Source organism: uncultured Psychrosphaera sp. (assembly GCF_947500655.1).
In the GTDB taxonomy this organism is placed as follows: Bacteria; Pseudomonadota; Gammaproteobacteria; order Enterobacterales; family Alteromonadaceae; genus Psychrosphaera.
On record NZ_CANMSK010000003.1, the window covers coordinates 115,343 to 230,685 of the forward strand.

At 36.6% G+C, this 115,343-nt stretch carries 107 protein-coding genes (2 of these 107 running past the window's edge); 45 read left to right on the plus strand and 62 right to left on the minus strand.

The genetic code is table 11. The annotated features are described in order from the left end of the window. Positions 1–787, plus strand: the 3' portion of a protein-coding gene (locus tag Q0940_RS03955; RefSeq protein ID WP_299264298.1) for a phosphate ABC transporter substrate-binding protein PstS family protein. It extends 182 nt beyond the left edge of the window; the window shows 787 of its 969 coding nt (coding positions 183–969); the start codon falls outside the window, past its left edge; the stop codon is at positions 785–787. Between the two features lie 83 nt (positions 788–870). On the opposite strand, the gene Q0940_RS03960 is transcribed toward Q0940_RS03955, so the two are convergent. Next, positions 871–1,377, minus strand: coding sequence for an ACT domain-containing protein (locus Q0940_RS03960; protein ID WP_299264301.1), 507 nt, complete (start codon positions 1,375–1,377; stop codon positions 871–873). A gap of 233 nt (positions 1,378–1,610) precedes the next feature. Here Q0940_RS03960 and Q0940_RS03965 point away from each other — a divergent pair, with 233 nt between their 5' ends. From Q0940_RS03965 to Q0940_RS03995, 7 genes are all read left to right on the plus strand, one after another. After that, a complete protein-coding gene (locus Q0940_RS03965; protein WP_299264305.1) occupies positions 1,611–3,866 on the plus strand; it encodes an ABC transporter permease subunit in 2,256 nt (751 codons plus the stop codon). 31 nt (positions 3,867–3,897) lie between these two features. Next, on the plus strand, positions 3,898–5,547 hold the full coding sequence (pstA, locus tag Q0940_RS03970; RefSeq protein ID WP_299264308.1) for a phosphate ABC transporter permease PstA: 1,650 nt from the start codon (positions 3,898–3,900) through the stop codon (positions 5,545–5,547). Positions 5,548–5,637: 90 nt separating this feature from the next. Then, positions 5,638–6,462, plus strand: a complete 825-nt coding sequence (gene pstB, locus Q0940_RS03975; protein WP_299264310.1) for a phosphate ABC transporter ATP-binding protein PstB — start codon at positions 5,638–5,640, stop codon at positions 6,460–6,462. A gap of 72 nt (positions 6,463–6,534) precedes the next feature. After that, on the plus strand, positions 6,535–7,242 hold the full coding sequence (gene phoU / locus Q0940_RS03980) for a phosphate signaling complex protein PhoU (protein WP_299264313.1): 708 nt from the start codon (positions 6,535–6,537) through the stop codon (positions 7,240–7,242). Between the two features lie 272 nt (positions 7,243–7,514). Next, the gene (locus tag Q0940_RS03985; RefSeq protein ID WP_299264316.1) at positions 7,515–8,192 is read left to right on the plus strand and encodes a TIGR00153 family protein; all 678 of its coding nucleotides are present in this window, start codon (positions 7,515–7,517) and stop codon (positions 8,190–8,192) included. 42 nt (positions 8,193–8,234) lie between these two features. After that, positions 8,235–9,518, plus strand: coding sequence for an inorganic phosphate transporter (locus Q0940_RS03990; protein ID WP_299264319.1), 1,284 nt, complete (start codon positions 8,235–8,237; stop codon positions 9,516–9,518). Between the two features lie 150 nt (positions 9,519–9,668). Then, positions 9,669–10,532, plus strand: coding sequence for a DNA ligase (locus Q0940_RS03995; protein ID WP_299264322.1), 864 nt, complete (start codon positions 9,669–9,671; stop codon positions 10,530–10,532). Positions 10,533–11,108: 576 nt separating this feature from the next. Here the strand turns inward: Q0940_RS03995 and Q0940_RS04000 are convergent. The 7 genes from Q0940_RS04000 to Q0940_RS04030 all read right to left on the minus strand — a co-directional run bounded on the left by Q0940_RS04000 (position 11,109) and on the right by Q0940_RS04030 (position 20,455). Continuing rightward, positions 11,109–13,175 (minus strand): M13 family metallopeptidase, encoded by a 2,067-nt coding sequence (locus tag Q0940_RS04000; protein WP_299264325.1) that lies wholly within the window; start codon positions 13,173–13,175, stop codon positions 11,109–11,111. Positions 13,176–13,380: 205 nt separating this feature from the next. After that, entirely contained in the window at positions 13,381–14,118 is a 738-nt protein-coding gene (locus tag Q0940_RS04005) for a DTW domain-containing protein (RefSeq protein WP_299264328.1), read from the minus strand. Continuing rightward, positions 14,105–15,088, minus strand: a complete 984-nt coding sequence (locus tag Q0940_RS04010; RefSeq protein WP_299264331.1) for an FHA domain-containing protein — start codon at positions 15,086–15,088, stop codon at positions 14,105–14,107. Before Q0940_RS04010 ends, Q0940_RS04005 begins: the two co-directional genes overlap by 14 nt. Beyond that, positions 15,079–16,365, minus strand: coding sequence for a serine protease (locus Q0940_RS04015; RefSeq protein WP_299264334.1), 1,287 nt, complete (start codon positions 16,363–16,365; stop codon positions 15,079–15,081). The genes Q0940_RS04010 and Q0940_RS04015 overlap by 10 nt, the downstream gene beginning before the upstream one ends. A gap of 131 nt (positions 16,366–16,496) precedes the next feature. Further along, positions 16,497–19,121, minus strand: a complete 2,625-nt coding sequence (gene alaS, locus Q0940_RS04020) for an alanine--tRNA ligase (protein ID WP_299264337.1) — start codon at positions 19,119–19,121, stop codon at positions 16,497–16,499. Between the two features lie 46 nt (positions 19,122–19,167). Then, positions 19,168–19,677 (minus strand): regulatory protein RecX, encoded by a 510-nt coding sequence (locus Q0940_RS04025; RefSeq protein ID WP_299264340.1) that lies wholly within the window; start codon positions 19,675–19,677, stop codon positions 19,168–19,170. Further along, positions 19,640–20,455, minus strand: coding sequence for a hypothetical protein (locus tag Q0940_RS04030; RefSeq protein ID WP_299264343.1), 816 nt, complete (start codon positions 20,453–20,455; stop codon positions 19,640–19,642). The genes Q0940_RS04025 and Q0940_RS04030 overlap by 38 nt, the downstream gene beginning before the upstream one ends. A gap of 163 nt (positions 20,456–20,618) precedes the next feature. Between Q0940_RS04030 and Q0940_RS04035 the strand changes: the two genes are divergently transcribed. Beyond that, the gene (locus Q0940_RS04035) at positions 20,619–21,821 is read left to right on the plus strand and encodes a GNAT family N-acetyltransferase (RefSeq protein WP_299264346.1); all 1,203 of its coding nucleotides are present in this window, start codon (positions 20,619–20,621) and stop codon (positions 21,819–21,821) included. Here the strand turns inward: Q0940_RS04035 and Q0940_RS04040 are convergent. After that, complete coding sequence (locus Q0940_RS04040; protein ID WP_299264349.1) at positions 21,818–22,432, minus strand: trimeric intracellular cation channel family protein; 615 nt, start codon at positions 22,430–22,432, stop codon at positions 21,818–21,820. The two genes, Q0940_RS04035 and Q0940_RS04040, sit on opposite strands and share 4 nt — an antisense overlap. An 86-nt stretch (positions 22,433–22,518) precedes the next feature. Continuing rightward, positions 22,519–22,677: an oxidoreductase-like domain-containing protein gene (locus tag Q0940_RS04045; RefSeq protein ID WP_299264352.1), complete on the minus strand. Its 159-nt coding sequence runs from the start codon at positions 22,675–22,677 to the stop codon at positions 22,519–22,521. Positions 22,678–22,830: 153 nt separating this feature from the next. Between Q0940_RS04045 and msrA the strand changes: the two genes are divergently transcribed. Next, positions 22,831–24,138, plus strand: coding sequence for a peptide-methionine (S)-S-oxide reductase MsrA (gene msrA, locus Q0940_RS04050; protein ID WP_299264354.1), 1,308 nt, complete (start codon positions 22,831–22,833; stop codon positions 24,136–24,138). An 80-nt stretch (positions 24,139–24,218) separates the two neighbouring features. On the opposite strand, the gene Q0940_RS04055 is transcribed toward msrA, so the two are convergent. Continuing rightward, positions 24,219–24,527: a succinate dehydrogenase assembly factor 2 gene (locus Q0940_RS04055; protein ID WP_299264357.1), complete on the minus strand. Its 309-nt coding sequence runs from the start codon at positions 24,525–24,527 to the stop codon at positions 24,219–24,221. Between the two features lie 158 nt (positions 24,528–24,685). Between Q0940_RS04055 and Q0940_RS04060 the strand changes: the two genes are divergently transcribed. From Q0940_RS04060 to Q0940_RS04075, 4 genes are all read left to right on the plus strand, one after another. Next, positions 24,686–25,534: a hypothetical protein gene (locus tag Q0940_RS04060; RefSeq protein WP_299264360.1), complete on the plus strand. Its 849-nt coding sequence runs from the start codon at positions 24,686–24,688 to the stop codon at positions 25,532–25,534. Between the two features lie 12 nt (positions 25,535–25,546). After that, entirely contained in the window at positions 25,547–26,032 is a 486-nt protein-coding gene (locus Q0940_RS04065; RefSeq protein ID WP_299264363.1) for a peptidylprolyl isomerase, read from the plus strand. Positions 26,033–26,253: 221 nt separating this feature from the next. Beyond that, entirely contained in the window at positions 26,254–26,715 is a 462-nt protein-coding gene (locus tag Q0940_RS04070) for a hypothetical protein (RefSeq protein WP_299264366.1), read from the plus strand. Position 26,716: 1 nt separating this feature from the next. Further along, a complete protein-coding gene (locus Q0940_RS04075; RefSeq protein ID WP_299264369.1) occupies positions 26,717–27,268 on the plus strand; it encodes a hypothetical protein in 552 nt (183 codons plus the stop codon). 91 nt (positions 27,269–27,359) lie between these two features. Here the strand turns inward: Q0940_RS04075 and Q0940_RS04080 are convergent, their stop codons facing one another. From Q0940_RS04080 to Q0940_RS04125, 10 genes are all read right to left on the minus strand, one after another. Further along, entirely contained in the window at positions 27,360–28,013 is a 654-nt protein-coding gene (locus Q0940_RS04080; RefSeq protein WP_299264372.1) for a response regulator transcription factor, read from the minus strand. Positions 28,014–28,022: 9 nt separating this feature from the next. Continuing rightward, positions 28,023–28,859 carry a PAS domain-containing protein gene (locus tag Q0940_RS04085; RefSeq protein WP_299264375.1) on the minus strand — a complete coding sequence of 279 codons (837 nt, stop codon included), beginning with the start codon at positions 28,857–28,859 and terminating at the stop codon, positions 28,023–28,025. Then, a complete protein-coding gene (locus Q0940_RS04090) occupies positions 28,843–30,624 on the minus strand; it encodes an ATP-binding protein (RefSeq protein ID WP_299264379.1) in 1,782 nt (593 codons plus the stop codon). Before Q0940_RS04090 ends, Q0940_RS04085 begins: the two co-directional genes overlap by 17 nt. A gap of 25 nt (positions 30,625–30,649) precedes the next feature. After that, positions 30,650–31,027, minus strand: a complete 378-nt coding sequence (locus Q0940_RS04095; RefSeq protein ID WP_299264384.1) for a YacL family protein — start codon at positions 31,025–31,027, stop codon at positions 30,650–30,652. Between the two features lie 744 nt (positions 31,028–31,771). Continuing rightward, positions 31,772–32,626 carry a Rossmann-like fold-containing protein gene (locus tag Q0940_RS04100; RefSeq protein ID WP_299264387.1) on the minus strand — a complete coding sequence of 285 codons (855 nt, stop codon included), beginning with the start codon at positions 32,624–32,626 and terminating at the stop codon, positions 31,772–31,774. A gap of 120 nt (positions 32,627–32,746) precedes the next feature. Then, positions 32,747–34,018, minus strand: coding sequence for an ammonium transporter (locus Q0940_RS04105; RefSeq protein ID WP_299264391.1), 1,272 nt, complete (start codon positions 34,016–34,018; stop codon positions 32,747–32,749). A gap of 10 nt (positions 34,019–34,028) precedes the next feature. Beyond that, on the minus strand, positions 34,029–34,367 hold the full coding sequence (glnK, locus tag Q0940_RS04110; protein WP_299264395.1) for a P-II family nitrogen regulator: 339 nt from the start codon (positions 34,365–34,367) through the stop codon (positions 34,029–34,031). Positions 34,368–34,554: 187 nt separating this feature from the next. Continuing rightward, the gene (locus Q0940_RS04115) at positions 34,555–35,646 is read right to left on the minus strand and encodes an ABC transporter ATP-binding protein (protein WP_299264399.1); all 1,092 of its coding nucleotides are present in this window, start codon (positions 35,644–35,646) and stop codon (positions 34,555–34,557) included. A 27-nt stretch (positions 35,647–35,673) separates the two neighbouring features. Beyond that, positions 35,674–37,305 (minus strand): iron ABC transporter permease, encoded by a 1,632-nt coding sequence (locus Q0940_RS04120; protein WP_299264725.1) that lies wholly within the window; start codon positions 37,303–37,305, stop codon positions 35,674–35,676. Between the two features lie 214 nt (positions 37,306–37,519). Next, complete coding sequence (locus Q0940_RS04125) at positions 37,520–38,527, minus strand: Fe(3+) ABC transporter substrate-binding protein (protein WP_299264401.1); 1,008 nt, start codon at positions 38,525–38,527, stop codon at positions 37,520–37,522. Between the two features lie 158 nt (positions 38,528–38,685). On the opposite strand from Q0940_RS04125, the gene Q0940_RS04130 reads away from it, so the two are divergent. The 3 genes from Q0940_RS04130 to Q0940_RS04140 are packed head-to-tail and all read left to right on the plus strand — an operon-like array spanning position 38,686 to position 40,501. Next, positions 38,686–39,114: a methylglyoxal synthase gene (locus Q0940_RS04130; protein WP_299264404.1), complete on the plus strand. Its 429-nt coding sequence runs from the start codon at positions 38,686–38,688 to the stop codon at positions 39,112–39,114. Between the two features lie 3 nt (positions 39,115–39,117). Beyond that, positions 39,118–39,678: an ATP-binding cassette domain-containing protein gene (locus Q0940_RS04135; RefSeq protein ID WP_299264406.1), complete on the plus strand. Its 561-nt coding sequence runs from the start codon at positions 39,118–39,120 to the stop codon at positions 39,676–39,678. Then, positions 39,671–40,501, plus strand: a complete 831-nt coding sequence (locus tag Q0940_RS04140; protein WP_299264409.1) for a hypothetical protein — start codon at positions 39,671–39,673, stop codon at positions 40,499–40,501. Before Q0940_RS04135 ends, Q0940_RS04140 begins: the two co-directional genes overlap by 8 nt. 74 nt (positions 40,502–40,575) lie before the next feature. On the opposite strand, the gene ispG is transcribed toward Q0940_RS04140, so the two are convergent. From ispG to ndk, 5 genes are all read right to left on the minus strand, one after another. Further along, positions 40,576–41,679, minus strand: a complete 1,104-nt coding sequence (ispG, locus tag Q0940_RS04145; protein WP_299264412.1) for a flavodoxin-dependent (E)-4-hydroxy-3-methylbut-2-enyl-diphosphate synthase — start codon at positions 41,677–41,679, stop codon at positions 40,576–40,578. A gap of 92 nt (positions 41,680–41,771) precedes the next feature. Then, a complete protein-coding gene (locus Q0940_RS04150) occupies positions 41,772–42,695 on the minus strand; it encodes a RodZ domain-containing protein (protein WP_299264415.1) in 924 nt (307 codons plus the stop codon). An 8-nt stretch (positions 42,696–42,703) separates the two neighbouring features. Then, on the minus strand, positions 42,704–44,059 hold the full coding sequence (gene pilW, locus Q0940_RS04155; RefSeq protein ID WP_299264421.1) for a type IV pilus biogenesis/stability protein PilW: 1,356 nt from the start codon (positions 44,057–44,059) through the stop codon (positions 42,704–42,706). A 39-nt stretch (positions 44,060–44,098) separates the two neighbouring features. After that, complete coding sequence (locus Q0940_RS04160) at positions 44,099–45,253, minus strand: bifunctional tRNA (adenosine(37)-C2)-methyltransferase TrmG/ribosomal RNA large subunit methyltransferase RlmN (protein ID WP_299264425.1); 1,155 nt, start codon at positions 45,251–45,253, stop codon at positions 44,099–44,101. 238 nt (positions 45,254–45,491) lie between these two features. Continuing rightward, the gene (ndk, locus tag Q0940_RS04165) at positions 45,492–45,923 is read right to left on the minus strand and encodes a nucleoside-diphosphate kinase (protein WP_299264428.1); all 432 of its coding nucleotides are present in this window, start codon (positions 45,921–45,923) and stop codon (positions 45,492–45,494) included. A 215-nt stretch (positions 45,924–46,138) separates the two neighbouring features. Here ndk and Q0940_RS04170 point away from each other — a divergent pair, with 215 nt between their 5' ends. Together Q0940_RS04170 and Q0940_RS04175 are read left to right on the plus strand one after the other, a co-directional pair. After that, positions 46,139–47,554 (plus strand): hypothetical protein, encoded by a 1,416-nt coding sequence (locus Q0940_RS04170; protein WP_299264431.1) that lies wholly within the window; start codon positions 46,139–46,141, stop codon positions 47,552–47,554. Positions 47,555–47,664: 110 nt separating this feature from the next. After that, complete coding sequence (locus Q0940_RS04175; RefSeq protein WP_299264435.1) at positions 47,665–49,401, plus strand: DUF885 domain-containing protein; 1,737 nt, start codon at positions 47,665–47,667, stop codon at positions 49,399–49,401. A gap of 48 nt (positions 49,402–49,449) precedes the next feature. On the opposite strand, the gene Q0940_RS04180 is transcribed toward Q0940_RS04175, so the two are convergent. Both Q0940_RS04180 and Q0940_RS04185 read right to left on the minus strand, forming a co-directional pair. After that, positions 49,450–52,485: a DUF3857 domain-containing transglutaminase family protein gene (locus tag Q0940_RS04180; protein WP_299264438.1), complete on the minus strand. Its 3,036-nt coding sequence runs from the start codon at positions 52,483–52,485 to the stop codon at positions 49,450–49,452. Between the two features lie 187 nt (positions 52,486–52,672). After that, positions 52,673–53,737, minus strand: a complete 1,065-nt coding sequence (locus Q0940_RS04185) for a DUF21 domain-containing protein (protein WP_299264441.1) — start codon at positions 53,735–53,737, stop codon at positions 52,673–52,675. Positions 53,738–53,955: 218 nt separating this feature from the next. On the opposite strand from Q0940_RS04185, the gene Q0940_RS04190 reads away from it, so the two are divergent. From Q0940_RS04190 to Q0940_RS04200, 3 genes are read left to right on the plus strand one after another with little or no spacing between them, the layout of a single operon-like run. Beyond that, entirely contained in the window at positions 53,956–54,414 is a 459-nt protein-coding gene (locus tag Q0940_RS04190; RefSeq protein ID WP_299264445.1) for a hypothetical protein, read from the plus strand. 13 nt (positions 54,415–54,427) lie between these two features. Then, positions 54,428–55,243 (plus strand): hypothetical protein, encoded by an 816-nt coding sequence (locus tag Q0940_RS04195; RefSeq protein ID WP_299264447.1) that lies wholly within the window; start codon positions 54,428–54,430, stop codon positions 55,241–55,243. A gap of 7 nt (positions 55,244–55,250) precedes the next feature. Beyond that, positions 55,251–56,105, plus strand: coding sequence for a mechanosensitive ion channel family protein (locus tag Q0940_RS04200; protein WP_299264450.1), 855 nt, complete (start codon positions 55,251–55,253; stop codon positions 56,103–56,105). 84 nt (positions 56,106–56,189) lie between these two features. Here the strand turns inward: Q0940_RS04200 and Q0940_RS04205 are convergent, their stop codons facing one another. Together Q0940_RS04205 and Q0940_RS04210 are read right to left on the minus strand one after the other, a co-directional pair. Then, a complete protein-coding gene (locus Q0940_RS04205) occupies positions 56,190–56,639 on the minus strand; it encodes an NfeD family protein (RefSeq protein ID WP_299264454.1) in 450 nt (149 codons plus the stop codon). Positions 56,640–56,651: 12 nt separating this feature from the next. After that, on the minus strand, positions 56,652–57,590 hold the full coding sequence (locus tag Q0940_RS04210; RefSeq protein WP_299264457.1) for a slipin family protein: 939 nt from the start codon (positions 57,588–57,590) through the stop codon (positions 56,652–56,654). A gap of 218 nt (positions 57,591–57,808) precedes the next feature. Here Q0940_RS04210 and Q0940_RS04215 point away from each other — a divergent pair, with 218 nt between their 5' ends. From Q0940_RS04215 to Q0940_RS04225, 3 genes are all read left to right on the plus strand, one after another. Next, complete coding sequence (locus tag Q0940_RS04215) at positions 57,809–58,267, plus strand: hypothetical protein (protein WP_299264460.1); 459 nt, start codon at positions 57,809–57,811, stop codon at positions 58,265–58,267. After that, the gene (locus Q0940_RS04220) at positions 58,260–58,469 is read left to right on the plus strand and encodes a helix-turn-helix transcriptional regulator (protein ID WP_299264463.1); all 210 of its coding nucleotides are present in this window, start codon (positions 58,260–58,262) and stop codon (positions 58,467–58,469) included. The genes Q0940_RS04215 and Q0940_RS04220 overlap by 8 nt, the downstream gene beginning before the upstream one ends. Positions 58,470–58,609: 140 nt before the next feature. Next, positions 58,610–60,775: a prolyl oligopeptidase family serine peptidase gene (locus Q0940_RS04225; RefSeq protein WP_299264466.1), complete on the plus strand. Its 2,166-nt coding sequence runs from the start codon at positions 58,610–58,612 to the stop codon at positions 60,773–60,775. A 140-nt stretch (positions 60,776–60,915) separates the two neighbouring features. Here Q0940_RS04225 and Q0940_RS04230 read toward each other — a convergent pair whose 3' ends face one another. Then, positions 60,916–61,350 carry a MarR family transcriptional regulator gene (locus Q0940_RS04230; RefSeq protein ID WP_299264469.1) on the minus strand — a complete coding sequence of 145 codons (435 nt, stop codon included), beginning with the start codon at positions 61,348–61,350 and terminating at the stop codon, positions 60,916–60,918. Between the two features lie 100 nt (positions 61,351–61,450). On the opposite strand from Q0940_RS04230, the gene Q0940_RS04235 reads away from it, so the two are divergent. Then, positions 61,451–62,230, plus strand: a complete 780-nt coding sequence (locus Q0940_RS04235) for a siderophore-interacting protein (protein WP_299264472.1) — start codon at positions 61,451–61,453, stop codon at positions 62,228–62,230. A gap of 7 nt (positions 62,231–62,237) precedes the next feature. Here the strand turns inward: Q0940_RS04235 and arfB are convergent, their stop codons facing one another. The 11 genes from arfB to srmB all read right to left on the minus strand — a co-directional run bounded on the left by arfB (position 62,238) and on the right by srmB (position 71,768). Further along, positions 62,238–62,654, minus strand: coding sequence for an alternative ribosome rescue aminoacyl-tRNA hydrolase ArfB (arfB, locus tag Q0940_RS04240; RefSeq protein WP_299264477.1), 417 nt, complete (start codon positions 62,652–62,654; stop codon positions 62,238–62,240). A gap of 14 nt (positions 62,655–62,668) precedes the next feature. Further along, positions 62,669–62,899 (minus strand): DNA gyrase inhibitor YacG, encoded by a 231-nt coding sequence (locus Q0940_RS04245; RefSeq protein WP_299264480.1) that lies wholly within the window; start codon positions 62,897–62,899, stop codon positions 62,669–62,671. Positions 62,900–62,915: 16 nt separating this feature from the next. After that, positions 62,916–63,665 (minus strand): cell division protein ZapD, encoded by a 750-nt coding sequence (locus tag Q0940_RS04250; RefSeq protein ID WP_299264483.1) that lies wholly within the window; start codon positions 63,663–63,665, stop codon positions 62,916–62,918. Between the two features lie 80 nt (positions 63,666–63,745). Then, positions 63,746–64,405, minus strand: a complete 660-nt coding sequence (gene coaE / locus Q0940_RS04255; RefSeq protein ID WP_299264486.1) for a dephospho-CoA kinase — start codon at positions 64,403–64,405, stop codon at positions 63,746–63,748. Next, positions 64,402–65,286, minus strand: a complete 885-nt coding sequence (locus Q0940_RS04260) for an A24 family peptidase (RefSeq protein ID WP_299264489.1) — start codon at positions 65,284–65,286, stop codon at positions 64,402–64,404. Before Q0940_RS04260 ends, coaE begins: the two co-directional genes overlap by 4 nt. 35 nt (positions 65,287–65,321) lie before the next feature. Then, a complete protein-coding gene (locus Q0940_RS04265) occupies positions 65,322–66,527 on the minus strand; it encodes a type II secretion system F family protein (protein WP_299264492.1) in 1,206 nt (401 codons plus the stop codon). A gap of 76 nt (positions 66,528–66,603) precedes the next feature. Then, positions 66,604–68,406: a type IV-A pilus assembly ATPase PilB gene (gene pilB, locus Q0940_RS04270; protein ID WP_299264495.1), complete on the minus strand. Its 1,803-nt coding sequence runs from the start codon at positions 68,404–68,406 to the stop codon at positions 66,604–66,606. A gap of 35 nt (positions 68,407–68,441) precedes the next feature. Beyond that, on the minus strand, positions 68,442–68,963 hold the full coding sequence (locus tag Q0940_RS04275) for a prepilin-type N-terminal cleavage/methylation domain-containing protein (RefSeq protein WP_299264498.1): 522 nt from the start codon (positions 68,961–68,963) through the stop codon (positions 68,442–68,444). A gap of 80 nt (positions 68,964–69,043) precedes the next feature. Continuing rightward, the gene (gene nadC / locus Q0940_RS04280) at positions 69,044–69,895 is read right to left on the minus strand and encodes a carboxylating nicotinate-nucleotide diphosphorylase (protein WP_299264501.1); all 852 of its coding nucleotides are present in this window, start codon (positions 69,893–69,895) and stop codon (positions 69,044–69,046) included. Between the two features lie 68 nt (positions 69,896–69,963). Beyond that, the gene (locus Q0940_RS04285) at positions 69,964–70,485 is read right to left on the minus strand and encodes a retropepsin-like aspartic protease (protein ID WP_299264505.1); all 522 of its coding nucleotides are present in this window, start codon (positions 70,483–70,485) and stop codon (positions 69,964–69,966) included. Positions 70,486–70,538: 53 nt separating this feature from the next. Next, positions 70,539–71,768 carry an ATP-dependent RNA helicase SrmB gene (gene srmB, locus Q0940_RS04290; protein WP_299264508.1) on the minus strand — a complete coding sequence of 410 codons (1,230 nt, stop codon included), beginning with the start codon at positions 71,766–71,768 and terminating at the stop codon, positions 70,539–70,541. A gap of 164 nt (positions 71,769–71,932) precedes the next feature. Here srmB and Q0940_RS04295 point away from each other — a divergent pair, with 164 nt between their 5' ends. The 3 genes from Q0940_RS04295 to Q0940_RS04305 all read left to right on the plus strand — a co-directional run bounded on the left by Q0940_RS04295 (position 71,933) and on the right by Q0940_RS04305 (position 75,906). After that, a complete protein-coding gene (locus Q0940_RS04295) occupies positions 71,933–72,718 on the plus strand; it encodes a methyltransferase (protein WP_299264511.1) in 786 nt (261 codons plus the stop codon). Between the two features lie 159 nt (positions 72,719–72,877). Then, positions 72,878–73,471: a hypothetical protein gene (locus tag Q0940_RS04300; protein WP_299264514.1), complete on the plus strand. Its 594-nt coding sequence runs from the start codon at positions 72,878–72,880 to the stop codon at positions 73,469–73,471. Between the two features lie 230 nt (positions 73,472–73,701). Beyond that, complete coding sequence (locus Q0940_RS04305; protein ID WP_299264516.1) at positions 73,702–75,906, plus strand: S9 family peptidase; 2,205 nt, start codon at positions 73,702–73,704, stop codon at positions 75,904–75,906. 227 nt (positions 75,907–76,133) lie between these two features. On the opposite strand, the gene Q0940_RS04310 is transcribed toward Q0940_RS04305, so the two are convergent. The 3 genes from Q0940_RS04310 to Q0940_RS04320 form a co-directional block, all read right to left on the minus strand. After that, a complete protein-coding gene (locus Q0940_RS04310) occupies positions 76,134–78,035 on the minus strand; it encodes a hypothetical protein (protein ID WP_299264519.1) in 1,902 nt (633 codons plus the stop codon). 101 nt (positions 78,036–78,136) lie between these two features. Further along, a complete protein-coding gene (locus Q0940_RS04315; protein WP_299264521.1) occupies positions 78,137–78,448 on the minus strand; it encodes an NIPSNAP family protein in 312 nt (103 codons plus the stop codon). A gap of 15 nt (positions 78,449–78,463) precedes the next feature. Next, positions 78,464–78,832, minus strand: a complete 369-nt coding sequence (locus Q0940_RS04320) for a DUF3703 domain-containing protein (RefSeq protein ID WP_299264524.1) — start codon at positions 78,830–78,832, stop codon at positions 78,464–78,466. Between the two features lie 313 nt (positions 78,833–79,145). Here Q0940_RS04320 and Q0940_RS04325 point away from each other — a divergent pair, with 313 nt between their 5' ends. Next, on the plus strand, positions 79,146–81,254 hold the full coding sequence (locus Q0940_RS04325) for a hypothetical protein (protein ID WP_299264525.1): 2,109 nt from the start codon (positions 79,146–79,148) through the stop codon (positions 81,252–81,254). A 124-nt stretch (positions 81,255–81,378) separates the two neighbouring features. On the opposite strand, the gene gloA is transcribed toward Q0940_RS04325, so the two are convergent. The 5 genes from gloA to Q0940_RS04350 all read right to left on the minus strand — a co-directional run bounded on the left by gloA (position 81,379) and on the right by Q0940_RS04350 (position 86,736). Then, the gene (gene gloA / locus Q0940_RS04330) at positions 81,379–81,906 is read right to left on the minus strand and encodes a lactoylglutathione lyase (protein ID WP_299264527.1); all 528 of its coding nucleotides are present in this window, start codon (positions 81,904–81,906) and stop codon (positions 81,379–81,381) included. A gap of 382 nt (positions 81,907–82,288) precedes the next feature. Then, positions 82,289–82,771 (minus strand): hypothetical protein, encoded by a 483-nt coding sequence (locus Q0940_RS04335; protein WP_299264530.1) that lies wholly within the window; start codon positions 82,769–82,771, stop codon positions 82,289–82,291. 246 nt (positions 82,772–83,017) lie between these two features. Continuing rightward, positions 83,018–83,800: a toll/interleukin-1 receptor domain-containing protein gene (locus Q0940_RS04340; protein WP_299264533.1), complete on the minus strand. Its 783-nt coding sequence runs from the start codon at positions 83,798–83,800 to the stop codon at positions 83,018–83,020. 666 nt (positions 83,801–84,466) lie between these two features. Further along, a complete protein-coding gene (locus tag Q0940_RS04345) occupies positions 84,467–85,591 on the minus strand; it encodes an MFS transporter (protein WP_299264729.1) in 1,125 nt (374 codons plus the stop codon). A 224-nt stretch (positions 85,592–85,815) separates the two neighbouring features. Further along, complete coding sequence (locus tag Q0940_RS04350) at positions 85,816–86,736, minus strand: manganese-dependent inorganic pyrophosphatase (RefSeq protein WP_299264537.1); 921 nt, start codon at positions 86,734–86,736, stop codon at positions 85,816–85,818. Between the two features lie 252 nt (positions 86,737–86,988). On the opposite strand from Q0940_RS04350, the gene purU reads away from it, so the two are divergent. Continuing rightward, positions 86,989–87,849: a formyltetrahydrofolate deformylase gene (purU, locus tag Q0940_RS04355; protein WP_299264540.1), complete on the plus strand. Its 861-nt coding sequence runs from the start codon at positions 86,989–86,991 to the stop codon at positions 87,847–87,849. A gap of 104 nt (positions 87,850–87,953) precedes the next feature. On the opposite strand, the gene Q0940_RS04360 is transcribed toward purU, so the two are convergent. Together Q0940_RS04360 and Q0940_RS04365 are read right to left on the minus strand one after the other, a co-directional pair. Beyond that, the gene (locus Q0940_RS04360; protein WP_299264543.1) at positions 87,954–88,415 is read right to left on the minus strand and encodes a hotdog fold domain-containing protein; all 462 of its coding nucleotides are present in this window, start codon (positions 88,413–88,415) and stop codon (positions 87,954–87,956) included. Between the two features lie 105 nt (positions 88,416–88,520). After that, complete coding sequence (locus Q0940_RS04365) at positions 88,521–89,498, minus strand: class 1 fructose-bisphosphatase (protein WP_299264545.1); 978 nt, start codon at positions 89,496–89,498, stop codon at positions 88,521–88,523. Positions 89,499–89,782: 284 nt separating this feature from the next. Here Q0940_RS04365 and Q0940_RS04370 point away from each other — a divergent pair, with 284 nt between their 5' ends. The 8 genes from Q0940_RS04370 (at position 89,783) to Q0940_RS04405 (ending at position 100,689) form a co-directional block, all read left to right on the plus strand. Beyond that, entirely contained in the window at positions 89,783–90,964 is a 1,182-nt protein-coding gene (locus Q0940_RS04370; protein WP_299264547.1) for a YbfB/YjiJ family MFS transporter, read from the plus strand. A 166-nt stretch (positions 90,965–91,130) separates the two neighbouring features. Next, positions 91,131–93,536, plus strand: coding sequence for a zinc-dependent metalloprotease (locus Q0940_RS04375; protein ID WP_299264549.1), 2,406 nt, complete (start codon positions 91,131–91,133; stop codon positions 93,534–93,536). Between the two features lie 156 nt (positions 93,537–93,692). After that, complete coding sequence (gene mpl, locus Q0940_RS04380) at positions 93,693–95,069, plus strand: UDP-N-acetylmuramate:L-alanyl-gamma-D-glutamyl-meso-diaminopimelate ligase (protein WP_299264551.1); 1,377 nt, start codon at positions 93,693–93,695, stop codon at positions 95,067–95,069. A 29-nt stretch (positions 95,070–95,098) separates the two neighbouring features. Continuing rightward, entirely contained in the window at positions 95,099–95,737 is a 639-nt protein-coding gene (locus Q0940_RS04385; RefSeq protein ID WP_299264554.1) for a flavin prenyltransferase UbiX, read from the plus strand. Between the two features lie 51 nt (positions 95,738–95,788). After that, positions 95,789–96,733 carry an ABC transporter ATP-binding protein gene (locus Q0940_RS04390; protein ID WP_299264732.1) on the plus strand — a complete coding sequence of 315 codons (945 nt, stop codon included), beginning with the start codon at positions 95,789–95,791 and terminating at the stop codon, positions 96,731–96,733. Position 96,734: 1 nt separating this feature from the next. Beyond that, complete coding sequence (locus Q0940_RS04395) at positions 96,735–97,502, plus strand: ABC transporter permease (protein WP_299264557.1); 768 nt, start codon at positions 96,735–96,737, stop codon at positions 97,500–97,502. A 270-nt stretch (positions 97,503–97,772) separates the two neighbouring features. Further along, the gene (locus tag Q0940_RS04400; RefSeq protein ID WP_299264560.1) at positions 97,773–99,395 is read left to right on the plus strand and encodes a HAMP domain-containing methyl-accepting chemotaxis protein; all 1,623 of its coding nucleotides are present in this window, start codon (positions 97,773–97,775) and stop codon (positions 99,393–99,395) included. 190 nt (positions 99,396–99,585) lie between these two features. After that, positions 99,586–100,689, plus strand: coding sequence for a phosphoribosylaminoimidazolesuccinocarboxamide synthase (locus tag Q0940_RS04405; RefSeq protein ID WP_299264563.1), 1,104 nt, complete (start codon positions 99,586–99,588; stop codon positions 100,687–100,689). 106 nt (positions 100,690–100,795) lie between these two features. On the opposite strand, the gene Q0940_RS04410 is transcribed toward Q0940_RS04405, so the two are convergent. Further along, positions 100,796–101,164: a DUF3718 domain-containing protein gene (locus Q0940_RS04410; protein ID WP_299264566.1), complete on the minus strand. Its 369-nt coding sequence runs from the start codon at positions 101,162–101,164 to the stop codon at positions 100,796–100,798. Between the two features lie 171 nt (positions 101,165–101,335). Further along, positions 101,336–102,229, minus strand: a complete 894-nt coding sequence (locus Q0940_RS04415; protein WP_299264570.1) for a cation diffusion facilitator family transporter — start codon at positions 102,227–102,229, stop codon at positions 101,336–101,338. Positions 102,230–102,415: 186 nt separating this feature from the next. Between Q0940_RS04415 and Q0940_RS04420 the strand changes: the two genes are divergently transcribed. Next, positions 102,416–103,393: an aldo/keto reductase gene (locus tag Q0940_RS04420; protein WP_299264573.1), complete on the plus strand. Its 978-nt coding sequence runs from the start codon at positions 102,416–102,418 to the stop codon at positions 103,391–103,393. A 40-nt stretch (positions 103,394–103,433) separates the two neighbouring features. Here the strand turns inward: Q0940_RS04420 and Q0940_RS04425 are convergent, their stop codons facing one another. The 3 genes from Q0940_RS04425 to Q0940_RS04435 form a co-directional block, all read right to left on the minus strand. After that, positions 103,434–103,784, minus strand: a complete 351-nt coding sequence (locus Q0940_RS04425) for a hypothetical protein (protein ID WP_299264576.1) — start codon at positions 103,782–103,784, stop codon at positions 103,434–103,436. 98 nt (positions 103,785–103,882) lie between these two features. After that, a complete protein-coding gene (locus Q0940_RS04430) occupies positions 103,883–104,404 on the minus strand; it encodes a hypothetical protein (protein WP_299264579.1) in 522 nt (173 codons plus the stop codon). A 9-nt stretch (positions 104,405–104,413) separates the two neighbouring features. Beyond that, a complete protein-coding gene (locus tag Q0940_RS04435; protein WP_299264582.1) occupies positions 104,414–105,274 on the minus strand; it encodes a LysR family transcriptional regulator in 861 nt (286 codons plus the stop codon). A gap of 204 nt (positions 105,275–105,478) precedes the next feature. On the opposite strand from Q0940_RS04435, the gene rimK reads away from it, so the two are divergent. The 4 genes from rimK (at position 105,479) to Q0940_RS04455 (ending at position 108,936) form a co-directional block, all read left to right on the plus strand. After that, complete coding sequence (rimK, locus tag Q0940_RS04440) at positions 105,479–106,396, plus strand: 30S ribosomal protein S6--L-glutamate ligase (protein ID WP_299264585.1); 918 nt, start codon at positions 105,479–105,481, stop codon at positions 106,394–106,396. A gap of 21 nt (positions 106,397–106,417) precedes the next feature. Continuing rightward, complete coding sequence (locus tag Q0940_RS04445; RefSeq protein WP_299264589.1) at positions 106,418–107,449, plus strand: succinylglutamate desuccinylase/aspartoacylase family protein; 1,032 nt, start codon at positions 106,418–106,420, stop codon at positions 107,447–107,449. 4 nt (positions 107,450–107,453) lie between these two features. After that, positions 107,454–107,906 carry a RimK/LysX family protein gene (locus tag Q0940_RS04450; protein WP_299264592.1) on the plus strand — a complete coding sequence of 151 codons (453 nt, stop codon included), beginning with the start codon at positions 107,454–107,456 and terminating at the stop codon, positions 107,904–107,906. Positions 107,907–108,045: 139 nt separating this feature from the next. Continuing rightward, positions 108,046–108,936, plus strand: coding sequence for a mechanosensitive ion channel domain-containing protein (locus Q0940_RS04455; protein ID WP_299264594.1), 891 nt, complete (start codon positions 108,046–108,048; stop codon positions 108,934–108,936). A 101-nt stretch (positions 108,937–109,037) separates the two neighbouring features. Here Q0940_RS04455 and Q0940_RS04460 read toward each other — a convergent pair whose 3' ends face one another. The 4 genes from Q0940_RS04460 to Q0940_RS04475 form a co-directional block, all read right to left on the minus strand. Beyond that, positions 109,038–109,904 carry a lipase family protein gene (locus tag Q0940_RS04460; protein WP_299264595.1) on the minus strand — a complete coding sequence of 289 codons (867 nt, stop codon included), beginning with the start codon at positions 109,902–109,904 and terminating at the stop codon, positions 109,038–109,040. A gap of 154 nt (positions 109,905–110,058) precedes the next feature. Next, positions 110,059–111,243, minus strand: a complete 1,185-nt coding sequence (locus Q0940_RS04465; RefSeq protein WP_299264596.1) for a YHYH protein — start codon at positions 111,241–111,243, stop codon at positions 110,059–110,061. 386 nt (positions 111,244–111,629) lie between these two features. Then, a complete protein-coding gene (locus Q0940_RS04470; RefSeq protein ID WP_299264598.1) occupies positions 111,630–111,899 on the minus strand; it encodes a DUF3297 family protein in 270 nt (89 codons plus the stop codon). A gap of 91 nt (positions 111,900–111,990) precedes the next feature. Continuing rightward, a complete protein-coding gene (locus Q0940_RS04475; protein WP_299264600.1) occupies positions 111,991–112,383 on the minus strand; it encodes a CBS domain-containing protein in 393 nt (130 codons plus the stop codon). Positions 112,384–112,679: 296 nt separating this feature from the next. Between Q0940_RS04475 and Q0940_RS04480 the strand changes: the two genes are divergently transcribed. Further along, the gene (locus Q0940_RS04480) at positions 112,680–114,401 is read left to right on the plus strand and encodes a DUF4153 domain-containing protein (RefSeq protein ID WP_299264601.1); all 1,722 of its coding nucleotides are present in this window, start codon (positions 112,680–112,682) and stop codon (positions 114,399–114,401) included. Between the two features lie 166 nt (positions 114,402–114,567). Here the strand turns inward: Q0940_RS04480 and Q0940_RS04485 are convergent, their stop codons facing one another. Then, positions 114,568–115,343, minus strand: the 3' portion of a protein-coding gene (locus tag Q0940_RS04485; RefSeq protein WP_299264603.1) for a magnesium transporter. It continues 559 nt past the right edge of the window; only the last 776 of its 1,335 coding nucleotides appear in the window; its start codon lies beyond the right edge, outside the window; its stop codon occupies positions 114,568–114,570.

Sequence of the window (115,343 nt, forward strand, 5' to 3'; positions counted from 1 at the left end):
TAAACGTCTATACCCAAATGTAAATATTCAAATTCAAGCGGCTGGTTCTTCTACTGCTCCTCCGGCATTAACGGAAGGGACATCTAACTTTGGTCCTATGAGCCGTAAAATGAAGTCAAAAGAAATTGAATCTTTTGAAAAACGTTTTGGTTATAAACCAACTGCAATTCCAGTAGCTATTGATGCTCTTGCTGTGTTTGTACATAAAGACAATCCAATTAAAGGATTAAAAATCTCAGAAGTAGACGCTATTTTTTCTGCTACACGTAAATGTGGTAGCGACCAAGATATCTCTCGTTGGGGCGACACTGGTTTAACAGGTCAGTGGGCTGCTAAAGACATTCAATTATACGGGCGTAACTCAGTTTCTGGTACATACGGTTACTTTAAAAAGAAAGCACTATGTAAAGGTGATTTCAAAAACAACGTAAACGAGCAACCAGGTTCAGCGTCTGTTGTACAATCTGTATCTTCATCATTAAATGGTATCGGTTACTCAGGTATCGGTTACAAAACGTCTGGTGTTAGAGCTATCGCATTAGCGAAAAAAGGCACTAACTACGTTGAAGCTAACATGGAAAATGCAGTATCTGGTAAATACCCTTTATCTCGTTTTCTTTATGTTTATGTTAACAAGCATCCAAACAAACCGCTTTCTCCAATGGAAACTGAGTTTGTAAAAATGGTACTTTCACAACAAGGTCAACAAATTGTAGAAAAAGATGGATATATTCCATTACCTGCAAAAGTTGTAGCTAAACAGCTTAAAGTACTTGGCTTAAACTAAGGCTAACGTATATGGCTATAAGCCATTCATAAAAAAACCGAGCATCGCTCGGTTTTTTTATGTTTTTAATTCGTATTATAATTTCAACATGCTTCATCTAAATCAACAATAATATCTGATGCTAAATTTTCTAAGGCATCAGCTATAACATCCGCATTCATTCCTGTTGGTAAGTATACTTTTGCGACAGCATGAAACAAACCTCCTCCCCAGTTGGGTGCTGTTTGGCAACGGCTGGTAAATTGAATAATACTGCCACCTTTGTGGGTAATTATGCTTGAAAGCTCTTGCACTATACCTTTACGATCATTACCGGTAATAACAAATTCAATTTCTTGCCCTGCAGGTAGCTCTTCTCCGGTTGCATCATGAATATCAATTTTTAATTCCTTGATATTGGTAAGTGCTGAAGTCAATGCTTGAATGTTATCCGCTGCAACTTCAATCTCTACTACGCCAGCAAAGTAACCGCTTAGGTGGGATAAGTTACTTACCAACCAGTTGGCATGATGTTCAACTAAAGCATTAGAAATAATCTCTACTAATCCTAATTTATCCCTACCAATTACTGTCAAAATAAGTCGTTTCATTAAACCTTAAGTCCTTCTCGCCTCTTTTAAACGTCTCCAGAGTATTAACGGTAAAGTATAAATAATCCAGAAAACGAATGCATAAATACCCACCAAACTACTTGATGATTGATTTTTAATCAAATTTTATTTGTGCCATCATCAAATTATTACATTGGTATAATTTTTATGTCACATAACTGTAACATTAACGCCATATACTAACGGCAATCAAAAATAAGTTGGATTTTTAGATGTCTAGTACTTCAGACAATGCTTTAAAAACAGAATCGACTAGGTTACTTAAAGATAAAGTAGCCAAGTATGGTGTAACCGCCGGCGGCATAATGGTTTTATGCGCTTTGTTACTAATATTCTTTTATCTTCTTTATATTGTAAAACCGGTTTTTAATGCAGCTGAAATTGAATCGGTTACCAATATAGATGAGCTGACACAGATTTATGCAAGTGTGGCTGTAGAAGAACAAAATGAAATTGCATTTGCTTTGACCGAAAAAGGCTTAGTTGACTTTTATGCATTAACCGGTAATAAAGCTGGACAACTTATACTGTCTGAGAAGATCCCAGCAGTTAGTGAGATAACGGCATTTGATGCTAGTGCTCCTCAAAAAGGATTATACGGCTACATTAACCAGCAGTCTGAGTTATTAATTATAAAACCTGATTTCAGAGTCACGTTTCCAGATGACAAAAGACAGCTGCTCCCTTATATAAGCTATCCTTTTGGAGAAAGTACTATCTCTTTAGAAGCCGACAGCTTATTTACAATTAACAAATTTTCATTTGCCACTAACGAAGAATCTATTGGCTTAATCCATCAACATTCTGATTCAAAAATATATTTCACTAAGTTAGAAGGTGAAGAAAATATGTTTTCAGAAGAGATTGAATGGACTGCAAACTCGACAGAGTTAACTCAAATAAGTGGGAATATTCTACATACACTTGTATCGCCTGATTTGTCTCGTGCATTTATTATTACAACCAATCAGTTATATGTATTTAACACTCGCGACTCAAGTGACGTATCACTACTTTATAATGTAAACTTGATTGCTAATTTAAATTCAAACATTCAAGTTACAGCGGCAAATTTATTGGCAGGTGCTAACTCAGTTATCGTCGGCTTTAGTAACGGGGTACTTGAACAATGGTTTGAAACCAACAGCGACCAAGGCCGTGACTTTGTTAAAGTTCGCCAATTTGAATTATCAGGTGACGCTAAAGGCTCTTCCGTTCAAGCGATTTACCCTGAGTTCTATCGTCGTACTTTCCTAGCTGCAACAGAATCAGGTCATATCAATCTTTTCCACACCACCTCAGAAGCAGAATTGTGGCAAGGTAAACTAGCCGACGGGAAAATTGATTCGTTAGCGTTTTCACCTCGTTCAAATGCCGTTATTTCAATTGCGAACAATACGTTAAACATTTCAAAAGTTGAAAATGAACACCCTGAAGTAACTTGGTCTGGATTATGGCAAGAAGTGTGGTATGAAGGTTACCCTGAAGCCGACTACGTTTGGCAATCATCTTCTGCAAGTGATGACTTTGAGTCTAAATTTAGCTTAGTTCCAATTTCGTTTGGTACCTTAAAAGCGGCTATGTACGCTATGTTATTTGCCGTTCCTATTGGTTTATCGGCTGCTATCTATACCGCTTACTTTATGGCTCCAAATGTTCGTAAATTTGTTAAACCTACCGTTGAAATTATGGAAGCCTTACCAACTGTTATCTTAGGCTTCTTGGCGGGGTTATGGTTAGCACCTGTGATTGAAGACCATCTCCCAGGGGTTGTGCTGCTACTAATATTATTACCTATTACCATTATATTAACTGCATTTGCTTGGCATAACTTACCAGCCAAAATTAAAAATACAGTTCCACAAGGTTGGGACTCCATTATATTATTACCGGTTGTTGTTATCGTTTCTTATATGGCTTTTAGTCTTAGTCCATTAGTAGAAGAGTGGTTATTTGATGGTAATACACGTTTATACATTACTAACGAGTTAGGCATTAATTTTGACCAACGTAACTCATTGATTGTTGGTATTGCCATGGGCTTTGCGGTTATTCCAACTATCTTCTCCATTGCAGAAGATGCGGTATTTAGCGTACCTAAAACACTATCTAATGGTTCACTAGCGTTAGGCGCAACACAATGGCAAACCTTAGTTAAAGTGGTATTACTAACAGCAAGTCCAGGTATATTTTCAGCCGTAATGATGGGCTTAGGCCGCGCAGTTGGTGAAACTATGATTGTGCTTATGGCAACAGGTAATACACCAATTATGGATTGGAGCATATTTGAAGGCATGCGCACTTTATCTGCAAACATTGCGGTTGAAATGCCAGAATCTGAAGTAGGTAGTTCGCACTATAGAATTCTATTCTTAGCCGCCTTTGTATTATTTATATTTACTTTTGTGGTAAACACTATCGCCGAGTTTGTGCGTCAGCGTTTACGTGAAAAGTACAGTTCACTTTAACCCGTAACTTGAATATATCAGGAGTATAACAATGAAATTATGGTTCAAGTCTGGGTCACCGTGGGTATGGATGACAGCTGGCGCAGTAAGTGTCAGTTTAATATCCGTTATTGGCTTATTACTATTAATCGCAAGCCGTGGCTTAACGTATTTTTGGCCGGCCGATATTCATCAATTTGAAATCACTACGCAAGCGGGTGTAAGTAAAACCATTATTGGTGAGATATACGAAAAAGAACAAGTACCAACTCAACAACTTGTTGAATCGGGTGTTTTGTTTAAAGAAACTCAAGGTGAGACTGTAGAGAGACTTTTAATTAAAACCGGTAACCGTGAATATGTTGATTTAGACTTTCAATGGTTACTAACCACTTATATTCAGCAAGAATCCACGCCAACTGGTTTAGCGGTTTTTGAACGTAGTAAAAATGGTAACTTTTATGGTTACTTAGATAGTATTATTCAAGACGGCAAGGTTGTTACCGAGAATAAAAATCAATTATTAGCTGAGTTAATTGAGCGTGCCGTTGAGTTAAACGACAAAGCATTAGATTTACAAAACGGTGAAATTGGTGCAATCAACTACGAGTTTGAAAGACTTAGGCTTAAACAAAGAAAACATGAGTTAGAAGGTGATTTAACTGAGCAAGTTAAGTTAGAAATAGAAGCTCAACGTGATGCACTTCAAGCTGAATACCTCACGTATGAAAAAGAATTGTTTGAATACCGTAACTTAGCAAAACGTGACAGTGTTATCATTAAAGATATGCGTGGCGAACTAGTTACTATACAACTAAATTATATACTGGATGTTATTTTTCCAAATGACATGTCAACAATAGAAAAGCTAGGCCAATTTGGTAAGCAAATCGGCAAATTTATTGTTAATGATCCACGTGAAGCCAATACCGAAGGCGGCGTATTCCCTGCTATATTCGGTACGGTTTTCATGGTGATGTTGATGGCTGTTATTGTAACGCCATTCGGTGTTATCGCTGCGGTTTACCTACATGAATATGCAGGTAACAGCGCGATCACTAAAATCATCAGAATATCGGTTATTAACTTAGCAGGTGTGCCGTCTATTGTTTATGGTGTATTTGGTTTAGGTTTCTTTGTTTACATGTTTGGTGGCTCTATAGACCAACTATTTTATCCAGAAGCATTACCGGGTCCAACATTTGGAACTCCTGGTATGCTTTGGTCAGCCTTAACATTGGCTATATTAACCTTGCCTGTTGTTATTGTTTCAACAGAAGAAGGATTATCTCGAATTCCTGGCTCATTACGCCAAGGTTCATTAGCGCTTGGAGCAACAAAAGCTGAAACCTTATGGCGCATTGTTATTCCTATGGCAAGCCCTGCAATAATGACAGGTTTAATACTTGCTGTGGCACGAGCGGCTGGTGAAGTAGCACCGTTAATGTTAGTCGGCGTAGTAAAAATGGCGCCAACATTACCGCTAGATGGTAACTTCCCGTTTGTGCATTTAGACCGTAAGTTTATGCATTTAGGTTTCCACATTTATGATGTTGGTTTCCAAAGTCCAAATGTTGAAGCTGCAAGACCGTTAGTATATGCAACATCCTTTTTACTGGTCACTGTTATTGTCGCTTTAAACATAACTGCCATTGGCATACGTAACCATTTACGTGAAAAATATAAAGCGCTAGACCATTAATACATTAGTAATAGATTAGTAAAACGGTATTTATAACCATTGAGAGTGAATACCGTCTAAGACAAATTAAAACGATTAAGTGAGTAAGACATGATTTCCATGGCACCTGATATGAGTAACAAAAAGTCATCAATAATAGATTTAAGTAACTTACAAGAGCAACAAATTGCTCTTCGCATAAAAAGCTTAGATCTTTATTATGCTGAAAAACAAGCTTTAGAAAATATCACTATGAATATACCTAAAGGACAAGTTACTGCGTTTATCGGTCCTTCTGGTTGTGGTAAGTCAACGTTGTTACGTTGTATTAACCGTATGAATGATTTGGTAGATACTTGTAAAATTGAAGGCCAAATTCTTTTACATAACCAAAACATCTATGACAAGTCAGTAGATGTTGCCTCTTTACGTCGTAAAGTCGGTATGGTTTTTCAACGTCCTAATCCTTTTCCTAAAAGTATTTATGAGAATGTTGTTTATGGTTTGCGCTTACAAGGTGTGAAAGACCGTCGTGTACTAGATGAAGTAGTTGAAAACGCATTACGTAATGCAGCCCTTTGGAATGAAGTAAAAGACCGTTTACACGACAGTGCATTAGGTTTATCAGGCGGACAGCAACAAAGACTTGTTATTGCTCGTGCCATTGCTATTGAGCCAGAAGTACTACTATTAGATGAACCAACATCAGCACTTGATCCAATCTCAACTTTAACCATTGAAGAATTGATCACAGAGTTAAAAAATAAATACACAGTTGTTATTGTTACTCATAACATGCAACAAGCAGCTCGTGTATCTGATCAAACTGCCTTTATGTACATGGGCCAGTTAATTGAACATGCTGATACAAACACATTATTTACAACACCAAGTAAGAAGAAAACAGAAGATTATATTACTGGCCGTTACGGTTAGTAATATCGCATTACTCCTAAATACGGTTTTTAACTCTACATTTGGCATAGCAAATTTACAAAAGGTAAGACGATGGAATTTAATATTAACAAACATATCTCTGGTCAATTTAACGATGAGTTAGAACAGATCAGAAACGACGTATTAAAAATGGGTGGATTGGTTGAGCAGCAACTTACCAATGCACTTAACGCCGTTAATAAAAGCGACAAAGATTTAGCTAAACAAGTTTTAGAGTCGGATTACCTAGTAAATAAAATGGACGTGCAAATTGATGAAGACTGTAACCGTATTATTGCAAAACGCCAACCTGCAGCATCGGACTTACGTTTAGTATTAGCCATTATCAAAACCGTTACAGATTTAGAACGTATTGGAGATGAAGCTAAACGTATTGCCAAAGTTGCTCTTGAGTCATTCAATAAAACACAGCAAGAATTCTTAGTCTCTATGGACGGCATGGGCAGAAAAGCGATTACTATGTTGCATGATGTATTAGATGCTTTTGCCAGAATGGATGTGGATGCTGCGTTTGACGTACACAAAGCAGATAAAGAACTAGACCGTGAATACGAAGGTATTGCGCGTCAGTTAATGACTCATATGATGGAAGATCCTCGTTCCATTCCAAAAATAATGGATGTGTTATGGTCTGTGCGTTCTTTAGAGCGTATTGGTGACCGCTGCCAAAACATCTCTGAGTACGTTATTTACTTTGTAAAAGGTAAGGATGTTCGTCACACATCAGAAGATGAAATTAAACAAAACATCTTAAGCTAGGGAAATAAGTATAGAATTACTATACTGTATACCTCCCACAAAGCCAATGAAAACGCCTATTAAAGGCGTTTTTTTATGCTTAAACTTATATGTTACATTTTTATTTCAAAATCAAAACCTTGTCACACAAGTGTAACATTACCGACATATAATCTACTCTTGTTGCAATGCATCATTAATTAAATTGCAGAAACGACTAAACAGATGTGACATGGTCACTTCTACAAGTTACAATTCGCTCGTTTTTACCAACCCCAAAAAGGTATAAAAATATGGCCTCTAATTCAATACTTGGCTTATTTGCAAAATCTCCTCTAAAAGCATTAGAAGAGCACATTAATAAAGTACACAGTTCGGCTAAATTACTAGTTCCGTTTTTTGAAGCTGTCTTTGCAGACGATTGGAAAACTGCTGCAAAAATTCGTGAAGAAATATCACAACTAGAAAAACAAGCAGACGTACTTAAACGTGAGATCAGAATGAATTTACCACGTGGTTTATTCATGCCTGTTGAGCGTACCGATATCCTTGAGCTTGTTACCCAACAAGACAAAATAGCTAACAAAGCTAAAGATATTTCTGGGCGATTCTTAGGGCGCGAACTTTCAGTTCCTAAGTCAATACAAACAGAATTCAAAGCTTTTGTTCAACGCAACATTGATGCGACGAAACAAGCTAGAAATGCTATCAACGAAATGGACGAATTACTTGAAACTGGTTTTAAAGGCCGTGAAGTAGACTTAGTTGAAAACATGATAACTGAATTGGATGCGATAGAAGATGATACCGATCGCATGCAAATAGCCATACGTTTACAACTTAAACAGTTGGAAAGCGAATTAAATCCTATTGATGTGATGGTGACTTACCGCATGATTGAATGGATTGGTGAGTTGGCCGATTTGGCCGAACGAGTAGGTTCACGCCTTGAGCTTATGCTTGCACGTTAATCTCAAACATTCTTTTATTAATTAAAAAATTAGGTTAAATCGATGGATTTTTTCACAACGTACGGTGTAATGCTGGTAGTAACTGCCGCTGTAGTCGGATTTTTTATGGCTTGGGGCATAGGTGCCAATGACGTAGCAAATGCTATGGGTACTTCTGTAGGTTCTAAAGCACTTACCATTAAACAAGCAATTGTTATCGCAATGATATTTGAATTTGCCGGCGCTTATTTAGCTGGCGGTGAAGTTACTTCAACTATCCGCAAAGGTATCATTGACTCTGCTATGTTCGTCAATAACGCAGATTTACTGGTTATTGGTATGATCTCAGCTCTTTTATCTGCAGCTATTTGGTTAGCGGTTGCCTCTTACTTAGGTTGGCCAGTATCTACCACCCACTCAATTGTTGGTGCCATAGTTGGTTTCGCTGCATTTGGTGTAGGAATGGATGCCGTTAACTGGGGTAAAGTAGGCGGTATAGTATTGAGTTGGATTGTGACCCCTGCCCTGTCAGGTATTCTTGCTTACGTTATCTTTATGTCAGCACAACGCTTGATATTCAATACTAAAAACCCGTTAGAAAATGCAAAAAAATATGTGCCTTTTTATATGTTCTTAGCTGGTTTTATTATGTCACTTGTGACAATCAAAAAAGGCTTAAAACACGTTTTATCTGATTCTGATTTTGCCATAGGTACATTAGAAACTTATATTTATGCCTGTTTAGTTGGTATTTTGGTTGCTTTGGTTGGTAAATACTTTATTAGTAAAATAGAAATTGATCCTAAAGCTGATAAAAAAATGCAATTCAACAATGTTGAAAAAATCTTTTCAGTATTAATGATAGTAACAGCATGTTGTATGGCATTTGCTCACGGTTCAAATGACGTTGCTAATGCAATTGGTCCTTTGGCTGCCGTTGTAAGCATAGTTGGTAACAGTGGTGAAATCGCTGCAAAAGCAACATTAGCTTGGTGGATACTACCACTTGGTGGATTTGGTATTGTTGCTGGTTTAGCATTATTTGGTCATAGAGTTATTAAAACAATTGGTACAGGTATTACTCACCTTACGCCAAGTAGAGGCTTTGCTGCTGAATTAGCTGCGGCAACTACAGTTATTATTGCATCAGGTACGGGTCTTCCTATTTCTACTACACAAACTTTAGTTGGTGCGGTATTAGGTGTTGGTCTAGCACGTGGTATTGCAGCGCTTAATATGAGTGTTGTAAGAAATATCGTTGTCTCTTGGGTTATCACATTACCAATTGGTGCCGGCCTTGCAATTGTTTGTTTTGTTATATTAAAAGCAGTATTTGGTGTCGCTTAAGTAACTAACGTAGGCAACGCTTAATGTAAAAAACCAGTTTCGGCTGGTTTTTTTTACCCTCACATTTACCCTTTTTAGAAACATCATCTATACTTGTCATTCAACTTAATGCTCAACATACGATATCAATTTTGATAAACAAGGACGGTTATGACTCATATCATTATTCTACTATTATGTACTTGGCTAGCTGTTATGCCTTTCTACGCAATTGCTCTGTCTGCTAAACCTAATATCATGTTATCTCAAACAACGACTCTGGAGAGCTTACAGGACTCATATAAGGGATATTTAGCCAGTGAGAAACTAGATGGCGTACGTGGTTATTGGAATGGTGAAAATCTAATATCCAGAGCGGGCAACATTATTCATGCGCCAACTTGGTTTATAAAAGACTTCCCAAACGTGCTACTTGAAGGCGAACTCTGGACTGGCAGAGGTCAATTTGATTTAGTCTCAGGCATTATCCGCAAACAAACACCCATAGACAGTGAATGGCAAAACGTGAAATTCATGCTGTTTGATGCCCCTAAGTCCCAGTTAATATTCTCTCAACGTATGGACTACATAGAAAACTTAATATCACCTTTAAACATTTCATGGCTGAAATTGGTCCCCCACCACTCATTTGAGAAATACAGCCAACTTATCGAGCATTATAATAAGCTAGTTAATAATAACGCTGAAGGATTAATGCTAAATAAAGCTGATGCGTATTATCAAAGCGGCCGTACCGACAAGATCATAAAGTTAAAACCTTTCACAGACAAAGAAGCCATAGTCGTTAGACACCTGCTAGGCAAAGGTAAATACAAGAATATGATGGGCTCATTGTTAGTAAAAGATAAAAACGGCAAAGAGTTTAAAATAGGCAGCGGCTTTAGTGATCAGCAAAGACAAAAACCACCTAAAATTGGTGACATCATTAGTTATCGTTACACAGGCACCACAAAAACAGGCTTACCAAGATTTCCGGTGTTTATAAGAATTAGGAGTGATATGGAAGAGTTGTAGGGGTGAGTTAGATAGTTTCGAGCTTCGAGTGGCGAGTTTCGAAAATAGGCTGTAAGGCTGTAAGGCTGTAAGGCTGTAAGCCAAATATTATAAATACGTATTGAACGCATGCTACTAATATTGATTTGGGTTTAATTTTGATCTGTTTTATTACTCTGGGATGTACTATTAATTAGTCGATTTTAATGAAGAATACTTAAGTAAAGTCCAAGTAATACCTAATGTAATAATTTGAAAAGGTACAAAGAGTAGACTTGCAAACACTAGGTGTTGCTTGAAAGAACCACCAATAAAACCAGATATTAAAAAGTAAGACATAAATATCGTATTAATGACTAAAATATACAAAGCTTTGTTTCTAGTTGGGGGTGACCTCAGCCCAAGTATATTTAGTATGAAAAAGATAATTGGTATAAACAGAAAAATGGAAAAAATCTCAGTACCCATTTCTAACCAAACTCCTTATTTAGAATTTAACCGCTGTTAAACAGATTATTTATATTTAGTTTAACTCTACAAAAAAATGCCAGCATAAGCTGGCATTTTTTAATCGAAAATCTTAGTAATTAATATTAATTACCAAATTTTAACGCGGTCTTCTTCTTTCAAGTAAAGACCATCACCTTCTTTAACATCAAAGGCTTTATAAAACTCTGGCATATTCTGTAGGATACCGTTTACACGATATTCACTAGGCGAATGTGAGTCTGTTTTAAGACGAGTTTGTAACTCTTTGTCACGATACAGACGACGCCAGATTTGGCCCCAACCTAAGAATATACGTTGCTCAGCAGTATAACCGTCAAGTACTGGTGCTTCTTTTCCATCAAGCGATAAGAAGTAAGCTTTATACGCGACTGTTAATCCACCTAAATCACCAATATTCTCACCTAGTGTTAAGTCACCATTTACGAACTCACCTGGGAATACTTCAAACTTGCTGTATTGCTCTGAGAACATTTTACCGCGAGCGTTAAATTGCTCTTCGTCAGACTCAGTCCACCAGTTACGTAAGTTACCTTCACCGTCGTATTTAGCGCCTTGGTCGTCAAAACCGTGGCCTAATTCATGTCCGATAACTGCACCAATACCGCCGTAGTTAACTGCATCTTCCGCTTCTAAGTTAAAGAATGGAGGTTGTAAAATTGCAGCAGGGAATACGATTTCGTTCATTACTGGATTGTAATAAGCGTTAACCGTTTGAGGTGTCATGTGCCATTCATTGCGATCAATCGGCTGGCCTAATTTGTTCAGCATTTCTTGCATTTGCCATTGGTTGTAACGCATATAGTTACCAACCAAATCACCCGGTTTAATTTCTAAAGCTGAGTAGTCTTTCCACTCATCCGGGTAACCAATTTTAGGTGTGAATTTAGATAGTTTTTCAAGTGCTGACTTTTTAGTTTCTTCACTCATCCATTCTAATTCTTTGATAGCAACTTCATAGCCTTTGATCACGTTTTCAACTAACAGCTCCATACGCTCTTTAGCTTCAGGTTTAAAATGCTCGGCTACATATAAACGGCCAAGTAATTCACCTAATACTGAGTTAACACCGTTAACGGCTTTTTTCCAGCGAGGTTGTTGTTCTTCAATGCCACGTAAGTCTGTGCCATAAAAACTAAAGCTACGGTCTACAAACTGCTTAGATAATTTACTGCCGTATTCTGACACTAAGTGCAGAGTTAAATACTCTTTCCAAGTATTTACATCAACCGTATCAAATACTTCACCAAACGCTTTAAGGTAAGTATTTTGTGAGGCGATTAGCGTATCTATTTTATCTAGACCTGTTGCTTTTGCGTATACTTCCCATGGAAAGTCACCCATATATTTAGCAAATTCAGCTGTGCTGTATTTGTTATAACGTTTGTTAGCATCACGGCTTTCTACACGAGACCACTGTTTCTCAGCAATTTGTGTTTCCAGCGCTAAAATACGAGAAGCTGCACCAGCTGCATCTTCAGAGCCAGCCATAGTTAACATATCAGTAATATAACTCACGTATGCTGCACGGTTAGCTTTTGATTTTTCGTCGTCTTTTAAGTAGTAATCACGATCCGGTAAACCTAGACCCGATTGAACAACATACACAGCGTATTGGTCAGATTTTTTAGCGTCGTTATTTACATACCAACCTAAAGGACCATTTACACCTGCGCTATATAAAGCACCAATTAATGAAGCAATGTCGTTATGAGTTTCTACTGAATTAATTTTAGCAACTAAACCTTCTAGCGGTGCAAAGCCTTTTTCTTCAGCTTGTGATTCATCCATAAATGAATTGTAAAAATCACCTAGTTTTTGCTCATCAGAGCCTGGCTTATTATTCTTTGCCGTTGAAGCACGTTCGATAATAGTTCTAAGGTTTTCCTGTGAATCGTCATACAATTTAGTGAAAGAACCATAGTTAGATTTATCACCCGGAATTTCCGTAGTGTCTAACCATTTACCGTTGGTATAACGATAAAAATTATCTACAGCTTTGTAACTTTCATCCATATTCTCAAGTGCGATACCTGAGGTTAATGGTTTAACTTCTGCTTGCTCGGTTTGAGTATCTTGTTTTGGTGAACAAGCCGCTAACGACAATACTCCAAGACTCAATGCAACACTTGCTGCAATTGCACTAATTTTTTTCATAATGATTTCCCAAAAATGACTTACAAGATAATTGTCTAATTTAGCTCTAACTAAATCTAAACAACTTCCAATTTATTATTCTAATTTCGACCAGTTTACGTCACCGCACTGAAGCACTGTCAAAAGTCCCCGATAAGATTACGGATTACACCATTAATGTCAACGCAGATAACGTTTAGTTACAATTAAAATACGCTAAATAGCCTTAACGTTTGAACTCTTTGTAATTATCTCTAAACACTTGAAATAAATGAGTAAGGTTTTCAGCCATGGTAAGTTCGCCCACTTGTTTGAATATTTCAGCGGCGACTTCAACCGTACTTAAATGATGATCGTGATATGCCTCACGTAATTGATAATCGCCTTTTGCTTTATGGGAGACTTGTAGCACTGGTAATTTGGCTAAATAAGGCGACTTAACAAACATCTTTTTAGCCTGCCTCCATGTGCCATCTAAAAACACTAATAATGGACGCCTTGAGCCGAGTTCTAGACTTGTTGGTACTTGTTGAATTTGACGTTCGACTTCAACATTATCGTGCGGAAATACAATGATGGGATACCATTGCTCGTCCGTTAATAACTTTTCAAGCTCAGGTTCTAATTCGGTTCTTTGCCAACGAAATGCATAATTGTCTTTTATTACATCACAGATTAACTGACCGGTATTTGATGGTTTATAATACTCAGCATGATACATCAACATACATACACCAAGGTTTGACTCGACCTGTGGTACTAAACCGCAAACACATTTACTTATACCTAATAAGCAAGACTCACAACGTTTTAGCAAATATCCTCGGGCTTTAAATTCACGGGTAGAAAACTGGCGTTGATAGTCTCTTAATACCCTAACTGAGTTATTTTTAAAACTTGCAGTGCTTTTTATATCTACAGTCGACTTTGACTCTACAGGTATTTCTATATTATTCGTGCTCATCAGCTTCTTTATTTCTTTTTATGGATTCTCTTGAAGCGGACTCAAACAAAGCCTCAAAATTAACGATAGACTGCTCCGTTGAAATAGCCGTTGTAACTAACATAGCAGGCGGTAAAACAACGGCGTATGACACTGGATATAGCTGAACTTTACCATCATCTTGACTGCTAAAATGGAATAATGCTGCAATAGATATGACCAATGAACATGAAACAATGCAGAGACGTTTAACACTCATATTACTGGCCAGATAAAAACAGCCACAAAAGAATAAAACCATCATAACGAATTCAACAACATCGGCACCTAAGTTCACTAAGCTGGAGTCGCCCCAATTAAATAGTAATACTTGCCCTAAAGCTGTGGTGATCTGCCAAGCCAAAAACATGGTAAAACTAAATACCACAGCAGTAAAAAACCTAACTTCTTTTTTGAATACTCTAGCAAAAATAGCAATAAATAAAGGAAACAGCATAAGTGCTATCGTCACTAATAAAGACGTTGCAAACACTTTAGTCCAAATAATATCGCCTATGGTAGAAAAGTAAGACTTCACTACCATGCTAGAAAAGAACACTAATGCAGCAATGAATGCTAAATACCATTGATTTAGATGATTAGTAATATCTTCTAATGCATTCATTTTTTTTGTTTCAGCAACAGGGTGATGCGGTAATACAATGCGTAGTAAATGCTTACCTATTGTTAATACATCGCCCGATTTCAAATTTGCTTGTGAGCCAAGGTCTTTGTTTTTCTTGTCACGAATACCATTAACCGAACATTTGTCGATTAATACCAAGGAGCCAATTTCAGACTGAATTATTTCCGCATGATGTGGGCTAATATGTTCATCGTGTAACACAAAGTCATTTTCGTACGATCGCCCTATTTTTATAGAGTCGCCAGATAGTTTATGGAAACTTTTAACTTTATTGTTACGAGTGAGTAATTCAATGACTATTTCCATTTCACGTTCTCCATAAACTTAACGTAAAAGGCGTTTGCCGTTTGTTTTGTCACACCTTGTAAAAAATACTTAGCAATTAATGTTTGATCATCTTTTTCCAGTAATAAAGAATTGAATCTAACATCAAACAATCCTGAATATTCTCGGTAAGCTCGTATACACATTAAGCCTTTTACCGACTCGCCACTTGAGTTTTTAATAATATTTTCATTACATTGAAAATCAGTAACGTCGTCAAAACCGGCATTAGTATGACCATAACGAGCATTCAAATTTAATGTATATAAGTGACTTAATTGCATGGCGCTTAATTTATCGCTTTGGATCCAATTAAAGCCAACTTGTGCAAATCCCGTCCGTAATGTATCGCTTATGTAAATGCTCTCTTCTAACTGACAATTTGATGTTGCCTGATTATATTGTTTTTTCTCGCGGTCTTGATTTGAGTCGCCCCAGCAAGGCATAAAGTCAGATATTTCACTTGGCACAATAGCGCTACCTAAAGAGCTTGTTGACCATTCACTCGTTAATAAATTTTGATACAGACTTGTCTGATTAAAAAGCAATTGCTCACGGATATCAGCAATTAAATCTACCTCTTTTGCTTGCGTCTCTACATTTACGTTTTTATATTTATTCACCAATAGCCACAGTCGTTCAACTGGAACTAAGAAGCCGATTTGATTTCCTGCTGTAGCCACATTAATGCCAACAACCCTTCCTTCTTGATTAACCGTTGGACCACCAGACATTCCTGGGTTAATTGAACCTGTTAAATGAATACGCTGATAAAAACTTTTTAATTGAATACCATTGTAAGTACCGGGAACCACTATCATGCCCAAATCATGAGGGTTTCCTAACGCAAAAAGATCTGATCCTTTTTCAGGAGCTGTTTTTGATAATTCAAAAAACACATCACTTTGAGTATTGCTCGATAACAAGGCAAGATCATTGATCACATCAACCGCAATGACTTTTACATTATTTGTACGTTGTTGATCGTCAACATATTCAAGTTTGTACTTCTGTGGTGACTGTACATAACTAGAAATAACATGATAATTAGTGACTAATTTGCCATCTTTAGTAATAAAGAAACCAGTGCCGATGGACGACTTTTGCCCCGACTCCAAGTTTATCGACTTTATCTGCACTAACGCAGGACTAAAAGTAGTAAAGAGTTCATTGGCATCTTGTGCCATCGCCAGCTTAGGTAAGGCTAAACTTAAAAGCAGTAACAATATTGACTGCGCTTTCACTTTTATTGTATTCAATGAAACAAACTCCATCAGGGTAAGAAACAGCTAATACCAATGACATTAACTTGAAGTACAAAAACAAAAATGCCGCTCCAATTAAGAACGGCATTACTTTATATATTAACTAGCTGTAAATAAGTACATCATTAAGATAGTTTTTCAGTTAAAAACGCACTAACCGAGGCTAATGCTGTATCAACATTTTCAGGTTGAGTACCACCAGCTTGAGCCATATCTGGACGACCGCCACCTTTACCACCAACTTGTGAAGCAACATGGTTAACTAAATCGCCAGCTTTTACTTTACCAATTAAATCTTTGGTTACACCGGCAATTAAGCTTACTTTGTCATCGTTAACCGCTGCTAGCATAATAACTACTGAGCCTAATTTGTTTTTCAGCTCATCAATCATGCCGCGTAACGATTTAGGATCGACCGACTCTAAATTAGCAATGAGACATTTAACACCTGCAATTTCAGTCACTTGTTTAGTTAAGTCACTACCTTGCTGGCTTGCCATTTTTTCTTTTAACTGACGTAACTCTCTCTCTAGTGTTTTATTTCGAGATAAGGTTTGTTCTACTTTTTCAACTAAAGAACTCGCTTCACCTTTTAATAAACTAGCAACCGTACTCACTGTATTGTCAGTTTGATGTAAATACTCAATCGCCGCCATACCAGTAACGGCTTCAACACGGCGTATGCCAGCAGCAATACCTGCTTCAGATATAATTTTACATAAGCCAATGTCACCAGTGCGCGATACATGCGTACCACCACACAGCTCAATTGAAAATGGCCCCATGCTAACAACGCGAACTTCATCGTCGTATTTCTCGCCAAACAATGCCATTGCGCCTTTTTCTTTGGCGGCATCAATTTGCATTAAATCTGTGGTTAAGTCATGGTTTTGTTGAATTTGTTCATTCACCAAACGCTCAGCTTGTTGCAACTGCTCTGCGGTTACACCTTCATAATGAGAGAAGTCAAAACGGAATTTGTCCGCTTCTACCAACGACCCCTTTTGACCAACATGTTCGCCTAACACTTTGCGTAATGCTGCGTGTAATAAATGCGTTGCTGAGTGATTTTGTTTAATTGCATCACGGCGTGCTGAATCTATTTGTGCATTAACACGAGCATTTACCGTTAATGAACCAATAATTTTACCGTAATGGCCAATCGCATTACCGACTTTTTGTGTGTCTGTAACAGTAAATTGAGCAACGTCATTATCAAGTACACCGTGGTCGCCTGACTGGCCACCTGATTCAGCATAAAAAGGTGTATTGTCTAAAATAACAATACCTTCGTCACCGTCGCTTAATTCAGTTACCGACTCACCATTTTTGAATAATTCAACCACTGTGGCTGAATACTCTAAGTTGTCGTAACCTTTAAATATAGATTCATGCTCAGACTTAACCTGGTCATTATAATCTGCGCCAAAACCAGAAGCAGCTTGCGACATTTTACGCTGAGCCGCCATTTCAGAAGCAAACGCTTCTTCGTTAATAGTTAATTCTTTTTCACGGGCAATATCAGCGGTTAAATCCGCCGGGAATCCATAAGTGTCGTATAACTTAAATACTAATTCACCTGGAATTTCAGTGCCTTGTAAATCAGCCAACGAGCTTTCTAAAAGCGCTAATCCACGTTCTAATGTTTTGGCAAATTGTACTTCTTCAATACGCAGCATCTTTTCAACAATCGCTTGTTTCTGAGCAAGCTCAGGAAACGCTTGTCCCATTTCTTGTACTAGTGTTTTCACTAATAAATGGAAGAATAAATCGTTAGCGCCTAATTTGTTACCGTGACGAATAGCACGACGAATAATACGTCTTAATACATAACCACGGCCTTCGTTTGACGGCATAACACCATCAACAATTAAAAATGAACATGAACGTATATGGTCGGCAATAACACGTAACGACTTATTTTCTAAGTCAGTAACATTTAATATTGAAGCGGCTGCTTTAATTAAGTTTTGGAAGATATCAATTTCATAATTTGAATGTACGCCTTGCATGATTGCAGAAATACGTTCAATACCCATACCGGTATCAACAGATGGTTTTGGTAACGGATGCATAACACCATCGGCAGTACGATTGAACTGCATAAATACCAAGTTCCAAATCTCGATGAAACGGTCGCCATCTTCTTCTGGAGAACCCGGAGGACCACCCCAAATATGTTCACCGTGATCGTAAAATATTTCAGAACATGGACCACAAGGTCCTGTATCACCCATTGACCAAAAGTTGTCTGACTCGTACTTTTTGTCTGCTGATTTATCACCAATGCGAATGATTTTTTCCGCAGGAACACCAATAACTTTGTTCCAGTAATCAAATGCTTCATCGTCAGATTCATACACAGTAACTAATAATTTATTTTCTGGTAGTTTTAACTCTTTAGTTAAAAACTCCCATGCAAAGCTCATGGCGTCCTGTTTAAAGTAATCACCAAAGCTGAAGTTACCGAGCATTTCAAAGAAAGTATGATGACGCGCCGTGTAACCAACGTTTTCTAAATCGTTATGTTTACCACCAGCACGAACACAGCGCTGAGATGAAGTTGCACGAGTATAAGGACGAGCTTCAGCGCCTAAAAATACATCTTTAAAAGGAACCATGCCGGCATTAGTAAACAACAATGTTGGGTCGTTGCCCGGAACCAAAGAACTTGAAGCTACAATTTGATGTTGTTTATCTGCAAAAAAATCTAAAAATGCCTGTCGTAAACTGGCCGTCGTGTTATACATACAATAAATACCTAAGTTCTAATTCTCTATTTACAATACTCTTTGATCACCAGCCGTTTGACTGATCTTCCATTGAATACTTTATTTCATCGGGTTTAAATCCCCGATACGACATATAGCGATAACGTTTCGCTTTTTCTTTATAAAATTTATCTTTACCCAATTGGTTTATATCCATTGGCTTATTTGCGAACTTTCGCTCATAAGTAGATTTGGCTTGTTCAAACCAATCTATCTCTAATGACTCAATATACAAGCTAGTAACATCACTTTTTAAACCGTGTTGCTTTAACTCTTGCTGAATTCGTTGACAGCCCAATCCCATTGATAACTTATTACGAACAAAACTTTCTAAGTAACGTTGTTCGTTCAACCAATCTCGGCTAACAAAATCTGTAATTAACGCTTCCGTTAATTCAATATTTTCACAGACCTTCTCTAACTTAACTCTAAAGTCATGTATTGAGTACTCTTGTCTGCCAAGCCAATATAATCCTCTAGCGCGTAGCTTAGCGGGATCAGTTATCAGGGGTATTGTTTTTTGAAACTTGTTCATTGTCCGTATCTTGTTCGCTACTTACCTCAGTTTCGTCATCTCTAATAATTTCACCAGCATCATTGGTAATTATCTTTTTCTTTTTTATTGGCGTTTCTGGCTGATAAATAGATAAAAACATTTGATAAAATGACAATACACTTACTGAATACATAATTAACCAGCCAACTAAAATAATCGGCATACTTATCACAATAAGCGCAAATATTATCAAACCATAAACAGTTAACGGCATGACATTTATCCAACATGCTTGAAAGCTTTGTTTTAATAAAGTTAATACGTCTGTCTCTGGCGCAATCCAAGCCGCAGGGATAGCAAAAGCTAACAACATAAAGTTCAACCATATTAAAGCAACCATCAAAGATGCATTAACCAAGTCGATTGTGCCCTCTCCAGATGCCATAAGTTGAAGGTCAGCCGCAAAAGAAACTGCAAATTGTGTCATTGGAATACTTAATACTATGCTAACAAAAGCTAAACGGATGAAGACTTTGTGAGCTTGTATCTGAGAAAAATAAGCAAAAACATCGGCTGCGGTTATAGTTTCCCCTTGTTCAGCTCTAGATGCACATTGGTAGAATCCAGCAGATAAAAATGGCATCATAAAAATGATAACGACGCCAAAAATCGCATGTAAATTACCGAATAAACTAATCGCAATAAGTATGGCACTCATCGCCATAAATGGGCCAGGTTGCAGAGTAAATAAGCGCCATCCTTGTCTAATCCAAGTGAACGCATTTAGAGTCTTCGCTTTAGTAACAACAAGTTTCATAAATTCTACTTATTTTCCGTAATTCAACAATCAATGTAAATGATGCTGATCTGTAATAATTATTTGATGATGGTATTCTTTAGTAAAGTGAGTAATCATACCTTATTAACGGTGGAATTCCATCGTTGAAAGCCACTAATTAACTAACTAATTAAGATAACTCGTGACCGATAATAATAACTGGCAATTAATCCATTCGCTTAATGATATTGAACCTGAATTGCAAAAACAAATATTTGCTCATTCAAACAATCCGTTCACTAGCCTAGCGTTTTTACTCGCCTTAGAGCAGAGTCACTGTATTGGCGAAAGTTCAGGTTGGATACCGCATTATTTTATATATAAAAATAACAATGAAACGCCTAAGCAGTTTGGTTTATTTATTAGTTATTTAAAAACACATTCTTATGGTGAATATGTATTTGATTGGGCTTGGGCAGACGCTTATCAACGTAACGGATTAAATTATTATCCTAAATTACTCGCAGGCGTGCCGTTTTCTCCCATTCCGTGTAGTAAATGGTTATCCAATACGTCAATGTCTGAACTTGCCGCTTTTAGTCAGATTAAGAAACTCGTTGTGCAGCACAGCGATATCAGTAGCAGTCATTATATTTTTCCTGAGCAACGCTTAGTCAACAATGAACAAGAACTCATGGTAAGTGGATCAGTTCTAACAGAAAGCACAAAATGGATTGAACGAGAAGGACATCAATTTCATTGGTTTAATAAAGCAGAAGATGGCAGTTTGTTAACTGATTTTGACCAATACTTATCGTTAATGACAGCCAGAAAACGCAAAAACATACTTAAAGAACGTAAAAAAATACGCGATGCTGGAGTTACAACGCAGTGGCGTTCTGGCGCTGAGGTTTCAGATTTGGAGTTAGAAATATTTTATCAGTGTTATCAATCCACCTATTACAAACGCAGACAAACAGGTTATTTGAATCCAGAGTTTTTCCAACAAATATGCCGCACTATGTTAGACCAAGTACAAATACTATTTTGCTTTCATGATGATGAAATTATTGCTGCGGCTTTGTATATTGTCTCTAACGATACTTTATATGGTCGATATTGGGGAGAAATGCAAGAACACGACATCCTACATTTTGAAGCCTGTTATTACCAAGGTATTGAATATTGTATTAACAACAAACTAACAACATTTAATCCTGGCACCCAAGGTGAGCATAAAATCTCAAGAGGGTTTGTTCCCACCAAAACCTATTCTTACCACGTAATTGAACTTGAACCATTTCACGAAGCCATAGATAACTTTTGCCAACAAGAAAAACAACAAAACCAGAATTACATGCAAGCTTGTGAAACACGATTACCTTTTAAAAAATCTGAAGATTAATACTTAAACACATGTAATTGCCATTTCCATTTAATCGCAGCTAAACGTAAAAGTAATACAGTGAAAAAAGTACTTATAATTGCTAACTCTTCGTCAAATGGAATAATAAGAACATATAAACTAGCACCAACAATACAGCAAATGGCATATAACTCTTTTTGTAAAATCATAGGGACTTCGTTGGCTAATACATCACGGATCATGCCACCAAAACATCCTGTCATCATTCCCAAGATAATCGCGGTTACATCAGATACTCCATAACTTAATGCTTTGCTTGTGCCCATAACAACAAATAAAGCCAGTCCAATAGCATCAGCAACTTCTAAGGCTTTGGCTGGAATTTTTTCAGAATAATTCAGCCAAATAATCGCCACAATTGCAGCAAATATAACCACGTAAATATAGCTAGGCTCGGTTAACCAAAATACCGGAGCGTCTAATAATAAATCACGAACCGTACCACCACCAATGGCTGTAACCGCAGCAAGTACTAACACACCAAAGCCATCCATTTTTCTTTGATACGCAATGATGGCACCAGATATAGCAAAAACGCCACAACCGACTAATCCCATCACATAAATAATATCTATTTCCACTGTACTCATTACCACTTTGCACTTCTCACATTTTTAGTCTTGTTTGTATGGCGTTGTTAGTCTTACGTTTTTAGTATCGTGTTTTCACTGCTAGCTTACTTTTTATCTTCTGCTGTTTGTAACTTTTTTAAATCAGCCAAGTCTTGATGCTCTTGCCAAGATTTGAGTTTTTCAAAATAATCATCCCAAACACAAGGACAACAACTCCCACCACCACAGCATTCATTAGGTGCAGGCTTTTCTGGTTTTTCCATAAAGAATGTTTCCCAATTATTATGAGGAGAATATATAAGAAGCCGTGACAGGTTTATAGCGTTTTATTATTTATTAACATCATTTTGAAATTTTTATCTGCTTATTCTGGTTATATACAATACAGTGACATTACTTCCATTTTGGAGTTTCCAATGAATTTACGATATACATTTCATGCCTTAGTTATTAGTTTAATGGCATTTAGCTTTGCTAGTTGCAGCACTGAATCAAAAACGTCAACTAAATTACTAGCCGACTCTGATTTTAAAACCATGCATCTTGATACTGTAGTATTTGGTCTTGGTTGTTTTTGGGGAGCAGAAAAACGCTTTGCGCAATTACCAGGTGTGGCTGATGTTGTATCAGGTTATGCAGATGGTAAAGGTGTAAAAGCGGATTATAGAACCATTACTCAACGTAAAAACAAATTCAATCCAAACAATCATGCAGAAGTTATACAGGTTTCTTATAACCCTGCTCAAATAACTCTCACTGAATTATTCCAAGATTTCTTTGAGCAGCATGACCCGACTCAAATGAATCAACAAGGTAACGATATTGGTACACAATACCGTTCAACCATTTTACTAACGAGCCAAAAACAAATTGATTTAGCCAATAAAGTAGCTGAGCAATATCAAGTGCTGTTAACCAAGGCCGGTTTGGGTGAGATAAAAACCCAAATAAAGCTAATCGACACTTTCTATCCAGCGGAAGAGTACCACCAAGATTATTTAGTTAAAAACCCAAATGGTTATTGTCCTGACCATTCAACTGGTGTGCGTTTTTTAAAAAAAGATGGCTCACAGAAAGATAAAGTAGAGAAGAAAGACAACTCTGCGATCCTGTCAGGTCAACATATTGTGATCATCGACTCTGAATTCTGCCCTTATTGCGATAAGTTTAAAGCAGATGTTGCCAATGACTACCAAGGTACTATTCCAATGCATTTTCGCCGTGCATCACAATTAGATGGTTTAACAATTACTTCACCGACTTGGGCAACGCCAACTATTTTGTTTATGCAAGACGGTAAAGAAAAATATGCAATCCAAGGTTATGTTGAACCTGCTAAATTTTACAAAGCATTAGGTTATTTTAAACTAGGCGACAGTGAAGCATTTAATGTGGCCTTTACTGAAGGTACTGACTCACGCTTTTGTAAAGAGTACGAGATCTTTAAAAATACTCCCGACGGTACTTTTATCGACAAAGTGTCTGGCGCTGCACTATTTGATACATGCGATAGATTTAATTCAGGTACTGGTTGGTTATCATTCACTAAGCCAGTAGACGATTCAGTGTATTACAAAGAAGATAATAGATTTGGTATGGAGCGTATAGAAATTAGAGCTAAGAAGTCAGATATACACTTAGGTCATAAATTTAATGATGGTCCAAATGGACAACCTAGATATTGCATCAATGCCACAGTATTGGAATTTAAAGCAAGAAGTTAACGCTTAGATGACTTCCAAATAGCGGGTGGTTTTAAATAATAGAAAGGCGGTTTTAACCGCCTTTTATTTTATCTGCTTAACTAATCCGCTTTCACGCGGTTCAAAATGATTTTAACTAAGCTATCTAACTCTGCGTCTTTACATTCTTGATGCCCCATAAACCAAGCGAATAAATCAGGATCTTCACTGGTTAATAAACGTTGGAAAATTGCTTTTTGATGGGTGGATAAAGCGTCATAAGCTTCATCCACAAAAGGTTCCAACAAAACATCTAATTCCAACATACCACGACGACACGCCCACTTTAATTTAGGCTTTGAATCTAATTGGAATTTATTACCACTAACATCAACATAAACTACTTCTGCTTTTGGATTTTTATCTGTCATCTTATTTGTGCGCCATTATTGGTCTAATATATTTGTTAACGAGAGGATAATAACAAATTTTTATAAATATATTCGCGATTATATATGAAACTACTTGAGCTTTAGCTATTTATCCCCATTATTAACTGTTCTAATTTATTAAAATTAAGTTTTGCTAAATGTCTGCTCAAAATATTACACGATTACCCGAGTTTTCCGTTATTAAATTAACCGGTGTAGATGCAGTTTCCTTCTTACAAGGACAAGTATCTTGTGACGTAACTAAACTGGCTGAGCAAAAAATTATGCCCGGTTGCCATTGCAATGCAAAAGGCAAAGCATGGTCAACATTTATCGCGGTTCAGCATGACGCAGATATTCTTTTAGTATTAACAAAACAAAGTGCTGAAGTATCTTTAGCAGAATTAAATAAATACGGTGTTTTTGCTAAAGTTGATATTACCGACGAAAGTGAAAATTGGTTTATTTACGGCTCAGATGAAAACCTAGCGTTAACAGAGAACGCTGACATTTCCATTCCTTTGGCCGACGAGCATTTTATTAATTTATCCAAACAAGAACTAACTGAAACAATCAGTTCTGAGTCTTGGTGGAAAACAGAAATTTTATCAGGTCGTGCGCATTTATACACAGCGACTTCTGGCGAATACGTGCCGCAAATGATCAATATGCAAGCACTGGATTATATCTCCTTTAATAAAGGCTGTTATATGGGGCAAGAAATGATTGCCCGTATGCGTTACTTAGGAAAAAACAAACGCGCTTTGTATATTGCATCGTCTGATAATATGGAATCGATAAACATAGGTGATGATGTTTATCGTGAAGTAAACGGCAACAAACGTTCCGCAGGTAAAGTTATCAACGTTTGTTATGCCGATAGTAAAACCTATTTACAACTTGTATTGCCTAATGATACTGACTTAGCTGATCCTATATTTGTAAATCAAACAACATCACACTCCTTAACATTAATGGCACTGCCATATTCTTTAGAACAAAGCTAACAAGGTTTCAACATGAAAATTGCAGATAAAACAGTAGTAAAAATGCACTATTCCGTACTCGACGGTGAAGGTAACTTAATCGATAGCTCGTACGACGCTGAGCCATTAGAATTCATACATGGCACAAAGTTCTTACTTGAAGGTTTAGAAAACGCATTAACCGACCACGAAGCTGGTGATACATTTGAAGTATCTATTGCAACTGACGATGCATACGGCCCTCGCATTGATGGTTTAGTTCAGAAAGTTGGTTCAGAAATGTTCACTGACTTTGAAGTTGAAGTTGGTATGCAACTTAGAGCGGGTACTGATGAAGGTGACCAAACTGTTATCGTTATCGATAAAACTGATGAGTTTGTTACTGTAGACGGCAACCACCCACTTGCAGGTGTTGATCTTAAATTTGACGTGGAAATTTTAGACGTTAGAGCAGCAACAGCTGACGAGATCACCCACGGACATGTACATAGTGAAAACGGTTGTGGTCACACACATTAGTCACTATATTTAATCGATTTTAAATGCCAGCAAATGCTGGCATTTTTTTATTCTAAGCAAATGAAAACTAAATAAAAGCTCGGAGCCGCCGCTATATAAAGATAAGTCATTTAGATGGCACCGTTAGTAATAGTTTAATAAAAACTTAATATATCGTTAATTTTTATAGTTAATTATTCTGACGATTGGGTTATCATTTTGCGATCTACGTGAGGAGTATTATGTTTAAGTTAATTGGTTTATTTATTTGTATCGCATCTATCGCGGTTGTTATGAAGGCTGGAGGCGGTTTTAACATGTATGTTAATTTGCCTACATTGCTTTTATTATTTGGTATTACGTTAGCGGGTACTATTGTAGGTTACGGAAAACAAACGATTTATTACTTTATGTTAGCCGGTAAAAAGCAAATACCGTCGAAAGACTTATTGCCAGCGTTAAACTTTTTTAATTACATTTCTAGACTAACACTATATTCAGGTATTTGTGCTTTCTTCATTAGCGCTGTTGTTATATTAGTTAATTTTACCGATGTAAAAATGTTAGGTCCGGCGATTGCGATCACACTGCTTAATATTATTTATGGGTTGGTCTTCTCTTTTATCATCATACAACCTATTAAACATGGCATTTTACTTAACCGCTTAAGTGTTGATTCTGCCACCGAGAAAAAAGGGAAGTAATATGAATAAATTCATTGGATATTTACTATTTATTGCAACCTTTGCCGGTGTAATATTTCTAACAGGCTACAGCGAATTTTTCATTGACCGATTTAGCTTACTGCTTATCTTTGGCATGGTGTTTGGTGTTATGTTTTTAAGTTATGGCATTCATGCATTTAGTGCTTTTAAATATATTTCGCGTCCTGTGACTTCACAAAAAGAATTCTTTTTAGCGGTATCGTTTTTTGATCATCTTTCAAACACTGCGATTATCGCAGGTATTTTAGGAACTTTACTCAGTCAATTAGCTATGCTGTCAAACGTCACAACTACGGCCGAAATATACTCGGGCACCGGAGCTAGCCTAGTTAGTTTTCTTTATGGTTACTTAGTATCTAAGTTGATTTTTGAACCGTTAAAACAGAACGTGATCAGAAATGCAAAAATCGGCAATATAAACGGATTAATCCAATTGCACATAGATCAAAATAATTCCATGCCGAATACTTTTGTACTTATGGGATTTGCAGCCGTAGTCGGCAACTTTGTGATTTTAATTAGTTCTTTCTAGGCTCGATAAATCTGCCTATAAAAAAACATAAAAAAACGCCGTTAGTAACACTACCGGCGTTTTTTGTTATCTAGCATAAGTAAAAAACGAGTTACGCTTCAATCAAGCCCACGCGAATAGAGAATCTTACAAGGCCAGCAACGTCTCTTATACTTAATCTGTCCATAATATTAGCTCTGTGTGCTTCTATGGTTTTTACGCTTAAAAATAATTTTTCGGCAATATCTTTAGTGGAATGACCTTCCGCAATTAACTGTAATATATTGCGTTGACGAGAGGTTAATATATCTAACGCATCAATAGCGCCATCTTCACTGCTGTTGATCTTAGCAATGATATTTTGATCTATATCTGGGCTAATATACATGTTGCCATCAATTATATCTTTCAACCCATCTTGCAGTTCATCTACAGCAGCGTCTTTAAGCATATAGCCGTCAGCTCCGGCTTTTAATGCTCTGATCACATAAGGCTCATTATTATAATGAGATAACATTAAGACTTTGATTTCCGGAAATTGACTTTTTATTATATCAACAGCCTCAAGTCCGTTCATCTCAGGCATAGAAACATCCATAACGATGAGTTCTGGTTGAGTTTTCTTTACAAAATTAACCGCTTCTCTGCCATTAGCCGCTTGATATATTCGGTCTTTATCAATAAATGAAAAGTTCTGGGTCAAGCTGATCAAGCCTTGTCGTAACAAGGTGTGATCGTCTGCAAATAAAATACTGTACTTATTCATAAAAAAACCTTAATTGTTTAATGCTGCTTCTGCATTTTTTAGACGATGTTCTAATTCACTGATCAAACGAACTAAATTCTCATGTTCTTGTTTAATAGAACTAATATCTCTCATACTCGATACTAATCGTTTGGCTTTACCTTTATCATCACGCTCAATAACACAACCGCGTTCAACTAACCAAATCCAGTCTCGGTCTTTACATAAAATACGGTATTCAATCTCATAGTTATTTTTACCACCTTGCATTAATGATTCAAAATGCGCTAAGAAAACACTTTTATCGTCAGGGTGTAAAGTCTCAATAAAGTCTTCTGACTGGAAATATACTTTATCCGACAAACCTATAGTGGCATTTTTATTAATGCGGTTAATCGTATTGTTGGCAATATCGCAGTCTAAAACTTCATCCCCTGTGGCTAACGAGGATATGCTCAATACTTGCTGTTGAATTTTCATTCGTTCGTAATAAGCTCGTCGGCGTTTGTTTAAAGCTGATTGGTAATAAAGGTAAATCCCGACAAAAATAACAACGAGCAATATATAACTAACACCAACAAACTGTTGCCAAAGGCTTTTAGACTCTGTATTTGCTTTAGCAATAACGGCTTTATAAGGCTTAGCATTGATAGATACCATTCCAATATTACTTGGTGCATCAATTCTTGTTAACTTATCGTTGTTTAATAACCAAGTACCCGTATCTGTAATAAGGTAAACATCACCATTAACCGATTCAACTAATTTATAAACTTGAGTAAATGCTATCGATTCATTTTCTATCGAGAGTAATTCTGCACTAAACACTAAACTAACACATAATAATACGTTAAATAGCTTCATCATTTACCTCCACACCAAACGAACCACCATCTAATACATGATCTAAAACAGGCACTCTTAATTCAATTAAAGTCCCCTCTTCTGGTGTCGATGTAATTTCAATTAAACCATTTATTAAAAATGCTCTTTCTTTAATACCTAATAGACCTAAACTTTGACCTTTAATTGCACTGTTTATTTTAGAGCTAACATCAAAACCAACCCCATTATCTTCAATTGTTAACTGTAAATAGTTATGTTCAATCGTACAGCGAATGGTAACTAAATCTGCATGAGAATATTTATGAATATTGGTAAATGCTTCCTGTGCAATCCTAAATACAGAGATTTCAAACTTATCATTAAATCTAGGTAATGCTGGCATTATGTCACTGACAATAGCCAGTTGACTGAACTTTCTTTGTCGGTCAGTTAACCAATCTAATGCTGCAGACAGTCCCATATCGTCCAAAATAGAAGGTCTTAAATTTAGAGATAGATTTCTAACCTTATCGATAAGTTCAGATAAAACGGATGTGATTAGTTCTTTATCTGGTTCTGGTAATTGGTGCTGAATTTTCAACAAGGTTAAACTCTGGCCAATTTCATCGTGTAGTTCTTTCGCAAAATAACGTCTTTCATCTTCTTGTTTGTCTATTAAGTTAAATGAAAGTCTTTCTAACTTTTCTCTAATTGTGTGTTCATTGGTCTGCAATGCAATTTTTTCTGCTAAATCTAAAAACCAAGCTTGATGGTAGCGTTCACCATTAATATCAATAACTTTAAACTCAACCCCCACAGAGATAACATTGCCATTATCACCAATAATAACCGTTTCACCCGACCAATAACCTTGGTTTGATAATGCTTTAGAGATTGTTTCAAATAACGGATGAGTATGTAGAGGATGTTTTACTTTATCTAACCGAGTCCCCTCAGTTATGCCAAATAATTTTTTAAATGCATCATTAATAAAACGAATTTCATTATGTTCTGTACAATAAAAATAGGCATTTTTTGAGGAGTTTAATCCAGTCGATAATAACGTCCAATCTCCAGCAAAGTATTTATCTACTTTAACAATTAAGCTTATTACTACCAAAACAAACAGCAGTTGTAATAAAGTCACTGCAGACCATAAAATAGCATTTTCAGCTGCAACTAAACCAAGAAAACCACTAAACATAATTAACACTGGTAGCAATTCAAATTCAGAGTATTGGGTTAATTTAAACTGAATTCTCATTAAGCTTACCGCTAACAATATTGAACAGCTAAATGCACTAAACACCATCATTAGCGATAAGTCGGAGTGCAACACCTCAGTTGTGCTTGTCCATTCGTAAGTGTAAGCAATAAACAGAAAAAAGCTCAGGCTTAATAAGGTGATCACAATTAAGTCAGCTAGACGCTTAGATAAAAAAGTAAGATATAAATTTAAATACAGCAGGCAAGTGACAAATAAATTAATGCCAATAACCATAGACCAACTTGTTTGATCATGGCTGAAAAACAAATACAGGCCTTCAATTGCTTGCAGTAATAGAACAAATCCTATTTGCCATGTTTTAAATAGACTAAACAGAGCCATAGCTGCCAAGCTATAGCGAATAAATAACCAATATAAAAATACAGAACTACATACTAGCCCTTTCATCAAACTAATAGCTTGATGAGTATTTAAACTCGTAACATCAAGGTGAATAAATTGAGCAGTAATTAAACTACCAATAAAAATCAAAAATGAGAATATTAATGAAGCATGTAATACAATTCTAGACTTAATCAAAAAAACAATTCCTTTATGGCTCTCGTTACTCAGCTCTAAAATCAGACCAAGCTATTAAAAGCTCAATTAGATCAGCTTTGCCACACTCCGACTGAAAATCCCACTCGACATCAGATAAACTTTGTTCGGATTCAATTAGTTTATCCTGCTCAGTTTTAGTTTCAAGTTGACTAGCATGGATTATAGTTAATTCATCGTTATCAACTTCAATACACCATTCTGTAAATTGAATAACACCATCTTTTTTTGTTTCTAGTACATCAACTAAATCATTTAATTTTTCAGGTGCATTGCTCACATCGCCAAATTCGGTATTTAAAAAACGACCAACAGCAAATTGCTCACCGACAACTTCAACTGTGTGTATTTTAGTATTTGTATCTAAGATAAATTCGTAGTCCAAATCAATTCCTTTGCAATTTATAATAAATTAGTTAATGTAATTAATATTTATTAGAGCATATTGTATAGAGCGCGCTCTGTATACGACTTATAGTAAAATGATGCTAGATATTTTATATCCAATCTCTAACTACCTTGTGAGATATATCTTACATTCAATAGGGATAACGCTGCGATTAAACAATATTTCTACTTAATAAAAACAGCAACCCCATGTTTTTAATGCGCTTTTGTTAAAAAATACATTTATTACATCTGTAAAACATCTACTTTTATCTAATTTCAATCTACTTCCTATCTGAAAATTACGTACTATAGTTCCATCTTAACGACGAGACTGCTAAACGACTTAGCAAACATGGATTGGAATCGCTGGATGCGAAAACGGATTTAATTAGGAAAAGCAGGAGCTTTTTGACAGGGAAATAGGATAAAAGGGACAAGGATCGCATGATGCGAAAAGGATAGGCGAGTATTACGCCAAACCAGATTCAAGGAAAAAAGGAAAGGACTGGCTGGATGCCATAGGGATGATAAAGGAAAGCGGGAAGCTTGTTGCAAGGAAAGGGAAAAAAGGAAGGAAAGTCTAGGGATTGGGCAGCATGGAGCAAAAAGGAAGAACATACAGATGGATTTGTTTGGTAGGATGCCAAAAGGAATATAAAAAAAGTAGCTCAGGCTACTTTTTTTATGCCTGTAATTTAAAAGTTTATATTCACTTCTTTAGTCACCGAATCGAAGACAACTATAGGCTCAGTAAGTAACCCTGCCACTGAACTTCATATTCACTCATACGTTTATGCTTTTTGCCTGCTAGGTGACTTATTTTCTCTTGTTCCGTTTCAAATGGTCCTGCATGGCAAATGTCACAACCTAGTTCACCAAATAAAGTCGGTAACGGGTTCATGGTAGGTAATAACTCTAACGCGACATCTCTGTTTTTATTTGACGTCCAAACATAAGTTAAAGATGCGGTATCTTTTACATGTTTATCTCTATCCACATTCCTAATTTTATAACCTGGGAATTGTTCAATTACAAAAGGCATAGTTCCAACACAACTAAACTCAGGGAGTTGTGTTAAAGAGCTCTTTGTTAGCGAATACTCAATATCCCATTCTGTATAAGGTTTGACGTCTTTGGAGCTTATATAGGCTAACTGAGCACCATCTTCTGCTAGTAAATAATCAAAGCTGTTAACTAAAAACAACCTTAGCAACCTTCTGTTTATTGTATTTATACTTAGGGGAAGTTCATCTGCTTGTGTATGTTGTTGAAATTCATTTTGGCTAGTAAAGTTCGGCACTAGAGGAAATTGAAAAATAACTAAATCGTATTCTTTAGTTAATTGGTGAATGTTATCTGAATTAGTGATATCAAATTCTGTTATTACCTGACAATCAACCAAGCTTAATGCTCCATCTCTTTGCTGTTGTAGGTAATCTAAGTTTTCACTGCCATATTTGTTGGTTAACTCAGTTACCGAGTCCAATACAGTAGCTGTAAGCTTTTTAGGTTGGAAATTGTCAAATATAGATCGAGAAAAAGATAAATCTCCATCTCCGATAGTTAAAACTGACCATTCCTTATTAATTACCATTTTGTTAATTACCGCTACTCTATTTATACAATTGGTATTATGCCTACTTATGGTAGTAAACGACAGATACAAAAAAGCCGTCACAAGGACGGCTTATTTAAAATACTAAACTAATTAGTATTAGTTATTTGCATTAACAAATTCTGGATAAGCTTCTATGCCACATTCAGAACGGTCAACACCTTCGTATTCTTGCTCTTCTGTAACACGAATACCAATCACTGCTTTAAGAATTGCCCAAACGATAAAGCTTGTTCCAAATACCCAAACAAAGATTGTTGCAGCACCAATTAACTGACCAGAGAATGAAGAACCGTCATTTGTTAATGGTACTAATAATAAACCTAATAAACCAACAACACCGTGCACTGAGATAGCGCCCACAGGATCATCAATTTTCAATTTATCTAATGCTAAAATTGAACCTACAACTAACAATCCACCTAGAGCACCAAATAATGTTGCTTCTAGAGCCGTTGGAGTTGAAGGTTCAGCTGTAATTGCAACTAGACCTGCTAGAGCACCATTAAGCGCCATAGTTAAATCAGCTTTCTTGAATAATATTGCACTTAATACTAAAGCGGCAATTGAACCACCAGCAGCAGCAGCGTTAGTGTTTAAAAATACCATAGCAACAGAGTTTGCGTTACCGATGTCACCAAGTTTTAACACTGAGCCACCGTTAAAGCCAAACCAGCCCATCCATAAAATGAACGTACCTAATGTTGCCATTGGCATGTTTGCACCAGGGATAGCGTTTACTTTACCGTCTTTAGTATATTTACCCTTACGAGCACCTAACAACAATACACCAGCCAATGCTGCAGAAGCACCTGCCATGTGAACAATACCAGAACCAGCAAAGTCAGAGAATCCTAAGTCACCAAGAGTATACATACCAAATACAGAAGCACCGTTCCAAGTCCAAGCACCTTCCATAGGGTAAATGAAACCAGTCATAACAACAGCAAATGCTAAGAATGCCCAAAGTTTCATACGTTCAGCAACCGCACCTGAAACAATTGACATAGCCGTTGCAACAAATACAACTTGGAAGAAGAAGTCAGAAGCTCCTGAGTAGATAGAGCCACCAACAAAACCGTCTTCACGAGCAGCAAACTCACCAAGCGTTGCTTCAACGTCTACGGTTTCAATTCCCGCTAAGAACAGGCTACCGTCATACATAATTGAATAACCAACAATTAAGTACATAGTGCAAGATATAGCGTATAAGGCTACATTTTTAGTAAGAATTTCTGTTGTGTTTTTAGCACGAACTAAACCAGCTTCTAACATTGAGAAACCAGCTGCCATCCACATAACCAATGCACCACAAACTAAAAAGTAGAATGTGTCCATTGCATATTGGAGGTGAAATATATTTTGTTCCATTGTTATTCTCCTATATCGCTTCGTCGTCAGTTTCACCAGTACGTATACGTACGGCTTGAGCTAGCTCTACTACAAATATTTTACCGTCACCGATTTTCCCAGTGTTGGCGGCTTCAGCGATTACTTCAACTAAACGCTCAGCATTTTCATCTGATGTAGCAATTTCTAGTTTTACTTTTGGTAGGAAATCTACTTGATATTCCGCACCACGATATAGTTCTGTATGACCTTTTTGACGACCAAAACCTTTAACTTCAGTTACTGTAAGTCCTTCAACACCTACTTCACTGATGGCTTCGCGTACATCATCAAGTTTAAATGGCTTGATTATGGCTGTTACCAGTTTCATTGTTATTCCTTAGTCTATTGTTTTTCTTATCGGTGATATCTAAAGGAAGATCAATGCCACTAATATAAGTATTTGTTATATAAGTACAAATATAAAAAATAACACATTAATTAAAAATATTTGCACCAAGGTGGGGTATTTATATGTGCAATTATGGTGCACTATTACCGTGCACGTTTCATGGGTACTAAATTGGGGATTTAACGACTGGAAAGACTGACCAAACGGCAGTATTAATTTCAATTTTCACCGATTGATTTAAAAATGAATTTTGTGTTTTTACAACGATAACCTGACCTAACCATTGAACCTGTGATTCATAGAACTCACCAGCAAAACGCTCGTTTGTTACCACAATAGGAAAATCGTTAGATAAGGTTAATTTAAGTTGATGTGGCCTAATATAAACATCCACTTCGCCTTCAACTTTTAGCGACATTGAGCTGAATAAATCTTTATCACCGGCGTAGCTAATCTCACCTAATTCTGATAACAAAACATTAGCCGATGCCACTTTACAGCGCAACCATAAACCTTGTCCTAAAAATTCAGCGACAAATCGAGTTTGTGGATAATTAAACAAACGTTCTGGACAGTCTATTTGTTCAATTTTGCCTTTATTTAACACTGCAATCCTGTCACAAAAGGCAAACGCTTCATCTTGGTTATGCGTTACAAATAAAGCTGCAATATTATGTTGTTTCAATAACGCACGAATATCGCTTATCAGCTCAAAGCGAAATTGCGGGTCGATATTTGAAAAGGATTCATCAAACAGTAACAACTCAGGCTCACAAGCTAATGCTCTAACAATTGCGATTCGTTGTTGTTGGCCACCTGATAGCTCATGTGGATATCTATCACTGTATTCCACCATCTTTATTAACTCTAATAAAGAATCAACTTTGGCTTTCCTTGCAGACCTTGATAACTTATCTAAGCCAAAAGCTACATTTTGTGCCACGGTTAAATGTGGGAATAACGCATAATCTTGAAAAATAAGTCCTATTTTTCTATCTTCAGTAGCAATGTTAATACTCGTATTACCGCGACTGTTAATGCCAAGAGCTTGTTTGCCACCAATGATTATATCACCAGAGACATTATCTAATAATCCTGCAATAGCTTTGAGCACTGTGCTTTTTCCACCGCCAGATGGACCAAACAAGGCAACGATTTCCCCAGAGTTAACCTGTAACTCAAGCTCATCAATTATTTGAATCTTGCCTTGCGAGCTTTTATAACTGACATTTAACTTGGATAAGCTCAATACTGACATGGTAATAATTCCATACAAAGGTTCACTCTACTTGCCATCCACTCTATTTTGAATCACTTTACTGTGATCAATTTTATTTGAGTCAATGCTACTTGTATCAATAGAACGGTTTAAAATTAACAAAGGGATAAGGCCCACTAATACTATCAAAATCGCGCCCAACGCGGCTAATTCTAATTGCTCGTCACTGGCATATTGATATACATAAGTTGGTAACGTTTGGAAATCAAAAGGCTGTAATAACAAAGCTGCAGGTAACTCTTTCATACTCTCAACAAAAATAAGTAAGGCAGCAACCATCGCACTTTTTCGTACTAACGGAATATGTACTTTCTTTAATAAATTAACCCCATTGGTTCCCATGGTTTTAGCGACCATATCCAACGATGGACTTATTTTTTCATAACTGGATTCTAAAGTTTTATTAGCAATCGCAATAAATCGCACCAAATGAGCAAAGATAATAGCAACAATAGAACCACTCAATAACAACCCCGGTGCGGAAAATCCCAACCAAACCGTAAGATCATTAATTTGTATATCTAAAAACGTTAATGGCACTAATACGCCAATCGCCATCACAGTACCAGGAATTGCGTAACCAGAGCTAGCAGCCTTTAATGAAAATGCTTGTACCTTGTTCGGTTTAACTCGGTATGCATAATTTAGAACTAAGGATAAAAGCAAAGCTAACAACGCAGTAATAAAAGCAATACCTGCACTGTTAAACGCAAACTCAAATACTTGTGTACTCCAAGATTGTTCAAAGTAATGCACCGCATATTGCAGCAGTACAAACACAGGAACGAGAAAAGCCACAAATAAAATTAATGAACAAAAACTCACGGCTAATACGGTTTGTTTTTGAGTTAATTTATAAGTAAGTGACTGCTGACTAACTTTGGCATCATTACTACTTTTTTGTTTTCCTTTTTGTAATTGCTCCAAAAATAAAAGTACAAAGATCCCCATCACCATAATTGATGACAACTTGGCTGCACTGGCTAAATCATAATGGCCTAACCAAGTATCGTAAACCGCAGTGGTTAAAGTACTCACAGCAAAGTAATTTACAGTAGCAAAATCCGCCATGCTTTCCATCATCACTAAAGCGCAACTGGCAACAATAGCGTTTCTTGCTAAAGGTAGAGACACTTGCATAAAACACTTAAAAGGTGTCTTACCTAGCACTCTTGCCGCTTGGGTTAACGTTGCATTTTGCTCAAGAAAGCTCGATCTAACCATCAAATACACATAAGGATATAACACTAAAGACAACATAACTGCTGCGCCAGATAAGCTACGAATGTCAAAAAACCAGTAATCATTAACGCTTGTCCAACCAAACCAATCTCTAAGTGTAATTTGGATAGGTCCAGCGTAATCTAATAAATCAGTGTAAGTGTAAGCCACTAAATAAGCAGGCATGGCAAGTGGCAAAACTAACGCCCAATTGAAAAAGCGTTTTCCCCAAAAGTCACAATTGGCTATCAACCAAGCTAACGGTATTCCAATGAGTAAAACTAAAGTGCCAACAGATAACATTAATAACGCTGTGTTTATAACGTAGTCGGTTAATACGGTTTCTCTTATATGCGCAAAACTATCACCACTGCTAGAGAGGGCTTCAAAAAGTAATGTGATTAGTGGCAACGCCATTACTAGCGCTAATAAAAAACTTATAATTTTGACGTGTTTAAAACTCGGCAACAAATGAGCCAATTTTAATAAGCGTATTCTTAAGGAGGGAGGTGAAACACCAACAGAGTCTACTTTTTTAATATCGTCTGTTGGCTTTAGCTCATTCATTTAAAGCTCATGTATTTACAGCTTGTGGTTAGCGTTTATTCGTTCACAGTTACAGATCATTAATTTATAAGTCGAACTTTACTTTATCAACTAACTTTAACGCAGCTTCTCTATATTCTGCAACTTTAGTTAAAGGTAAAGTATCTTCTTTAAACTCACCCCAACTTAACACTATCGCAGCAGGTTTTACCCTTGGATTAACTGGGTATTCCATATTGACCGACGCGTACGTCTGTTGCGCTTTTTCTGATGATAAGAAAGTTAACAATTTTAGAGCGTTTGATTTGTTAGGTGCATATTTAGTGATCACGGCACCCGATACATTAACGTGTGAGCCACGATCGTTTTGATTTGGATAAACAATATTTACCGCATCAGCCCAAGGTTTTTGTTCTGCATTTTCAAGCATTTTTCCATAGTAATAACTGTTCCCTAAAGATACATCACATAAGCCTTCTTTAATGGCTTTAACTTGCGCTCTGTCGTTACCTTGTGGTTTACGAGCCAAGTTAGCTTTAACACCTTGTAACCAAGTTTCAGCTTCCGCTTCACCCTTGTGGGCAATCATAGAAGCGATTAATCCTAAATTATAAGGATGCTTACCACTGCGAGTACATACTTTGCCTTTAAACTGAGGGGCCGCTAATGACTCATAAGTTAAAACTTGAGGAGCATTCACTCTGGTTTTAGATGCATAAATATTACGAATACGCTTGGTTAATGCAATCCATTGACCTTGATCATCACGAAAATGTGCTGGTACGTTTTTATTAATTTCTTCACTCACAATTTCAGAAGTTAAGCCTTCATCTTTTAATTGCAGTAACTTATTAAAATCAGAGGTTAATACCACATCAGCAGGACTGTATTTTCCTTCACGTTTAAGACGCTCAATTAATCCTTTTTTAGCAAACACCACTTTGGTTTGAATACCCGTTTCGGCTGTAAACTTTTCTAATATTGGCTCAATTAAAAACGACTGTCTAAAAGAGTAAATATTAACCGTTTGTGTAGTTTCTGCTGCAACGCCAAATGTACCTAATGCTAAAAATACTAATATTAATTTTTTCATATAATAGAAAATCCAATGAGTGAGTTATCGCAAGTGAGAATTATTCTCAACAATTCTAACAACGGATGATAAAAAGTACAGAATTAAATTTGATTTAAAAACAAAAAACAGTCATTTTTATAACCCACTAAAAATAATAATAAATAAGAGATTGTTCAATGGTCAAAAATATCGCACTTGTAGCGCACGACAAAAAAAAACCAGAAATTATTGCTTGGGCTAAAAAGCACCAAGATAAGCTTGTGAAACATAATTTATATGGCACAGGTACAACGGGGAAATTAATTAAAGAAGCAGTTCCTAGTCTTCATATCACGCCATTAAAAAGTGGTCCTTTAGGTGGAGATCAACAACTAGGAGCAATGATCTGTGAGGGTAAATTAGACATTTTATTTTTCATAATAGATCCTATGACTCCTCAACCACATGATGTTGATATTAAAGCTCTATTGCGTTTATCAACTATGTATAACTGCGTAGTCGCTTGTAACTTTGCAACCGCTGACTTTGTTATTGAAAGTCCGCTATTTGAAGAGCCTCAAGTACACGCTACCGATTTTAGTGAATATGCCGATAGAAGTATTTAGTTTATGCTGACATGTTTTTCTATAGTAAAACAATATGGTTCAAAGCCTATTATTAATAATTTCAGTCACGACTTTACAACTAATAGCACAAAAGTTCTTGGCCCAAATGGCAGTGGTAAATCAACCTTACTTAGATTATTAGCTGGCTTAGAAATGCCAACCAAAGGAAAGATAAATAGCTCGGCGTCATTATCTGAATTAATATCAATAAGCTCTGACAGCATTACCCCGCCAGAGTTTTTATCGACTGCTGAAGTCACTGAGTTATTTCAACGCTATAGCCATTTTGATAACACTTATTATCAAAATGTTATTAAGCAGTTGGAGCTTGGCGAATTTGAACATAAAAAGTTTGCCAAGCTGTCCTCAGGGACAAAGAAGAAATTTTCTGTTCTTTGGGCTTTATCGCAACATTCAGAAATACTAATTTTGGACGAACCCTTTGCCAGTTTAGATCAAGACAGTCAGATCGTTTTCAAAGAAATCATCCAGGCAGATGACAGAAAATTAATCTTTGTCGACCACGAAAATATTTTAGATTTTGATGACTCTGTGCATGTTTAGCCAAGTATTCAGTAAAAAACAAAAAATTCATAAACAGCAAGATCAACTCTACCGTGTTCTTATATTTTGCTTGCTCTTGTTTAGCCCAGTAATTTTATTATTGTCACCTTTACCTAGCTTTTTGATTTATCAAGGTACGGAAAATTACGTATCGCACCTTGTAGGTTGGCTTATTATTACGGTTGTTAGCTTACTCGAAGGGTATTTATTCTTGTCCGTTTGGCAAAACAAAGAGTTGATATTTTTTAAGTATTTATTTGGCCGAAATTTTAACAAAAATCTATTACTTACCTTTTTTAAATTTACTATTTTATTACATGTTTGTGTTTGGGCAGGTTATGCAAAAGCCGACTGGTCGTTTTCAAACCTTGCTTTAAGCGCCAGTATATACGCTTATAGTGCTGGTATTTTCATATTACAGCTCAAGTTTAAACTAGCACCAAAAACAGAAATAAAGATGAGATTGCCCAATATAAAAATAGTTAACTTTATATTATTAAAGGGTAATTTAACGTCCATTGCTTTATTTTTAATTGGAAGTTATGTCTGCTATATTTTTCTCAATAACGTTGAAAAAATTGAAGTTATATTAGCAGTCGTTGGTCTGTGGTTAATATTAACCACTTATTTGATGTTGCAAATTTGGCGTTCTATTAAGAAAAATCAAACAAGTTTGAGTCTGTTTTTAAAAAACATAAGCTTAAATTACTGTGCTCTCATCTGCACAATAACTAATTGGTTGTTTATTTTTGCACTAGTAATAGCCTTAACCACAATGTTTATTCTGGCAGTACCCCAAATATATATTTTGTTATTTTTGTAGATATGAAAATAAAAAAGGCCAATGAATTCATTGGCCTTTTCTTTTATACAATCATTTATAATGTGTGTGATGACTTAATCCAGGTTTTCAACTGGTATCTTTTTAGCTAAATAATCTCTGATCTCAGCTTCCATCTGATCCGCAGCACTGGCGTTATCTATACGCTTTTTCTGGCGTTGACCGTTAATGTAAAAACCACTGCGTTTGTTCGCACCAGCTAAACCTAGATCGGATATTAGTGCTTCGCCTGGGCCATTCACAACACAACCAATAACCGATACGGTAATTGGTTCAATGACATCTTCTAGTCGCTCTTCAAGTTGATTCATCGTTTGCACCACATCAAACTCTTGTCTTGAGCAACTAGGACAAGCAATAAAGTTAATTCCGCGAGAACGTATACTTAATGACTTTAAGATATCAAAGCCCACTTTCACTTCTTCTACCGGATCGGCAGCTAATGAAATACGCATTGTATCGCCGATACCTTCAGCTAATAACATACCTAAGCCAACCGCTGATTTAACCGCACCAGATCGAAAGCCACCGGCTTCAGTAATGCCTAGGTGAATTGGTTGTTCAATTTCTTTGGCCAATAAACGGTAAGCACCTACCGCTAAATGTACATCAGACGCTTTCACACTCACTTTAAAGTTATGAAAATCATAACTCTTTAAGATATTAACATGACGCATAGCCGACTCTAATAAAGCTTCTGGGCAAGGTTCATGATATTTTTCTTGAATGTCTTTTTCTAATGAACCGCCATTTACGCCAATTCTAATAGGGATGTTTTTTTCTTTTGCCGCATCTATCACAGCTTTAATACGGTCTTCACTACCAATATTACCGGGATTTATGCGTAAACAGTCAGCGCCATACTCAGCAACTTTTAATGCGATGCGATAATCAAAATGAATATCAGCAACTAATGGAATATCCACTAACTGTTTAATTTGTTTAAATGACTCTGCAGCATCCATCGTAGGTACCGAAACTCGAACGATATCGGCTCCTGCTTTTTGCAGTGCTTTTATTTGTTTTACCGTAGCCTCAACATCTAAAGTGTTTGTGTTGGTCATTGACTGAACCGATATTGGAGCATCACCACCAACAGGTACGTTACCAACCATGATCTGTTTAGACTTACGGCGAGTTATTGGGTTTTCACCAAACATTTATTTCTCTCTACAATTAAATACGGGCAAAATAAAAGGCTGAACGTGACAGCCTTTTATTTATGAATAAGCTATTTAGCTAGTTTACCCTATTATAATGCTTCTAACTCAAAACGAGCTACTCTATTTTTAGGTAAATCAGCAAGACTATATTCTTTGCCGTTTACAAAAACACTAACACCTTCGGGTTTACCAAGCGATACACTTAATGGACCCTGTGCATTTAGTGACATTACGTAACCACTCGGTTTATTACCAACCGCAATACGGTCACCGTTTACATCATAAACTTCAACCCAACATTCATTTTCAAAACGCATTTCTACATTAACAAAACCTTCTTCATCAACCGTGCCATTATCAGCAACCATAGATTTTTGTGATGCATTTAATTCGACAGGTCGTTGAATATTATTAACAGGTACCGCGGTTTCTTCGAACTTAGGTAATTCTTCAGCTGCAACCGTTTGTGTTGCCGCGGCTATGGTAGAGCTTTCTTCATCTGAAATAGCCGGTGGTTTAACCGGTACTACCGCTTTAACTTCATTGGCAGCTACAATAATATGATCATCATCGTCACCAGCTACCGGTGCAAAATCACTATATTGATTGTCTTGTATCCACCAAAAACCTAATGCAGCGATAACAACCAACGCAAAGATCCAAGTGACAAAAGATAATCGTCTTTCTAGTGCTTTGCGTTTAGTTCTACGTGAAAAAGATTGCATTTCTTTATCTGATTCGTCAAAAACAACACCTTTAGTTTCCACTTCAAGGAGGACCAAATCTTCCGCTACGTTAACTTTTTTAGCGTAAGAGCGAATATATCCACGAACAAAAGTTTCGGGTAAATTTTTAGGTATACGATCTTTTTCAATCGCTTCTAATACATGTAAAGGTACTTTTATTTGTTTTGCTAAATCTACTAAATCAATATTTAGTGCTTGTCGAGCCGCAACTAGAATTTTTCCAGGACTTTGTTTTTGTTTTTTTTCGTCGTTCAATTGCTCACTCATGACCGAAACTACTCCACTTCCACTTTTAAAATTTTAGTACCAGCGATTACTAAACCGTCTTGTTTTACTTTATTCCAAGCCATTAATTTAGCCAAAGGAACGTTTAATTCATCGGCTATATCTGACAAATCTTTATTTTGTTTTACCGTATAGAAAATATCAGGATTTTGAACAAACAATTTATCACCAGAGTTTATTTGCTGGTTTTTTAATTTATTCCACTTAACTAAAGCTGAAATTTGAACATTAAACTTAATTGACACACGATATAAATTTTCACCATATTGAACTGTATAACGTGGAATTTCAACATTATCGACATTTATATCTAAAGTAGGTCTTCGTTCAACTGCCTCAATCGTAGAATTATCACCTTGTTGTGAAACAATAATCTCATTTGGTAAAGGTAAAGACTTTCCAATACCGACTACGGACTGCTGACTGCTCGGCTGGTTTTGTACTTTAACAATTTCTTGATTTTTTGCTAATTTTTGTACTTTCGCCGTTTGCTTATTTTGTTTAGAACCTTGTTTAACTGTTTGTAAATAGCGTATTTTACGTTGTTCAAAAATAGATTCGTGCAGCAAATTTGAACGCAATAATAAACTTTGGTGGCTTAGCGGGAATTCTGAGATTAAACGAATACGGTACTCTTGAGCCAAAGAATTTTCACCTACAGATGTTTGCAGTAAAACCCCTAATAATAAACTATCTGAAGTCTGTTCTGACTGAGATAAGTAGGTATTATATAGTTTAAGGGCCTCTGTTTGGTTACCCATAGCATAATGTACCGAAATTAAATCAAGCAAAGTCGCTATTCTATTTGGATTATGTTGATACGATTGAGTTAACGCTTGGAGGGCTCCGTTGAAATCATCAGCTTTCAGCAGGCATAATGCCATGTTTTCATAACTTTCAGCAACTTGGCTATAACTAGGCGTTTCAATAGCTTGCTTAAAACGTATAACCGCTTGATTATAATCAGTTAACTTACATAGAAATACAGCATAATTATTTAATGTATTAGGATTATGAGGGCCTATTTGCAATGACTTTTGATAAGATTGTTCAGCTCTTACAACATCGCCTACGGCTTGATAATAGTAAGCTAAACTAGAATGAACATCGGCACGCATAGGCGCATATTCTAAGGCTTTATCTAAATTGTATTTAGCTTGTGGGTAGTTTTTATTACGTAAGTAGCCTAGACCTAATAGCAATCTAGACTTAGCTGCATCTTCTTTATTAAACGCTAACGAGCGAGCTTGCTGATTAGAGTCAATATAAGACTGCTCTGTCACGCAGCCAAATATAAATATTAATCCTAAGCTGTATATGATCCCTCGCAAAATAACAGTGCGCATATTTTTCTCAATTATTTTTAGTATAAGTGTTTAAAACTATTAAACTATTTTGACTGAGATTGAATCACCTTTTTCTTGTTTTTTCAATACTCTCTTAGTTCTATCAACAACATCACCTGCTAATTGACCACACGCTGCATCAATATCATCGCCTCGAGTACGGCGTACAATACAAGTATAACCTTCCTCTTGTAGCACTTTAGCAAACCTGTCTACGCGTGAGTTAGACGATTTTCCATATGGCGCACCTGGGAACGGATTCCATGGTATAAGGTTTATTTTTGAAGGCGTGCCGCGTAATGTTTTTGCTAACTCACGTGCTTGTTCCATAGAGTCGTTAATACCATCTAGCATAACGTATTCTACGGTAATATCTTGATTGGCTGTAGAGCCGTCGATATAACGACGACATGATGCTAAAAACGCTTCAATATTATATTTTTTGTTTACTGGAACTAAGATATCTCGTAATTCATCATTTGGAGCGTGCAATGAAATAGCTAACGCCACATCAATTTTTTCTTTTAGTAAATCTAACGCTGGTACAACACCAGAAGTACTAAGGGTGACACGACGTTTAGACAAACCAAAAGCAAAGTCATCCATCATTAATTCCATGGCAGGAACCACATTATTAACATTTAATAACGGCTCGCCCATGCCCATCATAACGACGTTGGTGACGGCACGGTTGGTTGATAAGCCATCCCAACCAATGTCTTGCACAACACGCCAAACTTGACCAATAATCTCACCGACTTTTAGGTTACGATTAAATCCTTGTGCACCAGTTGAACAAAATGGACACTCTAAGGCACAGCCAACTTGCGAAGATACACACAAGGTAGCGCGATTCCCTTCTGGGATCCAAACCGCTTCAACTTCTTGTCCACCTTCTAATAATAAAGCGTATTTAATTGTGCCATCTGTAGACACTTGGCGAACACTAATTTCAGGCGCTTTTATTACACATTTTTCTTTTAATTTGGTTCTTAAGACTTTAGAAAAATTGGTCATTTCATCAAAATCAGTTTTACCCATTTGATAAATCCACTTCACCGCTTGGTCAGCACGAAATCCTTTCTCGCCAAATTCATCAGCAAAAAACTTACGCATACCTTTACGGTCAAAATCCATTAAATTAATTTTTGCAGCGGTAGGTTGAGTCGCCGGTGTGGTTATTTCTACAGTCATAAAAGCCTCTTTGTAACTTATATCTTGGTTCTTTATTAGGGAGTGTTCCCTAAAAGAAATGGATGCGTTATTACACGCGTACTGGTTTTTCTAATAACTCTCATTTTCTGATGATTATTTATTGAAAATAAAAGCAATTAGAAAAACAAAAAGGACTTAGTATTCCCAAGTCCTTTTAACGTATTATTTAACGGTGCTCATATTGCTTAACGATTGTTGTGGTTAAGCAAAAGTTAAATTAACGAGTACGTGGGCAAATTTCATCTGCAGAGAAGAAATATGCGATTTCACGAGCTGCTGATTCAGGAGCATCAGAACCGTGACAAGCATTTTCGTCAATAGAAGCAGCGTAGTCAGCACGTAAAGTACCAGCAAGCGCTTCAGCTGGGTTAGTAGCACCCATGATTTCACGATTTTTTAATACTGCATTTTCGCCTTCTAAAACTTGAACCATAACTGGGCCAGAAGTCATAAAAGAAACTAAAGCACCAAAGAAAGGACGTTCGCTGTGTTCAGCGTAAAAACCTTCAGCTTGCTCTTTTGAAAGGTGAACCATTTTAGAAGCAACAATGCGTAAGCCTGCAGATTCGAAACGGTTATAGATAGCGCCGATTACATTTTTAGCAACTGCGTCAGGTTTGATGATTGAAAAAGTACGTTCTAAAGCCATGTTAGTTAAACTCCAAGGTTTAAATTTAATAAATTAAGGGTTCTGAAATTGAGGGCGCGAATTATACGTTAATTTTATACAAATAAATATGGTAAAAACTACTATTCACAAACTTATATTAATTGCGCTATTCTTATGACCTACGCGAACTAAAGTTAACTAACACTTATAAGCTAAGTGCTTATTAAATAAAATAAAATTACGGGCTAAATTTAATGTCTCAACCTCAGTTTGTAACTGAATTACTAAATACTTTAAAATCAAAATACCAACTTGTGCTAGATGATGCTGTTGAATTTTTTGCCGAATATAAAACTTTGCATCTTATATATGCTAAAGAGTCTAAGAAGTTTGAAGAAATACAACATCAGCTTACCACTATTTATAATTACAAAAAAAAGCATAACGTATTACCGAATATAAAAGGTCATAGCGATGCTAAGTCTTATATTTCAGAGTTAGAAGCAATAAAGCTAAGATCGCAAGCCGAAGTAGATAAAATTGAGCCTAAAGTTTTTGCTGGGTTTAAAAAACGCCAAGCTCTGTTAACAACAGTAGCAACTGCCATTGCAAAATCTATGATTAATGAGAGAGATGCTAGTCAATTTATAGCAACTATGATGTTACGAGCACCATTACCCGCGGATCATAACCGTTGCGATATTAACGAAAAAACAAAACCTATTTATATAGCAGCACTGGTTGTTTCATTGCTAAGTCAGCTAATTAATAAAGATATTATTGATGATGATTATATTACAAGCCGAATTCCGACATTAACCGAAAATGAAAAAGATCCAGACTTGGTAGAACATCATGAAGAAGAATTAGAAATTTATATAACTGAAGTACTTAATCCTATTATAGTCGCTGCTCTACTCCATAATATAGGTAGTTATTGCGTAGAGGCTGAAGCTATTTATCAAGGCGACCGTTATCAAGTATTAGATGAAGAAGCCCGTAAATCATTAATTAAAACCATAAGCGAACATACAAATATCTATTTAAATTGGGGTTTTGGTAAGCCATTAGAACGTTACTGGGGAGAAGAAAATCTTGATATTGAATTAGATAAATTTGACCTTATGCAGTCGATAGTCAAAAATTACCCCAAATCGCAAAGTCCTATTGGCAATTTACTACGAATTCCAATGATATATTCCTCATTTACCTTATCTACTAAATTACAACACGACTTTAGATTCATCTTCAAAGCTTACGATATTTTAGCTAGCGGCATAGAAAAAAAGGTTATTTACCAACCTTATGCAGAAGTATTCTTAAACATGGTTGGCAAGTATCCACTAGGTGCAGGAATTTCATTTATATCTTTAGAAACTGGGTATCCAGAACGTGCAATTGTCTCTGCATTGAATCCGCCAGATCCAACAACAGCTATTGTTAAGCAGTTAACTCGACGCCAAGTTTATGCGGATGATCATACTCAAGTAGCCGTAACTAAAGACTATATAGTGTCAAACAGCACTGCACGAAAAAATTCAGAATTTGATACATCTTATTATAAAAAACAATTTCCTAATGGCTATTATTGGAATCCATCAGAGGCTTGGCAAGTTGATTTAGAACATAAGAAATTTTGGCGTAGAGATAACAGACTTAAACCTAACTAATCAATCACCAGAATGTCCTACCGTTTGGCCATTCTGGTATTTTCCTTTTATTTCAGCAAACTATCGGTAAACTAAGGAGTGTCATAACTAAGACTATTCAAGAGAGTCCAATGAAATTAACATCCATTTTTTTCCTGTCTACATTATTTATCCTCAACGCCTGTACTGATGCTAGCCATAATAATACTGCTCAGTTCCAACAATTATTAAAAGAGCATTGGCAAAATGCCAACAAAGAACAAGTCTTTTTTAGGAATGATCCTGATACTTTTAGAATGAATGGTAAATTACCAGAGATGTCTGAAGTTGGTAGAAAACGCCGTGCCGAATTTAATCAAAGCGTTTTAACCGACTTAGAAAAAATTGACGTTAATGCACTGAATGATGCTGACCAAGTTACTTACCGTTTATTTAAATACGAACGTGAAACAGAAGCTAAAAGCTATCAGAATATTGATCACTATTTCCCAATGAATTATTACGCTGGTTACCACAGCTACTTTGCTGGCGCACCTGGTAACATGTCGTTTTTAACTACCAAAGATTATGATAACTATTTAGTAAGTTTGGCGGATTTCCCACGTTATAACCAAGAACATATTAATGACTTAACCATAGCGATTGAAAAAGGTTATACCCAATACTGTGAAACCTTTAAGGATTATCACAAATCAATTAGCAAACATATAGTTGATAAGGTTGAAGACAGTAACTTTTGGGCACCTCTTGCCAATATCCCAGCAAACTTTAACGCCCAAGACAAACAAGCTTATCGCAAAAAAGCTAAACAGCTTATCGCTGATGTAGTGATCCCTGAGTACCAAAAGTTCTACACATTCTTTACACAAAGCTACATGACAAATTGTAGAACCGTCGCTGGAATTAGTAGTGTTGAAGGTGGAGCCGATTACTATAAATATCTAATAAACTACTTCACAACCACAGATATGACAGCGGATGAAATTCATCAAATTGGGTTAGATGAAGTAAAACGTATACGCCAAGAAATGCAGCAAATAATAGACAACGTGGGCTTTAAAGGTGACTTTAAATCTTTCATTAAATTCTTAAGAACAGACCCGCAATTTTATGCAACGACGGAACGTGATTTATTAGAAAAAGCCAGTTACATAAGCCGAAAAATGGCAGCCCAATTACCTAAATGGTTCTCAGTATTACCACGTACACCATTTGATATTAAATCAAGTGCCAGTGGTGCTTATTATGTTGGCTCTGACGGTACAGGAAAAACTTCTGGCACTTATTTTCTTGCCACTAAAAACTTAAAAAGCGAACCGTTATACACACTGGAAGCATTAACCTTCCATGAGGCAGAGCCAGGTCATCACCTGCAAGGTTCACTGGCTCGTGAGATTGATATGGCTGAGTTTAGAAAAATATTGTCACACTCAGCATTTACCGAAGGTTGGGGTTTATATTCAGAAAAGCTAGGTAAAGAGATTGGATTTTATCAAGACCCTTACAGTGACTTTGGCCGTTTAACTTACGAAGCATGGCGCGCATGTCGTTTAGTGGTAGATACAGGTATTCATGCCAAAGGTTGGACTCGTCAACAAGCTATCGATTATTTAGCAGAAAACACAGCATTAAGTATGGCTGATGTGATTGGTCAAATAGACAGATACATTAGCTGGCCTGCTCAAGCTTTGTCTTACAAAATTGGTGAGATAAAAATGTTACAGCTACGTAAATTAGCAGAAACAGAGCTTGGTGATAAATTTGATATAAGAGCATTTCATGATCAAATTTTAACCAACGGCAGTTTACCGTTAGCCTTATTAGAAGAGCTAACAAAAGACTGGATTGCTAAGCAAAAGTCTATTTAATAAAAATTAATTAGCACCAAAATGACTAATGTTATTTTGGTGCTACATTTACTTTACCTCCTGAGTATTTCCATACTGTTTCCAATTGTATTTCAAAGTATCCACAAATTTAATATCTCCCTGCTCTTCAGCAGAAACAAATAGAATAAATTCACTTTCATCATTTAACACAATAGTAACGATAGTATCATCAGCAACACTTTGTGATTGCTTCACGTTAATAGCTGTTATTTTGTCATAAGTAGCCGACTTAACTTGGAACCCACTGTCATCATCCATCCAATACGAAAACACTCTTTTCTCTGTGAAACCATTGCCATCTTCACGAATATCAAACGTACCTGCACTATAAAAGTGTGAAATGGTTTCATTTGGCGACAATACACTTTTACGGTAAAGATATTTAAGATCACTTGATAATATATCTTGCTCAGTAACAACAGTGGAACTTGGAAGATAATTAGTAAAAGTAATCGCCGTATGAATCCATAATGGGATAAAAAGAATAATGCTTAAATAAGTAGTTACACGCCAAGTAGAATTATAGCTATAAGCTCGAGTGTCTTTTTCATTCACTTTATTGATATAAGTTAATGAAGGCAAAAATAACAATGGAGTAAGAAAGAAGATTATATCTCCATAATTTGAGTCGAAATACACATCAATAATCGACATTAAGACATAACCTACAGCTAATAAAATAGCTGCATAAACTGGCATAGCTCGGTTATCGCCAAACCGTTTTTTAGAGTCTTCAATTAGGTGAGCCATAAATGGATAAAACCAAATAACAACAAACCAACCACGGACAATTGGCATTGTGTGTAAATTATGGGCTGTTTTTATTGCCAACCAATTTCGATACATCCAATAAGCGTTAAATAATCCCATCGTCAAAGTACTTAAAACCAAGAACTTCACTATTGAGATAGGGAAAAATACAGCACCATCAAACTGCGGACGTTTTTTAGATTCCTGACGCCAGAGCAAAATTATAATAATCAAGACAAGAATGTAAGCCATTGCTAAGTTGGCTCTCCATCCAAGCTCTTCAAACTTATTCGTTTTTTCGTCTATTGAAGCATTATCCGCCGCGGGGGTATCTGAACTCTCGGCTACATCTGGATACTTTTTGATCCCGTAATAGGCTATTTCGCGTAGACGTTTTCGAGCTTCAATATACTCAGTAATTTTATCTGCTGGTACATGATCCACTTTTGATTGGTAATCATAACGAATCGTTAATGTATGATTTTTAAAATCAATATTTTCAGAAAATTTAAAAAAATCGTTATCTTCCAATGTTGATTCATTATTTAAATTCCATCCAGTATCAGCAAACTCAACAATAAAAGTATTACTTATCTTATTTGGGAATTGAAGATAAAACGGCGTTGTACGATTTATTTCCTCCACTTTTTTAACAGTATTGCGAATATCTGTAGGGTAAAAGTCGACTGAAAGATCATCACCTTGATGCCAAAATTTAGGGATAGTATATGCTTCCTTCATAGTGACTACGCCTAATTCACTATCGTTTTCAATCTCAATATCTGCAGTTGCAAGTAACGAAGCAAAGAAACCTTGATAATAAATTTCGTAACTTTCTGACATGGCATTCTTACCATCTCGTTCAATACGATTTAAACGCGAAGTTGCTTCATAACCATAATATTTAGTATCAACGGTTAATACAGCATCTGCATTTTCACCGCTTCCCACAGAGTATTTTTCCGTTATTGCAACTTCTGAATATTCATCAACATTTACCATTTCAGTTAAATCAGTTTGCCCTTCCTTTAACACCAAAGCATAACCAAAATTAGGTTGATAAATATCAGCTAACTGACCAAATTGATTAGACATAGTTGGGTCTAGCCAGAACTGTTTATCTTTATAAAACAGAGTTACGATAACATGATCAAAGTATCCAACACCGGGAGGTAAAGACTTTAACAGCTTAGTGTCATCGGTATTAACTAACGCAGGATAAGATTCAACCCCCAAGCCTTCTAGCAAGGATAAAAATAAAACCGTTTTGTCTTTACAGTCACCATATTTAAGTTTTAACGTCTGATTTGGTGCCGTTGGCATATGGGAGTTTTCCCCCATCTCGATACCAAAATATCTAATTTCATCTTGCACGTATTTTAATGCAGCGATTATTTGTTGGTCTTTACTAGAATATGAATTTTTTATTGTGCTAACTATGTCATTAATTGAGTCAAAATCTGTATCAAAATGGTACATAGGCTCAGCCCAATTGACGACATCAACCCAGTCACTAGTTTCATTAAAATACGCATGGGCATAAGAGTCGTGCCAATTAGGCGTCTGGCTTGGTCTATCAATAGTTGGTTCTAAATGTAAACTTACTTGATATTGCTTATAGCCATTCCAATTTGTTTGTTTAACTGGTGCATCAATATTTATTACTTTTACATTCAGAGGTTTGTCTTTCCCCCACAGTATTCGTAAAAACTGATTTTCAACGGGTACGCTCCAATTGATACTACGAGTATAGGAAAAAAGACCTTTATACACAGGGTTTGTGCCAACTCTAGAGTAGCTATAATCAATAACATCACCAATTTGTACATCATCAACGATCATATTTAACGATAAGGAACCATTATAAATTTGATTAGATAAATCATCTTCACGATTCACAACTGAGGCGCTTGACGACTCAATTTTATTAATACGTTTACCGTTTCTAATAATATCAAGGTTATGTAAATGTAATGTTTGGTAAAGGGGATCAAAATCGATGTTTATTTGAGATGAGCCTTCCACACCAGTTTGGTTAACGACAGATTCAACAAAACGCGAAAATCTAGTTCTCTCACCGTCATGTTCTACTTTAATTTGGTCGTCGACTAATCGATAAAAGACACCGTCTTTGATTTCATCAATAGGGATTGGTGTATCCAAAGTTAGATCACGACTATCAATCCAAGTTGGTTGCTCAACAATAGAAACCGAATCATGTAATTTTTTGGCTAGACTTTGAAGGCTAAAAATGGAGATGAATACAAAAAAGACTAACGATATTATGGATTTGAAAAGAGATGGTTTATACATTTATAAATTCCATTTTTAATTTAACAATCAGTCTACCCCACATAAGTTAAATTTAAAATAGCGTTTCATCTTGGTAATTTGGAGCTGGAAAACAATTTCAAAAATACAATTTTTAGACAAGAAAACAAAAGAGCAACATCATTAATGACGTTGCTTCCTGCATTTAACTAGTAATTAAACCAGCAAATTAGGACTTTTTACTATCAACATGAGGCTTTATCACAACGCCTTGTTCTGGTGCCATCATGCCTTTCAATAGTCGGCCAAATATATCAGCGCCAGTAATGATGCGTTTATTTTCTCCCCAAACTAACAGTACGTCATGATCGATAACGCCATCAAAATTTTTGTCAATTGAGCCATTGGCTTTCATATCCAATATAGCTTCGTTTAACGAGGTTGATTCGTCCGTTAGTACCACAGGGCGATGACAGTAGCGATAAGGGTCAAAGTCATTAGGCTGAAACAGGGCAGCTCTTGAAAATCCATCAGCATCTAATACTAACAAAGGCCAACCATCTTCATTGGTTAAGATAACCCAATTGTAATCGGTTTGATTAACTAAAACTAAAAATGGATCATCGGTTTTATTTGTCATTTCAGGAATAATGGGTAAATCCAATTTTGTAGGTAAGGGAATAATTGATTTAGGGTCAATTAACCCCCCTTCTTCTATCACTTTAATTTCGTCCATAGAAAAAAAGTTTAACGCGCCGATGCCTTCAACATGATTTAAATCAGCTTCTTCTGCCGTAATATGTGAGCGTATAATGTTACGTAATTCACTTTCTGCAAAGTAAGTAATTCCCTCTTTTCCTAACCAACCATCAAGAACAAGACCTGTCGGTTTTGCCACTATATAAAACACCATTTGGTAAAAGCGTACTATTGGTGACAATAAGCTACCCATTTTTAATGCATTACGCGAAAAATAAGCCTGCGGGGTAATTTCACCAATTATAGTAATCGCAATAGTTGAGAATAAAAATGCACTCACGCCAGCCAACACAGAGTCTGATAACAAGGTTAACAAAACATTAATACACACGTTGCCCCATAAGATAGTGGCTAATAGAAAGTTAGAGTCATCTCGCAACTTAAGTATTTTCTTAGCATCTTTGTTGCCCTTTTTAACCTCAACTTCAAGGTGCAGTCGGCTTATTGAGAATAGCGCTAAATTCAAGCCTGAAAATATCGCTGATTGTGAGATACAAAAAGCAATTGCGCACCAAGTAAGAATGTCCATTGACATAAGTTGTGTCCTAATAAGTAAATAAGGTGGTGAATATAGACTAATACAAAATAAAGTAACTTAATAAATTATCCACTACTCAATAAATTTATTTTGTTAAAGTCAGTCATCAATCAACCCCGTTCATAGTAAAATAAAAATCACTTAGTTGATGAGTATAAAGCCATGTATTATGACTTCAAAGCCACAACAATGATTAACCGAAAAAGAAGATTAAATTGAGCGATAACAAACGAGAAGTCGAAACTGGAGTCATTCGTAAAGTACAACATGTTAGCATTTGGCTAATTAGTATTTTAGTCATAGCTCTTGGGGTTTATCTAACCATGATAGAGTTTTGTAATATCGAATGGTTAACGCGCAGTGGTTGCGTTGTCGTGATGTTGGGCATTTGGTCTGGCATGGGCGGAATAATTGAAGAGCATGTATTGATCAGTCGATTTGATGTGCAACGACGAATTGCAATTTCTCGTGCCAAAGTAAAATTACGTAAAATCAGTGCACCAGATGAATATGTGGAAAAAGAACTTGAGTCCATTGAATCAGAACATGAACGTAAAGTTGAAGAGTTAAGAAATAAATTCCGCTTGCAGTTAGGCATACTTGAAGTCTCATTATTAATGACTGGAACCTTTATTTGGGGTTTTGGCGACTTACTTTTCAAACTTAGCTTTTAGGATCAACAAGGTTATGACTGACGATAAATGGTGGGGCGACTTTTCTTTTGATAACCAACAGATCAAAAGTTGGCAAATTGGTGAACGAGCAATAACCATAAAACGTTCCGTTAATGAATGGAATTGCTGGAATTTTGATACCGAAGATGAAATAGACCAGCCTATTGTGCAACGCGAGCTGACCGACAATAATCAAGAGTCGGATACCGCTGAAAAAATGTTTGGCCGTTACCTAGAAAACCATTCAGAAGGTAAGATCAGAATATTACCTTTACTGGCAGACCGTTCAGTAGTCACACGTCCTGCAACACCGTTAACCTTGTTAGCCGGTGAAAGTGCTCGACTATTTATTAGTACGCCAATCTGGTTTAGTGCGCAAACGCTCACTGATCATAAAACGTTACCAACTCAACAAGTATTTTTAGACTTACCATTTTGGCGACCTTCCGACTCTTGGTTTGGTGCTTCAACAATAGATGGGCAGCTATGCTACGCAAAATACACTTCAGCTAGAGTACAGCTAGATCACTTGGAAAAGCGCTCTCACCGAGCCATAACGCCAATTACCGTTATTAACCATCAACACACACCGCTTGTGATAGAACGCATTAATGTGCCAGTTAACTTATTGCATTTATATTGTGATAACCACCATCAATTTTGGACGTCAGGCATTACAGTTACAACCGAGAACAACTCAAAAAATGTAGAAATGCACATTAATCAAAAAGTACCGACAGAAGTGCATTCATACGAACTGATAAGTACGCCTCGTATTAAATCAGAAACAAATAAATTAATACGCAATATCAGCAACTTATTTGGATAACAAAGCTATGGATTCTATTCGCGAGATTATTACCTTAATACAAACTTCATTTTTATATGTGTTATTTCAGGCAGTGTTATTAGTCATTATTGGCTATATTCTGGGCCGAATATTCAGTGGAATTGTGGCTAAAATCGTTGATAATAAAATGACAACACACGGCCAGTTTTTATTAAAACGAACAGTGTTTTATATCATCTTGGCCTTATTTGCTTTGTCAGCTCTAAAACATGCAGGGTTTGACTTAAGTATATTATTGGGCGCTGCTGGTCTATTTACTGTGGCATTAGGTTTTGCTTCACAAACATCGGCCTCTAACTTAATTAGCGGTTTGTTTTTAATGGTTGAAAGACCATTTTCTATCTCTGATATTATTCAGGTCAGTGATATTACTGGGGAAGTGATTTCCATTGATTTATTGTCGGTAAAACTTAGAACATACGACAATTTATTTGTGCGCATTCCAAACGAAAGCATGATCAAAACGCCAGTAACCACGTTAACCAAATTTCCAATTAGACGAGCCGATATAAAAGTTGGGATTGCTTACAAAGAAGATATTAAACGAGTGCGTGAAGTGTTATTAGGTATAGCGGCTAAAAATGTGATTTGTTTGGACGAGCCTGCACCACTGTTCATTTTAAAGGGTTTTGGTGATTCGTCAGTGGATATTCAATTTTCTGTTTGGGCTAAACGAGAAAACTTCCTAGAGCTGAAAAACTCTATGTATCAGCAAATTAAGAAAACTTTTGATGAACAAGGCATTGAAATACCTTTCCCTCACCTTAGCCTGTATAGCGGTAGTGAAACTAAACCTATGCCAATAGAGCTAAACGGTATTCGCGATAAAAATGAAGATTAAATAAAAAAGGGAGTGTTTAAAAACACTCCCTTTTATTTATATTATTGCTAATACGCAGCTAATAAAACAAATTAGCTCAGCTAGTTAACAAGCTTTAACCAATAACACACCTACTTTAAACTCAAGTACTTCTACTTTTGAGCCTTTAGCGATAGGTGAATCAGATTCCACTTTCCAATCAATACCTGAATAATGGTGCTTACCAAATACGCCAGCATCAACATCTTGCTCTAGGGTAAATTGATAACCATCTAAGTCAGTAGTCACTTTTTTATTGTTACTATGTGCCTGTAAGTTTTTTAGTGGTTTCCATAACAAAATGCTAAATAGCGCAGTTAAAAATGCCACCGAGATCAATACTGAACTAGTACTCGCGGGGATCACACCAAAGTGAATTAAGCCACCAGAAACCAGCATAGCAGAGCCAATTAAAGTTAAGTAGAAAGTGGCAAAACCAAATACCAGTACATCAATAACTGCCATTAATAAACCAACAGCCATTAACGCCTGACTCACATCAGAAAATAACCACATAAAAACTCCCGTTTACTTAGTCTTGTTAAGAGTATTAATAATCGTCATTGCTTGAGCAACCATGCTTGATGCATCTGTGCCGCTGTCAGGTAGTAAAACAACCGAAGACTCTTTTGCAATTGCTTGTTTAGCCGCTATTGCTTTTGTCGCTAAATCTAACTGAATTGCACTTTGACCTTGCTCGGTCTTTGCTACATTACCAACCATCTCTAATGCTTCAGCTTGTGCTTTAGCAACTTGAAGTATCGCTTGCGCTTCACCTTCAGCACTTAAAATCTGCTCAGCTTTTTCACCTTCTGCTGCTAATACTTGAGATTGTTTTTGACCTTCAGCAACATTGATTGCCGCTTGTCTATCACCCTCAGATTCAAGCACTTGCGCACGTTTTTCACGTTCTGCTTTCATTTGACGTTCCATCGCTTCCATAACAGAAGATGGTGGAACAATATCTTTAATTTCATAACGTAATACCTGAACACCCCAAGGTGCAGCAGCGTCATTAATTGCAGATACGATATTCGCATTTAACGCATCACGCTCTTCAAAGGTTTTATCTAGTTCCATTTTACCAATTTCACTACGCATTGTTGTTTGCGATAATTGCACAACAGCAAAGATATAATCGTCAACACCATAAGACGCTTTATAAGGGTCAAGAACACGGAAGTACAATACACCGTCAACGGTTAACGAAATATTATCTTTAGTGATAGCTGATTGGCTAGGTACATCAATCGCTTGTTCTTTTAACGAGCGGTCGTAACCCACTTTATCAATAAATGGCACAATGAAGTTTAAACCAGCTTCAATTGTTTTATTAAATTTACCAAAACGTTCTATTAAAATAGCTCTGTTTTGCGGTACAAATTTAACTGAAGACTTAAGTAATACAACGACTAAAGCAAGTATTGCAAACTCAAATGTGAATAATGTAGAAAATAACATTTCCATAAAAAAAATCCTTATTAATTCAAAATAATTTCAAGCTACATTAATACAAACAAACCCGGAAATGTAAACCGATTTCGCTTTATATAAATGTTTAAAAAGCTTTAAAAACTGGTCAACTGTAAATCTGACTTTGCTTGAAAGACAAATAACACATTGACACCTAAAGGTTACAATTGATACCTTTAGGTTACAAGTTAAAATACTTTAAAGGATTAACTATGACTAACGACATTAAATCAACCGTGGTAAAAGAAGAAAAAGACTTATACAACAATGCCATTACAAGTCTTTTAGTCGCGGCAATGTTTATTTTTGACTATTTAGATAAATTCCAAGAGCCATTAATAAAAATGTACACTTTGATATATGTGTTATATGGCATAGCCTTTATCGCTATTTTTATTTTGCTTATTCGAAACCTGATAAAAGCGGCTACTCGCATGAGTAAAAAAAATTTCTGGGTTGATAACTATGAAGATGAGTACTTTAATTATATTAACAATAAAGGCTATAAGTACCTTTGTTGTACATTATTAATTTACCTTACAATATTTTCAATTTTTGGAAAAAACTTTGAATCCATTCCAATTGATAGTTTTTGTAAATTTGGCGCCGCTTTAGGTTTCTTCACCTACGGTTTAACTGTGATATTGTCATTAAAGAGTAAAGATGATTAATCAACTAGATAACAATATCGCAAAATTAAGAGCTCAACGAAAAATCTCCCAACAGCAATTAGCTGATGCAATTGGCGTATCAAGAAAAACAATTAGCACAGTTGAAACGAGCCGATTTACACCATCAGTTGTTATAGCTCTTAAACTTGCCAATTATTTTTCAGTTCCTGTAGAAAAAATATTTATATTAAATGAAACATGACCTAATAAATAAGTGATGAACATTGTAATCGATCGACTCTGATTACATGGCATTAATCGCCTATTTAGCTAACCCCCCTAGACTTTTTTTGTGTATTTACATAACGTAAGCACGGAACCAATTTAACTGGATAATAATTAATGAATAAAACAAAAATCTCACTAAGTTTAGCTGTCATTTCAGGCTTGTTTTTAGCAGGTTGTGGTCAATCTGCTGACTCTTCAGATGCAGCCAAAAGCAGTGAACAAACAAAAATGGAAAAAGTTATGTACCCAATCACTAAAAAAGGTGATGTTGTTGACGAATATTTTGGTACGCAAGTTCCTGATCCATATCGTTGGTTAGAAGATGATATGAGTGCAGAAACCGCAGACTGGGTAAAAGCACAAAATGTTACAACACAAAGCTATCTTAGTAATATTCCTTATCGTGAAAAAATCGAAAAACGTCTTTCGGCATTGTTAGATTACGAAAAAGTAGGAACGCCTTTTATTGAAGGCGATTACAGTTATTTTTATAAAAATGACGGATTACAAAACCAATATGTTTTATATCGCCAAAAAGGTGAAAGCGAAGCTGAAGTATTCTTAGATCCAAATACCTTTAGTGAAGATGGCACCGTCTCACTTGCAAGTCTTGAATTTACTCAAGACGGTTCACTTGCTGTTTATATGATATCTGAAGGTGGTAGCGACTGGCGTAAAGCTAGAATAATTAATACCGAAACCAAAGAGATGGTAGAAAAAGAATTAGTCGATATTAAATTCAGTGGCTTATCTTGGGTTGGTAATGAAGGATTTTACTACTCAAGCTACGACAAACCAAAAGGCAGTGAGCTTTCTGCAAAGACTGATCAACACAAACTTTATTACCATAAACTTGGTACTTCTCAAGCTGACGACACGCTAGTATTTGGTGGAACTGATGCAGAAAAGCATCGTTACGTTGGTGGTAATGTTACCGACGATGGAAAATACTTATTAGTTTCTGCTGCGGTTTCTACATCTGGCAACCGTTTATTTATAAAAGATTTAACTAAATCTGACTCAAAATTAATTCCTGTCGTAACTAACACAGACTCTGATAACTACTTACTAACAAGTGAAGGTGATGATCTTTTATTAGTAACGAATATGGATGCGCCAAATAAACGTGTTGTAAAAGTGAATGCGTTATCGCCAGAGCCTAAAAACTGGGTTGATGTTATTCCAGAAACTGAAAACGTATTATCAGTTTCAACTGGCGGCGGTTACTTATTTGCTAAATATATGCGCCATGCAACTTCATTTGTTCAGCAATACCAGTTAACAGGTGAATTAGTCCGCAATATTGAGTTACCAGAAGTTGGAACCGCTGGCGGATTCTCTGGTAAAAAAACACAAGCAAAAATCTATTATTCATTTAGTAATCAGAAAACACCAAGTACTACTTTTAGCTTAGATGTTAAATCTGGTTCGTCTGATGTGTACATGAAATCTAAAGTTAAATTCAACAGCGACGATTTTGAATCTAAACAAGTTTTCTACGCTTCAAAAGACGGTACTAAAGTACCTATGATCATCACCCATAAAAAAGGCCTTAAACTAGATGGAACAAATCCAACTATTCTTTACGGCTACGGTGGCTTTAATATTAGCTTGCAACCACAGTTCAGCTCAACTCGCGCAGCTTGGTTAGAGTTAGGTGGCGTTTACGCAGTTGCTAACTTACGTGGCGGCGGTGAATATGGTAAGAAATGGCATGACGCTGGAACCAAGTTACAAAAACAAAACGTATTTGACGACTTTATTGCCGCTGCTGAGTACTTGATCAGTGAAAAAATCACATCATCAGACAAGCTTGCTGTGATGGGTGGTTCAAACGGTGGTTTATTAGTTGGTGCGGTAATGACTCAACGTCCTGAGTTATTTAAAGTAGCTTTACCTGCGGTTGGTGTATTAGACATGTTGAGATACCACACATTCACATCTGGTGCTGGCTGGGCTTATGACTACGGCACATCTGAAGACAACAAAGAGATGTTTGAGTATTTGTTAGGTTACTCTCCTGTGCATAACGTTAAAGCTGGCGTGCAATATCCGGCAACGTTAGTAACAACCGGCGATCACGATGACCGTGTTGTACCAGCACATTCATTTAAGTTTGCCGCTGAATTACAAGCTAAGCAAGCTGGTAGTAACCCAACTCTAATTCGCATTGAGACAGACGCAGGCCACGGAGCTGGTACACCAATTAGTAAAACAATTGAACAGTACGCCGACATTTATGGCTTCACTTTATATAACATGGGTGTGAAAGATATTTAATTAATATCTGTAAACCTGAATCTCAAAAGCCATCATTAAGATGGCTTTTTTGTTTTCAAGGGATTCGGTTTTCAAGGATTTTGGGGTTCAGAGATTATTCCTTAGTGATCATTCAAAAGCTAAAACATACCAGCAAACAACTAACTGTTAAGATCATTAAGATTATTCACTATGGTGTTGGTTATTCTTTTAAAGTCTTCTAGCTCTTGATCCGTCAGATTTTTCTGCATTTGTTGATGGACATTACTTTGAGTTTCAGCAATCAATGAAGCTAAACGTTTTCCTTCATCCGTTAATGACAATAACTGACTTCTTCTGTCTTCTGGATTATCTGTTTTTATCACCCAAGCATTGGTGATCATGTCTTTCACCAACCTGGCAATTTGGGCTTTATCTCTGGCAAAAAAATTAACGATATCATTGGCGGCACATGCTTTATTACTCTCGATAAAGGTCAAACATTTTACGTGCATGTAATTCAAGCCAAGTTCACTGGCATTTAAACCTGTCCTCATTGCCAATCTGTAAGAATGAACAAAAGCAAAAACAGTATCTGAAATTGAATTGTCGTGCATTTTAATACCTTTAATAATATAGTTGACAAAATCAACCAAACAAGAATATAGTAGACCTTATCAACTTAATATCTAATATACAAGTTAAAGGTGATTGACTATGGCTCAAAGAAAACCCAATGTTCGTGTAACACAAGTTAGTGACATTATTGAATTATCACCTCATTTACGCCGCATCGTTCTATCAGGTGATAGCCTTAAAGGATTTTCTACCGGGCAAGAAGGTGCTCATGTAAAAGTGGTTCTACCGTCAGAACAACCCTCAGAGCAACCGTCAGAGCTACAAACTACTTCAGCCGATAAAAGCCAAAAAATGCGCTCATATACCATACGCAGCTTTAAAGAAGACACGCTAGAACTAACCCTCGATTTTGTCATAAATAGACATGACGGCCCGGCTACCAACTGGGCTAAAAACGCTAAATTAGTTGATAAGCTCATCATTGCAGGGCCTGGCCCATTAAAGATCACGGACTACGATCAAACGAGTTATTTATTAGTGGGCGATATTACCTCAGTAAATGCAATCAACGGTTTTGTACCTAAGTTTAATCAAGATGCCGACATTCGAGCTGTAATATCAGTGCCAACACGCTCAGATATTATAACAATGGATTATGATGATTCAGCGAATACATATTGGTTTGTTGAGGATGAAATGAGCATTTCATTAGAAGAGCAAGTGTTAACACTCGCCAAAAACATGGCAAAAGACACTCGTGTTTTTCTAGCATTAGAAGCCTGTAAAATTCGCTCGCTCAGACCTATGCTAGAAGAGCAATTAGGATTCAGTAGACTAGACTGCACAGCGGTTGGATATTGGAAGCAAGGCGTGGATGCTGATAAATTTAGTGCACAGAAAAAATCAGGTTCTAATTAGAGCCTAGTTAATCAAAGTTCACTTTTCCACGCAATTGTTTCACTTGAGCTTTGTTCTTTTTACCGTCTAAACGACGAGTTTTAGACGCTTTAGTTGGTTTAGTACTTATCCTAGCCTTTACTGGTACATTCACGGCTTTTATTATTTCAATCAAACGTTGAATTGCATCATCACGATTTTTTTCTTGTGTTCTGTGGGACTGAGCTTTTAATACAATAACGCCTTCTTTGGTTAAGCGTTTGTCTTTTAAAGCGAGCAATCTCTGCTTATAAAACTCAGGCAAGCTGGAATTTGCAACATCAAATCTAAGATGGATTGCAGACGAGACTTTATTAACATTTTGCCCACCAGCACCTTGTGCTCTAATAGCTGTGAGCTCCACTTCTTCATCGGGAATGGATACATTGTTTGAAATAACTATCACTAGATCTTAGTAACCTATTCTTTAAAAAATTCGTTATCTTGCTCAGCTAACATATCTTCCATTGCGTCTAAGTCAGCGTCTGACATTACTGCACCTTGAATTGGTTGGGTGATCACTCTTGTATCACTAGCCCATTCACCTAGGTCAATTAACTTGCAGCGTTCGCTACAAAATGGTCTAAATTCAGAAAGGGGTTGCCATATAACGGCGGTTTCACAGGTTGGGCATTTCACTACTGTAGTCATAACTTTTTCTAATTTGCTAGCAAGTTGATAATTCAAACTCAATTGTATCATCTACACCTGTTTTGACTAATACTTTATCTGGCATCATGAAGGTTATGGTGTAACGATGTTTACTGCCACTTACCATAGGAAATACACCGAGGTCAGCGTCGTACTTTACTCTAATAAGAGATGTCTGATTATCGCAAGAGTTTTGATAAAACCCTTTAACCGCAGTCTTATTTTCAAATGGGCCTAACTCTCTTAAAAATAACAAAGTAAAGTTTAACGCTTCTCTTAAAGGCTTTAGAATATTTACCCACTCGTCAACATCTAGCTGTCTTTGCTCTATTGGTTTATTGCACCAGTAATCTAGCTGAGGTAAGTCAAAACTACATGTACCTCCGGCAATGGAAAAACGCTGACGTAAACTAGCTAAAAATTTATCATCTTTTAAGATAGAACAAACCTTGTCCATATTGTTTACTTTACTTTGTAATTCAACGGCTTGCTGTAGGTTGTTTTGCAGATTTTCGTCATATACATCAGGGTGAGCAGACCAACGCACCATATTCTTTTCAAGTAAGTCTAAATAAAAAGACAGAGTGGGCCTAATATCATTTCTCTCCAGAACCTCAATACAATTGAACAAAACTGAAAAGAAAGATTGGATATTTACTCTGTTGCTTATGTTCTTGTGGCCATCTAACAAACCAAACAATAACTCTAAGCGCATAAAAACACGTACTCTTTCATTTAAAGGATGTTCGTAAATCACTGAATTCATTATTCTGTCTTTTTATTATTAAAATTACTTCTCTAAAAACATTTGCTTAAAATATCAACTAGAGATTAATGAATTTAGCACTAATTCATCACATTAATAGACTTATCGGCAGATAATCGTAAAAATTCAGTATTTAACTTAATCGCTTGTTGCTGTAAAAAACAAATATCATGCTCGTTGGTAACTAAATAATCAGCTTTTTCATTTCTTTGTTCTCTTGAATACTGACTTGTCATAATCGCTTTTATTTGTTCTTGCGCCACATCATCTCTGCTAGACGCTCTATGTACCTGAACATGCTCTGGCACGTCCACAACGACTACTTTATCAGCTAACTTATCTAACTTATTTTCAAATAACAAAGGAGCCGATAAAATAACATAGGGTGATTTTGCATGAAGCAATTGTTGTATCAGTTCATTACGAATAGCCGGATGCATAATCGCATTCAGTGTCTGTTTGCTTTGCTCATCACTAAAAATAATATCTCTTAATTTAGCTCTGTTTAACGCACCGTTTGGTAATAAAATATCGTTACCAAACTCATTAGCAATTTGTAGTAAAGTTGGTGAATTAGGTTCAACCACTTCACGGGCAACCACATCGGCATCAACAACAACTACATTTAACTTTTCAAACTCAGCAGTTAGTGCTGACTTACCAGATCCAATACCACCTGTCACACCTATGATTAATTTATCATTAAGATTTAATTGATTAGTGTTAGCTGTTTCAGTCATGACAATAAGCCCATATACCAGTTAAATATCTCGCTACCCCATAGCATAACAATCCAACCAGCTATTGCTAAATATGGTCCAAATGGAATTTCGGTATTACGGCCAGCACCAGATGTAACTATCAAACCAATACCGACAATGGCACCAACAATAGAAGACATTATAATAACCATAGGCAACTGTATAACACCGACAACCGCACCAATAACCGCTAATAACTTAAAGTCGCCGTGCCCCATGCCTTCTTTACCCGTGACTAATTTGAATACCCAATACACAGTCCATAAAAATAAATAACCAGCTATTGCGCCCCAAATCGTCGCCATTGGCGTTAAAAATACATTCCAATTAGCAGCAATTAACACAGCCCATAAAAGTGGAAGTGTAATTTGATCAGGCAATAACATGTGATCTATGTCGATAAACATTAAACTAATAAATGCCCAAGTTAAGGGGATAAGCACTAAACTTTGAGCTGAAAAACCAAATTGATAAGCCACCACAGCAGATGCTACCGCAGTTAACAACTCAATAGCTGGATAACGTTTAGATATTTTAGTTTGGCAATTTGCGCACTTACCTTTTAATAATAAGTAACTAATAACTGGAATATTTTGCCATGCTTTTATTGGCGTATTGCAACTTGGACAGTGGGAATCAGGTTTGGCTAAATTGAAGGTTTTAGGTTTATCTTTAGGTTCTGCCTTTAACTCGTCTTGTAAAAGCTCTCGGCAGTCACATTGCCATTCATTTTGCATCATTTTAGGCAGTCGGTAGATCACCACATTTAAGAAACTTCCTACTAGTAATGACAATACCGCAACGCTTATAACAAAAAAGGTTAAGTTCGTTTCTAACAATGATAATACAGGTTCAAACATAGGTTTTTAACATTCCGTTTTCGATGTAATTGGTATTATATGGAACTGCTCATATCAAAAATAGGCAAATACATAACAAGCACTAATCCACCCACTAATATTCCCAACACGACCATAATACTAGGCTCGATAAGATTGGTTAGCTTATCAATATCGTATTCAACTTCGTTTTGATAAATATTGTTAATTTTAAGTAAACAATATTCTAACTTTCCCGACTCTTCTCCAATCGCTAATAACTGAATAAAGGTATCGGAAAACAGATGTTTATTTTCCATAGCAATATGCAACATAGTACCAGAAGAAACTTGTGCTTGAATCTCTAAAAGCGCATTTTTATAAATCAAATTGCCTGCCGACTTTGCTGCAGAATGTAAAACTTGGTGGATAGGAATTCCAGCAGAAAATAAGGTATGACAAGCTTGGCTGATATTTGCATAAATAAACTTGGTCATAATAGGGCCAAATAGAGGCAGTTTTAATATTACAGCGTCTTTGAGTAAACAAAACCAATGGAAACGACAGGCAAATTTAATTGCCACCACAATAAAAAACAAAAGCACTAAAATTAAATGCCAATTCTGTTGAATGCTTTCAGACCAAGATATTACAAGTCTTGTGGGTTCAGGCAATGCCCTGCCTGAGCTTGCAAAAATATCTTCAAAACTAGGAATGACTTTTACCATTAAAATACCAACAACAATAAAAGCGACAATAAGCACTGCGGTAGGATACATCATGGCTTTGTTGATTTTATTTCTAAGTTTTTCTTTATGCTCTAAATAGTCAGTAAGCCTAACAAAACTTTCATCGATCCGTCCTACTGATTCGCCAGCTTCAACCAATTCACAATAAAACGAACTAAAATACTGCGGCCAAAATCTAAGCTCGTCTGATAATGAATGGCCAATACTCAACCGACTTATTAGCCTAGTTAATAGCTGTTCATAACCATAATGTTTAGCTTCTTTTTTTATAATTTCTAAGCTAGTTACTATCGGTAATCCAGCTTGTAAAAGTGTGGCTAAACTACGTGTAAAATCGTTAATTTGTTTTTTAGATAACGACTTATTAAAAAACCTAAAGTTAAAATTGGAATGTAAGTTAACTGACGTAAGTCCATTATCATCCAACTGCTGTTGTGCCAATGGTTTAGACATAGCGGTGAGCTTACCCGACACCTTTTGCCCGTTAGTATCAACTCCTTGATAAATGTATGTACGCTCTTGATTAAACAACATTGTTTATCCGTCATAGTTTTAGCTAAATAACCTAAACTCGAGATAAGCCAAGTTCAGGTTAAACATGAAATTTAGGCTAATGAATCACCACTCTATTCACTTCTTCCAAGCTTGTTACGCCCTGTAAAACCTTAGACAACCCTGCTTGCCTTAACGACATCATACCCGCTGTCACTGCTGCTTTTTGTATATCCAATGCATTCGCACCTTGCATAATAATTTGCCTAATTTGTTCATTGGGTTTTAATAATTCAAAAATAGACGTACGGCCTTTATATCCTTGATTACACCGACGACAACCTATTGGTTTATATAACTTTAAACTGCTTACAACTTCAGTCTCAAAACCTTGCTTAATTAATTCTGACTTAGGAATGTTTATCTCTGGTTGTTTGCAATGCTCACATAAACAACGCACTAACCTTTGCGCAATAATAAGAGATATTGCACTGGCTAAGTTATAACTTGGCAGACCCATATTATTCAGGCGGTTTAAGGTTTCTGCGGCAGAGTTTGTGTGTATTGTAGATAATACTAAATGGCCAGTATGGGAGGCTTTTATTGCGATTTGTGCGGTTTCTAAATCTCTAATTTCACCAACCATAACTACGTCTGGATCCTGACGTAAAAAAGCACGAAGACTACTAGCAAAGTCTAGCTGTGCTTTGTGATTAACTTGTACTTGGTTTATCCCCTGTAAATGATACTCAACCGGATCTTCAATGGTGGAAATATTCTTATCTTCTGTATTTAAAAAGTTAAGTCCACTATATAAGGTTAGTGTTTTTCCTGAACCTGTGGGACCGGTAACAAGAATAAGCCCTTGAGGTTGTGATAATGCTTTTATATAGCTTTGCTGCTGTATTTGTTCAAACCCCAATTGGGTGACATCAGCCATATAGCCGTTAGTATCTAAAATCCTTAGAACGACTTTTTCACCCCAAATTGTCGGTAATGTACTCACCCTAAACTCAACATGTTTGTTGTGGTCCAAATCTAATTTCAGACGACCATCTTGTGGTTTACGCTTTTCGGCAATATCCATATCAGCCATCACTTTTACTCTTGCGGCTAAACGAGAGTGTAAATTATCAGGAGGTGAACCTTTGTTAATTAGTACACCGTCCACTCTAAATCTTATCCTGTAATTATTTTCATAGGGTTCAAAGTGTAAGTCTGATGCATCTTGTTCAATAGCTAACTTTAGTATTTTATCTACGTAAGAAATAATAAGATCATCTTGCTGATCAAAAGAAGCTGAGGTTGTTATGACGAGTTCAGCAGAAGAGTTTACAGACTCTGGAGTTTGTTCTAGCTCTAAATCTAAGTTGTCGCTACTTTTTAAATGGCTTGGACTTGAATCGTTTTTATCGACACTGCCCTGATTTGAATAACCGTGTTTAGAGTTAGGTTGATTTAACGGAAGTAATTGTAAAATTGTTTGCTGTAATAAAATAGGCTCACAAAAAACAAATTCAACATGTAAGCCAGTATTAAATTCAAAGCTAGTTTGCACTGCATAATTATATGGTTCCGCCGTGGCTAGAGTAACTAGCTCCCCTTTTTGCATTACCGGTAATACTTGGTTATCACGTATAAAGTTTGAGTATTCGTCTAATAACATTTGATGCTGGCATTGCCCGCCTGTAAATTCAAACGCGGTAATGTTAAAAGCTATAATATTAAAAATAGAGACATCAAAAACAGTACAACAAAAATTCGCTAGCTGTTCTGATGTCACAATATCTTCCGATACTAAGGCTAAAGGAATGGTTAAATAGTTATTAGATTGTTTGTCTAGTAACTCAATGTCCACTTCATTAATAATACCGTGACTTAGCATCTGCTTTATTAAAATGTTTTCCATAACATTTGGCATAACAACCTATCCCTATAGACCAATTCAGTATTACATTACAAACTTGGTAGAAAACCTTCAAACTCTAGGTTGGCATCACGACTAGGATCCAATGCCATATTCACAGAGCCATTATCATTGAGGTTTATAACTAACTCAGCGGTTAATGTTTGTAGTGCTTTAGGGGCTATTTTTGCACAAGTAGAAGATACAGCTGTACAGGCAAAATTGACTCCTAAAATAAGTTCACTAGAGGTGTCGGTTGGAAAAGTAACATCAATACCTGATACGGCACCATTAGCGAAATCGGCAGCACTGTCGTATTCCAAACCATCATCACCAACAAATCCACTGCTGGCTAAGTCAGTATAACTTGTTGGTAATTGTCCGTTGTAAGCAACGTATTCAAAAATGGCGTTTTGTAGTGGCCGAATAGCCGAACTGATTTGGGTAGAGGCTGTCGCTTTTAAGCTGTAGTTTTGATATTTCGGGATCGCAAACCAAGACAAAATACCTAAAATAGTAACCACTATCATAAGCTCAATTAACGTAAATCCCTTTATATTTGAATGTGACATAATTTCTCCTAATATTTAATTTTGTTCCCAAAATGAATACTAGTTAAGATTTTATCAGATGCAAATATAAAATGAGTTTTTTATATTTCAGTAAAACGCATAGATAAATCGATGGCTTCAATGTGTTTGGTTAAGCCACCAATTGAAATAAAGTCGACATTTAATTGTGCATACGCTTTAAACTTTTCACCGTCCATATTACCTGACGCTTCCAACTTAACGCGGCCATCGGCCAATTCCATTGCACTAGCAGTTTGTGCCACGTCAAAGTTATCTAACATAACAATATGCGCACCAGCTTCTATTGCTTCCATCAATTCTTGTTCAGATTCAACTTCTACTTCAATGGTTTTATTTGGGTTTAATTCTTGTGCACGTGCAACTGCTTGCGTAATGCCACCAGCAGCTTGAATGTGATTTTCTTTAATTAAATATGCATCAAACAAACCTATTCTGTGGTTTTCACCACCACCACATTTAACAGCGTATTTTTGTGCAAAACGTAAGCCTGGGATTGTTTTACGCGTGTCTAAAATTTTAGTGGAACTACCCAATGCTTTAACTTTAGAAACGTATTTATGCGTTGATGTTGCTGTAGCAGACAAGGTCTGTAAAAAGTTTAACGCTGTGCGCTCGGCTGTCAAAATAGCCCTTGCTGCACCCTTTACAATAAATAAGGTTTGATCAGGTTTAACTTCATCACCGTCTTTTACTAACCAAGTCACCACTAAGCTAGAGTCAACTTGCTTCATAGTTTCGTTCACCCACTCAACACCGCAAATAACGGCTAGTTCACGAGTGATCACTTTGCCTGTGGCTTGTTGTGTAGCAGGAATGAGTTGTGCGGTGATATCGCCATCAAAGGCTGACTGACCATTTAGGTCTTCGCTTAAGGCTTGGTTAACTTGTTGCTTTATATAAGGTTTATGCATTTCAATTACTTACAATTTTGACTGTTGAAAATAGTTATTTTATTATTTCTTATTTAACTAGTGCAGTTTTAGTTATTACTAATATGATGTTTTAGCGTCAGTTGGTCACCTAACTGACGGAATTCTACTTGCTTCAATACATTCATACCCAATAAAATTTGATTGCCTTGCATACCGGGAACAATAGTGGCTTTTACATCAAACAATTGAATTTCACCAAGGTTTAATTGGTCTATCACTGTGGTGTAAGCAGTGGCTATGCCATTGGCTGTATTTACTTGCACCGCACGGCCTTTAAGCAAACCAACCTTGTTAGCTACCGCTTGAGGAACGGCAACATTGGTTGCGCCAGTATCTAACATAAACTCAACATCAATCTGATTGATCATTCCACTAGTAACGTAATGACCATAACGATTGCGTTGAAGCTCAAGCACTTGAACATCACCAACTTGATAAGAATTGGGATTGGAGTTTGGATTTTCTTGTTTAGCTAATTTATCTTGGAAAAAATAAAATAGACCCGCTAACAAAAGTCCCCAAAAAATGAATGAGAAGGTTTTACCAATTTGTTTAGGTTGATTGCTCATATTAAATAACTACCACTAGGTTTGTAATACAATTGGGTTAAGTTTATTTTTGGCTACTTCTTCTTTTTGTTTTTCTTAACAGCCGCTTTAGCAAGTTTCTTTTTATGTGGCTTTTTATGTTTCTTCGGCACACTTGCTTCTTTGTTCTTAGGCTCTAAACCTTTAATTTTTCTATGTTTAAACTGTTGTTCTGTATAACGTTCAATCTTTTTAACAACCGCCATTTCATGCGCTTCAATCAAGCTAATGGCAAAACCTTTTGCGCCAGCTCGTGCAGTTCTACCAATACGGTGAACATAGATGTCAGCCGTGCGTGGCATATCAAAGTTAAATACGTGACTGATATCGGTTATGTCTAATCCTCTAGCGGCAAGGTCGGTTGCAACTAATACCGTAGAACGGCCAGACTTAACACGTTCAACTGCCTTTAAACGTTTATCTTGAGGCATGTCACCTTGTAAATACGTCGCAGATATATCTTCAGCTTGTAGCTTTTGCACTACTAATTCCAAACGTTCTTTGGTTTTTACAAAGATAATTGATTTGGTGACTTCTTCCGATTTTAAGTAATGCAGCAACAAAGCAAATTTATGATCTGTGCTGTCGGCCAAATGAGTCCACTGCACTATTTTACCGCGTTCTCTACGTGGCGCATCTGCATCAATACGCGCAGCTTCTGTTAATACTTGGTTACTAAACTCAATAATGCCACGACCTTCTAATGTGGCAGAGAACAACATAGCTTGTTTACGATTACGCGACTGCTCAGCAATGGTTGCCATAAAGCTACGAAAGCCCATGTCTAACATGCGGTCAGCTTCGTCTAATACAAGTATCTCAACATTTTCACAGTGAAAGCTTTCAGCTTCCAAGTATTCCGTTAAACGACCGGGTGTGGCGATTAATATGTCGTTATTTTTTTCAAATATTTCTTTATGGCTGCCGTAGTTAATACCACCCGTTACTACACCTGACTTTAAGTCTGTGAACGCAGTTAACTGTTGAGCTACTTCAAAAATTTGATACGCTAATTCACGAGTTGGAGCTAACACTAATACCCGAGCAAAACCCGGCGCATTACGAGGGAAGTCTAATAAATACTGAATAGCCGGAATTAAGAACGCAGCCGTTTTACCTGTACCGGTTGGCGCGCTAGCTAAAATATCTAACCCTTCTAGCGCTTCAGGTATCGCTAATTTTTGAACCCTTGTTGGCTGCGTATAACCAATTGCATAAATGCCTTGTTCAAGGCGAGGGTCTAAATCAAATTCACTAAACGACATTAAAATTCCTGAAATACTATCTATGGATAAAACACGGCTCTGATGTTTGTGAGTTTTTATACAGCTTGTGCCTTTTTATATTGGCAAAACGTTAACTTACAAAACATCAAAGTAAAATATTTTGGTATTATAGCGGAATTAGTTATACGACGGATACCTTAATCTTGATAAGTAGCACTCCTGCCGACTTTTGTTTTAAACAATTTTCAATTTGGCACCAACAATGCGCCATGAAAGTAAATACAGATGGCATCTTATTAGGCGCTTGGGCAGGTGTGGATAACACAAAAAACATTTTAGATATTGGCACAGGAACCGGACTTATCGCGTTAATGTTGGCACAACGCACTGAGTCATTAGCCAGTGCTTTTAAGCATTCTTCTAACAATCAGCCAACCAATATCAGCGCGTTAGAGATTGATGAAAGTGCTTACCAACAAGCCATTTTTAACGTTAAGCAGTCACCGTGGGCTGAGCGAATACAGGTCATTCATCACGACTTTTTGTCATGGCAACAAGAACAAAAAATTGAACCTGAAAGCTTTGATCTTATCGTGTCTAACCCGCCTTATTTTGAAGACTCATTATTAAGTGACAGCCAAAACAAAAACTTAGCCCGCCACACAAAGCACATGAGCTTTGAGCAACTGTTAATCGCGGTAGATAACTTACTAACACAAGGTGGCGAATTTAACTTGGTGTTGCCACCAGAACAAGCAAGCAAAGTGATTACGTTGGCAGAAAATATGGGATTCACCTTAACCAAACAGTTATTAGTGAAAACAACACCCAAAAAGCCAATAAGCCGAGTGTTGTTCTGTTTGAAAAAAGAGCAGTTACCAAAAACCGATGAAACGCTAACAACATCCACTTTGACAATTAGAGACCAAGAGCAAAATTACACGCCAGAATATATTGATTTGTGCAAAGCGTTTTATTTGAAGATGTGAGAATAAATCGATAGATTGGAATGAATAACCATCTAGTAAATCTAAACACTATAAATCAATGCGGCAGCCCCTATCGACTTCTAAATACATAAAATTGATACAGGGTATTATTTAATGTAGTGTTTTATAATCTAAGTTCTATTGGACACCAAAACATAAATGCGATTTACATATTTTTTTTATTGCTTATTAGTTTTCTTAGCCGGCTCTATTTTCGGAGGTATTTTTATTTCCAATGAAAGCCTTTTGAACTTACTAGCTCAAGCAGGAAGCATTGTTTCAGCGCTCGCTGGAGTTTTTACAGCTGGAGTTGCTTTATTTGCTTTAAACAGCTGGAAAGCTCAAGAAAAGTATAAAAACGAATCCCAACTATGCTTAGAAGTATTTGAGTCACTCTCCGAAATAGAAACTAACGCAATTATATACGCACGAGAACTCATTCGTATTAAACAGAAAAACTCTGATGTTGATACGTATTTAAATGAGATTGAACCATATAGCCAAGCACTATCCAAATATTCAAAAATACATGCACGGGCAAAATTTGAGGATTTCACTGATCTGCTCAAGATACTTGATAAAACTGAAAAGTTAAACTCAGAAATTAACGAAATTATTAGTAATGAAAATAGTAAAAATGATACCACTTCAGCAGAGTTATTTATCTCAGCAAGGAATAATTTAAACCGTATATTTAAGAAAAAACTAACTAGAATTACAGCTATAAATAAACAAATTAATAGCCTTAAATAAATACTTTTTAAATTCCCATTGGCCAGAGTAGTTGAAATAAATGAGCCTAGCTTTATCTCTTACATCAGCCTTTTCTCCCCCTTACCCCACCATCCATCTTTTTTATCTCAAGTTTGGTTGTTGAGGATTTAATCCTTGGTCGGACTCTGGCATTATCTACTGAAAATTAGAACTGACAGTAAAAAATTAGTTTTCTAATCGTCTTATAACCTCAAAAATAAGAATCAATAATGAACAAATTACTTAGTACCTTGCTTGCTGGATTGATGGCGCTTTCATCAACAGCACAAGCTGAAAAAATTAGCTTAGAACGTATCTATTCAGACCCTTCACTCTCTGGCAAAACACCTAAAAACCTAACGGTATCGCCAGATGGGAAACGTGCCACTTACATTCAATCTCGTACTGACGATTACAATCGTTATGACTTGTGGGAATACAATGTTGAGTCTGGTGAACGTTCAATGTTGGTGGACTCCAAGGCGTTAATGTCTGGCGCTGAAAATTTGTCGGATGAAGAAAAAGCGCGCCGCGAACGTTTGCGCATTTATGGCAAAGGTATCTTGCAATACACTTGGTCGGCAGATGGTTCTGCACTTATGTTCCCTCTTGCTGGTGATGTGTATTATTACCAACTGGCAACAAAAAAAGCCGTTAAGTTAACTAACTCTGAAGGTTTTGCTACTGACGTTAAGTTCTCTCCAAAGGGTAACTTTGTCTCTTACGTGTTAAATCAAAACCTGTATGTTATTGATATTAAGTCGGGCAAAACCAAAGCATTAACGACACTTGGTGGCGGCGATATTAAATATGCGATGGCTGAATTTGTAGCCCAAGAAGAAATAGACCGCATGACTGGTTACTGGTGGTCTGGCGATGAGTCTAAAATTGCGTTAACCAAAGTAGATATGTCTCCGGTTGAAGTGGTGACTCGTAACGAAATATACGCCGACAGCATCAAGTTAGTTGATCAGCGTTACCCTTTTGCTGGCACGCCAAATGTGAACATTGAATTAGGTATTATGGATGTTGCTGGTAAAGCTGATGACATTCGCTGGATTGACCTAGGAGAAGACAAAGACATTTACCTTGCGCGTGGTAAATGGTTACCAAACAACAAAACCTTTAGTTACCAATGGCAAAACCGTACACAGCAGTTACTTGAGTTACGTTTTGTCGATGCCAAAACGTTAGAGCAGCAAGTGGTTATTCAAGAAAAATCTGACACTTGGGTAAACATTCATGACTCACTTAAATACTTAGATAACAGCTTTATTTGGGGTTCTGAGCGTGATGGTTTCCACCACCTTTATCAGTTTGACTATCAAGGTAAGTTAATTGCTCAGTTAACTAAAGGCGACTGGGTTGTTGATGCGCTTAAAGCGGTAAACAAAAAAACGGGCGACATTTATTTCACAGGCCGTAAAGACACGCCGCTGGAGAGCCATGTTTATAAAGTAAACCTTAATAAGCCAAATATGATCTCTCGTGTATCTAAACGTGACGGTTATCATCGTGTTAGTTTTTCTAAAGACGCTAGCATTTACTTAGATTCTTATTCCAACATCATGCAGCCAACGCAAGTGAGTTTACATAAAGCCAATGGCGAGCAAATTACCTGGATGGAAGAAAACAAAGTAGATAAAAACCACCCGTTTTATCCGTACAAGTCTGACTTTATCAAACCACGCTTTGGCACGTTAAAAGCAGAAGACGGACAAACCTTGTATTACCGTATTTTTGAGCCAAAGGGCTTTGAAGGTAAACGCCCTGTTATTAATTTTGTTTATGGCGGTCCGGGTTCACAACAGATCACCAATAGCTGGAGTGGCCGTAATGCCTTGTTCCAACATTTAACCCAAAAAGGTTACGTGGTATTTACCCTTGATAACCGTGGCTCAGCTAACCGTGGTAAAAAGTTTGAAGATCCTATTTACAAACATTTAGGTAACGTTGAACTTAAAGACCAATTAACTGGAATTGATTACGTTAAAACTTTGGACTTTGTTGACCCAAATCGTATTGCCATTTATGGCCACAGTTACGGTGGTTACATGACCATTATGGGCATGTTTAAAGCACCTGACGTTTATAAAGTAGGTGTATCTGGTTCTCCAGTTACAGACTGGGGTTTATACGACACACACTACACAGAACGTTTTGCAGGACACCCAGGTAAAGACAATAAAGACTACGAAATAAGCAACGTATTCCAATACGCTGAAGGCCTTAAAGGTGACTTGTTGATTTACCATGGAATGGCGGATGACAACGTTTTATTCACTAACTCAACTAAGTTATATAAACACTTGCAAGACTTAGGTAAACCGTTTGACGTGATGACGTATCCGGGCAGTAAACACAGTATTCGTGGTAAAAAAACAGGCTTACATTTAGCGAAAACCATCGTGCGTTACTTTGATAAGAATCTTTAAGGCTGGAAGGTTTGAAGGCCGTAGGGCTGGAAGGCTATAGGGTTTGAAAGCTTGAGGGCTGGAATGCCATGGGGCTTGAAGGTTTTAGCTCTACAGCTTTAACGCCTTACAACCTTACAGCTCTAAAGCCTTACGGCTTTAATTTCATTAAGCTCAAACAAAAACGCCCTAATTGTGAAATTAGGGCGTTTTTTATTAGCTAATTTTAACTGTATAAATGGAACGTTTTATTGTGCGCTTTCATGGACTTCAATTGCATCTTCAATAGCAAACTTCAAAGCCTGATTCTTAGGCACAGGTAACGACTGTAAAAAAGTTAGAATGTCTTTAGAAGGTGGCATTTCTCTCATAGCTTCTACCATTCGTCGTTTGCTTAAATCCTCTGAGTCAGCAAACACGACTTTCATACGTTCAAAAGCAGGCATCCATATTGCGCTCAATGTTGTTATCGCGGTATGAGGCACTTTATAGTCAAAGTCTTTTAAACTTGTGATTAACAAGTCAATCGCTTTGCTATTGGTTGTTTTTATATTAGCCAAAATAATGATCAATTGGGTTTTCCTGTGAGTTCTAAGAGCTGAACTCCCCATAGCTCGTGACCTATCAAGTAACTTCACAATGTTTTTCTCTACTGGCTTTGCTCTATTGCCATACGCAACTAGGTAATCAAGAAATAGGTTTTGCTCTGTCGTGCTTAACTCGCGATTAGCCGCTTGTTTTGCACATTCAGCAGGTGAACATAAATTATTTGACGGCAAATTGTATTTAAGTAAAAACAAGTTTTTATACGATTCATGGATCTTCTGTGACTCAATAACGTAAGCAAATTGACTCGGGTAGTGCTGTATTAAATCTTTGAGGTATTGATTCTTTGGATCCTGTGCCGAACGTTCATTCATCAAAGGTTGTATTAGTTGATACAAAGCTCTTGTTGTTCTATCGTTGCTCTTGTTATTAGCACTATCGAAGTCATTACTATTAATAAAATACTCAAATACCTCATCGGCTAACTCAATAAATTCGTTATTCTCTGGCAAGTGTCCCCATTGGTAAATTTTAATAACCGTTGGCGTGAGTTTATCAATGTCGGATAGCTGGTCTGCATAAGCTAAATAAAGCTTAGCGGTTAACTGTTTATGTTTTTCCAAAGAAACTTTAATAATGCCTTGTATTGCACTTTCTTTGCTTATGGCGGGATCACCTAATTTGTTACTGGACGCTAAGCTGATAATGTCATTGATCTTATTCTTATAATCTACTGCATTTAAATAAGATAAGCTTCTCAGAACACTATAGACATATCTTTGAGGGATACGTTGCATTGCAGCCAGTATCACCTTCCATTCTTCTTCAGTGGTATTGCCGCTATGTCTAATTGCGTAATTTATAACCTTAGGTAACAAATCTGGAAGTTCGTAAGCTTTTACACTACTAACCTGACTAAAAAGAAACTCGCGGTAAGCGGGTATCGGATAATTGGTGTGACGAGTAAGGCTAGATAAAACACCGTATTGCCAGCGATTACAATCATCATCAAAGTTTGCTGTAATTGCAATATCATACAAGGCTTGGTTACGTTCGGTATTTGCTGGTTTTTGCCATAACACTTCGACTTTATCTGAGTTATCTTTACAAACATCAACAATCGGCTTATCCGCCTCAATTGATTTCATTGCAGCAGTAATACCGTTAGGATCAACTTCAATCTCTGCTTTTATATAGAAGCTTTCACCATTCCACTTTTCTTCTAATATTTTTGTTTTTGTCAGTGCTTGAGAAAATGTTTTAAAGTTAAGCTGCATTTCTCGCTTTAAAGTCCTTTCAGTATCAGTACCTTGCGTAACCGTATCATGATTAACAACACTAGACTGAACGTGTACGCCAACTTCTTCTATCGCGGCTTTTTGTAGCTGCTCTAACGCTGCCCGCCTAGCACTGACTTTTGAATCATTTTCACTGGCGTTGTAAGTGTAGTCACGGATAAAAGTGACGGTTTTGGCTTTACCCGCATCGGCTTCTGATACTGCGTCTATAAAAGGTGAAGCTTGTAGAGGAAAAACAACACTGATATTAATAAAAAAAAGAATATAAATAATACGTAGTGAAATGTAACAAGGGGTGTGATGCATTGGTGTTCCCTACCACTTAATGGGTTAAATTAACGTCTGATTGATTGAGCCAGTTTTTTTGAACGCTCTTATTTACACGCGATGAGTAAACGGTTGTCATCCTAACTTCGCCCTAATACGGGACGGAAAAAGCTACGATCGTAACTTAAAATGCATTTAGTGTCTTCAGCATATTGAAATGCACTAATACACTCAACATCTAGCAGGGATTTTGTGCGGTATTCTTCGTAAGCGGCCAAATTTGGAAAAGAAAACAAAGCTAATGCTTTGTTATTAGCCCCTTCTGAAGGTAAAAAATAACCATGATGCTCGCCACCAAACTTATTTACTAACGGGATCCAAAGATTAGCGTAATGCTCAAACTCTTTCAGTTTGTATGGGTCAATAACGTAGTTAAGATAACAAGTGATCATAGTTATTACTCTTTCTTATTTAGTCGTTTTTGCAGTTTTTATATAATGAGCATGTTCAACACTGATAGGCATAACTTTAAAAGGGCTAACATTAGCGCCGCCAGTATTCCCCTCTGGTACTAGGCCAATAGCTGTCTTAGTTGCAGCACCAAATATTCTCATGACTTGCCCAAAAAGCTCTTTAGGTTTTCTTGCTTTTAGCGCCCAAGCAAACATTAAACAGTGCACTTTAACGTGTAAGTATGTGGAGTTTTGACCAATCACGTGTGCATTTTCTAAATGCTTAAAGGCTTTTATTTTGTCACCTTGAGAATTAGCTAACGAAGCTAATTGTAATTCTTCTTCGACAAAGGGCTTAATGTTTTTGGTAAATTTGAAATTCATATTAGTCTCCAGCTCATTAAGCTTCTAACCAATTAAGCTATAACCAATTACAGAAGGAAATCGGTAATTTGATACCTTAATTGTGCTTGTCATTGTTATACCAGCAATCGTTATATTTATCATTAATTCAAGCCAGTTGCATGACTAAAAAAAGAGTGGTAGATAATATTATCGGATTTAAATATCAAATCTACTAGGAAATACCCTATTGATTTTAAAGGTTAAAAAAGAGAAAGTATGCGGTCAATTTACATCTAGAGCGTGATAGTAATACTCGACTCTAAATTATCAAAAAATATTTAGGACTTTTTACATGAAAAAATGGACATTATTTGCTGCAGCTATTGTAGTATCCGGCGGGCTTCTCGCTTGGAATGCGGGTTGGCTACCAATGCAAAAATCTAACGAAAACTTAGCTTATGTGCCTGCAGATACTGCATACTACTTTGGCGGTACTTCCACAGATGCAATGGCTGAGTTTGCTAAAGATTATCCGATTATGCCGACATCTCCTAGCCAATCAAAAGTGTGGGAAACACTTTTAGGCGAAATATCTGCAGATCAAGAAAACTCTCCTAAGCTTCGTTTTTTTACTCATTTAATGAATAAATATAATGACTTTAGTGAAGGAACAATGGGCGAACTAGCTGCATTTAGTGGTATATCACTAACGGGTTCTTTTGCTTTCTATAGTGATGGCATCATGCCAGTTCTACGCATGGATGTTGCTAATGAAGATGTATTTAATGCATTAATTGAAGATGCAGTACAAAGCAGCGAATGGCAATATGAATGGCAAGACTTAGGTGCATTCAAAGCTCGTACCTGGAAATTAACCGCCAATGATAAAGAAGATGAAGCTTACTTAGCTATTTCTAATCATCAAGGTAATGTGGTTATCACCTTTGTAACTAATAAAGATGACTTAATGGCTAAACAACGTCGTTTCGGTATTGTTAAACCAGAAATGTCATTAGCGACTAGCTCAACGGTTAAAGATTTAAAAAATCGTTATAGCTACACTGACGACATGATTGGTTTCATTCAATTTGACCAAATTGCTCAAGCAATATTATCGCCAGAAAGTAATAGCCTAGGCCGTGACTTACTAACTTATTTACCTCAAGACCAGTTTGGTCAATTCCAAGGAAGCATAACAGCTGAATGTAGAGCTGAGTATGGTCAACTTGCTGATTCAATGCCACGTTTAGTAATGGGTTATCAATCTTTAAACATTAATAACAGCGGTATGGAGTTTGATATGCACTCAGCATTAGAGCTAACAAATACAGATGTTGTTACTGAGCTACAACAAATGCAGGGGCATTTACCACTACATAGTACAATGTCTAGAGATAAAATTTTTGCGTTTGGTTTAGGTGTAAATGCCGATAACATAGGCTCTGCAGTTACTGCATTATGGACACAATTCACTAACGTAGAATATAATTGTAGTGAATTACAAATAGTTCAAGGCATGGCACGTGCGCAAAACCCAGCTATGTTAGGTATGATGACAGCAATGGCTCAAGGCGTTCAAGGTGTTGGTGTATCATTATTTGATATTACTATGAGCGACGATAATCCAATGCCAGGAAATATAGACGTTATAGCAAGCATCGCAACTGAAAACCCAACTACATTATTAAATATGGCAAAAATGTTACCGTTTTTCGCTGATTTAACTTTATCTGACGATGGTACTCCAGCAGTATTAAACTTACCTATGTTGCCACCTTCAATTGAATTTAAAGCTGCGATTAAAGGCAAACATCTGGTTGTTTTTTCTGGTGAAGAATCAACAAAAATTGCTAATGAACAGACTAGTGAATCAATTGAAGCTAACGGTTTAATGAGCGTGGCATTGAACTATCGTAAAATTGGAGATTTAATCACTTCCAACACATTCAATAGTTTATCGTCAAACATGGGTGGTGTTGATGCTTGTATGCAACAATATGAAATGGCTCACATGTTTAATAGCTTACAGATGGATATGAGTATGGTTACTAGTGTAGAAATGGATGGCATAGTAACAAAATATGCTGGCAGTATGGATAAGCCTGTAGCTAAAAGTAGCCAGTTAGTTGGTAAATACCGCGTTGAATATATGGATGAAAATTGTGAATGGACAGGTACCACAATCGACGATATAAAAGCTGACGGCACAGGTTATTACGAGTCTAAGTCTGACAATAACTCGTGTAACTTATATGAATCAAACTATTCATGGGTTAAAAAAGGTAATACTTTAGAACTTGAAGGTACTGACCAAATCCGTGAAGCATGTGATCAAGAATTCAATGAGGCGACTCAGGAAACTTACACATGCCATTTAATGAACGTAGAAGCTGATAGCTTTCAGTGTTTATTTGACCCAGCGACAGATTACACTAGCTTGTCTCGTTACACGCGTATGTAATATAAGTTAGCTTTTATAATTGTGTAGCTTTCATGGTTACACATGATATAAAAACAATAGGCTTTATATAAAAACGGCCCATAAATCTTATGATTTATGGGCCGTTTCTTTTATCTACAAAAAACTACTGAGCAAGAATAATATCTGTTATACCTTCGGCAGATAAAACTTCAATCCAATAACCGTCAGGGTCTTTAATAAACGCCAAACCTTTCATTGAACCATCATCAGGCTTCTTAACAAACTCCACATCATATTTAGCAAAACGTTCACAGGCAGCGTAAACATCTGGCACACTAATACCAATATGACCAAAACCACGTGGGTCTTCATTACCACTATGGTAGCCAGCAAAGTTCTCGTCTTTTTCACTGCCCCAGTTATGCGTTAATTCAATTAACGCAGGACGGCGGAACACCCACTCAGCTTTAGCTCTGTCATCACCTGTAGGTAACTCCTGCTCGTAGCCAAGGAAGTAAAGCGTAAATTCCATAGCAGGAAAGTCATACTTACCTAAAAGTTTCATACCTAATACGTTTTGATAAAACTCTAAAGACGGTTTTGGATCTTTAATACGCAACATAGTTTGTTGCATAACATAGCCATCAGTAGCTTGAGCTACCTGTTCTGCTGATTCGTTATAGTTAGACATTGAAATCCTTAAGGAAAGTTATAAATCTGAATAGGATGTTAAGGATAAAAGCAGGCCGTGTAAAATTTAATTTTTAGTTGCAAGTTTCGAGATTCGAGATTCGAGATTCGAGATTCGAGATTCGAGATTCGAGATTGATGTGACCTCGTAAAAGTAGACACGGGGTTAATTTAATTCAGCCATTTATCCATTTTATTTTCGGCTTCAATATTAGACACAGTTTCACCACGACTTATTGCCTGCTCTCCTTTCAGTAATTACGTTCTAACAATTTAAATATCTAAATGACATTTAGAATATTTAATTTTGTTCTGACCCGTTATATTTCGTTTAAGCGTTATATTTCGTTTAAGTAACTTGTAAACCTTCATTTTATTTCGTTTTATTTCTTCATCGGCTTGCTAGCTATACCAACACTCTGGTACTTCTTAATCAGTAATAAGCTATCTCTTAACCTCTTTCCTGCAACAAGGATAAAGTCGTTTTCCAATTCGTCTATTACAACAAGGTAATCATTACCCACCTGATAACGGATTAAAAAGTCTGAATAACCAGATTCCCTTATAATTGGAGGATGAAGTTCACTCTCAAAACAAGAAGTTCTAGTTGACCTAAATGCTTCAACAAACCTTGAGGACGTTCCTTTTAATAGTTCCTTAATTTCAAAAACTAACCCGCTATCTGAACAGAATTTTTTCGAACCACACATATCTTGACGCTGATAAGTTCGCTTTACTTCCGCAATAGCCACTATTTTTCCAGCACTCATCGCCTCAAAAAAATGATCTCGAAAGCGCTCTTCGTCTCTTAGCTGGCAAGAAAATGAATCACAAGTAACTAGCAGTAAAATTAATATTTTTCTCACGTTGTACCCTTGAAACATAAAAAAGTTGTAGAATCACTTCAACAGCCCAAATTAATGAAAAACATAGTTCCTGTAACAAATTCTAAGCGCTTTTCTCGCACTATGTAATGCATTTGGATCTCATAAAACCGGCCATTTTCTTAAAAAAAGAATTATTCTACAGCCTCAACGCAGCTATCAACTGAGTAGCAATCTAGCGCGTCTTTGGGTTTAATTTTACCCTGACCCGCTTTATTTATTATAACCTCATTCTATTTGCCTAGGAATAAACCTATAAAACTTCTCATCACTTGCATGCATAACTTCAATTAGATTAAGTTTTTTACCCTGTTTTTCCGATATTTCAAGTACATAGGGAAAACCAGGGGATAATGGCCGTTGCCTTTCAAAATATAAGGCATTTGCCCAATTTCCATTTGTAAGCTGAGCAACTTTTTCTTGGAAGCGTCCTTGAAACATAGGAGCTCCTTTTTCCCATCTCCCAAAATCCGCTTCTTCGTTAGAAACTAAAATAGCAAAACGTGATTGCGGTGCCATATATGTCATTGCACGTATTTCTATGTTAATTTTATCAGCATTTTTACTAATAAATGCTCTTACATTTTCATATGTCTGTTGTGATATATCAGGCTGTTCATTATTCTGATTTATAACATCAACCATTTGCCTAAAAGCTACTTCTAAGCCCTTACCAAATAGATCGATATATGAAGTTTGTAAAAGGATAGCTGGCATTAAGCAATCGTCCAACTTGATTGGAATTAGTTTCAAATCGCCTCTGGTCGCTTTCAACAATGCATTTTGCCATTCCAAATCAACCATTTTACTTTGAAGGCTATGTTTACTTACGAAAAAGAAAAAGTACTTAGTTTGGTCTAACCCCTTATTCATCGAAGCTATAATTCCATCGCCCGGCTGTATAGACCAATCGTCAAAGAATATATTTTCTGACGAAAACACACTTGCCAGTTTATTAGCCAAAGGCTTTACGACATCTTTGTCATTATGATTGTAACTTAGAAAGATCATCCAGACTCCAAGAGGTTATAACATGTTTATAGCGAGCGAATTGCGTATTTTCTACCGAGTCATAGCTCACTTTCCTGAATCACTTATTTTTACCAGAGTAGTTAACTAATTGCTAGAGAAAGTAATTGGCATATAAAGCTGTAATGCTTTTGCTTTTGCTTTTGCTTTTGCTTTTGCTTTTGCTTTTGCTTTTGCTTTTGCTTTTAATTCTCCATCACAAAATCACTTCGTTAAATATTATTTTTTATAAAATTCGAAGCATGGATGCTGAGAAAGGACTGTTTGTCAGGGACGACTTTTCAGTCCGTTTTTATAAACAAAAATAACTATTTAATGAAGTATTAGATTTTGTTTGGAAGCGGCCTTTTTCGCCTACCTTTTTTGGCTGTTGAAAAAAGGTATGGTCGCCGAGGGGCGAAACCTTAGAGTTCAACCAAATACGATGTCACTGTAATCACACAAAAAAAAGAATACACCGCCTTTTTGGCTGTTGAAAAAAGGTATTGTTCACATCATGGATGATGGGATGCCATCAATACAGGGATGTTTTCTTGATGACCGCCGAGGGGCGAAACCTTAGAGTTCAGCCAAATACAATGTCACGGTAATAGCACAAAACAAATTACCCCTTAAAAGGCTTCCAGCCTTTTAGGAAAAAAACAAAACTCACACCCGCGCCCGAATATGCTCCGTCTGACTCGGATTATCAGGTATTAAACGACTACCAATTAAACTTAAAACAGCAAAACCTGTTCCTACCAAAAACACTAACATATGTGAATGTAACCAAAGAAAACCAAGTAAAACTGGAATAATTACAGCGGCAATATGATTGATGGTAAAGCTCACGGATGCCGTTGCTGCAATGTCTTGTTTATCAGCAATTTTTTGAAAGTAAGTTTTAATCGCTATAGCTAAAGCAAAAAACATGTGATCAATAATATATAAACCTGCGGCTATATTGGCATTTTCAACAAACGCATAACCGGTAAATACTAAGATTAATCCAACGTATTCAAACGTTAAGGTATTACGCTCACCAACTATTCCAACCCACTTGCCAATTTTTGCGGCAAAGAACAGGTTAAAAATATAATTAACACCAAACAAAATACTAATTTCGCTAACACTATAACCAAATTTCTCTACCATCATAAACCCAGCGAACACCACAAATATTTGTCTACGAGCGCCACTTAAAAACGTGAGTAAGTAATACAACCAATAACGTTTTCTAAGGAAAAACTTTTTGTGCTGAGTATGTGGCTGCTCAAATTGAGGAAAGTGCCACGCCATCCAAAGCACAACTAAAAATCCGATAATGCCCGCTAATAAGTAAGTGGTTTCATAACTTATGCTTAACTGCCCCATAAGCAACCAAATGCCAGCAAAAGCGATTAATGAAGCAAAGGATTTAACCGCCAATTGCTTACCCATAAAGTGTGCTGTTTCTTTTTTATCTAACCACTGTAACGTTAAGCTTTGTTGGATAGTCTCGTAATAATGAAAGCCAACTGACATGATAAACGTAGTGATAAACAAACCATATTCAGATGGGAAATAGCCCGTTACCGCAACACCTATACTTAATAAACCAAGGGATAAAATAGCGAACTTTTGCTCTTTGATAACAATCAAAATATAAATAGCGGTGAAGGCTAAAAATCCGGGAATTTCCCGAATAGACTGCAACATGCCAATTTCAGCACCAGTAAATGCAGCCTTTTCTACCACAAAGTTATTTAATAGCGTCATCCATACTTGGAAAACAAACGGCATAGTGAATGCCATAACCAGTAAAAACAGTTGTGGTTGGGTGGTATTTTTAAGCAGTTGTTGAATTTTAGTCATGGTGCGACAAACTTATTGTGAGTAGTTAATAGCCAACAATGGCCTGAACTCTAGTGTGCCACAGAACTGTTACCTTATTGAGATAAAATTCAAAATAATTCTCAGACACAAAAAAGCCGCCTAGCTATTAACTTGGCGGCTTTATTTATAAAATGATATTAGGTTTAAGCAAACCCATCTTGTAGTGGTGGAACAACTTGTTTTTTACGGCTTAATACGCCATCGACCCAAAACTTATTGTCGGTTAATTTAGCGTTAAATGCTTTTTCAATAATAGAAGTATCATCACTTACTACTAAGAATTCAGAACCTTCTTTCATAATGTCAGTTAATAACAACATAACCGTATGGCGCTTACCTTCTTGTTTTAACTTAATAATGTCAGCTTCTAAGTCCGCTTTCATTTCATCAAAAATAGCTAGGTCGATAACTTCTAGTTGACCGATCCCTACTAAGTTACCGTTCATATTAAAGTCTTTAAAATCACGTAGCACTAAGTCACGTGCTGGCGTGCCTTCAACTGCAGATTTTACTTTAAACATTTCCATACCTAAATCTAACGGATCTGAAATGCCAGCAATTTCAGCTAATGCTTCAACACATTTAATGTCAGCTGTCGTACAAGTTGGTGATTTATAAAGAACCGTGTCACTTAAAATGGCACACATCATGGCACCAGCAATGTCTTTTGGAATTGCTACATCATGAAAGTCATACATCATTTTAATAATAGTATTGGTACAACCAACCGGACGTACCCATATTTCTAACGGTGTTGATGTGGTGATATCACCAAGTTTGTGATGATCAACAATGCCTAAGATTGTAGCTTGGTCGATATCATCTGGCCCTTGAACGCGATCAGAATGGTCAACAATATAAAGGCTCTCACCGGCATAACTTGTTTTAAGTTCAGGTTGTTCAAAACCAAACTTATCCAAAATGAAAAGCGTTTCAGGAGAAAGTTCGCCTAAACGAGCTGGCACAGTAGGCTCACCTAATGTTGTTTTTAAATAAGACAACGCAATTGCTGAACAAATTGAATCTGAATCTGGGATCTTATGACCCACTACATAATTTGGCATATCAAACCTTAAAAATTAAATGTTGCGCCAGTCGACCCAAATTAATGGCAAAACTAGTGGCAATAAAACTATTGCACGGAATTATAAACGGTTTTTTATAAAATTCGAGTCTTGAATTAAGTAATAACCTAATCAATTCACCACTGTTTTACTATATATTAGAAAACTAAGATTAAGTTATACCAATATCAGCTTTATTTTTGCTTAATTTATCATTAGATTAGACAGCTGATAGTAAATCCATTGGCACACATGAACTTAGAAAATAAACTAACACTCACCATTTCTTGTCCCGACCGAGTTGGACTTGTTGCTGCGGTGAGTCAATTTTTAGCAAAAAACAATATTACTATATTAGATGCAAATCATCATACCGACAGTGAAACTCAATCATTTTTCATGCGTCACGAAATGCTATTTGACCCAAGTCTTATTAGTTTTGACTCGCTAAGAAAACAATTTTCTACTATCGCTGAGCAGTTTCAAATGACTTGGGCAATTACCCCTAAAAAAATTAAAAACAAAGTGGTGTTATTAGCCAGTAAAGAATCACATTGTTTAACTGATATACTGCACAGATGGCATGAACAAGAGCTAGATTGTGAGATTGTGGCGATTATTGCTAATCATCCAGAAATGGAAAAATACGCAAACTGGTATCAACTGCCATTTCATCATGTTGATTTTAAAACCGATAAACAAGCTGCATTTTCTCAACTTGAAAATTTAATTGAGCAATACCAAACCGATACTATTGTATTAGCGCGGTTTATGCAGATATTCCCTGACTCACTTTGTCAGAAATTTAAACATCAGGTGATCAATATCCATCACAGTTTTTTGCCATCATTTGTTGGCGCTAAACCGTATCACCAAGCGCATAAACGTGGCGTAAAGCTGATAGGTGCGACTTGTCATTATGTTACGGCTGAGTTAGACGCAGGGCCTATTATTGAACAAGAAACATCTCGTATTAGTCACAGTGACTCTATAGAAGATATGGTAAGAAAAGGTAAAGAGTGTGAGAAGTCAGCACTTGCCAGAGGATTAAGATATCACCTTGAACACAGAGTGATGGTGCAAGGCAACAAGACTATTGTTTTTTCTGATTAAGCTCTGAGCCTAAACAGTTACAAAGAAAACGGTTATAAAACAAACTAAAAAGCCGTAAGTGATCACATTACTTACGGCTTTTATTTCAATGCACCTCAGCCTAGTTATTTCTTAGCAGAAACCCAAAGCTTAATATGACCTTTAACCACAACTACGTCGTTTTCGTCATAAGCGTTAATATCAACAATCACATCGCCCTCTTCCCATTTGTTGTCTTTTAATACAGCTTCACAACGAATATTGGAGTCAGCTTTGGCGGTGTAATCCACTTGCATGCCTTTTGGGATCCAACGTAAATGTTTAGGAACAGAAGCTTCTGCCATAAAACCCATTGCCATTTCTAAGCCATTACAAATAGCAATAACGTGCACTGTGCCTATATGGTTTTCTACTGCCCGTTTCTTTTTAATTAAACAATGACATTCACCCGGAACTACTTTAGTTATAACCGGTGAAATAGTCTGAAAATATGGTGCTTTTCTAGCAGCAAACATAGAAAATAATTTATGACCAAATGGGTATTTTTCTAATTTGTTAAATAATTTTAATACGTAATTTTCGCTCATTTTCTGCTTACCCTGTTTATTTTTATTTAGTATTACTTTTAATCGAGATAAATTAACACATCCGACCAGATAAACTCAAACCCTTTATTACAGCTATCAATAAGATTAATTATGATAATCCAAGCACACTTGAACTTCTTGTTTAGATCCTAGAATAACAGGCACTCGCTGGTGTAATTCAGTTGGCTGAATATCCAATATATTTTGCTCACCGTTAGAGACTAAACCACCAGCTTGCTCTATCAACCATCCCATTGGGTTTGCTTCATATAATAGTCGTAATTTATTAGGTTGTGCGTCATTGTCGGTATGCGCAGGATAAGTAAAAATGCCACCTCGGCATAAAATCCGATGTACATCACCCACCATGCAAGCAACCCAGCGCATATTAAAGCTTTTACCACGCACTCCGTTTTTCCCATCTAATAAATCGCTAATATAGCGCTGCATTGGCGATTGCCATTTGTGTTGGTTGGAGGCGTTAATAGCAAACTCTTGAGTTTCTTCTGGGATACTCACGTTTTCATTGGTTAATAAAAACGAGCCATGAGTTTTATCTAACGTATACAGTTTTACGCCTTTACCTGTAGTTAACGCCAATACTGTAGATGCGCCATACATGATATAACCCGATGCCACTTGGTTCCGACCTGGCTGTAAAAAGTCAATCTCGGTTATTGGCTCACCTTCTGGTTTGTTGTCCGGTATTGGTAGAATAGAAAAAATAGTTCCAGTTATGCTATTTATGTCGATATTTGAGCTGCCATCAAGAGGGTCAAAAGCCACTAAAAAGCGTCCACCAGCTTCGCCTTCCACGACAAAGTCTTCTTCTTCCGAGGCAATAGCGCGGACGAAACCAGATTCTAGTAACATGTCTTTTAGTAGTTGATTGGATAATACATCTAGTTTTTTCTGTGTTTCGCCCTGAATATTTTCGTCTAAAGTTGACCCCAAAACACCAGCTAATTCAGCTTGTCCAACACGGAATGAAATATCTTTACACGCGGCTAATATGGTACGAACCAAAGAAATCAAATCGAGTTCTACACCATCTTCCCGTAATACTGGAGCTAGTCTGCGCATAAGTTAACGTCGCCTTCTTTGTTTAAGTTTATTAAATATATAGAGCGGTTCTAAGAAACGCTTATTCTGACCTTACTTTAACAGGCTTTAACTTTTTTTATTAAAATTTGCAAAGTCAATTCACTGCAATAACTATTAGCTCTAACCCTGCTAGCGCTTTTTGATCTTAATTAGACCTATTGCTAACTTCCTTATTGATATCAATTAGTCATATACTGCTTGATCATAAAATATCTCCAAGCCGTAGTAACTAAATACAACAATCAAAATTTTAATAGGAAAATATGTCAATCTTCAACCGAGACAAAAATAGTTCTATTTTACTTGCTGGCATATTAGCTCTAGTGGTTGGCGTTGGTGTAGCTCGGTTTGTGTTTACCTCACTTTTACCTGCCATGTTAGAAGATACAATTAGTATCGCCTTTGCAGGTATTCTCGCATCATTAAACTATGTTGGTTATTTAACAGGTTCTGTTTTCTCTGTGTTTATTAAAGACATTCACAGCAAGGTAAAATATTTCCGTTTAGGACTCGTCCTCTGTGTTGTCTCCTCTTTGGTATTGGGCATTACCGAAAATAGTACGGTATGGATAATTGCAAGATTACTTGCTGGTTTTGGCGCTGCAATGGCTTTAGTTGTAGGCTCTGCGGTTGTAATGCTAAAACTACAAGCAACCAGTAAAACTAAAGCGATGGGCATACATTTTAGCGGATTAGGGTTCTCAATAGTCATTACCGACTTATTAATGCGAGCTGTATTTTATTATGGCGGTGACTGGAAAGATGCATGGCTAATATTGGCTCTATTGGGCGCGTTACTATCATGTTATTGCGTTTACATTTTACAATTTGAAAAACAACCAAAAGACCAAGTAGTTAAGCATGAATTTGATAAATCATTATTTTCACCAATGGTGATCATTCTAATTTTGGCTTACTTCACCGAAGGTGTTGGTATGGTGGTACAAGCAACCTTCCTTCCCGACATAGTTAATTCGTTAGATGGTCTAGCTGGCTACGGCGGATATGTTTGGTTAGCTGTTGGCCTTGCAGGTATCCCATCTTGTATTATCTGGATGCGTTTGGCGCATAGATTTGGCAGCATTAATATTATGATAGTCGCGATGTTGTTACAGATAGTTGGGATTTTAATTCCTACTATTTCTAACAATATAGTAATGAATCTTGTCAGTGGTTTGCTCTTTGGTGCAACCTTTATTGGTTTAGTCGCTTTATTTATGAATTTTGGCGGCCAACAATCAAGCAAAAATCCCGTATTTATAATGGGTGCTATTACATCGGCATACGGCGTTGGTCAAATACTCGCACCTTTATATTCTGTCGCTTTAATCAAACAATTTAATACTTATGATCAAGCTTTGTACTTAACTGCAATTATTGTTGCTTGCGGTATTTTACTACTTGGTTACGCTAAACGTAATTTACCATCTGTGGTTTCTTCTTAAACTCAATAAAGCAGCATTAAATAAGCACACTTTTGAAAGCCATCGCTAAAAATAGAAGTGAATCAATCTCATTCATAAATCAATTCCTATTGTTCGTCTTATCGGGCACACTAAAATCAACAATATATGTATATTGGTAATAAATTCATAAAGATGGAACATAACAATGACAGCTAAAATTAAACTTTTTGTATTGTTGATAACTTTACTTTCAAACACGGTTATCGCAAAGAATATTAGTAGCTTTACCAAAGGTATGGTTACGACCAAAGGTTTTTATACTTTTTATTACGATGATGCTAAAGATAAAATTTATTTAGATATTGATAAACTGTCACAACCATTTTTATTTCAAAGCTCCATGCCTCAAGGTTTAGGCTCTAATGATATTGGCCTTGACCGTGGACAACTTGGCGATACTCGTATTGTGCAATTTGAGCGTTATGGGAATAAAGTTTTCCTTAACCAATTAAATACATATTATCGAGCAGATTCTAACAATAAAGCCGAAGTACAAAGCGTGAAAGAAGCATTTTCACAATCGGTATTACATGGTTTTACTATTGTCAGCCAAGATAAAAACTCAGTATTAATTGATTACACACCATTCTTACTAACTGATATTCATGGCGTTACTCGTAAGTTAGCGGCTAAAAAAGAAGGTAAATTTTCTTTAGATGCATCTCGTAGCGCCGTGTTTATGGAGCGTAGTAAAGCATTCCCTAAAAACACTGAATTAGAATCTATCGTCAGCTTTAAAGGCTCTACACCGGGTAAACATTTACGCAGCATTGCGCCCGATGCTTATAACATCACAGTGCATTTACATCATTCACTAATTGAATTACCTGATGACAATTACCAGCCTAGAGTTTTTCATCCGTATTCTGGTTTTTGGAGTGTTGAATACAAAGACTACGCGGCTAATTTAGATGATGATATGAGTGTTAAATATATTCCTCGCCATCGTTTACAGAAAAAGGATCCTAACGCTGCTAAAAGTGAAGCTGTTGAACCTATTATTTATTATCTTGATCCTGGTGCACCAGAGCCTGTGCGTTCTGCATTGTTAGATGGTGCAAAATGGTGGAATACCGCTTTTGAAAAAGCCGGATATATAAATGCATTTCAAGTGAAAATGTTACCTGATAATGCAGATCCTATGGATGTGAGATACAACACAATTCAATGGGTACACCGTGCTACTCGTGGTTGGAGTTATGGCTCGTCTGTTATCGACCCAAGAACCGGTGAGATTTTAAAAGGCCATGTAACATTAGGTTCATTACGAGTTCGTCAAGATTACTTAATTGCCCAAGGCCTAACAGCACCATTTAAAGATGAAAGTAGTAATACAAATGCAGTAAAAGAAATGGCATTAGCACGTATTCGTCAACTTTCAGCGCACGAAGTTGGCCACACGTTAGGTATAGCTCATAACTTTGCAGCCTCAGTTAACAACCGAGCATCTGTTATGGATTACCCTCACCCGCTAGTAAAAATAACCAATGGTGAAATAGATTTAACCGATGCTTACGATGATAAAATAGGGGGTTGGGATGAATATGTGATCAAATATGGTTATAGCGAATTTGCTACACCTGAACTAGAAAAACAGCAACTATCTGGATTGATTTCAGCAACAAAAAAACAAGGTTACTTGTATATGTCTGATCCTGATGCTCGTCCACTTTCTGGTGCTGAGCCTAATGGACATTTATGGGATAATGGTGAAAACCCTGCTGTTGAGTTAGAACATATATTAGATGTACGTAAGTTAGCGCTTAATAACTTTGGCCTTAATAATCTAGCTAGAGGTAGAAGCGTATCAGATTTACAAGAAATTCTTGTGCCTGTGTATTTACTCCACCGTTTTCAAACAACAGCTGCGGCAAAGTTAATTGCTGGAGTTGATTACAGTTATCAAGTTAAAGAAGATCTAACATCCACCGATAATAAACTAGCAGTAACTGCAGTTTCTTTTGCCCAACAAAAAACTGCGCTTACAGCAATATTACGCACTTTAACGCCTGCTGAATTAGTTATCCCGCAACATATTGTTAATTTAATTCCGCCAAAAGGCTATGGTTCTTATCGCAATAGAGAAAGTGCACCGACTAAAACGGGTTTGGTATTTGATCCTATTGAGTTAGCGGCAGCATCTGCACAACATTCATTAAGTGCTTTGTTGGAGCCGGCGAGATTAAATCGTCTAGCTCAACAGACAAGCTATGTCAGTGGTGATTGGTCTTTACCTTTATATTTTCAGCAGATTTTAGACTCGACTATAAAAGCGGATATGGAATCTGGTGTTAATGCGTTATTACACAAACGAGTAGCTGCATTAACCATAGAGTCATTGATGAAGAGTTTATTAAGTGAAAGCACATCCATTGAAGTAAAAAGTGACATATTTCAATCATTAACAGAATTAAATTCTTGGTTATTTTTACATTCAAGAAACAACAGCTTCAACAAGTTACTTCGCCATCATTTGTCTTGGTATTTTGAACACAGAAAATGGTTACCGTTAATTAAACCAACTGCTTTACCTCCTGGTTCTCCAATTTAATCGCATTTAGACAAGGTTGACGCTTTGCGTCTAACCTTGTCTGCGTTATTATTCTCCTTTAATCTATTTTTTAAGATAGCTTCTACGTAATTTACATGCTCTCGATTAGCGTAATATATACTCTGTAGGACAATACAAAAGGAAATCATCCTCTTTATGCATATTCATATATTAGGTATTTGCGGTACATTTATGGGTGGCATAGCTGCTATTGCTAAAGAATTAGGTCACAAAGTGACTGGCTCAGACCAAAATGTTTATCCGCCAATGTCTACGCAATTAGAAAAACTGGGCATTTCGTTAACTCAAGGTTGGGGAGAAGAGCAATTTAAACCTCTACCTGACGTTGTCATTATTGGTAATGCTCTATCTCGTGGTAATGAAGCCGTTGAATATGTTTTATCTAATAAAATTCCATATACATCTGGGCCAGAGTGGTTAAAAAACAATTTACTGCAAAACCGTTGGGTGCTTGCTGTTGCTGGAACTCATGGAAAAACCACAACGACAAGTATGTTAACTTGGATATTATCTGATGCTGGTTTTAATCCTGGCTATTTAATTGGTGGTGTACCAGGTAATTTAGAGTTATCAGCGACCGCAGGTGTTGATCCCTTTTTTGTTATTGAAGCGGATGAATACGATACGGCCTTTTTTGATAAACGCTCTAAGTTTGTTCATTACTTACCAAACACGTTAATTTTAAATAATCTCGAATTTGATCACGCCGATATTTTTGATGACTTAAACGCCATTAAACGTCAATTCCATCATATGATCAGAACCGTGCCAGCCAATGGCCTGATATTAAATAACGCAGACGATGAGAATGTCACTGATACTCTTAAATTAGGTTGTTGGACTGAAACCCAAAGTGTTGCAGTTCAGGGTGATGCTGATTGGCAAGTTAACTTATTAGAAAATAATTTAGGTAACAAAGATGGTTCAACTTTTGAAATATTGCTTAATAAACAAATTTTAGGCACGGTTAGCTGGGAAATGTCAGGGCAGCATAATGTTTATAATGGCGTTATGGCTATAGCGGCTGCAAGACATGCGGGTATGGATGTAAAAGTGGCAATACAATCACTAAATACATTTAAAACCCCCAAACGCCGCATGGAGCAAATATACAGCCAACATGACATTACTATTTATGACGATTTTGCCCATCACCCCACCGCTATTGCAACAACACTAGCAGGATTACGTAATAAAGTAGGAAACAGCCGAATTATTGCGGTATTAGAACCGCGTTCTAATACAATGAAAATGGGAATACATAAAGATACCTTGGCCGATTCATGGCAAGAAGCGGATAAAATATTTTTATGTCAAAACCCACAACAAAATTGGCATTTAACTGAAGATAATAAGTTAATTGTATTAGATGATGTGGAACAAATTGTTAGTCAGCTTGTTGATATTTGCGCACCGAATGACCATATAGTCATTATGAGCAATGGCGGTTTTAATGGTATACATATTAAATTAACCGATGCGATTAATCGTAAATTTAACAAACCAGCTTAACCTATAAAGTAACCTTAAAGGCTTATTTAATGTCCATAATTGACAGTGAAAACAATTTTGCAGGCCAGATTACTATTGGTATCACAGGTGCGTCCGGCACTCCTTACGCAGTTGAATTAATTAAGCAATTGGTTAACAACAACATTCAAGTATTTGTGATTATTTCTTCTGCTGCTCGTGTGGTATTTAAAACGGAAGCTGACATTGATGTGCCGGGACATCCACAAAAAGCCACTGAGTTTTTCACCGATTTTTTTAATGCTAAGCCTCAACAGATCACGGTATTTGGCAAAGACGAATGGTTCTCGCCAGTTGCATCAGGTTCAGCTGCACCTAAGCAAATGGTTGTTATTCCTTGCTCAACCGGCACACTTTCTTCTATTGCGGTTGGTGCATCAGATAACTTATTAGAACGCGCTGCCGATGTAGTTATAAAAGAGCGTGGGCAACTAATTATAGTGCCTAGAGAAACACCATTTTCCTCTATTCATTTGGAAAACATGTTAAAACTTTCTAACTTAGGCGTGACTATCATGCCTGCGGCTCCAGGGTTTTACCATCAACCAAAATCAATCGAAGACTTAGTGCAATTTATGGTTGCCCGAGTGTTAGACCACTTACAAATAAATCAACAAATAGTGCCTCGCTGGGGCTATACAAAATCTTAAGAGGCTATTATGAACACCTTAGAGCCGACTATTAATGGTAAAAAAACAGCTATGAATGCCATAGAAATTACAGATCTAAAAAAAACCTACCAATCAAAATCAAGAACCGTTGAAGCGTTAAAAGGAATTTCTTTAAACGTGGCACAAGGTGACTTTTTTGCCTTACTTGGTCCAAACGGCGCTGGTAAGTCGACCACTATCGGCATCATTAGCTCTTTAGTAAACAAGACATCAGGCACAGTAAAAGTGTTTGGTTACGATATCGACTCTGATATAGAAGCGGCAAAGTCGCAAATTGGTTTGGTTCCTCAAGAATTTAACTTCAATATGTTTGAAACTGTATTACAAATAGTACTAAACCAGGCTGGTTATTACGGAGTGGAACGTTCTGAGGCATTAAAACGTGCTGAGAAATATTTAAAACAAACTGACTTATGGGAAAAACGCAATGCCCGTGGTCGTGAATTATCTGGCGGCATGAAACGCCGTTTAATGATCGCTCGTGCTCTAATGCATGAACCAAAGATTTTGATTTTGGATGAGCCAACCGCTGGCGTAGACATTGAAATTCGACGTGGTATGTGGGAGTTCTTAAAAGACTTAAATGCCCAAGGTATAACCATTATTTTAACTACGCATTATCTTGAAGAAGCTGAGATGTTATGTCGTAACATTGCCATTATCGACAACGGTAAAATTGGTAAAAATACCAATATGAAATCCTTGTTAGCCACATTAAATGTGGAAACATTTGTATTAGACACTAGCCCTTTTAAAGGCTCACCAGATTTAGCTGAATATCATCATCAAATTGTGGATGATCATACTATTGAAGTTGAAGTGAAAAAAGGACAAGGCTTAAACGCCATATTTAAACAATTGGATACACAAGATATTCAAGTATTAAGTATGCGTAATAAAGCCAACCGGTTAGAAGAATTGTTTGTCCGATTAGTAGAAGAAGGCAAGTCTAACCAAGCCAAAGGAGATAAATAATATGTTGTCATATTCAGTCGCATTAAAAGCTATTCTTACTAAAGAATGTAATCGTTTCCTAAGAATTTGGGTACAAACCCTAGTGCCGCCAGCAATTACCATGACATTATATTTTGTCATTTTTGGTAATTTGGTTGGTTCTCGCATTGGTGAAATGGGTGGCTTTGATTATATGTCGTTCATTGTACCTGGCTTAATTATGATGTCAGTCATCACTAACTCGTACTCCAATGTAGCAAGCTCATTTTATAGCGCTAAGTTCCAACGCAACATTGAAGAGTTGCTGGTAGCGCCGGTTCCTAACTACATTATCATTTTAGGCTATATTGGCGGAGGCATGTTACGCGGTTTATTAGTTGGACTTATTGTCACTTGTGTTTCTATGTTATTTGTTGATATTCAAATCCACAGCTACACCATACTTATTTTCACTGTGTTATTAACTTCTATGGTGTTTTCATTGGCTGGCTTAATAAACGCTATTTTTGCTAATAGCTTTGATGATATCTCTATTATTCCCACCTTTATTTTAACGCCGTTAACGTATCTTGGTGGAGTGTTTTATAGCCTTACATTGTTACCTGAGATTTGGCAGGATATTTCTAAAATAAACCCAATCGTATATATGGTTAATGCATTTCGTTATGGATTTTTAGGCGTATCGGACGTAGACTTAACTTTTGCCGTTGTCATGATCATTGGTTTTACTGTTATCTTCTTTGCGCTTGCTCTTTATTTAATCAATAAAGGTATTGGTATTCGCTCTTAAATAGTGAAAACACAATAAAATATCATTTAGAGTGTAATTATTTAAAAAAAATTACACTCTCTCCTGCTTTTTTCTAAATATGTGCTTTACTTGTTGATACATAACAATATATTGCCAGTATAAATTTATCTATGTTAATTTTAATGGCATTAGTAGCACAATTAACTACTAATCAGCACAATAAAGACTACTGTAGACAATAAAGAATTTTAGTTCTGTGCCGATATTTGTGTTGTTAAACGGTTATTTTTATTATTTTGAGGGTGTCGAGTGAACAAATTTAAAAATTTAAGTGTATTTATTAAAATTAATGTCATTACTGTTATCGCTATGTTCGCGTTAATAGTGGTATTAATCTTAAATGCATCAGCTATCAGTGAAAATAATAAAAGTTTAGATGAACTCAAAGATAAACGTTATCTTATTGCTCAGTATTCAACAGCCAATTCTTTTATTATCAACCGCATCGATGAACTCTACACTCAAGCTGTATCATTTGGTGATGAAGATCTAATCACTGCAGCTGGCGAACAATACAATCTATTAATCAACAATATTGAAAAAATTGAAGCACTCGACAATGCCTCTAACACTAAACTACTTGAAAAATTTAAAGCCGACCTTAATAGTTATAATCAAACTGCAGTTGAAATCGTAAAAGGCTTTATTAATGAATCATTAGATTTTTCAATTATCCAAGAAAAATCAAAAATTAAAGCTGACTTATACGGAAGCATTAATACAGCGTTAGACGAATATAAAATGAATTCTGACGACCTATATTCAAAAATGGCTAACGACGCTAAAACTCGCTCTCAAAATGCAATTAATAACAGTCTTATTATTTCAATCACACTTACCATACTAATTATCATATTAGGCTATGTTATTGGTGCTAACATCCGGAAAGCGGCATCAGATGCAGCTTGCACATTAGGTGAATTGGCTAACGGCGATGGTGACTTAAAGTCTCGTTTGAATGTAGAAAGTGAAGATGAAATTGGTCAACTAGCGAAAAACTTTAATAAGTTCATGGAGCTATTACGCGGTGCGATTAGTGATGTTATGTCGGTTGTTCAGCCGTTACTTGATAACTCAACTCGCCTTATCCAACGCATGGAAACTGCTGAAGCATCTATGCATAAACAAAGCGAAGACTCAGAGCTTGTAAGCCAATCAATGCAAGAGATGCATCATAGCGTAAATGAAATATCTAATTCTGCTGCATTAGCATCGCAAGCAACAAGCGATGCTGAAATAGAAGCGCAACAAAGTTTAGAGATTTTAAGTAAGTCGATGGCTGCATCGCAAGCATTAAATATTGAAATCAAAGGTGCATCATCTGTTATTCACAAACTTGCAGAAGATACTCAAAACGTAAATACAATATTAGATGTGATCACAGCTATTGCGGCGCAAACTAACTTATTAGCACTTAATGCAGCAATTGAAGCGGCACGTGCTGGTGAACATGGACGAGGTTTTGCGGTTGTTGCTGATGAAGTTCGAGGTTTAGCTTCAAGAACATCTAAATCGACTACTGAAATTCGTGAATTATTAACCGCATTAACAGAAGCTGCAACTGCATCGGTTGATTCTATGGAAAGCGCAAGTGCTCAAGCAGAACGCAATGAAGAATACGCGGCCCAAACTGGTGAGTCTGTTCAAAAAATTGCAGAGCACATTAATACAATCAATGGCATGAACACACAAGTAGCTACCGCAACTGAAGAACAAACAGCTGTAGCGACGACCGTTATTGAAAATGTAAACGATATGAATACATCTATTAGCTCAACATTAGAAGCTTTAGGTGGTATCAGAGATGTATCAAGTAACTTACATACATTGTCGGATGACTTGTTAGAAGCCGCGTCTAAATTTAAACTGTAGCAAGTACTCTCTGTTAAGTTAAAGAAATAGCTTATTCAATGAAAGACCACTTATGTGGTCTTTTTTATGCTTAGAAATTATATATACCGATGTAAGCAAGTATTGAATTTAACGTTTGATGCTCACTAAAGTAATTTGCTAGAATCCCCTGCATTAAACATCCCGCATATTTATCACATTAGGAAGCCCAATGAGCTTAGCTAACTCGGTTTTAGCCGTAAATAACGACCTACCAATCATTACAGACCAAAAAGTTCATAGTGGCAAAGTTCGATCCGTGTACTGGTTAACAGCTGCGGATAGCAAACGACTGATTGAAAAAAATGGCTATAACGTCCAATCTGACGCGCCATTAGCAATTATGGTGATAAGTGACCGTATCTCTGCATTTGATTGTATTTGGCATGGTGAGGGCGGAATTAAAGGCGTTCCAGGTAAAGGCGCAGCGTTAAATGCCGTATCTAATCACTGGTTTAAAATGTTTAAAGATAATGGTTTAGCCGACAGTCATATTTTAGATATTCCACATCCTTTTGTTTGGATAGTGCAAAAAGCCAAACCGGTAATGATAGAAGCGATTGCTCGTCAATATATTACAGGTTCTATGTGGCGTAGTTATGAAAAAGGTGAACGCGAGTTTTGTGGCATTCAACTACCTGAAGGCTTAACTAAAGATCAAAAGTTAGATGACATTCTAATTACGCCGTCAACAAAAGGCATATTAAAAGGTATTCCTAATGTGCCAGAAGTGGATGATGTAAATATAAGCCGTCAGGATATTAGCAATAATTTCAAAGCTTTCAATTTCTTAAACACAGCTGATGTTGATAAATACGAAGTATTATTGAAACAAGGGTTTAATTTAATCAGTGGTGCGTTAGCTGAATTAGATCAAGTCTTTGTAGATACCAAGTTTGAGTTTGGTTATGTAAAAGATGCAGCGGGTAATGACAAACTAATATATATGGATGAAGTCGGCACACCAGACTCATCAAGAATTTGGGACGGCCCTAATTTTAGAAATGGTAAAGTGGTTGAAAACTCGAAAGAAGGGTTTAGACAGATGCTGTTAAACCACTTCCCTGATCCAGATATTCTGTTAAACAAAAACAGAATGCAGGAACGTGAAGCGTTAGCACGTGATAATGCATTACCTGAAGAAGTAATAATGGACATATCGTCAACCTATATCAATATTGCTGAAAAGATCACAGGTAGCAAAATTGTATTATCTGACAATCCAAAACAAGAAGTGATTGATGTATTAGCAGAGCGCTTTCAATTAATAAAATAAACTATGCCTAATATTTGTCGTTTAAATAGGTAACTCCTTAAAACGACAAATTTTAAACAATAAAAAAGGATGCTATTAGCATCCCTTTTTTATCTATTTCTAGTTCTTATCGAGAAGCGATAGAGCTAGCAATTGAAGAATCTGCATGGCCACTTGTGTTAGCCCAATCTAAATCACCAGAAGCTGCAAAATGAGAAGCTGGCATACGCTTAACAATATAGCTACCAACACTTTCAGCTTTGTTTGTCATAGCATAACGAACTAAGTTTTCGCCACCACAAGAAATACCAGTATAAATATCACGTAATTTCATACCTGATTCTTTTAATTTTTTACGAAAACGAGATTTATTATCTGCTGCTACGTTTTCACAAATACCATTTAACGCATCTGCGCCCGCTGCTTGAGCTGTGTGAGTGAAAGAAGCTGATGCAAATCCAATTACTAAAGTTAATGCTGTGATTAATGTTTTCATCTTAAATCCCGTTTAATAAATTATTTAATTAGTGTTTAATAAATCTGATGTGTGCATTGTATTGATCAGCCTACAAAACGAACATAGGGAATCCCCTTATTTTGTTGTTTTAGATCAAATTTATTTAAAATTTTATGCGTTACTCTTTATTTTCTAACATAATTTATTTTTTTACTTTCTCACAACTGAAACGGGATCTAAGTGAATTAATATATCTGAATATGGGTATGCATCTTCCAAAGCGGCTTCTACATTATCGCTCACATCATGAGCATCCAGTAATATCAGATTATCATCTAACTCAAGGTGCATTTGAATAAATACTGTACCACCGGATTGGCGAGTACGAATATCATGAACCCCTTTTACTAGTGGAATATTTTTAGCGATATGTATGATCTTTTGCTCGTCTTCACTTGGTAACTCTTTATCCATTAATGATTGAACCGATTCTTTACCCACTAAATACGCACCGTAAAATAAGTATCCTGCAATACAAATAGCAATCCATGAATCAATAGAGGCATAACCCAATTGAGTTAAATACAAAGCAACCAGAACGCCTACATTCATTAATAAGTCACCTTTATAATGAAGGCTGTCGGCTTTAATGGCGATAGAACTTGTACGTTTAAGTGCATAGGTTTGCACCACAACTAAAAGCAAAGTAATAAAAATACTAAAATAGATAGCCGCTAAACCTACTGAGATATTCTCAACATGATTAGGGTGAGAAAGCTGACCAACAGAATGAAATATTAATAGTAGTGCAGAGCCGGTAATAAATGCAGATTGAAATAAACCAGCTAATGACTCGGCCTTGCCATGGCCAAATCTATGATCATCATCGGCAGGTGTTAACGCATAACGTACAGCAAAAAAATTAACAACCGAGGCTGCAATATCAAATACAGAGTCAGTTAACGAAGCTAAAATACTGGCAGAGTCGGTATTTAACCAGGCATAACCTTTTACAAGTATCATAGAAAAGGCCGCAAAAATAGCAGCTGAGCTAGCAAAGCGAACCCAATAACTATATTCCTCGTTACCACTTTTATTTATCATCTCTTAAAACCAAGTAAAAACACATGTACTATTCATGTATTAATTGTACTCTAGCCAGCTTTTTATACCAACTTTGATAAATCCGCTAAATTTATCCAGTTTGTATTATGGGCTTGTTTATCTTTCATTTTACGCAACGTTGCAAAAATGAGATAAACAGCCCCTAAATATTAAGGAATACCCTTTATGCCTCATTCACGTTACCCATTATCTAAATTAATTTCACCAAACAGTTCCATTGTTTTTGGTTGTATGGGTTTAGGTGGAAGTTGGGAAAGTAACCAAATTAGTGCTGAGGACATTCAACATGCACATCTAGCGGTAGATGCAGCACTAGATGCTGGCATAACACTGTTTGACCATGCCGATATTTATAGCCGAGGCAAAGCAGAAAAAGTATTTGGAGAAGTGTTAAAGCAACGCCCAGAGTTACGAGAGAAAATTAGCATTCAATCAAAATGTGGCATCCGCTTTCCCGATGAACACAACCCTCAGCAATACGACTTTTCACCGGAGTGGATTTTACAATCTGTAGATAACAGCTTAAAGCAACTAAATACTGAGCAACTCGAGATATTACTGTTACACCGCCCAGATCCATTAATGGAGCCTGAACTCGTTGCAGAAATATTTGATAAGTTACAAAGCTCAGGAAAGGTAAAACACTTTGGTGTATCTAACATGCAACATCACCAAATGGCGTTTTTACAAGCCTCCTTATCTGAACCTTTAGTAGTGAACCAAGTAGAGCTAAGCCTTTCTCATTTAGCCTTTATAGAAGAAGGTGTCACAACTGGAAACTCAGGTGAGACCTTAGCCAACTATGGCGCTGGGACTTTAGAATATTGCCAATTAAATAACATCCAATTGCAATCTTGGGGAAGTTTATCGCAGGGCTTATTTTCTGGTGCTGATGTTTCTAATCAGCCACAACATATTCAACAAACCGCCAAGTTAGTCGCTAAATTAGCGGCTGAATATCAGGTAAGTAAAGAAGCTATCGTCTTAGCCTGGTTAATGCGACACCCCGCAAAAATCCAACCCGTTATTGGCACTACAAATCCATCAAGAATTAAAAACTGTGCCCAAGCTGCAAACATACAATTAACCCGTAGCCATTGGTACGAGTTGTGGTTAGCAGCAAGAGGTAAGCAACTACCTTAACTTCTGATTTGATCATAATAAAAAGGCTCATTGAGCCTTTTTAAAATAACTTACGTTTACTCTCTAATGAATCAAGTACGGCTAACATAAAAGAAATTATGGCGGTTAAGTCATGGACTAGCCAATTATGGTGTAAGCCAGATTTCATAACTATAAAGCTAAACAAGACGGTCGGAACAATACAAGATATAAATTGAAACTTGGTAAATTTAAAGCCGATAAATTGAAAATATACAATCCCAACTCCTGTCCCTACTATGGAGGAAGTTAAATACGGGAAAATATTTTGAATATTCAGTTGGATACTAGATGAAATCAGCCCAATAGAAAAAAACACCGTAGTGAGCGTTAAAATATTAGTGACAAATCGTGCAGCAAGTTCTTTATTCATATACATACCTAAATTAATTACATTAAAACAATAAGATATTGGTGCTCGAGCATCCATCTATCCATAGTTTTTTTCAGAGCCTAGTTTTAACAAAGTAACTAGGCTATTGCCACAATTTCATAATCTATTTTTTTCCCACGTAAGGTTAGTGTTATTTCATCATCTAAATATTTACCAATAACAAGTTTACCTAATGGCGATGAATCTGTGATCACGGTAATTAAATGACCGTTTTGTTTTAGCTTTAAACCGCCCATGGCAGGACCGAGTAAAAACCAAGATCCATTATTGTTTACCTTGGTTTTAGAGCTAGAGTTATCATCACTGTCATTTTTTAATTGAATTAAACTGCCAAATTCAATTGGCTTCTCTGACGTTATGATCACACCGGTTAACTTTTTCCATTGCAATAAAGCGAGTTTTAATTCAGCCACACGCTGACTTTGTCCATGAGCTAAATAAGAGGCTTCCAGTCCTACTGTATCGTATTGCGTTTCTGGTTTACTTTGCTCATGGGTTGCTAAATCTTTTGCATCATTAGCAGCACTGGTTGCAATGCTTAATGATTTGTCTATTTCTTCTAATAAGGTATTTAGCAACTGCTGTTTATTTAGTTTCATATTTCTAATTCAAAGGTGTGTTGGGTAAGATTTAACTTCTGGAAATAAATCTAACGCCTGCTCTATCAGCTCAAGCTTCTGCCCTTTTGCTAAATAAATAGCACTAATATCCTGATGAAAAACCGGAGCATCCTCAACCTCAAACAATTGTTTTTGTTGAGTTAACTGAAAAGTCATAGGTTTAGGCAAATAAGCAGTTCCACCCGCTTCCAAAATATAATCCAAGGCAATTTTTGGCTGACTCATATAATGTTTAGCTTGATGCTGCTCACCTAAAAATATTCGATAACTATCATTAATCGACTCACCGTAATCAACTTTAACTAAATTTGGATACTTGTGGCTAGTTGTGGCCAATTTTGAGGTAGTCACTAAGTGCAAAGGGATTGAGGCGACTTTTCGAGTTTTAATTAAATCGACTGATGGCGGTTCAAACAAAAATCCAATGTCGGCTTTTCTATTTAAAATATCACTACGTAATTCTAACGGATTATAAATCCGAGTAAACAAACCCACATCATCAATATTACGATGAATTTTTTGCATCCAAGAATGTAAGGCAATATCCCAAATAGACATCATAGCGCCAATAACCAATTGGCTAGATTGATGACGCGACATGCCAATATCTTGTTTGGTTTTTTGCCACATATCTAAAATGTCATTGGCATGCTCTATTAGCCGATGCCCTTCTGGTGTTAACTTTAATTGTTTGTGGGTTCGGTCAAATAAAGAAGCAGATAACTCTATTTCCAATTGTTTTATACGCGAACTAACAGCAGCCTGTGACAAACCAAGGTTTTCCCCAGCAATTCTAAAGTGAAGGGTTTCACTTACCTCCAGAAAAGTTCTTAACAATTGAGTATTCATTTATATTTAGTCACTTATATATGTAGCACTGCATTGGCTTTACAGGTGTTGTGTATTAGACCTTTTTTTCATAACTATTATAAGTAAAAGGTTAATCAATATTTTTTATCAAACCGATAGAAATAATAAATTATATTAATTAAGTAATTATAGCTATCCTTAACTCATCAAATTAAATAATTAATTAAACGTATTGGAATAACTATGAAAATCGCAATTTTATCACGCAACAAAAACCTATATTCAACTAGAAGATTAAAAGAAGCAGCTGAAGCTTTAGGCCACGAAGTAGACATTATTGATACTTTGCTTTGCTACATGGACATAACAAGTAGCAACCCTACTGTTAGATACCACGGGAAAGAGCTGCCAAAATACGATGCGATAATTCCACGTATTGGTGCGTCTATTACTTTTTATGGTACTGCCGTAGCAAGACAGTTTGAAATGATGGGCACGTTTAACGTTAACGAATCTGTTGCGATAAGCCGCTCACGTGACAAATTACGTTCTTTACAATTATTGTCTCGTAAAGGTGTTGGTCTACCAAGAACTGGATTTGCTAGCAAACCAGATAAAATTAAAGATTTAATCAAAAACGTTGGTGGCGCACCAGTTGTGATTAAATTACTGGAAGGCACACAAGGTATTGGCGTTGTATTAGCGGATACGGCAAAAGCAGCAGAAGCAATCATTGAAGCCTTTATGGGTCTAAAAGCCAACATCTTAGTACAAGAATTTGTAAAAGAAGCTGGCGGTGCTGACATTCGTTGTTTGGTAGTTGGCGGACGTGTTGTGGCAGCAATGAAACGTCAAGGTGCGGAAGGCGAATTCCGTTCAAACCTTCACCGCGGTGGCTCAGCTGAAGTTGTTAAGTTAACTAAAGCGGAGCGTGAAACAGCAGTAAACGCTGCTAAAATCATGGGGCTTGGTGTTTGTGGTGTTGATTTATTACAATCACAAAATGGTCCTATGGTAATGGAAGTTAACTCTTCCCCAGGTCTTGAAGGTATTGAGACTGCAACGGGTAAAGATGTTGCTAAAATGGTTATTCAATATATTGAAAAGAGCATAGCAACGACACCAGCTTCAAGTGTTAATAAAACGAAAGGCCAAGGCTAAGATAAAGTTTAGGATTATAAGATGGAAAATATTAAAATTGGCGAGTTTGAAATCGCCCCAGGCGAGTCTCGCCAAATAGAATTACAGGTTTCAAAGTTATACACCAATGCTCCAGTATCTTTACCTGTGCATATTTTTAGAAGTAAAAAAGAAGGACCTGTTGTTTTTGTAAGTGCAGCGGTTCACGGCGATGAACTTAATGGTATTGAGATCATTCGTCGTCTAATAAGCCAAAAGAACTTTAAAGTTACCTGCGGAACATTAATCGTAGTTCCTATGGTTAATGTATATGGCGTTGTTACACAAAGCCGATATATGCCTGACAGACGCGACTTAAATCGTAGTTTTCCAGGTTCAGCTAAAGGTTCTTTAGCTGGACGTGTGGCACATATATTTATGACAGAGATCATTAAACATTGTGACTTTGGTATTGATTTACACACAGGTGCGATTCATCGCTCTAACTTGCCACAAATTAGAGCTGACTTGTCAGACGTGGAAGTAAAAGAGTTGGCAGAAGTATTTGGTGTAAGTGTGGTTTTGAATTCTGAAGTATTAGAAGGTTCTTTAAGAGAATCGGCTTTTGCCAGTGGCACCAAAGTATTGTTATACGAAGCTGGTGAAGCATTACGTTTTGATGAATTATCAATTCGAGCCGGTCTTAAGGGCATATTGAATGTATTACAACATTTAAAAATGATCCGTAAGCAAACGGCTAAAAAACGTAAAGTTGAACCTTTTATCGCGAATAACAGCAGTTGGACTCGAGCCAATGCAAGCGGCATCGTAAGCAACTTAGTTGCCCTTGGCGATCATGTACAGAAGAACCAACTACTGGCTAAAATATGTGGCCCTTTTGGTGACATATTAGGTGAAGTGCTTGCTACTCGTGGTGGTATTGTTATTGGTAAACAAAACATACCTTTGGCACAAGAAGGTGAAGCGATGTTCCATATTGCTAGCTTTGAAGAAGATCACGAAGACATCGCAGAGCAAATTGAAACAGCCAATGAGTTGTTATTGCCTGAAGATGAAGGTTTATTAAGAGGATAGAAAAATGACGGCCGAATCTAGCAACATAAATGTTAAAAAAATTATTGGTCGACTAGAGTCAGTATCATTACCAGAACTTGGCATAACAAGTATGCAAGTAAAGGTAGATACTGGCGCTAAAACGTCGTCATTGCATGTAGACAACATTGAAAAAATAAAAATCAAAGGGAAGCCGCACGTTAAGTTCGACATTCACCCAGATATTCATAATGTTGATAAACAAGTGACATGTACAGCTCGTCTTAGCGATATTAGAAACATAAAATCGTCTAACGGCACAGCTGAAATGCGCTACGTTATTGAAACACCTCTCACTCTCGGTGAAGACACTTGGCTTGTTGAGATCACGCTTACCGACCGTTCAGACATGAACTATCTTATGTTGTTTGGCCGTGAAGCGATTGGGGCAAGATACTTGGTTGACCCTGATGAAGTTTTTTGTATCTCAGAAAACTAAAATACCATTAATCCCAATTGCACTTTAGCAATTGGGATTTTCTTTATAAGTAGCCTATATCTATAGCTGAACATGAAAAGTCATGTGTAATAAATCCCCTGAAATAAGCAATCAGTAAAAAGTATGCTTAAGGAATAATATGAATTTAGAAAATATTAGAAATATATTAAATGAAACCCTTTTCATTATCTCCGGACAACCTGTTTCATTAGGCAATATCTTATTGATCCCTATTGTTTTACTCGTTGGATTTTGGCTTACCAAAGCCTTGGTTAGATTTGTTACCAAAAAACTCACCAGTAAAAGTAAAGATCCTAACTTAATTCATTTAACTCAACGACTAATGTATGTATTAGCCATTACTATCATACTCATCACCACATTAGATCTGATCAACATTCCTATCGCCGCCTTTGCCTTTTTATCTGGCGCCATTGCTATCGGTTTTGGTTTTGGTGCTCAAAACATAATAAACAACTTTATTAGCGGTTGGATATTAATGTGGGAACGCCCAATACGTATTGGTGACTTTCTAGAAGTTGAAAATGCCAAAGGTATAGTAGAAGAGATAAATACACGCTCTACTCGTTTCCGTCGAGTCGATGGTGTTCATATGCTAATTCCAAACAGTAAATTATTAGAAAACACCGTTATAAATTGGACCTTAGTCGACAAATTAATGAGAACCTCGGTGCGTGTTGGTGTCGCTTACGGCTCACCAGCAAAAAAAGTTGCTGAGCTATTATTACAAGCTACAAATGCACAAGTTGAAGTGTTAAAAGATCCAGCACCTAGTGTGATCTTTGATGACTTTGGTGACAATTCATTAATGTTTGAAGTTAATTTTTGGATTAATTCTACCGTAGAAGGTGGATTAAGAGTTATGCGTAGTAACATCCGCTTTGAGATTGATGAACTATTTAACCAACACGGAATTGTTATCTCTTACCCACAAAGAGACGTACACGTCGACGGTTCACTTATTTTAAAACGAGAACCTAGAAAAGCAGTTCTAACAAAAAAACACTAAGGCTTTTAACCTTAGTGTTTTTTGATACTACGAATAAATTAATGAGACTTGCTGTACATCACAGTTTAAATATATGTAATGCAACGAGCCCTTAAAACGGATTAATTAATAGAAAGTCCGAACAAGCTAATGCCGGTTTCATAAGGTATCTCTTGTGCAGATATTTTAAGTTGCTCTATTAAACGAATATATTCCGTCATCATATGTGCATTAATATTTTTCTGGCCTGGTACTGACGAGGTAAATTTAGTAGCTCTTAGTGCACTTTTTACGCCACTAACTTCAGAATACTTGCCGTTGCCATCCAAAATCACGCCAACCCCCATGTGCCAATAAATATCTAAATCTCTTATTTGCAAAGGACTAATTGGCGGAACTAAAGGCACAATATCGTCAGGTGTTACAACACGAATTAAAGGTAAATCAGTAAACAGATCAGCACCACCAACATTGGTAACTTTAGGCTGACCAAAAGTAATTATTTGCGTCACGTTAAAATCACTTTTCTCTAAATACATTCCCAACACAACTGCAATTGCACCACCTAAGCTATGACCAGTTAAATGAACAGGTTGGTCAGCTTTTAGATAAGGTTTCACTTCGTTTAAAATAGCTCTCGCACCAGAAGCAAAACCTTGGTGTAACTTTATATTAAGCTGAGTGTCTGGTTTCAATTCCAGATCTAAGTCCACCATAACATTTGCTTCATTAGCCGTACCGCGTATTACTATGGTTTGTACGCCGTTATATTCAGTTAAAAAGTAGCTTACTTGGTTTTCTTCAATCGTAGATTGATGTACAAGCACCTGACTTTGATTTTCTAATGCGCTTTTAATAACATCGGCATTTGAATAAGCAACGGCAGCGAGTTTCGCCTTAACATCAATTTCTGTGAAGTCGTGCTGTGCAGACAACAACTGAAATGGCGCTAATAACAGAGAAGCCAAAATTGGAAGTGTTTTAAACATAATTTAAATCGATAACCGTAATTGAAAATTATATAACTGAGAATACTAAAGAACGTCTATGACGAATAGTAATTAATCAGCTAAAACGGAATTTATTGAGGATTGTAGTGAGAAACCGATACTTTGTTTCTCACTTCTTATTTGAATGAATAAACTATTTTCTTTTAGGTTTCGGAAATGCAGATTTCAAAGCTGTTTTAAGTGCTATTTCGGTTACGCCTAATTCTAGAGCCGCAGCTGTTGTATTAAGCTGTCTCCCGCCATTATTCATAATTGCACTGACTAAATCATCCACTGAAACACCAAGGCTCTTAGCTGCAATACTGAACTCTGGTGGTGGAGCTCCTGAATTACCAGCATGACCAGGACCTCTCCCTCTTGGTCCGCCTTCAGCTCCAATACCTTGTTTTGCATTAGTGGAAAAATTATCTTGTGCCACCACACCACGTAAACAACTAGGAAGGTTAGGGAATTTATTTGAAGCGTGGTAATGATAACCACCATCAGGGTTTTCCAATGTTGAACTTATATGTCCATTACACTTATCTAAGTCTGTTGGAACCTTGCCGTTGTTATCAAGATGCCCGTACATTGGATAACCGTCAAACGCATACGCAAAGATCGCACTTGCTTTTTGCTCTATCTGACAACTTACCTTAACGCCCTCATTTTTAAATACGGTATTAACATCTGTTGCTGTTGCATGCCAATGGTACCAACCTCCTGGATCTACATGCCCACCACAAGAGTCCAATGCTGGCATATGACCGGTATCTAATACTGATGGAGCATCTGCAAATATCGGCACACCATCTAACGCCAAGCCCACCTTAGCGACAGTACCTAAACTTGTTGGCTTATCAGCTTTAACAGGATTGATTGGCAACAAAATTGTCATCTCAACAGTCTTATCTAGTGACGCTGCTAAACAAGAGTTTTTGTCTTCAGGTCTAGTTGTCCTAACATCCGTGATATGAACGGAACCATCAGCATCATAAAAAGTATAACCTTGGCCGTTGATCATTTTTAAGAAGGTTTCATCAATTTTGTACAGACCTGGATTATCTCCATCCCACTGCCAAATTCCACCTGAGTCTTTTAATGTACTTGGACAAAAAGGCCCTGTTTGCAAATTGTCAGGTTGGTATTTAACGACCAAGCGAGCACAAGTTGCTGATGTACCATATTCTAGCGTACATTTAACAAGTTCTGGAGCTTTAACTAAAGCATCTTTGCTGATGTACTTAACATTAACGTCTGCCAAAGCTTCACTGAAAGGTATAATTGCCAAAATTAATACGGCAATTAGAAAGTAAGTTTTTTTGTTCAGGAATTTCATATATTTGTTTCCTAAAGTTGTTTTTGTTCCGCTATCTCATACAAGTCTGTCATAAAAATTTGTTCAATACACGAGCTATCTTAGAGATGTAATAATAAGCTGAATTTGTCTCGATATAATTAATCTCGGCTTTGGCTTCTTTCGTCGCTCGACCTCTCCTGCATCCAGCAATTGTAGATCAAATAAATATCGCGAATTTTTTATTTATGTATTACAGAGACTGATTATTTAGTGAATAGTTCGTTGAACTTGGATTTTTTTTAGCTGGATATTTAGAAGGAAATTTTATTCTTGGACTGATCTTGGGGTTAAGTAATAAGTAAAATTACTCATGCACCCAATCTAAATAAACAATAATTAGATTGGGTGCATGTATGTAAAATATCTTAGCTGTAGAAAGCTTCAACCGTTCCTTTCATTGTGATCAACAAAGGTTGACCGCGACGGTCTAGCGCTTTTGCTGACGCTACTTTTATCCAACCTTCGCTGATGCAATACTCTTCAACATCAAAACGTTCTTTGCCATTAATTTTAATACCAATATTGTGTTCAAAAACTGCTTTCACATGATGTGGGCTACGTGGATTAATAGAAAGGCGATCGGGTAAATCTGGTTTAGATTCAGGTGCTGTTGATTCAGATGTGCTGTCGTTCATGTTCGTGACCTAATATAAAGAAGTGCTCTATTGTAGACAATATAACAGCGCCGCTCAAGAACTGCTGAATTTAGAATTTCGTTAGCAAAAATTAACCCTTTGGTTTTTTAATTGCTTTAAGAATATCTCGCCAGCTCACAATGCCAACTGGACAGAAGCTACTATCTACCACAGGTATACAGGATATATTATTCTCTAGAAATAAATTTACCGCATCGTGCACAGTATTATCTTGCTGCAGACATATCGGTTTTCTAGTCATGATTTGATGCACTTTCTTATTCAACGTCGCTGTGTCCGTCAACTTTGCAGCCGCAGTGCCTATTTTAGGACTCACCGCCTTTAATAAATCTCGGTCGGATACCACACCAAATAATTTATTCTTTTCAACAACTAACAAGTGATGAAATTTAGCATTCGCAAAGATCTCATTCACAACAGACAAATCATCATCAAGACTTACTGTTAAAGCTGGTGACGTCATTATTTTTTTAATATTCACAGATACTTCCCTGAAAAACTTAAAGCTTATATTGATGTAAATTAGCACCACTTATTGGTGACTTCAATTAAATAGAGACAAAACTACATACTCCATAAAGGGAGTAGATTACTTATTGTTAAATCAAAAAAAGATAAAACTCACCTTTTGTTTAACAGCGAAATTGGAGAGCAGGCAACTCAACATTGAAAAACTTGTAGCAAAAACATCTAAGTGATACTTTCCCATATTGGACTAACTATCAGGCTAACTATTAGAGAAGTAAGTAAAAAGTCATTATGGACAATCAATTACCTAAACCACTCATTATTATCATATCTCTCATTCAAGGTATTTTATTAACACTTTTATATCAAAGCTCGGAATCTCAATCCTGGCCTAGTAGTAACCCTATTTGGTTTATTTCATTGATGACTTTCATCATTAGCTTCCCTTTCTTAACTTTACTTTGTATTACAAAACAGAAGGTTATAGGTTGTTTCAAATACCTATTACCTTTTAGCTTAGTGTTATCACTATTGGGCGCTTACATTGGTCTACAACAACTCCCTCTTAAACTTATCAATAATGACACCGCTGTAATTGTCTTTATCTTCACAATTTTAATCGCGTCTTTTAAAGCATTAATGTATATACAATTACGCCTTATTGGAGAGAAAGCGAACTTCCAATCTTTGTTCAAACTGTCTTGGCAAAATTTTATTATTTTTGCTGAATGCTGTTTATTTGTCTTAGTTTTTTGGGGCATTCTAAATTTAGGAGCTGAGTTATTTTCAATTTTAGGCATACATTTCTTTACTCAATTATTAGATAAAAATTGGTTTGTAATACCTGTACTAAATCTTGCTTTTGGCTTTGCTATTATCATTTTTAGAAACATTACAGCTACCGCTGACAGCATAGCAACCATACTTAAAACACTTATAAAGTTTTTGTTACCTGCGCTGAGTATTATTTCGTTAGGCTTTTTAACAACACTCATATTTACCGGTTTAGACACACTTTGGGAAACAGGAAAAGGCAGTTCACTAGCACTTTGGTTACAAGCGTTAACCTTGTTTTTTGTGAATGCGGTTTACCAAGGAAATATCAAAGAACGTATTTATCACCCAGCATTAAATAAAATCATTATTATTAGTGTGGCGTTATTACCGCTTTATAGCATTATTTCGTTTTATGGTATTTGGTCTCGCATCGACCAATATGGATTAACCGTTTCACGCTGCTGGGCTGTATTAGTATGCTTTTTATTAGCATGTTTCTCAGTTAGTTACTTATTTGGCATTATTAAAAAACGAGGCGCATGGCTAGAAATCGTAAGTAAAGTAAATGTCGTCATGGGTCTTGTTGTGATGTTCTTTATGTTACTGGTTAACTCACCGTTATTAAGCTTTCAGAGTTTAACCGCCAATAATCAAATAACTCGCTTGCAAGATGGAACAACAGCATATCAAGATTTTAGTTATCACTACTTTGCAAACTCTTTGGGCAGACAAGGCTATTTGGCTTTACAAGAAATTAGACCTGAACTACAGCTAAACGCACCTGAAAAAGTAGAACTTCTTGATGGACTATATGTGAACTACAAATATGACGATACAGAAACTGAAATAGTGAGTATTGACGTATTTAAGCAATCCCTTACATACTGGCCAGAGCAAAGTCATTTCCCTGAGGACTTAATCCAAGCTATCTATGACAAGGAAATAGGACTCTATCGGGCTGGGCGTAAAATAAATCATTACGTTCTCGCTAAAGACTTAAACAATGACGGCGAATTAAACTTTGTGTTTATATCAGAAGAAGATAATTACTACTCAGCGTATCTGTTCCAATTAAACAATGAGCAGTGGGAATATAAATACATGGATAATACCCGCGGCTTTGACATCCCCTCCAAGATGGAAACTGATTTATTGAAAAATAAAGTTGAAGCCGTCACACCACAATGGAACGACTTAAAAATAGGTAACGTCTTATTTAGAAAACCAATTCACTAAGTGTTATGACCTTCTAGCTCAAGATTTTGATATTGAGCTAGAGGTTAAAAGTCTTAGCTCTTAGAACTGAAAGCGGTAGAGGAAAATCAAAGCTAAAGCCGTTCTTTTAGCCATCAGTCAAAAGGCATTATTAATTCCCTAATAAAACTAATTCATAAAATACATGTTAATGCATAAATATAATCGTCGCGCTCCCTAAGAATACAAAGAAACCCACTACGTCTGTAACGGTTGTTAAAATAACGGAGCCTGCGAGGGCTGGGTCTATGCCATTTTTATCAAGCACCATTGGAATGATAATGCCAGACAAAGCTGCCACTAACATATTCACCACCATAGCCACGCTTAAAATGACCGATAACAAATAGTTGTCGAACCAAAATATAGTCATGGCTGCAACAATAACAGCCCAAACAACCGCGTTTACCGCAGCAACACTTAGCTCTTTATCACGCAATGCTCTGTAATTAGCTGTATTTAGCTGTCCGGTTGCAAGTCCGCGAATGGTCAGGGTTAAGGTTTGACTACCTGTTATACCGCCCATACTTGCAACAATTGGCATTAATACCGCTAACGCCACAACTTCAATTAATACCTTGTCGAAAATCCCAATGACTGCTGACGCTAAAAAGGCAGTAATTAAGTTAATACCTAACCATAAAGCACGACGTCTAGCACTGGTAAATATTGGTGCAAATAAATCTTCATCACTTACTTTACCCATGTGAGCAACTTGGGCTTCGTAATGATGTTGGAAAATAGATAAGGCGTCACCCATTGAGAACTCACCAACAAACTTACCCGTTTCCGTTAATATCGGTAAGGTTGGGCGGTTGCTGTTTTTAATCAGGTTTGACGCTTCCATTAATGAAAGTGTATCTAAGATATTGTCATCGCTTTTTTCTGCAATCGCTTGGACTAACGTTGCGCCTTCAGCGTTTA

Bases quoted from the DNA above. Each gene is read 5' to 3' on its own strand.
- Q0940_RS03960 (WP_299264301.1), bottom strand. From the start codon at position 1,377: ATGAAACGACTTATTTTGACAGTAATTGGTAGGGATAAATTAGGATTA.
- Q0940_RS03965 (WP_299264305.1), top strand. From the start codon at position 1,611: ATGTCTAGTACTTCAGACAATGCTTTAAAAACAGAATCGACTAGGTTA.
- pstA (WP_299264308.1), top strand. From the start codon at position 3,898: ATGAAATTATGGTTCAAGTCTGGGTCACCGTGGGTATGGATGACAGCT.
- pstB (WP_299264310.1), top strand. From the start codon at position 5,638: ATGATTTCCATGGCACCTGATATGAGTAACAAAAAGTCATCAATAATA.
- phoU (WP_299264313.1), top strand. From the start codon at position 6,535: ATGGAATTTAATATTAACAAACATATCTCTGGTCAATTTAACGATGAG.
- Q0940_RS03985 (WP_299264316.1), top strand. From the start codon at position 7,515: ATGGCCTCTAATTCAATACTTGGCTTATTTGCAAAATCTCCTCTAAAA.
- Q0940_RS03990 (WP_299264319.1), top strand. From the start codon at position 8,235: ATGGATTTTTTCACAACGTACGGTGTAATGCTGGTAGTAACTGCCGCT.
- Q0940_RS03995 (WP_299264322.1), top strand. From the start codon at position 9,669: ATGACTCATATCATTATTCTACTATTATGTACTTGGCTAGCTGTTATG.
- Q0940_RS04000 (WP_299264325.1), bottom strand. From the start codon at position 13,175: ATGAAAAAAATTAGTGCAATTGCAGCAAGTGTTGCATTGAGTCTTGGA.
- Q0940_RS04005 (WP_299264328.1), bottom strand. From the start codon at position 14,118: ATGAGCACGAATAATATAGAAATACCTGTAGAGTCAAAGTCGACTGTA.
- Q0940_RS04010 (WP_299264331.1), bottom strand. From the start codon at position 15,088: ATGGAAATAGTCATTGAATTACTCACTCGTAACAATAAAGTTAAAAGT.
- alaS (WP_299264337.1), bottom strand. From the start codon at position 19,121: ATGTATAACACGACGGCCAGTTTACGACAGGCATTTTTAGATTTTTTT.
- Q0940_RS04025 (WP_299264340.1), bottom strand. From the start codon at position 19,677: ATGAACAAGTTTCAAAAAACAATACCCCTGATAACTGATCCCGCTAAG.
- Q0940_RS04030 (WP_299264343.1), bottom strand. From the start codon at position 20,455: ATGAAACTTGTTGTTACTAAAGCGAAGACTCTAAATGCGTTCACTTGG.
- Q0940_RS04040 (WP_299264349.1), bottom strand. From the start codon at position 22,432: ATGAGTACAGTGGAAATAGATATTATTTATGTGATGGGATTAGTCGGT.
- Q0940_RS04045 (WP_299264352.1), bottom strand. From the start codon at position 22,677: ATGGAAAAACCAGAAAAGCCTGCACCTAATGAATGCTGTGGTGGTGGG.
- msrA (WP_299264354.1), top strand. From the start codon at position 22,831: ATGAATTTACGATATACATTTCATGCCTTAGTTATTAGTTTAATGGCA.
- Q0940_RS04055 (WP_299264357.1), bottom strand. From the start codon at position 24,527: ATGACAGATAAAAATCCAAAAGCAGAAGTAGTTTATGTTGATGTTAGT.
- Q0940_RS04060 (WP_299264360.1), top strand. From the start codon at position 24,686: ATGTCTGCTCAAAATATTACACGATTACCCGAGTTTTCCGTTATTAAA.
- Q0940_RS04065 (WP_299264363.1), top strand. From the start codon at position 25,547: ATGAAAATTGCAGATAAAACAGTAGTAAAAATGCACTATTCCGTACTC.
- Q0940_RS04070 (WP_299264366.1), top strand. From the start codon at position 26,254: ATGTTTAAGTTAATTGGTTTATTTATTTGTATCGCATCTATCGCGGTT.
- Q0940_RS04075 (WP_299264369.1), top strand. From the start codon at position 26,717: ATGAATAAATTCATTGGATATTTACTATTTATTGCAACCTTTGCCGGT.
- Q0940_RS04080 (WP_299264372.1), bottom strand. From the start codon at position 28,013: ATGAATAAGTACAGTATTTTATTTGCAGACGATCACACCTTGTTACGA.
- Q0940_RS04085 (WP_299264375.1), bottom strand. From the start codon at position 28,859: ATGATGAAGCTATTTAACGTATTATTATGTGTTAGTTTAGTGTTTAGT.
- Q0940_RS04100 (WP_299264387.1), bottom strand. From the start codon at position 32,626: ATGGTAATTAATAAGGAATGGTCAGTTTTAACTATCGGAGATGGAGAT.
- Q0940_RS04105 (WP_299264391.1), bottom strand. From the start codon at position 34,018: ATGGAACAAAATATATTTCACCTCCAATATGCAATGGACACATTCTAC.
- glnK (WP_299264395.1), bottom strand. From the start codon at position 34,367: ATGAAACTGGTAACAGCCATAATCAAGCCATTTAAACTTGATGATGTA.
- Q0940_RS04115 (WP_299264399.1), bottom strand. From the start codon at position 35,646: ATGTCAGTATTGAGCTTATCCAAGTTAAATGTCAGTTATAAAAGCTCG.
- Q0940_RS04120 (WP_299264725.1), bottom strand. From the start codon at position 37,305: ATGGCGTTGCCACTAATCACATTACTTTTTGAAGCCCTCTCTAGCAGT.
- Q0940_RS04125 (WP_299264401.1), bottom strand. From the start codon at position 38,527: ATGAAAAAATTAATATTAGTATTTTTAGCATTAGGTACATTTGGCGTT.
- Q0940_RS04130 (WP_299264404.1), top strand. From the start codon at position 38,686: ATGGTCAAAAATATCGCACTTGTAGCGCACGACAAAAAAAAACCAGAA.
- Q0940_RS04135 (WP_299264406.1), top strand. From the start codon at position 39,118: ATGCTGACATGTTTTTCTATAGTAAAACAATATGGTTCAAAGCCTATT.
- Q0940_RS04140 (WP_299264409.1), top strand. From the start codon at position 39,671: ATGTTTAGCCAAGTATTCAGTAAAAAACAAAAAATTCATAAACAGCAA.
- ispG (WP_299264412.1), bottom strand. From the start codon at position 41,679: ATGTTTGGTGAAAACCCAATAACTCGCCGTAAGTCTAAACAGATCATG.
- Q0940_RS04150 (WP_299264415.1), bottom strand. From the start codon at position 42,695: ATGAGTGAGCAATTGAACGACGAAAAAAAACAAAAACAAAGTCCTGGA.
- pilW (WP_299264421.1), bottom strand. From the start codon at position 44,059: ATGCGCACTGTTATTTTGCGAGGGATCATATACAGCTTAGGATTAATA.
- Q0940_RS04160 (WP_299264425.1), bottom strand. From the start codon at position 45,253: ATGACTGTAGAAATAACCACACCGGCGACTCAACCTACCGCTGCAAAA.
- ndk (WP_299264428.1), bottom strand. From the start codon at position 45,923: ATGGCTTTAGAACGTACTTTTTCAATCATCAAACCTGACGCAGTTGCT.
- Q0940_RS04170 (WP_299264431.1), top strand. From the start codon at position 46,139: ATGTCTCAACCTCAGTTTGTAACTGAATTACTAAATACTTTAAAATCA.
- Q0940_RS04175 (WP_299264435.1), top strand. From the start codon at position 47,665: ATGAAATTAACATCCATTTTTTTCCTGTCTACATTATTTATCCTCAAC.
- Q0940_RS04180 (WP_299264438.1), bottom strand. From the start codon at position 52,485: ATGTATAAACCATCTCTTTTCAAATCCATAATATCGTTAGTCTTTTTT.
- Q0940_RS04185 (WP_299264441.1), bottom strand. From the start codon at position 53,737: ATGTCAATGGACATTCTTACTTGGTGCGCAATTGCTTTTTGTATCTCA.
- Q0940_RS04195 (WP_299264447.1), top strand. From the start codon at position 54,428: ATGACTGACGATAAATGGTGGGGCGACTTTTCTTTTGATAACCAACAG.
- Q0940_RS04200 (WP_299264450.1), top strand. From the start codon at position 55,251: ATGGATTCTATTCGCGAGATTATTACCTTAATACAAACTTCATTTTTA.
- Q0940_RS04205 (WP_299264454.1), bottom strand. From the start codon at position 56,639: ATGTGGTTATTTTCTGATGTGAGTCAGGCGTTAATGGCTGTTGGTTTA.
- Q0940_RS04210 (WP_299264457.1), bottom strand. From the start codon at position 57,590: ATGGAAATGTTATTTTCTACATTATTCACATTTGAGTTTGCAATACTT.
- Q0940_RS04215 (WP_299264460.1), top strand. From the start codon at position 57,809: ATGACTAACGACATTAAATCAACCGTGGTAAAAGAAGAAAAAGACTTA.
- Q0940_RS04220 (WP_299264463.1), top strand. From the start codon at position 58,260: ATGATTAATCAACTAGATAACAATATCGCAAAATTAAGAGCTCAACGA.
- Q0940_RS04225 (WP_299264466.1), top strand. From the start codon at position 58,610: ATGAATAAAACAAAAATCTCACTAAGTTTAGCTGTCATTTCAGGCTTG.
- Q0940_RS04230 (WP_299264469.1), bottom strand. From the start codon at position 61,350: ATGCACGACAATTCAATTTCAGATACTGTTTTTGCTTTTGTTCATTCT.
- Q0940_RS04235 (WP_299264472.1), top strand. From the start codon at position 61,451: ATGGCTCAAAGAAAACCCAATGTTCGTGTAACACAAGTTAGTGACATT.
- Q0940_RS04245 (WP_299264480.1), bottom strand. From the start codon at position 62,899: ATGACTACAGTAGTGAAATGCCCAACCTGTGAAACCGCCGTTATATGG.
- Q0940_RS04250 (WP_299264483.1), bottom strand. From the start codon at position 63,665: ATGAATTCAGTGATTTACGAACATCCTTTAAATGAAAGAGTACGTGTT.
- coaE (WP_299264486.1), bottom strand. From the start codon at position 64,405: ATGACTGAAACAGCTAACACTAATCAATTAAATCTTAATGATAAATTA.
- Q0940_RS04260 (WP_299264489.1), bottom strand. From the start codon at position 65,286: ATGTTTGAACCTGTATTATCATTGTTAGAAACGAACTTAACCTTTTTT.
- Q0940_RS04265 (WP_299264492.1), bottom strand. From the start codon at position 66,527: ATGTTGTTTAATCAAGAGCGTACATACATTTATCAAGGAGTTGATACT.
- pilB (WP_299264495.1), bottom strand. From the start codon at position 68,406: ATGCCAAATGTTATGGAAAACATTTTAATAAAGCAGATGCTAAGTCAC.
- Q0940_RS04275 (WP_299264498.1), bottom strand. From the start codon at position 68,963: ATGTCACATTCAAATATAAAGGGATTTACGTTAATTGAGCTTATGATA.
- nadC (WP_299264501.1), bottom strand. From the start codon at position 69,895: ATGCATAAACCTTATATAAAGCAACAAGTTAACCAAGCCTTAAGCGAA.
- Q0940_RS04285 (WP_299264505.1), bottom strand. From the start codon at position 70,485: ATGAGCAATCAACCTAAACAAATTGGTAAAACCTTCTCATTCATTTTT.
- srmB (WP_299264508.1), bottom strand. From the start codon at position 71,768: ATGTCGTTTAGTGAATTTGATTTAGACCCTCGCCTTGAACAAGGCATT.
- Q0940_RS04300 (WP_299264514.1), top strand. From the start codon at position 72,878: ATGCGATTTACATATTTTTTTTATTGCTTATTAGTTTTCTTAGCCGGC.
- Q0940_RS04305 (WP_299264516.1), top strand. From the start codon at position 73,702: ATGAACAAATTACTTAGTACCTTGCTTGCTGGATTGATGGCGCTTTCA.
- Q0940_RS04310 (WP_299264519.1), bottom strand. From the start codon at position 78,035: ATGCATCACACCCCTTGTTACATTTCACTACGTATTATTTATATTCTT.
- Q0940_RS04315 (WP_299264521.1), bottom strand. From the start codon at position 78,448: ATGATCACTTGTTATCTTAACTACGTTATTGACCCATACAAACTGAAA.
- Q0940_RS04320 (WP_299264524.1), bottom strand. From the start codon at position 78,832: ATGAATTTCAAATTTACCAAAAACATTAAGCCCTTTGTCGAAGAAGAA.
- Q0940_RS04325 (WP_299264525.1), top strand. From the start codon at position 79,146: ATGAAAAAATGGACATTATTTGCTGCAGCTATTGTAGTATCCGGCGGG.
- gloA (WP_299264527.1), bottom strand. From the start codon at position 81,906: ATGTCTAACTATAACGAATCAGCAGAACAGGTAGCTCAAGCTACTGAT.
- Q0940_RS04340 (WP_299264533.1), bottom strand. From the start codon at position 83,800: ATGATCTTTCTAAGTTACAATCATAATGACAAAGATGTCGTAAAGCCT.
- Q0940_RS04345 (WP_299264729.1), bottom strand. From the start codon at position 85,591: ATGGCATTCACTATGCCGTTTGTTTTCCAAGTATGGATGACGCTATTA.
- Q0940_RS04350 (WP_299264537.1), bottom strand. From the start codon at position 86,736: ATGCCAAATTATGTAGTGGGTCATAAGATCCCAGATTCAGATTCAATT.
- purU (WP_299264540.1), top strand. From the start codon at position 86,989: ATGAACTTAGAAAATAAACTAACACTCACCATTTCTTGTCCCGACCGA.
- Q0940_RS04360 (WP_299264543.1), bottom strand. From the start codon at position 88,415: ATGAGCGAAAATTACGTATTAAAATTATTTAACAAATTAGAAAAATAC.
- Q0940_RS04365 (WP_299264545.1), bottom strand. From the start codon at position 89,498: ATGCGCAGACTAGCTCCAGTATTACGGGAAGATGGTGTAGAACTCGAT.
- Q0940_RS04370 (WP_299264547.1), top strand. From the start codon at position 89,783: ATGTCAATCTTCAACCGAGACAAAAATAGTTCTATTTTACTTGCTGGC.
- Q0940_RS04375 (WP_299264549.1), top strand. From the start codon at position 91,131: ATGACAGCTAAAATTAAACTTTTTGTATTGTTGATAACTTTACTTTCA.
- mpl (WP_299264551.1), top strand. From the start codon at position 93,693: ATGCATATTCATATATTAGGTATTTGCGGTACATTTATGGGTGGCATA.
- Q0940_RS04385 (WP_299264554.1), top strand. From the start codon at position 95,099: ATGTCCATAATTGACAGTGAAAACAATTTTGCAGGCCAGATTACTATT.
- Q0940_RS04390 (WP_299264732.1), top strand. From the start codon at position 95,789: ATGAATGCCATAGAAATTACAGATCTAAAAAAAACCTACCAATCAAAA.
- Q0940_RS04395 (WP_299264557.1), top strand. From the start codon at position 96,735: ATGTTGTCATATTCAGTCGCATTAAAAGCTATTCTTACTAAAGAATGT.
- Q0940_RS04405 (WP_299264563.1), top strand. From the start codon at position 99,586: ATGAGCTTAGCTAACTCGGTTTTAGCCGTAAATAACGACCTACCAATC.
- Q0940_RS04410 (WP_299264566.1), bottom strand. From the start codon at position 101,164: ATGAAAACATTAATCACAGCATTAACTTTAGTAATTGGATTTGCATCA.
- Q0940_RS04415 (WP_299264570.1), bottom strand. From the start codon at position 102,229: ATGATAAATAAAAGTGGTAACGAGGAATATAGTTATTGGGTTCGCTTT.
- Q0940_RS04420 (WP_299264573.1), top strand. From the start codon at position 102,416: ATGCCTCATTCACGTTACCCATTATCTAAATTAATTTCACCAAACAGT.
- Q0940_RS04425 (WP_299264576.1), bottom strand. From the start codon at position 103,784: ATGAATAAAGAACTTGCTGCACGATTTGTCACTAATATTTTAACGCTC.
- Q0940_RS04430 (WP_299264579.1), bottom strand. From the start codon at position 104,404: ATGAAACTAAATAAACAGCAGTTGCTAAATACCTTATTAGAAGAAATA.
- Q0940_RS04435 (WP_299264582.1), bottom strand. From the start codon at position 105,274: ATGAATACTCAATTGTTAAGAACTTTTCTGGAGGTAAGTGAAACCCTT.
- rimK (WP_299264585.1), top strand. From the start codon at position 105,479: ATGAAAATCGCAATTTTATCACGCAACAAAAACCTATATTCAACTAGA.
- Q0940_RS04445 (WP_299264589.1), top strand. From the start codon at position 106,418: ATGGAAAATATTAAAATTGGCGAGTTTGAAATCGCCCCAGGCGAGTCT.
- Q0940_RS04450 (WP_299264592.1), top strand. From the start codon at position 107,454: ATGACGGCCGAATCTAGCAACATAAATGTTAAAAAAATTATTGGTCGA.
- Q0940_RS04455 (WP_299264594.1), top strand. From the start codon at position 108,046: ATGAATTTAGAAAATATTAGAAATATATTAAATGAAACCCTTTTCATT.
- Q0940_RS04460 (WP_299264595.1), bottom strand. From the start codon at position 109,904: ATGTTTAAAACACTTCCAATTTTGGCTTCTCTGTTATTAGCGCCATTT.
- Q0940_RS04465 (WP_299264596.1), bottom strand. From the start codon at position 111,243: ATGAAATTCCTGAACAAAAAAACTTACTTTCTAATTGCCGTATTAATT.
- Q0940_RS04470 (WP_299264598.1), bottom strand. From the start codon at position 111,899: ATGAACGACAGCACATCTGAATCAACAGCACCTGAATCTAAACCAGAT.
- Q0940_RS04475 (WP_299264600.1), bottom strand. From the start codon at position 112,383: ATGACGTCACCAGCTTTAACAGTAAGTCTTGATGATGATTTGTCTGTT.
- Q0940_RS04480 (WP_299264601.1), top strand. From the start codon at position 112,680: ATGGACAATCAATTACCTAAACCACTCATTATTATCATATCTCTCATT.